We start from the raw sequence: 115,343 nt of genomic DNA, 5'->3' as shown, positions 1-115,343 counted from the left end.
CTCTCAACGGTTTGACCACCGCCTGCAACCAGAAAACTAACCGTGAACCGGTCATGGATCTGAGTGAAAGCGACGTTCAGCAAACGCTGGATCTGCTGCTGCGAAAACACATTATCCGCACCCTGAGCGGTTCGCGCACCATGAAGTATGAGCATCGTTTTTGTAATTCTGAATTCGGCAATCTCAAATTTTCCCCGCAGGAAGTGGCAGTGGTTACCACGCTGCTGTTGCGCGGTGCGCAAACGCCGGGCGAATTACGAACGCGCACCAACCGTTTGCATGATTTTGCCGACGTCGCCGAAGTTGAACAAACCCTCACAAAACTGACCGTCCGCGAAGACGGCCCGTTCTGCGTGCGGCTGGCGCGTGAGCCGGGTAAACGTGAAAGCCGGTTTATGCATCTGTTTAGCGGCGAAGTGAGTAATGTAGCCAGCGCGACGGAAGAACCGTCATTCTCCGCCGTGGCCGAAGAGTCAGGTCTGGCAGCGCGGGTGGAAACACTGGAAGCCGAAGTCGCTGAACTGAAACAGCGTCTGGAAAACCTGCTGCAACATCTGGCCGATTAAAAGGAATCTCTCGTGAGTAAACTTCGTTTAGGCGTTATCGGGCTGGGCGGCATCGCGCAAAAAGCCTATCTGCCGGTGCTCAGCCACGCGGATAAATGGACGCTGGTTGGCGGCTTTTCGCCGAATCAGCAAAAAGCACAGGCCGTTTGCGACAGCTATCGCATGACTTGTTTCCCGCGCATCGACGAACTGGCCAGCCAGTGTGATGCGGTGTTTGTGCACAGCAGCACCGCCAGCCATTTCGAGGTGGTCGGCCAGTTGCTGGCGCAGGGCGTGCATGTTTATGTCGATAAACCACTGGCGGCTGAACTGGATCAGGCCGAACAGCTGGTCGAGCAAGCGCATAAAGCGGGTAAAGCGCTGATGGTCGGATTCAACCGTCGCTTTGCGCCGCTGTATCGTCAGTTGAAAGAGCAGATGCAAAATCCGGCGTCCGTACGCATGGATAAGCACCGTACCGACAGCGTCGGTCCGAACGATCTGCGTTTTACGCTGCTGGATGATTATCTGCACGTGGTCGATACCGCGCTGTGGCTGGCGGGCGGTAATGCGAGTCTGGAAAGCGGGCTGATTCAGGTGAATGAATCGAACCAGATGATTTACGGCGAGCACCATTTTCTATGCGGTGAAACGCTGGTGACAACCTCGATGCACCGTCGCGGGGGCTCGTCCCGTGAAAGCGTACAGGCAGTGACAGAGGGTGCGTTCTATCAGCTCGATGATATGCGCGTCTGGCGCCAAGAACAGCAGGATGTTCTGACTCAGCTACCGGTGCCAGGCTGGCAAAGTACACTCACTCAGCGCGGTTTTGTCGGTGCGATTGAACACTTCGTCGATTGCGTCAGCAACCACACCGCGCCGGAAACCAGCGGTGAGCAGGCAATTTACGCGCAGGCCTTTATCGAGAAACTGCTGGAAAATTAAGCATTAGAGACAAAACCACACAGGGTCGTCTGGCAACAATATATAACAACTGCCGGTGGCTATTGCATGGCGGATGCGTAGACTATGCGCATCTTCAAGCCATGCTGGTGACTTCTGATGTTTAACGCGTTGATTTACAAGTAACACCGGCAAATAAGAAAAGTGACATGAACCTACTTAAATCTTTGGCAGCCGTCAGTTCCATGACGATGTTTTCACGTGTATTAGGCTTTGCGCGCGACGCCATCGTGGCCCGCGTTTTTGGTGCCGGTATGGTGACCGACGCCTTCTTTGTGGCGTTTAAATTGCCCAATTTGCTGCGCCGGATCTTTGCCGAAGGCGCGTTCTCTCAGGCCTTTGTGCCGATACTTGCCGAATATAAAACCCAGCAGGGCGAAGAGGCCACGCGGACGTTTATCGCCTATGTGTCAGGTTTGCTGACGCTGGTGCTGGCGGTGGTGACCATACTCGGCATGTTTGCCGCACCGTGGGTGATTTATATCACCGCGCCCGGTTTTGTCGATTCTCCGGATAAATTCGCGCTGACCAGTTCTCTGTTGCGTATTACTTTCCCTTATATCCTGCTGATTTCTCTGGCTTCGCTGGCCGGGGCGATCCTCAATACCTGGAACCGTTTCTCGATACCTGCATTTGCCCCGACGTTTCTTAACGTCAGCATGATCGGTTTTGCGCTGTTCGCCGCACCTTACTTTCATCCGCCGGTGCTCGCGCTGGCCTGGGCAGTGGTCGCCGGTGGCGTTTTGCAATTGGGTTATCAGCTTCCTCACCTGAAAAAAATTGGCATGCTGGTGCTGCCGCGTCTGAATTTGAAAGATGCTGGTGTGTGGCGTGTGATGCGCCAGATGGGCCCGGCGATTCTGGGTGTTTCAGTGAGCCAGATTTCACTGATCATCAACACCATTTTTGCCTCGTTTCTGGTTTCGGGTTCGGTATCGTGGATGTACTACGCTGACCGTCTGATGGAGTTCCCGTCCGGTGTGCTGGGCGTGGCGTTGGGCACCATTTTGCTGCCATCGCTGGCGCGCAGTTTCTCCAGTGGAAATCATGCTGAATACAATCGCCTGATGGACTGGGGGCTGCGCCTGTGTTTCCTGCTGGCGCTGCCAAGCTCCGTTGCGCTGGGCATTTTGGCGAAACCGCTGACCGTCGCACTGTTTCAGTACGGTAAATTCAGCGCCTTCGATGCATCGATGACGCAACGCGCGCTGGTGGCGTACTCCGTCGGCCTGATGGGACTTATCGTGGTCAAAGTGCTGGCACCGGGCTTCTATTCACGTCAGGACATCAAAACGCCGGTGAAGATCGCCATGATTACGTTGCTGATGACGCAGGTGATGAACCTGGCCTTTATCGGGCCGCTGAAACACGCCGGGCTTTCGCTGTCCATCGGTCTGGCCGCCTGCCTCAACGCCTCGCTGCTTTACTGGCAGTTGCGTAAACAGGATATCTTCCAGCCGCAGCCGGGCTGGAGAATCTTCCTGATTAAACTGTTTGTGGCGGTTATCGCGATGTCAGCCGCGCTTGTCGGCATGATGTGGCTGATGCCTGCCTGGGACGTCGGCGGAATGGCTTATCGTCTGGCGCGTCTTGCGGCAGTGGTTGCCGCGGGCGTGGTGGCGTACTTCGCCGTGCTCGGCCTGTTAGGTTTTCGTGTGAAAGAGTTTGCGCGACGGCTGGATTAACTGGCTGAGATGACAGAAACAGAAAAGGGCGCTGAGCGCCCTTTTTTATTGTCTGCGAAATTCAGTTAATGCAGATTACATACGTTCTACAGTTTCGATACCCAGCGTATCCAGGCCGGTTTTCAGCGTGCGCTGGGTTAACAGAGCCAGCTTCAGACGGCTGTTACGGCTGGTTTCATCTTCTGCATTAAGGATCGGGCAGTGTTCGTAGAAGCTGGAGAACAGGCCGGCAACGTCATACAGATACGCACACATGGTGTGTGGCGTGCCTTCGCGGGCAACGACGGTCAGCACTTCTTCGAACTGCAACAGGCGGGTCGCCAGCGCGGCTTCACGCTCTTCGCGCAGCACCACCGGCTGGGTCAGGCTGTTCACGTCGATGTCGGCACGTTTGAAGATAGACGCGACGCGGGTGTAGGCATACTGCATGTAAGGCGCGGTATTGCCTTCGAACGCGAGCATATTATCCCAGTCGAAGATGTAGTCTGTAGTACGGCTTTTCGAGAGATCAGCATATTTGATCGCGCCGATACCGACGGCGTTAACCAGCTTATCCAGTTCTTCGGCGTCTTTCAGTTCCGGGTTTTTCTCAGTGATGAGCTTACGCGCGCGATCAATGGCTTCATCGAGCAGATCGGACAGTTTCACCGTGCCGCCTGAACGGGTTTTGAACGGTTTACCGTCCTTGCCCAGCATCATGCCGAACATGTGGTGCTCAAGCGCCACGGAATCCGGCACATAACCGGCCTTGCGCGCGATGGTCCACGCCTGCATCAAGTGCTGATGCTGACGGGAGTCGATGTAATACAACACGCGATCGGCGCCCAGCGTTTCGTAGCGGTATTTCGCACAGGCGATATCGGTGGTGGTGTAAAGGTAGCCGCCATCCTTTTTACGGATGATAACACCCATCGGATCGCCGTCTTTGTTCTTATATTCATCAAGGTACACGACGACAGCGCCTTCGCTGTCCACTGCCAGACCTTTGGCCTGTAAATCAGACACGATACCCGGCAGCATATCGTTGTACAGGCTTTCACCCATCACGTCGTCTTCAGTCAGCGTCACGTTCAGGCGGTTATAGGTCAGCTGGTTTTGCGCCATGGTGACATCCACCAGTTTGCGCCACATCTGACGGCAGTATTCGTCGCCGCCTTGCAGTTTTACCACGTAACCACGGGCGCGCAGGGCGAAATCTTCATCTTCGTCGTAGTTTTTCTTGGCCGCGCGATAGAACTCTTCAAGGTCAGCCAGATTCATGTCACCGGCGTTTTCGTTCTGCACTTTTTCGAGGTAGGCGATCAGCATGCCGAACTGCGTACCCCAGTCACCCACATGGTTTGCGCGGATTACTTTATGGCCGAGGAATTCGTTAGTACGCACCGCCGCGTCACCAATGATGGTGGAGCGAATGTGGCCAACGTGCATCTCTTTTGCCACATTTGGCGCGGAATAGTCGATTACGATGGTCTGCGGCTCAACCGGCGTGATGCCCAGTTTAGGCGCGGTCAGCGCGCTGTCGACGTGTGCACCTACAAAGGCAGGATCAAGGAAGATATTGATGAATCCCGGCCCGGCGATTTCGACTTTATTAGCGATGCCGCTCAGATCCAACAGTTCAACCACTTTCTCTGCCAGTTGTCGTGGTGGCATACCAAGTTTTTTTGCCACTGACATAACGCCGTTAGCCTGATAGTCGCCAAACTGTGCTTTGGCGGACTGACGGACTTGCGCTTCGCTGTCGGCAGATGCGCCTGCAGCGATCAGCGCCTGGCTGACTTTTTCTGAAAGAAGTGACTGAATATTCACCGGATTACCTTATGTGTTATCCCCGTCATCTTTCGTGCTGCCTCTGCGTTGGCTGCCTTGATGCAACCCGAAAGATTGAGGGGAAGAATGTAGTTGTTTACTGATTATCCGCTTTAAGCGGATTAACCGAAAATGATGCGTGTTTATATCATATCAGCCATAGGGAGTCAGTATCGCCGCACCTTTCAGAGAGTGGAAAACCCGATTCTGCGGCATGTCTCTGGCAAACGAATGAAAGCCTGTGTAAATTACCCGCCCCGGAAGATTTGCAAATTGAAAAGAGTTAGGATGCCCGTCATGAAACATGTGCCTGAGTTACAAGATTTAGTCGATGATCTGCCACGCTTTGCCCGCGTATTGACGGCATTCGCCGCGAAGTTGCAGGTAAATTTGGGAGATTTCCATGCTGATCATATCTCCGTGCGCTGTCATCAAAATACCACGGCGGATCGCTGGCGTGCAGGGCTGGTAAAATGCGGTTCGTTACTGAATGAAACCCAGATCAACGGGCGTCCCATTTGTCTGTTCACGCTCAACGAACCGCTGACGGTTGGCCCGCTGAAAATCGATTTGGTGGAATTGCCGTATCCGGGCGAGAAGCGATATCCGCATGAGGGCTGGGAACACATCGAGATTGTGTTGCCGGGCGTTGAAGATGAGCTCTATACCCGTGCACTGGCGCTGATCGCCGATGACGCGCTAATTATGCCAGGTATCAAACTCAAACAAAGTTCGCCTAAAGGTGAGAACGAACGCCTGCCCAACCCGACGCTGGCGATCACCGACGGGTCAGTGACTATCAAATTTCACCCGCATAGCCTGCGGGAGATAGTCGCCAGCGAACGGGAACAGGATTAATCTGCCAGCGCCTGAAGGGCGATGTCCATGCGATCCAGTGCTTTTTCCAGCAGCGCGCGCTGGCAACCGAAATTGATACGCACGAACTTAGGCTCGCCAAATTCCGCGCCTGAAGTAAAACCAACGCCGGCCTCCACGAAGAAGCGGTAGGGGTCTGTGACCGGCAAAGCGCTGGCGTCGATCCAGCCGAGGTAGGTACCTTCCGGTGCAACCATCTTCAGGCCCGGCATCGCGTTGATCCGGCGCGTCACGAGTTCACGGTTATCACGCAGGTAATCGAGCTGGGCTCTCAGCCATTCGTCGCCATCACGATAGGCTGCAGTTGCAGCGACGAATGCCAGAATGTTGACGTGCGGAACGATGCCTTTGCTGGTTTCGAGGAATTTACGGCGTAATTGCGGATTCGGGATAATCGCCATCGATGCGCCCAGACCGGCCAGATTGAAAGTTTTTGAAGGCGCGAGAAGCGTAATTGAACGCTGTGCGGCATCGTCATTGAGTGACGCAAAGGGAATGTGTTTGAGGCCGGGCTCCAGAATCAGATCGCAGTGGATTTCGTCTGAGCACACCACCAGATTGTGGCGTTTGGCGAATGCCTGCTGTTCCAGCAATTCTTCGCGGCGGTACACCGTGCCACCCGGATTATACGGGTTGCACAGCATTAACAGGCTTTCACTGCCGTCGAGCTGCCTTTGTGCAGAAGCAAAATCTGCCACCCAGCGTTGTTGCTGTTGTTTTACCGCAATGGCTTTGTACTGACGGCCTTCTGACTCTGCCGCCTGAATAAAAGGCGGGTACATTGGCATGGGGACCAGGCTGCTTTGCTCTGGCGTGACGTTTGCACGTACGGCGACGTTCAGGCCACACACCAGGCCGGGCAACCAGACAATCCAGTCGGGCTGGATCTGCCAGTCATAGCGTTCGGCCATGCGTGCGACCACTAACTCAGTCAGTTCGGGTGGCGTAAAACCGTAACCAAAAACGCCCTCGGCGACGCGCTGTTGTAATTCTTTAATGACCTGCGGCGGGGCAGTGAAATCGGTATCTGCTACCCAAAGCGGAATGACATCCTGATTATGGTATTTATTCCACTTAACGCTATCACTGTGACTGCGGTCTACCCGTAAATCAAAATTGAGTGCCATAGTTAGTTTTCCTAAGTAAGCAATAAGCAATTGGGCGGGGATGCTCATCTGTAAGAGCCTACGCGACATGGCCGGTTACAAACAAGTGTTGTAGCATAATGCCGTTATCAGGAGAGGTCACATGACTAAGTTAGAAGTGTGTTGTTACAGCGTGGATTGTGCGCTTACGGCAGAACAGGCCGGAGCCGATCGCGTCGAGTTGTGCGCGAGTCAGGCCGACGGAGGGATCACGCCAAGCTATGGCACCCTCAAACTGGCAAGGGAAAAAGTGACGATCCCGGTGCATCCGATTGTTCGCCCGCGGGGTGGTGACTTTTGCTATAGCCAGAGTGAATTCGACGTGCTGAAAAGTGACGTCGCTTGTATCCGTGATATGGGGTTCCCGGGCGTGGTGGTCGGGATGCTGGATGCGGAAGGGCATATCGATATGCCGCGCATGTGGGAAGTCATGGCGCTGTGCGGCGAGATGGCGGTGACGTTTCATCGAGCCTTTGATATGTGCCTTAATCCAAAGGTTGCGCTGGAGCAGTTGACTCAGTTAGGGGTGGCGCGCATTCTGACTTCTGGCCAGCAGCAGAACGCTGAAGTTGGATTACCGATGTTACGGGAACTGAATCAGCTCACTCGTGGTCCTATCATTATGGCGGGTGCGGGAGTACGTCTGACCAATCTGCAAAAGTTTGTGGATATCGGCCTGACCGAATTGCACAGTTCGGCAGGGCGTCAGGTGAAATCTTCTATGCGCTACCGGAAAGCCGGTGTCACCATGAGTTCTGACACAGATTTTGATGAATTCAGTCGTTATTGCGTGGACGGCGATATTGTTGCTGCAATGAAAAGCACATTGCAATTCGACGATGAAATATCACGCACGGCGTAATTAAGCAGTTTTAATTACGCCAACAGTTTTATTGGGTCTCACGACCCTTATTGCGTCGCCCTGCGCAAGTACCAGGCCCCGTCATGTTGGCGGGGCTTTTTTTGTGCGCGCAATTTATTGCAGTTTATTAGTGCTACTCTTTTAGCCGGCGGCCGCCATTAACCCCAGGTCAGCAACGCTACGCCAAACATTCCGGCTTTCACCACCAGACACATAATAAATAGGCCGAAAACGATAAAGGCTCTGTCTAAAAGGAAGCGGATCTTTCTGCGCATGATTTTCCCCGCGAAGCTGAAAGCATCGCGATACTGATGAATAAGTTTGGCCGAATTTATACACGAAAAAGCAGTAATCAATCCATCAATTAAGCGCATAAAGCGGAAGCTTTACAAAGGCCTGTAACGCAGCGCGCGTTAATGTCAAAAAAGTGTCGTTAATCCGGCGGGTTTATCGCCACTTATGTTGCGGTACGGGCAGTCAGGCTACTTCTCATAAAAGTTTTTAATGCGGATGGCGACGTCAATATTGGCCCAATGCAGCTCATTTTCCTGATGCATGCTGCTGGTGCCGTCTCCCCACGTCACGTAGTACGACACATTTCCCTTTTCTGATTCAAACGCATTGATGACGGTACCTTTGATATCACCGGATCTGTGTTTAACGATACTGCCTTTAGGGAACTTCATATTTCCTCCCAAAACGTTAACGACGATCTCTTTCACAACAAACGGATAGCAATAATAAAAGGTTAGACCTTTTTCACTGAAGTTGTTGCTGATGGTGTTACAGAACGTGTAGGCAAATATCGGAGGATGACTCCCGCCTGATGACGGGAGTAAAAGCAGAATTACGGCTTGCGGGCGATAAGCAGTGCGCGGCGGGGTGCCGGATAGCCTTCGATGGTTTTGGTCGGATCGTTTGGATCGAGGAACTCGGCCAGCGATTCACTGGTCATCCAGTCTGTGCGGCGCTGTTCTTCAACGGTGGTGACACTCACGTTAGCAATGCGCACATCCACAAAGCCACATTTGATCAGCCAGTCCTTCAGCGCATCGGCAGAAGGGATGAAGTAGATATTGCCCATCTGTGCATAACGATCGCCCGGCACCAGTACCTGCTGGCTGTCGCCTTCAACCACTAAAGTCTCAAGCACCAGTTCGCCACCGTTCACCAGCTGATTTTTTAGCTGATACAGATGATCCAGCGGCGAACGGCGGTGATACAGCACGCCCATCGAGAATACGGTGTCGAACGCGTTCAGCTCTGGCAGCTGCTCGATGCCCAGCGGCAGTAAATGCGCACGCTGATCGCCACCCAGTAATTTACGCACGGCTTCGAACTGGCAGAGGAAGAGCTGCATCGGGTCGATACCGACCGCCAGATGGGCGCCTGCGCCAATCATGCGCCACATGTGATAACCGCTGCCGCAGCCGACGTCCAGAATGGTGCGCCCGGTGAGGGGAGAAATATGCGGCAGAACGCGATCCCATTTCCAGTCTGAACGCCATTCGGTATTGATTTCAACGTCGTACAGCGAGAACGGGCCTTTGCGCCACGGCATCATATTACGCAACAGGTTTTCGATCCCTTCGCGCTGGCCAGCCGGCAACGGCGTTTCCATATTGGCGGTGACACTGTGTAGCAAATCCAGGCGTTCCGGCTTAATCAGCGGCAGGCGGTCTACCGAGTTAAACCACAGTTTGAATTTGCCATGCAGGGATTCTTTCTGCCACGCGGTCAGCTGAGATGGAAGGGTGTTTAGCCACGGGCTCAGCGGTCCTTTGGCGATGACACGGTAAAAATCACCAAAATCGATCATGCGGGTTCTCCGGCTTTCAGCGCAATCAGTGAGCCGAAGTTAAAGCACTGGAACCAGACTTCCGTGTGCTGGAAACCGGCCTGACGCAGGCGGGTTTTGTGGGTTTCGACCGAATCGGTCAGCATGACATTTTCAAGCATGCTGCGTTTCTGGCTGATTTCCAGCTCGCTGTAACCGTTGGCGCGCTTGAAATCATGATGCATGTTGAACAGCAGTTCGCCGACATCTTTATCTTCAAAGCTGAATTTTTCCGACAGCACCAGCGCAGCCCCCGGACGCATTCCCTGATACACCTGATTGAGCAGGCGCTGACGATCGTCAGGCTCGAGGAATTGCAGCGTGAAGTTCAGCACCACCATCGAGGCGTTTTTCAGCTCAATGTCCAGAATGTCAGATTCAATCACCGTTACCGGCGTTTCGGCGCGGAACGCATCAATATGACGACGGCAGCGTTCCACCATGGCAGGGGAGTTATCGACAGCAATAATTTCGCAGCCCGGCACCTTGATATTGCGACGCATGGAAAGCGTGGCGGCACCCAGCGAACAACCGAGATCGTAGACATTTGAATCCGGCTGAACGAAACGTTCGGCGAGCATGCCAATCATAGAGATAATATTGGAATAACCCGGTACGGAACGTTGGATCATATCGGGGAAAACTTCGGCCACGCGTTCATCGAACGTCCAGTCGCCGAGCTTATCTATTGGTGCAGAAAAAAGCGTATCGTGGTTTGCCATAGTGGTGAGTCAGGCCAGAAAAGAGTGTGGGTAAAAAGTGAGGGCAGATTTTAGCAGATACTGGCGCAGGCAGATACCTGCGCACCGGTGTTCACTGCAAACTGCCCGGAAAAATGGCCGAAGTCAGTTGAAGGCGAGGAACTGCGACCACGGCAGATAGATAATATTGACGACAACCATCAGCACCAGCGAAATATAGGTCGCCGCCATGCCGTTGCGACGCCAGGTAAATTCGCGGTTTTTCAGACCGTAATAGTGGAATAAGCGCCCGACAATCAGAAGCAGGCCGCAGGCGTGAACCATCCAGACGGCGGCACCGTTCATTTCCATAAACAGCAGTAATAAACAGCCAATTGGCAGATATTCGACGGCGTTGCCGTGCACGCGTATGGCGGTCTGCAATTCGTAGGAACCACCGTCACCGGTGGCAATACGGTATTCCATGCGCAAACGTACAACATCGAAAGAGAGTTTGATCAACAGTATGGCGGCAAGCACGACGTATAACGCGCTAATCATGATGACTTCCTTGGTTATTCCAGGTAATCCGGCGGAATATTTTTCTTCTCCGCTGCCCGGCTATGATAGCGGTCTGACTAAAACCTGTCGTCATGAAAAAGTGAATTTTTTAGAACAACGTATCCTGCAACGGCCAGTCTGGCTCCGGCTGAACTGACGGCATCTGCTGGCGCAGTTGTTGCCACAGGCTGCGCGCCTGCTGAGGCGCATCGGTGCAATCGGGCGTATGGATGAATAAATACGGCGAAAGACCCTCGGATTCCCACGCCTGAAGCTTGTTGATCCATTGTGCGAATAAAGGACGGTTGGCTTCCAGCTGGTCGCCGCCGATGAAGCGGACGAGGGGGCGTGAAGCGGTGGCTAAGGCGTGCAGCGGCAGAACGGGTTTTTTGCGTTTGGCTTCAAGAACGGCTTCGGTCACTGAGCCCGAACTGTGCACCGGGCGGCTGTCGAGAATGGCACGGTTAACGCCGCGCTGACATAAACCTTGATTCAGCCATCGCTCGGCATCGCCTTTGGCAAAGAAATCCAGGTGCCGCACTTCCACGCCGTAATCAAAACCGGCAGGCAGGGCATCAAGGAATCGCCACAAACGATCCAGATGCTGCGGCGCAAAGGTCGCGGGCAACTGCAACCACAGCTGTCCGATGCGTTCGCCAAGAGGTTCGAGTGTGCGATAAAAAGTATCGACATCTTCCTGACAGTCCGCCAGCGCCGCTTTGTGGCTGATGGCCGAGGGGAATTTGAAACAGAAACGGAACGTTTCCGGCGTCATATCACGCCAGCGCATCACCACGTCCTGTTTTGGCAGGGCATAAAAGGTGGTGTTGCCTTCGACACAGTTGAAATACCGCGCGTAATCCGCCAAATCGCGCAGTCCGATGCGTGCCCAGGCGCTGTGATGCCATTGCGGTAAACCAATATACATGCCGGTATTCTCCCGTTCTTCCTTATGAAAACGCCGCCTCTGCGGGCGGCGTCTGGATAGCAAAAACAATGCCTTGAGGCAGGGTAACGTTACTGTGGCAGAGCGGCAAGTACTTCGGCGGTGGAACGTACGCGGCTGATGCGCGGGAAAATAAACTGCACGCTGGACTGATGATGTTCATTGTTGTGCGCGCTGCATGCATCTTCGGCGATCACCAGCTCATAACCGTGTTCCCAGGCGTTACGCGCGGTAGACTCAACGCCGATGTTAGTAGAGATACCCGCCAGCACGATGCTTTTAATGCCACGACGGCGCAGCTGAAGATCCAGATCGGTGCCGTAGAACGCGCCCCACTGGCGCTTCACCACCAGTAAATCTTTGTCGGTAACCGCCAGTTGCTCCGGGAATTCCCACCAGCTGGCAGGCAAACCGCCTTCAGGAGCAGCCGCCGGGACATCAACCGGTTGTTTCAGCGCTTCGTCGAAAGAATCGGACCAGCCCACGCGAACCATGACGACCGATGCGCCCAGTTTACGAAAGCGGTTTGCCAGTTCTGTCGCGTTATCCAGCACCTGCTGCGCTGTGTGTGGGCCGCCTGCAAACGGCAGGATCCCTTTCTGTAAATCGATCAGTACCAGTGCGGTGGTTTTAGGGTCAAGTTTCATGGCGTATAGCTCCCGGTTATCTCATTAATAGCGAAAGGAATAATGAACAGCGTGTACAAAGGGGAATGCGCGAGTCTATGCTAACGCGTGGGTCAATTTGGGGATAATTTTGTTAAATTATGTGTAGCAGGCAACATGAGTGAATTTCCCCGCCAGCCGTGACGTGTTCGCACTTATCCTGCGAAGGAAATTCCTTTATAATAGCCTCCTTTTTTAGAAGCTTAGATTTAGAACATAAGCAAACCTATTCCGCGCGCCGCAGTGTTTTGCGGGCGGGCGACCAGAGTGAATAACCGTTTCTGTACCTGTGCGCAGTGAGGCCGGGTAGTGGGATCAAAAGGATACCGTTATGCGTACTGTATATTGTGGAAAGCTGAATGCGTCCAATGTGGGCCAGGAAGTGACATTGTGTGGCTGGGTTAACCGTCGACGCGATTTGGGTGGTCTGATTTTCATCGATATGCGTGACCGCGAAGGCATCGTGCAGGTTTTCTTCGATCCGGATCAGGCCGACGCCTACAAACTGGCCTCTGAGCTGCGCAATGAATTCTGTATCCAGCTGACCGGCACCGTCCGTGCGCGCCCTGAAAGCCAGTTCAATAAAGACATGGCGACCGGTGAAGTGGAAGTGTTCGCAAGCGGTCTGAACATCATCAACCGCTCAGAATCCCTGCCGCTAGACTCCAATCACGTGAACTCCGAAGAAGCGCGTCTGAAATACCGCTATCTGGATCTGCGCCGCCCTGAGATGGCCAATCGCCTGAAAGCGCGCGCAAAAATCACCAGTTTCGTACGCCGTTTCATGGACAGCCATGACTTCCTCGATATCGAAACTCCGATGCTGACCAAGGCCACACCGGAAGGCGCGCGCGATTACCTGGTACCAAGCCGTGTCCATAAAGGGAAGTTCTACGCGCTGCCTCAATCCCCACAGCTGTTCAAACAGCTGCTGATGATGTCCGGTTTCGACCGTTATTATCAGGTAGTCAAATGCTTCCGTGATGAAGATTTACGTGCTGACCGGCAGCCAGAATTTACTCAGATCGATGTTGAAACCTCCTTCATGAGCGCCGAGCAAGTGCGTGAAGTGATGGAGAAACTGGCGCGCGAACTGTGGCAGGAAATCAAAGGCGTGGATCTGGGCGATTTCCCGATCATGACTTATGCAGAAGCGATGCGTCGTTTCGGTTCTGACAAACCTGACCTGCGTAACCCGATGGAAATGGTTGACGTTGCGGACCTGATGAAAGACATCGAGTTCAAAGTGTTTGCCGATCCGGCCAACGATCCGAAAGGCCGCGTGGCCGCGTTGCGCGTACCGGGTGGGGCATCACTGAGCCGTAAACAAATCGACGAATACGCGAAATTCATCGAAATCTACGGCGCGAAAGGTCTGGCTTACATCAAAGTGAACGAAGTGGCGAAAGGTCTTGAAGGTATTCAGAGCCCGGTCGCTAAGTTCCTCAACGCTGGTTTGCTCTCTGCACTGATCGAACGTACCGGCGCACAAGACGGCGATATGATCTTCTTCGGCGCAGCCAGCGCGAAAATCGTGACTGACGCCATCGGCGCACTGCGTCTGAAAGTCGGCCGTGACCTGAAAATCACTCAAGACGACGTGTGGGCACCGCTCTGGGTTATCGACTTCCCGATGTTTGAAGACACCGACGAAGGCGGCCTGAGCGCGATGCACCATCCGTTCACCGCACCGAAAGAGATGAGCGCAGATGAGCTGGCAGCCAACCCGGTTTCTGCGATCGCCAACGCCTACGACATGGTGATCAACGGTTACGAAGTCGGCGGCGGTTCCGTGCGTATTCACCGCAGCGAAATGCAGCAGACCGTGTTCAGCATTCTGGGCATTAACGAACACGAACAGCGCGAGAAATTCGGCTTCCTGCTCGACGCCCTGAAATATGGCACGCCGCCACACGCCGGTCTGGCCTTTGGTCTGGATCGTCTGGTGATGTTGCTGACCGGTACCGACAACATCCGTGACGTCATCGCCTTCCCGAAAACTACCGCAGCGGCCTGTCTGATGACTGAAGCGCCAAGCTTTGCTAATCCGGCGTCACTGCTGGAACTGGGTATTGCGGTAGTGGCGAAAAAAGAAGTGACGCCAGACACAAATACAGAGAATAACTAATGAGCGACAAGCGTCCTGAGTCGATACTGTGCGTCATCTACGCCAGAAACACCGGCAGGGTGCTGATGCTACAACGAAAGGATGACCCGAATTTCTGGCAGTCGGTAACCGGCAGTCTGGAAGACGGGGAATCCCCGAAAGACACCACGCAGCGCGAAGTCATGGAAGAGGTCGGTATCGACATTGCAGGTGAAAACCTGACTCTGCAAGACTGCGATCGCTGTGTGGATTTTGAAATATTTGCGCATTTGCGCCATCGCTATGCTCCCGGCGTGACCCGCAACAAAGAGCACTGGTTCTGTCTGGCATTACCGGAGGAGCGTGATGTGGAACTTACCGAGCATCATGCTTACCGTTGGCTCGACAAAACGGCAGCGGCAGCGCTGACGGTGTCCCCGAGCAACCAGCAGGCGATTGAAGAATTTGTAAACTATTCGGTCTGTTAAGACTTTAGACTTTTTGGAGATTTGTTATGGCAGGTCACAGTAAATGGGCCAACACCAAGCACCGCAAAGCGGCGCAAGATTCTAAGCGTGGCAAAATTTTCACCAAAATCATTCGTGAACTGGTGACGGCAGCAAAACTCGGTGGTGGCGATCCGGCGGCTAACCCGCGTCTTCGCGCAGCTATCGATAAAGCGCTGTCTAACAACATGACCCGTGACACCCTGAACCGCGCCGTCGCGCGTGGCGTGGGCGGCGATGACGATACCAACATGGAAACCATCATTTATGAAGGTTACGGTCCAGGTGGTTCAGCAGTCATGGTGGAATGCCTGAGTGACAACCGCAACCGTACCGTGGCTGAAGTGCGTCACGCCTTCAACAAAACCGGTGGCAATCTGGGCACTGACGGTTCCGTTTCTTACCTCTTCTCCAAAAAAGGTGTGATCTCTTTTGCGCCGGGTCTGGATGAAGATGTGGTGATGGAAGCCGCTCTGGAAGCGGGCGCAGAAGATATCGTCTCTTATGACGATGGCGCGATTGACGTGTTCACAGCCTGGGAAAGTCTGGGCGATGTGAAAGACGCACTGGAAGCGGCCGGTTTCAAAGCCGACTCCGCAGAAGTCACTATGATCCCATCGACCAAAGCCGACATGGATGCAGACACTGCGCCTAAACTGTTGCGCCTGATCGACATGCTGGAAGATTGTGACGATGTACAAGAGGTTTACCACAACGGTGAAATCTCAGACGAGATTGCAGAAACTCTGTAATTTCCGTGCAGCCGGTGGTTTCCACCGGCTGGCTATCCTGTTATCCCGCAGCAGTTTATACTCTCCCCACTTTCTAATAAAAACGACAACACAAGGCGTTGAGCGGCTATGGCTATTATTCTGGGGATCGACCCCGGTTCGCGTATTACCGGCTATGGCATTATCCGCCAGACAGGGCGTCAGCTGAGCTATCTCGGCAGCGGTTGTATCCGCACCGTGGTGGACGATATGCCCGGGCGTCTGAAACTGATTTACGCCGGTGTGTCGGAAATCATTACCCAGTTCCAGCCTGACTTTTTTGCCATCGAATCTGTATTTATGGCGAAAAACGCCGATTCCGCGTTAAAACTCGGCCAGGCACGCGGTGCGGCGATTGTCGCCGCCGTGAATCAGGATTTACCGGTGTTTGAATACGCTGCGCGACAGGTTAAGCAGACCGTTGTGGGTACAGGTGCCGCAGAGAAATCGCAGGTTCAGCATATGGTGCGATCGTTGCTGAAATTACCGGCTAATCCGCAGGCGGATGCCGCCGATGCGCTGGCTATTGCTATTACGCATTGCCATATGAGCCAGAACGCAATCCGTCTTAGTACGGACAAATTACAGATGGCGCGCGGGCGTATGCGATAGACGCCGCAAGTCCATTAGGCTGGATATCCATCCAGCCTTTTTTATGATATAAACATCGCAGTTTTTGACCCGATAAGGAAAATGAACGTGATAGGCAGACTACGAGGCATTATTCTGGAAAAGCAGCCACCTTTGGTGCTGCTGGAAACCAACGGCGTGGGCTATGAAGTGCAGTTGCCGATGACCTGTTTTTACGAATTGCCGGACCTGGGTCAGGAAGCTATCATCTTCACGCAGTTTATCGTCCGCGAAGATGCGCAACTGTTGTATGGATTCAATGACAAACAAGAACGTGCGCTGTTTCGTGAGCTGATTAAAGTCAACGGTGTCGGGCCAAAACTGGCGCTGGCGATTTTATCAGGCATGTCGGCTCAACAGTTTGTCAGTGCGGTGGAAAAGGAAGAAATCACCGCGTTAATTAAGTTACCGGGTGTGGGTAAGAAAACCGCAGAGCGCCTGGTTGTCGAGATGAAAGACCGGTTTAAAGGATTAAACGGTGATCTATTTAACAATCATACTGATATCACGCTACCTGCATCGTCGTCGAAAACTAAAGAATCTGATGCCGAAGGCGAAGCCGTCGCAGCCCTGATTTCACTGGGTTACAAACCACCGGAAGCCAGCCGGATGATCAGCAAAGTTGCCAAACCGGGTGCTGAATCCGAAACGTTGATTAGAGAGGCGCTGCGCGCTGCGCTGTGAGGTAAGAGATGATCGAAGCTGACCGCCTGATTTCGTCCGAAGTCTTCACTACGGAAGAAGAAGTCATTGACCGTGCGATCCGCCCGAAGCTGCTGTCGGAGTATGTCGGCCAGCCGCACGTCCGTTCGCAGATGGAAATCTTTATTCAGGCGGCTAAGCAACGTAAAGATGCACTCGATCACCTGCTGATTTTCGGGCCGCCGGGGCTGGGTAAAACCACGCTCGCCAATATCGTGGCCAATGAGATGGGCGTGAATCTGCGCACCACGTCTGGCCCGGTGCTGGAAAAAGCTGGCGATCTGGCGGCGATGCTGACCAACCTTGAGCCACACGACGTGCTGTTCATTGATGAAATTCATCGTCTGTCGCCGGTGGTTGAAGAGATTCTGTATCCTGCGATGGAAGACTATCAGCTGGATATCATGATCGGCGAAGGGCCTGCCGCGCGTTCCATCAAACTCGATTTACCTCCGTTTACCTTGATTGGTGCTACTACACGCGCCGGTTCGCTGACGTCGCCGTTGCGCGACCGTTTCGGTATTGTGCAACGACTTGAGTTCTATCAGGTGGCCGATTTACAACACATCGTCGGGCGCAGCGCATTATGCCTGGGGCTGGAACTGTCAGAAGAGGGCGCGCATCAGATTGCCCGCCGTTCTCGCGGTACGCCGCGTATCGCCAACCGTCTGCTGCGCCGCGTGCGCGATTTCGCCGAAGTTAAAGGCGACGGGACGATTAACGGTGATGTCGCCAACGGCGCGCTGGATATGCTTGACGTCGATGCCGAAGGTTTTGATTACATGGACCGCAAACTATTGCTGGCCATTATTGATAAATTTTCCGGCGGCCCGGTGGGGCTGGATAACCTGGCGGCAGCGATTGGTGAGGAACGGGAAACGATTGAGGATGTGATTGAACCCTTCCTGATCCAGCAGGGCTTTATTCAGCGGACGCCGCGTGGCCGCATGGCGACCAATCATGCGTATAAGCACTTTGGACTTTCTCGCGCGGAAGAATAAAACCGGTCGTTTGACAATAAAATTCCTAACGGGCGCTTTCGCGTCCGTTTTGCTTTTTGCAGTTCACCACAAAGGAATCAATACCATAGGACAAATTGCGGTGAAAGACAGGCTTCCACCGCGTCACGGATTACGCTTCCGCTTTAGGGGTACGCAACTTCGGCACAACTAACTCACCCTTGGCATTGTAGTAACGGCTTGGCCAGATTTCCCAGGCCGGAACACCAATCATTTGCGCGATGATCATTTCGCCTTTAGGCCATCGTCGTGACAGGGTGTTAGAAAGTGTGGAAGAACCCAGTCCGGACTCACGAGAGAGCGCCGTCAACGTTGAACCTTTCTTGCGGATTGCCGCGATGATATCGGCGGGATGCCAGTCTTCTCTGGTTATCATAATACGGCCACCTTTGGAGAACGGGGGCGCACAATAAACAGAAGAGGGGGGAGTGCCTGCCTTGGCTTGTCTTTCATATAACATTGTCCAGTAGATTAGATTTATGGCGACCACTGGAGTTGAGAATCTCACTGGTGGTAGCCCTGACGGGGTTCTCAACACCGGTTCTACTGGATACCGGCCTGACCTAAGTCAGCCCCGCCTGAGCCACCATTGAGATATTGCTTGTTGTTTGTACAGGCAATAGGTGTGCGCAGACTCAGACGTGAAATGCGAGTGCGCATTCCATGTCGCCAGTGAACATTCAGGTTGAGAATCCCGATCGCGGATTTTGCCGCGACGATGAATTATAGCGTAACGGGTAAACGGTTACCAAGGCCGTGATATCCGGCTCACTAAATTTTCAACGTTAAATGAGCTATTTAACGTCTGGAGTCTGTCGCTGCATCTGTTAAATAACGCGCCACATCACACTTCTGCGCAAAACCGGAAGCGGGTCACATTTCCATGTTTTACCCATTATTACGGCTTGTTTCTGTAGACGATTCGACTGAGAATCATTGTCAGAAAGCAGGATTGTTACTGTCTGACAGGCAAAACCTAAACTTCTTGTCTCTTCGCCTAACGCGGAGAGGCCGGACGTTTAGGTTTTTTTTTGGCCTGAATTCAGGGGCCGGCCGCCCCGTTAAAAATACCGGCAATGTTGTGCACGATGCCATTACTCTGATGAGATAACACCATGGAATATAAAAGCTTAGCCGAAGAAATTCTTCGCGGTGTCGGTGGAAAAGAGAACGTTAACAGCGTGGTCCATTGCGCTACCCGTTTACGTTTTAAACTGAAAGATACGCATAAGGCCGATGCAGAAGGCCTGAAAAAAAATCCCGGCGTGATAATGGTAGTGGAAAGCGGCGGTCAGTTTCAGGTCGTGATTGGCAATCATGTTGGCGCAGTGTACGAAGCGTTGATAAAAAGCAGCTCGCTTTCAGAAGACGGTGGGGAAGACTCGGGGGATAAGGGCAGCCTTTTCGCCAGGGCGATTGATATCATCTCCGGCATTTTTACCCCGTTTATCGGCATCATGGCCGCATCGGGTATTCTCAAAGGTTTTCTGGCGCTGTCGCTGGCCTGTGGCTGGCTGGTGCCGGAGAGCGGGACGTACAAAGTCTGGTTCGCAGCCAGCGACGCCATGTTCTATTTCTTCCCATTAGTGATTGGTTTTACTGCCGGTAAAAAATTCGGCGGTAATCCGTTTGTCACGATGATGATCGGCGGTGCGATGGTGCATCCGCTGATGATCTCCGCCTTCGATGCCCAGCAGGCCAGCGCACATAACGAGCATTTCTTCGGTATTCCGCTGGTCTTCATTAACTATGCCTCATCGGTTATCCCGGTGATCCTTGCGGCGTGGGCTTCCAGCTGGCTGGAAAAACGGGCGATGAAAATCCTGCCTGGCGCAGTACGTAATTTTATCACCCCGCTGATTTGTCTGATGGTAATTGTCCCGCTGACCTTCCTGGTCATCGGCCCTGTGGCCACGTGGGCCAGCCAGCAGCTGGCGAACGGCTATCAGTTCGTTTATCACATCAGTCCGCTGGTGGCGGGTGGCTTTATGGGCGCGCTATGGCAGGTCTGTGTGATCTTCGGCCTGCACTGGGGGCTGGTGCCATTGATGATCAACAACTTCAGTATTCTCGGTCATGACACCATGCTGCCACTTTTACTGCCTGCGGTGATGGGGCAGGTTGGCGCGGTCATCGGCGTGATGCTGCGCGCCAAAGATGCACGCACAAAAGCATTGGCGGGTTCAGCCATCAGCGCCGGGATTTTCGGCATCACTGAACCGGCGGTGTACGGCATCAACTTACCGCGTCGTCGCCCGTTTATCTTTGGCTGCGTCGGTGGAGCGCTGGGCGGGGCGATCCTCGGGTATTTCCAGACCACCGCCTACTCCTTCGGTTTCGCCAGTATTTTCACTTTCACCCAGGTGATCCCGCCAACCGGCTTTGACCAGAGCGTGACTGCCGCGATTGTCGGCACCGTTGTTGCGCTTCTCTTTGCCGCGCTGGCAACCTGGTTCTTCGGCATGAAAGAAGAAGCGCCTGCTCAGCCTGCCGATCCCAAAGTGGTCGCGGAATCGATACAGGCACCGCGCGGTAAAACGCTGATTGGCAGCCCGATGACCGGCCCGTGCGTAGCGCTTGAAGAGGTGAAAGACCCGACGTTTGCCAGCGGTTTGCTGGGTAAAGGCGTGGCTGTCGTGCCAATCATCGGGCGTGTCGTTTCACCGGTCAACGGCACCATCGCCTCCCTGTTTAAAACGCATCACGCCATCGGAATTGAATCCGAGGACGGCGCTGAAATCCTGATCCACGTCGGCATTGATACGGTGAAGCTCGACGGCAAATTCTTCACGCCGCACGTCGCGGTGGACGCGGTGGTTAAGCAGGGCGATTTACTGCTTGAGTTCGATATACAGGGTATTACCGATGCAGGGTACGACCTGACGACGCCGGTGCTTATTACCAACAGCGACGATTATCTCGACGTCATCCCGGCCGGTGTCGGTCAGGACGTCAGCGAACAAATGCCTTTATTAACTTTATTACGTTAACGACCAGAGCCAGGAGGTTCATATGAACAAGCAATTCCCAAACGGTTTTTTATGGGGCGGTGCAGTCGCTGCCAATCAGGTGGAAGGCGCATACCTGACCGACGGTAAAGGGTTGTCCACGTCAGATCTGCAACCGCAGGGCGTTTTCGGTCCGGTACAGGAACGTGTTGAAGGTGATTTCGGCGTTAAAGACGTGGCTATCGATTTCTATCACCGCTATCCGCAAGACATGAAGCTGTTTGCTGAGATGGGCTTTACGGTTCTGCGTACGTCGATTGCCTGGACGCGAATTTTCCCGCAGGGCGATGAAACGCAGCCAAATGAAGCCGGTCTGGCTTTCTACGATCGCCTGTTCGATGAAATGGCGAAATACGGTATCACGCCGCTGGTGACGCTTTCCCACTACGAAATGCCATACGGTCTGGTGAAAAAACACGGAGGCTGGGGCAGCCGCGATACCATCGGTTTCTTCGAAAATTATGCCCGTACGGTGTTCAGTCGCTATAAAAATAAGGTTAAGTACTGGCTGACCTTCAATGAAATCAATATGTCGCTGCATGCCCCGTTCACTGGCGTCGGCCTGCCGGAAGACAGCAGCAAGCAGGAGATTTATCAGGCGATCCATCATCAGCTGGTGGCCAGCGCCAAAGCGGTGAAAGCCTGCCACGAGATAATTCCGGATGCTAAAATCGGTAATATGCTGCTCGGCGGGATGTTGTATCCGCTGACCTGCAAACCGGCTGACATGATGGAAACGCTGCAACAAAACCGTGACTGGTTGTTCTTTGGCGATGTGCAGGTGCGCGGTGCGTACCCCGCGTATATGCAGCGCTTCTTTAAAGACCGTGGTATGGAAATAAATATCACTGCTGAAGATAAACAGGCACTGAAAGAAACGGTCGACTTTATCTCTTTTAGTTATTACATGACTGGCTGTGTGACCACCGACGAAGAGTTAAATGTTAAAGCGCGCGCCAATATTTTAAATATGGTGCCAAACCCGCATCTGCAAAGTTCCGAATGGGGCTGGCAGATTGATCCGCAAGGTTTGCGCTTCCTGATGAACGAATTATATGACCGCTACCAGAAACCGTTATTTATTGTGGAAAATGGTCTGGGTGCCCGCGATAACGTGGAAGTCGACGGCAGCATCAATGATGATTACCGCATTCAGTACATTAACGATCATCTGGTTCAGGTTCGCGAAGCGATTGAAGACGGCGTTGAAGTTATAGGCTACACCAGCTGGGGCCCGATAGACCTGGTCAGCGCATCGAAAGCAGAGTTCTCAAAACGCTACGGCTACATTTACGTTGACCGAGACGATCAGGGGAACGGAACGCTGGAACGTCGCCGTAAGAAAAGCTTCTTCTGGTATACCGATGTGATTAAATCCAACGGTGCTTCGTTAAAATCGTAATCTGATTTATCAGTGTAATACGCTGAGCGATTGATTTAACCTGATCATCTTTTTGGATGGTCAGGTTTTTGTTTTCAGGGAGTCATGATGAAAATCGCCAAAATACTCAATAATAATGTGGTGGTTGTCATAAACGAGCAGCAGCGCGAGCAGGTCGTCATGGGCCGCGGGCTGGCGTTTATGAAGAAAGCGGGGGATGAGCTTGATGACAGTAAAATCGAGAAAATCTTCGCCTTACAAAATGACGAGCTGGTCGCGCATCTGACTGAACTGCTGTCGCACATTCCGATGGAAGTGATGACCACCTGTGATCTGATCATTTCGCTGGCGCGCAGTCGTCTGGGAAAATTGCAGGAGAATTTGTACATTGCGCTGACCGATCACTGCAACTTTGCCATAGAGCGTCAGAAGCTGGGCGTGCCAATCAGCAATGCGCTGCTGTGGGAAACCCGCCGCTTGTATCCGAAAGAATATGCGCTGGGGCTGGAAGCGCTGGACATCATCGACACCCGTCTTGGCGTGCGTCTGCCGGTGGACGAAGCGGGCTTCATTGCGCTGCATCTGGTCAACGCTCAGCTTAACGGCGAAATGCCGGAAGTGGCGCAAATCACCCGCGTCATGCAGGAAATCCTCAATCTGGTGAAATATCAGCTGCGTCTGGAATATGACGAAGAAGCGCTGAGCTATCAGCGGTTTGTGACACATCTTAAATTCTTTGCCCAGCGGATGTTCAACCGCACAGTGGTCGCCGACGACGACATGACGCTGCACGTTGCGGTAAAAGATAACTATCCGCAGGCATGGGCCTGCGCGGACAAAATCGGCGAATACCTGACCGCGCAGTATCAGCGCGAACTCACCACCGAAGAGGTAATGTACCTGTCAATCAACATTGAGCGGGTACGTAAAGAGAGCCAGTCAAAGGCGCCGTCCTGACCGCACGGAAACACAAAATTCGTCCTGCGAAATATGAGTGATAACAATTTTTAATTACGTTTTTTTTGCCTCGCTTAGTCAGAAAAGGTAGCATCCTTCGCCGTTATTGCTTGAAAACAGTTCCGGCTTAAAAAAATACAGTGGATAAACCACGTAAACGTCGAGGCTTGCAATCGGTTGCTTGCAGCGTCAGACGTCAGGCGAAGGTCATTTTTTGGAGAACAAGATCGAATGAAGTCTCATAAAAAGTCGGCAGAGGCTAAACGCGCTGCTAAAAGACGCTGGTTGGATTCGCACGACGACGGGTATCACAAAAGTATGGGCAATCGTCAGGTTCAGATGATTGCTATCGGGGGGTCTATCGGCACCGGCTTGTTCCTCGGTGCGGGCGCACGTTTGCAGATGGCCGGTCCGGCATTGGCCATCGTCTATGCGGTGTGCGGTATTTTCTCATTCTTCATCCTGCGTGCGCTGGGCGAACTGGTACTACACCGTCCGACCAGCGGCAGCTTTGTTTCCTACGCGCGTGAGTTCCTTGGCGAAAAAGCGTCTTACGTGGCCGGTTGGATGTATTTCCTCAACTGGGCGATGACCGGGATTGTCGATATCACCGCAGTGGCTCTGTATATGCACTATTGGGGAACCTTCGGTGATGTTCCGCAATGGATGTTTGCGCTTGGCGCGCTGGCGATTGTCGCAACCATGAATATGATCGGCGTGAAATGGTTCGCCGAAATGGAGTTCTGGTTTGCGCTGATTAAAGTTGCAGCGATTGCCATTTTCCTGGTGGTCGGCGTGGTGTTCCTCGGCACCGGCAAAGAGCTCGCGGGCAATGCCACCGGTTTACACCTGATAACTGATAACGGCGGGATATTCCCGCACGGCCTGTTACCCGCGCTGGTGCTTGTGCAGGGCGTAGTCTTTGCCTTCGCGGCGATAGAACTGGTCGGTACTGCGGCGGGCGAAACTAAAGATCCTGAGAAAGTACTGCCGAAAGCCATTAACAGCGTGATCTGGCGTATCGCCTTGTTCTACGTCGGTTCCGTGGTGCTGTTGGTTCTGTTGCTGCCGTGGAATGCCTATCAGGCGGGTCAGAGTCCGTTCGTGACCTTCTTCAGTAAGCTGGGTGTGCCGTATATCGGCACGATCATGAACATCGTGGTGCTGACTGCCGCACTGTCGAGCCTGAACTCTGGCCTGTATTCCACCGGTCGTATTCTGCGTTCACTGTCGATGGGCGGATCTGCGCCGAAATTCATGTCGAAAATGAGTGCGCAGCAGGTGCCTTACGCGGGCATTCTGGTAACCGTCGGGATTTACATCATCGGCGTGGTGCTGAACTACTACGTGCCATCACAGGTGTTTGAAATTGTTCTGAACGTCGCGTCACTGGGCATCCTCAGTTCATGGGCATTTATCATTGTCTGCCAGATGAAGCTGCGTACTGCAATCAAAGAAGGCCGTGCGAAAGACGTGTCCTTTAAGATGCCGTGGGCCCCCTTTACCTCGTGGCTGACGCTGATATTCCTGGCCAGCGTGCTGGTACTGATGGCGTTTGACTACCCGAACGGCACCTATACGATCGCGACCATTCCGGTGCTGATCATTTTGCTGGTGCTGGGTTGGATTGGTCTGCGTAAACGCGCGGCCGAAGTCAAAGAAGCTCAGATGGCACATGAAGACGCGCATCACGATGGCGCAGAAGTGAAGTAAATCTTCCCGCTCTATGACGATGAAGACTCAGGGCTGCCGCAAGGCGGCCCTTTTTTATGTCGCGGCATCAGCGTTATAAAAGTAAATACTCCTAAACTGCCCGGTGTTTCCCCCATTTCTTTCTCAGTTGACTAGTCTTAGGTCTTTGCAAAGACAAGAGAGCCGCATGTTTAGGATCCTGCTACAAATTTTTTCCAGCCCCGAGCAATTTCTTGGGTTGTTCAGCGCCGCCGATATTGAAAATACGCTGGAAGAAGGCGAACGCATTTTAATTGATGAAAACGGTACCGCTTCGGTAAATCCCGCCAACGTGGACATGCAGAAAGACTTCGCCCGTCACGTCAAACGCATGAGCGTGCTGTAATGGCGACGGCGGTCTTCATGGTGTTAATGGTCTGCGGGTACTGGTACACCACCCGCGACATCTCATCGCGTTTCAAACTCAAACGTACCTTCGGCTGGGACGTCTATTTTCTGGTAGCGCTTTACGGCTGCATTTTCGTCTTGCAGGGCGTGCTGGTTATTGCGCTGGTGTACATGGCGTTGTGGGGCATTTCCGGGGTGATTAACTGGCTGCCCGCGCTGCCGCATTTGCATCAGGACGTGCATTATCACCGCGATTTCATCAACTGGAGTTTCCTCGGTATTCAGGCACCGGTGGTGATTATGCTGGCGGTGTCGGTGATGCTTTGTCTGGTGCGTACCACCTGGTCAGCCGGCCTGCGGCTCAACACCGCCGGGCGCAGAAAGCTTTATAAGCAGCTGACGCGCGCCAACGGCGTAGAGGGGATTTTGTATCAGTGCATGGAGCAAGGCGATATGGTGTTTATCACGCTCCAGTCGCGCCGCGTCTACATTGGCATGGTGCACACCGCGCGTTGTGAAACGTCTTCCTCGGACAACGTGGTGGTTATCCCGATGGTCAGCGGCTATTGCGATAAAGACACCCTGGAGCTGCGCGTTGAGCACAACTATGCCCGCTACTATAGGGATCACGACATCACGCCGGTATCGGAGCCGGTGAACGTGTTGAACTTCCGCAAAGTGATTTTGCTCAGCCAGATTGAGACGCTGTCACTGTTTGACCCGGCCAGCGCTTGCGCGTTTGAAAAATTGATCCCGCTGATCGAAGAAGACATGAAGAAGAAAATCGGTGAAACGGACGCCTGAGTTCAGGCATCCGTTATTACTCAGGCCAGCGTAAAGCTGAAATCGCTCAGGCCTTCGATGCCGCCGGTGATCACATCACCGCGCTGCACTGCACCGACGCCCGCAGGCGTGCCGGTGTAAATCAAATCGCCGGGCTGCAATTCTACCGCCTGCGACAGGTAACTGATGACGTCCGCCACCTGCCAGATCTGATCGCTTAAATCGCCGCGCTGACGCTGCTCACCATTCACGTCCAGCCAGATTTTTCCTGTTGCTGGATGACCGGTCTGACTGACCGGAAGCAGCGGATTGGCGGGTGCGGAGGCATCAAAGCCTTTGGCAAAATCCCACGGACGACCCATTTTTTTGGCCTGTGCCTGCAGGTCGCGACGGGTCAGATCCACGCCTACGGTATAACCCCAGACATGCGAAAGCGCATCGGCGACAGCGATATTTTTACCGCCCTGAGCGATCGCCACGACCAGTTCGACTTCGTAATGCAAATCTTCAGTCAGGGTCGGATAAGGCACGCTGCCGCTGGCCGGAACCACGGCGTCGGCAGGCTTGGAGAAGAAGAATGGCGGCTCGCGATCGGGGTCGTGGCCCATTTCGCGGGCGTGCTCGGAATAGTTGCGACCTACGCAGTAAACGCGGCGTAAGGGGAAACGCGCACTCTGGCCTTCAACGGCCAGAGAAGGCGTTTTGGGTACGGCAATTACAAATTCGGTCATCGTATTCACTTCACAAAGTTAACGTATTGTTATATTTGCAAAGCGAACAACGCTTGACCAGCAAATTGTTGTTACTGGTCAATGTCAGTCGGTCAGGATTTGTAACGTGGCGCAGCGTGAGATTGCAGGAAGTTTTGCAGCATCCCCCAAAGCCGCTCCGTTGAGCTGGATCTTGCGGCAGTCCAAGGTGTAGACGTTGACCTTAAAAAACGGTTAGCCTCTTACCGCGCCACTCTCTGATGCCAGTACCTGCTCACTTCTTCCTCCCCGTTCAGACTCACCACCATGTCGCCGCTGACAATAAAGTGCGTCAGGTCGCTGCGCATTTCCAGCGTGATGACGGCTTCCATCCACCAGCCTTCGCGGCCCATTTTCATGGTTTGTGTGAGCAAATAGCGCGCTGAAAGCGGGTCGCCGTTGCTGACCGTCAGCTCGCGACGCAGGCTGTGATCCACCGTGGTATCGATATCGTCGAACCGATAGACGCCTTCGCCGAACACGCCGCCGACACCGTGAGTGACGCTGGTCCAGCTGTCGGTGAGGAAATCATAGGTGATGTTGCGGTCCACGCGGCCCGGTGACAGCAATGTTTGCGGCGTCGGAGCGGCGCTTTGCGGTTCGGCAATCGGCCCCGGAATGCTGACCGGCTCAGCACACACCGGCAGGCTAAGCTGCGCACTGTGCAAGTCGAGGGTGAGCGTCGCGGCTTCCGCCATCGGCCAGATCATCGGCCAGAAAGTGGTGGCCAGCGAAATTCGCATCCGGTTTCCGGCGGCAAAGCGGTGGGCGATGCCGTCCAGTTGCACCGATACTTTCACTTTTTGGCCGGGAGTCAGCGGGACAGATTTATCATGACCCTGAAGATGAGACAGGTTTAGCCAGCCGTGGGTGACGCGGTTGACCGAACCGTCGGGGGCGACATCGGAAAGACGGACGTACAGCATCGCGGCGGGTTTGTCGCTGCTCAACTCAACGGTGAACTGCGGGAAACCGAAAATGGTCAGCGGTTCGGCCAGCGGTTCACCGTCGAAAAACTCGGCCATGCCGTCGTCGACGCGCTGATCCGGCGGCATTTCGCCGGGTACGCCTGCGCCCATCCATTCACCGGCCATCAGGCCGTGGTTCTGGGGTGAACAGATGTTGATGACACCTGCGTCGGCGTCTGGTTGGGTATTCAGCTGTCCGCGCGTCAGCCAGCGCGGGCTGTGATGCACATTGCTGGCTGTGCCGCGATCAAATCCGACCCACTCGCCGCAACTGACCGGGCGCATCGCCGACGGGGGCTGGCTGTCCTGCAACCAGGTCTGGATCATCGGGCCGTCCATCGCGCCGTTGTCTTCACCCTTCAGCCAGTGATCCCACCAGCGAACCGCTTCCTGCAGAAAACCGATAGCCGGTTCCGGCGTACCGTCCTGCGGGTAAATATGTGCCCAAGGGCCGAGAATGGCGCGGCGCGGCACCTGTAAATTATCCATCAGACGGAATACGGCGTTGCTGTAGGCATCTGCCCAGCCGCCGACCGCCATCACCGGACATTGAATGGCCGACCAGTCTTCGCACACCGAACCGTGCTGCCAGTAGGCGTCGCGCAGCGGATGCTCCATCCACAAAGCCGGAAAGAACGGCATGTTTTCCAGACGGTTGATCCAGTCTTTATGCCAGCTTTCACCCAACAGCGCCGGATCTGCCGGACGGCTCTGGTAGGCCAGCATAATGCCGCCCCACCAAAGGTTATCGTTGAGCAAACAGCCGCCTTTGTAGTGAATGTCGTCGGCATAGCGGTCATCGGTGGAACAGACGGTGATGACGGCTTTCAGCGCGGCAGGGCGGCGCGCGGCGACCTGCAAACCGTTAAATCCACCCCAGGATTTTCCCATCATGCCGACGTTGCCGCTGCACCAGCGTTGCTGCGTGATCCAGTCGATCACTTCCAGCGCGTCGTCCTGCTCCTGCAACAGATATTCGTCGGCCAGCAGGCCATCGGATTCGCCGCTGCCGCGCATGTCTACGCGCACCACCGCGTAACCGTTGCCAGCAAAGAAACCGTGCATTGGTTCGTCGCGGGTGCGGGTGCCGTCGCGTTTGCGGTAGGGGATGTATTCGAGGATTGCCGGAACCGGCTGGCGTACGGCGTCATCCGGCAGCCACAGGCGGGCGGCGAGACGCGTGCCGTCGCTGAGCGGGATCCACAGATGTTCGGTCACGGTGACGGCGTGAGGGAATTCGGTCACGATGCGTTTGGTGCTCATAAGACTCCTGTCGAAGGAATGGCTGACGCCGGAAGCGAAACATTGCGCAGGGCGAGGACGTCGTCCAGCCAGCTGGTGCGCATTTCCGGTACGGAGGTCAGCAGTTTTTCGGTATAGCTGTGCATTGGCGCGCGAAAGACCACATCGGTATCGCCGCTGGCGACCACTTTGCCCTGATACATCACGGCCACCTGATGGGCGATGCGTTTGACCGTCCCCAGATCATGGGTGATGAACAGGTACGAAAGCCCGAACTGTTGCTGCAACCGGCGCAGCAGATTCAGTACTTCCTCTGCGACCAGCGGATCGAGCGCTGACGTCGCTTCATCACAGATAATCAGCTCCGGCTGTGCGGCCAGCGCGCGGGCGATGCACACGCGCTGCTTCTGCCCGCCGGAGAGTTCGCCGGGGCGCCGGTCGAGAAGCTTCACCGGCAGCTCGGTCAGACGCAGCAACTCTTCCACACGTTCACGAACCTGTTTTTTGTTCATGCCAAAATAGAAGGTCAGCGGGCGGCCGATGATATCCAGCAATGTCTGGCGCGGGTTGAGCGCCACGTCGGGAAGCTGATAAATCATCTGCATCCGGCACAGCGTCTCTTTGTCGCGCTTCTGATAATTGTGCGAGAGCGACATACCGTCGAAATCCGTCGTGCCCTCGGTATCCGGCAACAGCCCAACCAGCGCTCGCGCCAGCGTGCTTTTTCCGCTGCCGGATTCGCCGATGATCGCCAGCGTTTTGCCGCGCGGCAGTTGCAGACTCACGTCATGCACCACGCGCTGCCCGTTGTAACCGGTACTGATTTTTTGCATGGATAGCAGCGGCTGGCCTGAGGACGCATGGCCATCTGTCAGCGGCATCAACGCGTGTTCACGCTCGGCCACCAGCCTGCGGGTGTATTCCTGCTGCGGATGTTCCAGAATGGTTTGCGTATCGCCGGTTTCCACTTCTTTGCCGTGACGCAACACCATAATGCGGTCGGCAAGTTGGGCAACCACGGCCAGATCGTGGGTGATGTACAGCGCGGCGGTGTTGAACTCGCGCACCAGTTTGCGCAGCATCACCAGCACTTCAATTTGCGTGGTGACGTCTAGCGCGGTAGTGGGTTCGTCCATGATCAACAAATCAGGCTTGCAGGACATCGCCATCGCGGCCATCGCGCGCTGCAGTTGTCCGCCGGAAAGCTGATGCGGATAACGCTTGCCGATGTTTTCCGGATCCGGCAAATCCAGCGAGCGGAACAGCGAAATTGCCCACTGGCGGCTCTCTTCTTTGTTCATCAGACCGTGACGGATCGGGCCTTCGCAGACCTGTTTTTCGATAGTCAGCGCAGGATTAAACGAGGCGGCGGCGCTTTGCGCGACGTATGCCACGCGGCGTCCGCGCCATTGACGTTTAACGTGGGAAGGTTGTGAAACGATGTCGGTGCCGTCGAGAAACACTTCGCCCCCGGCAATCCGGCAGCCCTGACGCGCATAGCCCAGCGCTGCCAGCCCGATAGTCGATTTACCGGCACCGGATTCGCCAATCAGCCCGAGCACTTCGCCCGCCGCCAGTTTCAGCGAAATATCCTGCACCAGCGGGGAGCCGTCGAGGGTTTCGATACGCAGTCCGCGCATCTCCAAAATTGTACGGGTCATGCTTCATCTCCATGCGGCAGGCTGTTGCGGGCCAGCAGCCAGTCGACCACCAGATTAACGCCAATGGTCAGCAGGGCAATCGCCGCCGCCGGATACAGCGGAGCGAACTGGCCGAAGTTAATGGCCTGCGCGTTGTCGCGCACCATACTGCCCCAGTCTGCATACGGCGGCTGGATGCCTAATCCTAAGAAACTCAAGCCCGCGATAAACAGAAAGGTAAAGCAGAAACGCATCCCGAATTCTGCCAGCAGCGGCGGCAAGGCGTTGGGCAGGATCTCTTTAAACAGCACCCAGCGCAGGCCTTCACCACGCAGACGCGCAGCTTCAACATATTCCTGACAGACAATCGCCTGCGCCACCAGACGCGCCAGACGGAACACGCGGGTGGCATCGAGCAGGGCGATGGTCAGTACCAGCACCGGGATCGAGGTGCCCATCACCGAAAGGACTATCAGCGCGAAAATCAGCACCGGAATCGACATCACGGTATCGACAATGCGTGACAGCACAACGTCCACCCATCTGCCGTAAATTGCGGCGGTAAAGCCTGTGACGATGCCAATGATGAAGGAGCTGAAGGTGATGGTCAGCGCGATGGCGATGGTGGTGCGGGCGCCAAACAGAATGCGGGAGAGCATATCCCGCCCGAGGCTGTCGGTGCCAAACGGCGTGGCGGCAGAAGGCAGCAGCCAGATATCGCCGACCTGTTCCGTTTCGCTGTGCGGCGCGAGCCACGGCGCAAATACCGCCGCCAGCAAATTCACCGCAATAATCACAATGCCAATCCAGGCCGACAGCGGGATATTGATGAAATATCGGTTCATGATGTCCCTCTTTTTAGCGCGCATGGCGCAGGCGTGGATTGCACCAGATCGCCAGTAAATCGGCGGTGGTGTTGAGGAAAATGTACGTACCGCCAAACAGCAGACCGCAGGCCTGAACCACCGGCAGATCACGCTTGGTCACTGCATCCACCATGTACTGCCCGATGCCGGGATAGACAAACACCACTTCTACCAGAATCACCCCGACCACCAGATACGCGAGGTTAAAGGCCACCACGTTGATGATCGGTGCGAGGGCGTTGGGCAGGGCGTGCGAAACCACAATGCGCCAGCGTGGGATACCTTTGAGCACCGCGCTTTCAATGTACGGGCTGGACATCACCGCCGTTACCGAAGCACGGGTCATACGCAGCATATGCGCCAGCACCACCAGCGTCAGGGTGAGCATCGGCAGGGTGCAGACATAAAGCCGTTCGGCCAGGGTGGAGGAGCTGTCAACCATCGCCAGACTCGGAAACCAGGTCAGACGGATGGCGAAGGCGATCACCAGAATGTAGCCGACGAAAAACTCCGGTACGGAAATGCTGATGAGCGTCAGGGTATTCGCCAGACGGTCAAAAACCGAACCGCGCCAGATGGCCGAGGCGATGCCTAAACCAACCGCCAGCGGAATGGCGATCACCGCAGCGTAACCTGCCAGAAACAGCGTGTTAGCCAGGCGGGGTAGCAGCTCATCGCTTATCTGACGTCCGTTAGCCAGCGAGTGCCCTAAATCACCGTGCATGATGCCCGCCAGCCAGTGCAGATAACGCAGCACAGACGGTTCATCTAACCCCAACTGCAGGCGCAGTGCCGCCACGGTTTCCGGCGTGGCGCTCTGGCCTAAAATGGCCGTCGCCACGTCACCTGGTAACATCTCGGTGCCGATAAAAATCAGCACCGACACCAGCCACAGCGTGATAATGCCTAACAGTACACGCTGTAAAATCTTCTTCTTCATCATGCCTCCAGCCAGACGCGCTCGGCCAGACGACCACCCATGAAATTAAACATCGGGTGCGGTTTGATACCGCCGACTTTTTTGCTGGCGGCGTCGAGATAATCACCAAACAGCGGGATCATCGCACCACCGTCGTCGCGGACGATGCTTTGCAGCTCGCCATAGATTTCTGCACGTTTGCTTTCATCGAGCAGCGAACGCGCCTGAAGGAGCAGTGCGTCGAACTTCTCATCTTTCCAGTGGGTATCGTTCCATTTTGCGGTGGACTGATAGGCGGTGGAGAACATCTGATCCGCCGTCGGTCGGCCACCCCAATAGCCCATGCTGAACGGTGCTTTCATCCACACGTCGTCCCAGTAACTGTCGGCGGGCTGGCGTTTGATGTTGACCTGAATACCGCCTTTTTGTGCTTGTCCCTGGAACAACGCGGCGGCGTCTAACGCACCGGCAAAGGCAGCATCGGAGGAAGACAGCTCTATTTTGAGATCGGTCAGACCGGCTTTTTTCAGGTAAAACTTTGATTTTTCGGGATCGTAAGCGCGCTGCTCAAGGCTGTGATTGAAAAAGCGGTCGGTTTTTGGGATCGGGTGGTCGTTACCCAATGAGCCGTAGCCGCGCAGCACAGTATCGAGAATTTTTTGCCGGTCGATGCCGTATTTTATCGCCATGCGAACGTCGTTATTGTTGTACGGCGCAACGCTGCAATCCATCAGGAAAGTGAAGTGCTGGCCGCCGGCAGAACGGATGATATTGAGCGCCGGGCTGCGTTTGAGGAAATCGACGGTTTTAAAATCAACGCGGTTAATGGCGTGTACCTGTCCGGAGATCAGGGCGTTGGTGCGCGCGGTCGGATCGTTGATCACCAGCACTTCTACGGCATCGACAAAGGCGCGATCCGGTTTCCAGTAGTTTGGGTTGCGTTTGAACAGCGAACGTACGCCCGGTTCATACTGATCAAAAATGAAACCGCCGGTGCCAATCGGGTGCGACCAGTCGGTAAAGCCGTTGGGGACGACCACCAGATGGTAATCCGCCAGCAGATAGGGCAGATCGGCGTTGCCGCCGTCAAGGGTGATCAGGATCTGGTTGTCGCCCTGTTTGGTGAGGCCGGTAATCGGCGCGAGCTGAGTTTTGATGGCGCTTTTGGATTTGTCGCCGCGATGCAGGTTGATGGAGTAGAGGATGTCGTCGGCGTCGAGCTTCTTGCCGTTGTGGAAAGTGACGCCCTCACGGACGGTAAATACCCACTCCGCCGCACCCGGTTTAGCCTCCCATTGAGAGAACAGTTCCGGCGTAGCTTTGTTATTTTCGTCTATTTCAATCAGGCCGTTCATCAGCATATATGCCTGATTTAAGGGCACCCAGTCGCTGAATAATGTCGGGTCGAGCGTATCACTGGTATTTCCGCCTGACATACCCAGTTTTAATACGCCGCCTTTTTTAGGTTCGGCTGCAAACGCGGAGAAAGGCGATAATCCCCATGCAGTGGTAATACCCACAGCAGAAGCGCTGGTAATAAAGCCGCGACGGCTAAGTTGTGCATCCTGCATTAATTTCGTCAAAGGGGAATTATTATCTTTCATTAATTTTCTCCATGGTGGCGTGCTGGAATTTTATAGGTGCAAGTGAATATCCCTGGTGTATCTAATGGGCGCAATGGTTTGCCTGCCTGATTTATATCAAAACACTCTGCGTTACTTGCATGAGAATTAATCATGAGGGTATGCGAAAAATGCGCGGCAGAACACCCTGAAAAGCTTTATTTTTCTGGGTAATGAATGTTCGCAAAGGGAAATGACCGGTGGAGCTGCATACGGTGGTCGGGTTAATTGGCGTATTTTGCTATCTTCTGGCATATGCGTTGGTGCAGATGCGCAGACTAGCGGTTGATGCTAATAGTTACGCATATCTTAATATTATCGGCGGTGTGTTTGGGCTGTATTCTTTAAGCCATGATTTTAACCTTGCTTCCTGTATTTCGCAGTCATTCTGGCTTTTATTCACATTAATTGGCATGAATTCTGCGAGAAAACGCAGATATCTGGAAAGGAATAAAGTTCCGCCGACGGATATATAACTAACATATAAGATTATTATTATTTTTAACTCCCCCCTTCGCAGGGGGGCTAAGTTTCATGGTTTTTTCAGCCAGTTAATCACCTTATGCACCACCGGTTTAAGGAATCTGTCCTGCGGGGTGAGCATGTAGCATTTTCCGGCGGCGGTCAGCTTGCCCGGATGCGCAGCGACCAGTTGCCCGCTGTTGACGTAATCCTGCACCAGTCCTTCCCAGCCCAGCAAAATGCCATCCCCCAGCACCGCAGACTGCACCAGAAACGGGTAGTTGTTGGCGCGCCAGGTGCGGCGGGGCGAGACGTGGCTGATATCCTGCGAGGCAAACCAGTCCCGCCAGCCGGTCCACTCACGTTGTGGATCGTCCTGAATCAGCAATGTTTGCTCCAGCAAATCTTCCGCGCTGGCCTGTGGGGGAAGGCGGTTGAGGAATTCCGGTGAGCACATCGGATAACAGACTTCATCAAACAGTGCCTCAACGTGATAACCCGCAGGCGGTTCGCGCAGGTAGAAAATCGCCAGATCGAATTCTGAGGATTTCAGGTCGGAAAAGCTGTCGGAGATTTTCATGCGGATTTGTAAATCAGGCATCAGCTGGCGCAGTGCGGAAAGCCGCGACGAAAGCCAGAGCCCGCTCATCGCACTGGTACAGGCGAGCGTCACCTGCGGCAGACCGTTCCAGCCCATGACTTCAGCAGTTGACTGCGAAATGTCGCCGAGCAGTTTGCGCACCTGTTGTGCATAGGTCTCTCCGCGCGGCGTCAGCGTCGTTTTGCGCTGCGCACGCTGAAAAAGCTTACAGCCGAGCATCTCTTCCAGCTGGATAATCTGGCGGCTGATGGCACTCTGCGTCAGGTTCAGCTCTTCGGCGGCGCGGGAAAAGCTGCAATAGCGCGCCACGCATTCAAACGCCACCAGCGTGTTCAGGGGCGGTAACGGTTCTATTTGCACGATGACAATCTCTCCGGGTGAGGTTTAGCAACTTTCCAGCATTTGCGACGCTAATATTCCCACACGCTGCACCGCGCGCTCGGTTTTGGCGGTCAGGGTCTGGGCATAATTCATCCGCAGGCAATTGCGGTATTTCCCCGACGCGGAGAATATCGAGCCAATGGCGATTTGCACGTTATGTTCTTCCAGCAGACGATTTAACCGCAATGTATCGACGCGCTCATCAAGTTCGATCCACAGCAGAAAACCACCCTGAGGGCGACTGACGCGTGTACCGCACGGGAAATATTTCATCACCCAGTCGGTCATGGTGCACAAATTGCGCTGGTACTGATTGCGCATACGGCGCATGTGCACCAGGTAGTGCCCCTGTTTGATGAAGTCGGCAATAGCAATTTGCGGCAGCGTGGCGGATGCGCCGGTGGTGATGTATTTCATATGGATAGCGCGGTCGTGATAACGCCCCGGCGCAATCCAGCCGACGCGCAGGCCGGGCGCCAGCGTTTTAGAAAATGAACTGCACAGCAGCACCCGACCGTCTTCATCGAATGAGGTAATGGTGGCCGGGCGGGGATACTGATACGCCAGTTCGCCATAGACATCGTCCTCAATGATGGCGATATCGTAGCGCTGCGCCAGACGCAGCAGACCTTTTTTACGCTCGTCCGGCATGTTGTAGCCAAGCGGATTATTGCAGTTGGGCGTCAGCTGAATAGCCTTGATTGGCCACTGTTCCAGCGCCATTTCCAGCGCTTCCAGGCTGATGCCGGTGACCGGATCGGTAGGGATTTCCAGCGCTTTCATGCCGAAGCCTTTCAGGGTTTGCATCGCGCCGTGAAAACTCGGCGAATCCACCGCCACAATATCGCCGTGCTCGCACACCGACCGGATGGCAATCGAGAGCGCTTCGTGACAACCGGTGGTGATCAGAATATTACTGGCATCCATGTGGCTGCCGCTGTCGATCAGCAGACGGGCAATTTGTTCTCGTAAATCTTCCGAACCGTAGATGCTGTCGTAATGAAACGCGTTGAGATTCTGATGCTGACCCGCGCGACCCATCAGACGGCTGAGCGGTTTGAGGGTAGGCGCTGTAACGTCCGGCGAGCCGCGACCCAGCTGTACTACGCCCGGCCGGTGAGGAGAAGTGATGAGATCCAGTACCTGATCCCACTGGGATATCTCCACCGGGCGCTGCGCAGGGCGACAGCCGGAGGGCAGGGCGGCCTGGATGCGAGCACCTTTCACAAAATAACCGGATTTAGGGCGGGCTTCGACCAGCTGTTTTTCCTCCAGTACGCGATAAGCCTGCTGCACCGTACTCACGCTGACGCCGTGTTCACTGCTCAGTACGCGCACCGATGGCAGGCGGATCCCGGCGGGATACAGGCCCTGCTCGATGCGGTCGCTCAATACGTTAGCCAGATTTTCATAACGATTCATTATCTTTTTCTCAACTCCTGCGCAAAGAAAACAGTACAGATGCAATCAATCTAACCCTGTATCTGTCATCTAATCCAGATCTGTATGGTTGAAATACTAAAAATCTGAATCTGTAATGTTTTGGCCGTTTATCCGATCCTGTTGTCAGGTCGTTAACAGGGGCAGAATATGAAAAATATCATTGAAGAACGTCAGTTTGCAGGCTGTGAAAACGTGGTTTGTGAACAGGTTACAGGTGCAACGAGCGTAGCGACGCTGCGTACGGCACAGATGCCAGTACAAAAAGCGGGATGGACTAAGAAAGTGTATGCCGCATTGTTTAGCTGGAATGAGCGTCGCGTCAGCCGCAAGATTTTGCATTCGCTGAGTGCGGATCAACTCAAAGATATCGGGCTGGCGAAATCGGATATCGACAGGGACTATCCACGCAGCGTATGGCCGAACTGGCCGAAGTGAAATACCCGTTATCTTTCGGGCGTCAGATGCGTTGGCTGCGCTCGTGCGCCCCGGTCACTTACTGATGTAAGCTCCCGGGGACTTTCTCACTTGCCGCCTTCCTGACACCCGATATCTATAGGGTATTTGGAGCAAATTTGTTTCAACAGTTATAAAAAAAGCCCGATGATTTCATCGGGCTTTTGTCAGTAAAAACGTTCTTACTTAACCTGCATACCAGGTTGTGCGCCGGAATCCGGGCTGAGCAGGAAGATGTCTTTCCCACCAGGACCCGCGGCCATCACCATCCCTTCTGAGATACCAAAACGCATTTTACGCGGTGCGAGGTTCGCGACCATGATGGTCAGGCGGCCTTCCAGCAGTTTTGGATCTGGATACGCGGAGCGAATGCCGGAGAAAATCTGGCGGGTTTCGCCGCCCAAATCGAGTTGCAGACGCAGCAGTTTGTCGGAACCTTCCACGAAATCAGCGCTTTTGATCAGCGCGATACGCATGTCGACTTTTGCGAAATCATCAAAAGTGATGGTTTCCTGAATAGGGTCATCCGCCAGCGGACCGGTGACTACGGTTGCGTTCGCCGCTGCAATATCTTCTTTCGAGGCATCGACCATCGCAGCGACTTTATCCAGTTCGATACGATTAAACAGCGCTTTGAACGGATTCACCTGATGCGACAGCAACGGCTGTGCAATGGAATCCCAGCTCAGTTCAGTCTTAAGGAAGGCTTCTGTCCGCTCAGCCAGGGATGGCAGAACGGGTTTCAGATAAGTCATCAGCACTCGGAACAGGTTAATGCCCATTGAGCAAATCGCCTGCAGGTCAGCGTCGCGGCCTTCCTGTTTTGCAACAACCCACGGTGCCTGTTCGTCCACATAACGGTTAGCCAGATCGGCCAGCGCCATGATTTCACGGATGGCGCGGCCTGATTCGCGGCTGTCGTAGGCCTGCGCGATACTTTCAGCGGCATCGGTGAAGGTTTTGTACAGCACTTCGTCAGCCAGCTTATCAGCCAGTTTGCCGTCAAAGCGTTTGGCGATAAAACCGGCATTACGGGACGCCAGATTCACCACTTTGTTGACGATGTCTGCATTCACGCGCTGCACGAAATCTTCCAGGTTCAGGTCGATATCGTCGATGCGTGAAGACAGTTTGGCGGTGTAGTAGTAACGCAGGCAGTCCGCATCCAGATGGTTCAGATAGGTACTGGCCTTGATGAATGTACCGCGCGATTTGGACATCTTCGCGCCGTTAACTGTCACGTAACCATGAACGAACAGATTGGTCGGTTTACGGAAATTACTGCCCTCAAGCATCGCCGGCCAGAACAGGCTGTGGAAATAAACGATGTCTTTACCGATGAAGTGATACAGCTCGGTGGTGGAATCTTTTTTCCAGAACTCGTCGAAGTTCAGATCGCCGCGACGGTCGCACAGGTTTTTGAATGACCCCATATAGCCGATTGGCGCATCCAGCCAGACGTAGAAAAATTTGCCTGGCGCATCCGGAATTTCGAAACCGAAGTAAGGCGCATCGCGGGAGATATCCCATTGTTGCAGACCGGATTCGAACCATTCCTGCATTTTGTTCGCGACCTGTTCCTGTAAAGCACCGGAGCGGGTCCACGCCTGCAACATGGCGCTAAATTCTGGAAGGTCGAAGAAGTAGTGCTCGGACTCACGCATTACCGGCGTCGCGCCGGACACCACGGATTTCGGCTCGATCAGCTCAGTCGGGCTGTAGGTCGCGCCGCACACTTCGCAGTTATCGCCGTACTGGTCCGGTGATTTACATTTCGGGCAGGTGCCTTTGACGAAACGGTCCGGCAGAAACATGCCTTTCTCCGGATCGTACAGCTGAGAAATGGTGCGGTTCTTGATGAAGCCGTTTTCTTTCAGACGACCATAAATCAGCTCGGACAGCTCACGGTTTTCGTCACTGTGCGTGGAGTGATAGTTGTCGTAGCTGATGCCAAAGCCGGCGAAATCTTTCTGATGTTCCTGGCTCATTTCAGCAATCATCTCTTCCGGCTTAATACCGAGTTGCTGAGCTTTCAGCATGATCGGCGTGCCGTGCGCATCGTCCGCACAGATGAAGTGCACCTCATGGCCGCGCATTCGCTGGAAACGAACCCAGACGTCAGCCTGGATGTGCTCGAGCATGTGACCGAGATGGATGGATCCGTTGGCGTACGGAAGTGCACAGGTTACCAAAATTTTTTTCGCGACTTGAGCCATAGTAAGAGCTTGCTTTCTGTTGTTGAAATCAGGGGGATTGATGTTAACCGAAAGCGCCGCCCCTCGTAAACAAACGGGGGATCTCTGCATGAAGCTTCTGTTATGCTATTTAAAGAATAAGTCGTTTAATAAATAGTCTGATAACCAGTTTCAAGGAGCCGGGATGACATCTCAATCCCCACAGCAGACCACCCCCGTGGGGCTGCGCGCACTAGTGACCGGCGTACTGGCCACCTTTCGTCATTCAACCCTGCAAAAAGATCTCAACGCCATTAAGGCATTGCATCATTGCGTGTTGATGGACGACGTTTTACATATCGACCTGACGCTGCCCTTCGCCTGGAAAAGCGGTTTTGAGATTTTGAAAGAGGAAACCAGTGGCGAACTGCTGCGCGTAACCGGTGCATCGGCGGTCCAGTGGACCCTGCGTCACGACATCGCCACCATGAAACGGGCGAATGAGCAGCCGGGAATTAAAGGTGTGCGCAATATTCTGGCGGTCAGTTCGGGCAAGGGCGGCGTCGGGAAATCCACGACGGCGGTGAATCTGGCACTGGCGCTGGTGGCCGAGGGCGGCAAAGTCGGGATTCTGGATGCCGATATTTACGGACCGTCGGTGCCGAATATGCTGGGTACTGAAGATGAGCGTCCGACGTCACCGGATGGCGTACATATGTCGCCGATTATGGCGCATGGCCTGGCGACCAACTCGATTGGTTATCTGGTCACTGATGAAAATGCCATGGTCTGGCGTGGTCCGATGGCCAGCAAAGCACTGATGCAGATGTTGCAGGATACGCTGTGGCCGGATCTGGATTATCTGGTGATCGACCTGCCGCCGGGCACCGGTGATATTCAGCTGACGCTGTCGCAAAACATTCCGGTAACCGGCGCTGTGGTTGTCACCACGCCGCAGGACATCGCGCTGCTTGATGCCATGAAGGGGATCGTGATGTTTGAGAAAGTGCATGTGCCGGTGCTTGGCATTATCGAAAACATGAGCATGCATGTGTGTAGCAATTGTGGCCATCACGAACCGATTTTCGGCACCGGTGGCGCACAGCGTCTGGCAGAGAAATATCGCTGTGAGCTGCTGGCGCAATTACCGCTGCATATCTCGCTGCGTGAAGATTTGGATCGCGGCGAGCCGACGGTCGTTTCGAATCCTGAGAGCGAATTTACAACGATTTATCGTGAACTGGCGTCAAAAGTGGCGTCACAACTGTTCTGGAAAGGCGATGCAATTCCGACTGAAATCGCTTTCCGCGCAGTTTAATCTCTCAACTCAGCGATTTATTGCCCGATGTCAGCGATTACACAGCCTTAACGCTGGCATCAGGCAGTGTCTTGAACTTATAATTGCCGCGTTCAAAGCACATATCTGTGTTTGCCTTCCAACTTCCAAATCAGGTCTTTAATTTTATGTCTGACAAATTCCATCAGTGTGTCATCGTAGGTATCGCTGGCGCATCTGCTTCGGGAAAAAGCCTTATCGCCAGTACGTTATACCGTGAACTTCGTGATCAGGTAGGCGATGAGCACATCGGGGTGATCCCCGAAGATTGCTACTATAAAGACCAAAGCCATATGACCATGGAAGAGCGGGTCAAAACCAACTACGACCATCCGAGTGCGATGGATCACAATTTGCTGTTTCAGCACTTACAGGCGTTGAAATCAGGTCAGGCAATTGAACTGCCGAGCTACAGCTTTATTGAACATACCCGGCTTGCCGAAACGGTGACGCTAAAACCGAAAAAAGTCATCATTCTTGAAGGGATCCTGCTGCTGACCGACGTGCGTCTGCGCCAGGAAATGAACTTCTCTATCTTCGTCGATACACCTCTTGATATTTGCCTTATGCGTCGCATGAAGCGTGATGTCAACGAACGGGGCCGTTCGATGGATTCAGTGATGGCGCAGTATCAGAAAACCGTCCGCCCGATGTTCCTGCAATTTATCGAACCTTCCAAACAATACGCAGACATCATTGTGCCGCGTGGCGGAAAAAACCGGATTGCGATTGATATTTTAAAGGCAAAAATCAGCCAGTTTTTCAATTAATCGCCATGCTGTAGAACACATACCGGAGAAACGATGAGACTTTGCGATCGAGATATAGAAGCCTGGCTGGACAGTGGCAAATTAGGGATTTCACCGCGTCCGCCTGTAGAACGTATTAACGGTGCTACAGTAGATGTGCGTCTGGGCAATGGCTTTCGCGTATTTCTCGGGCACAACGCCGGTTTTATCGATCTGAGTGGCCCGAAGGACGAAGTCAGCGCCTCTCTCGATAAAGTGATGAGTGATGAAATTGTTTTGCCAGAAGGTGAAGCATTCTTCCTGCATCCGGGTGAACTGGCGCTGGCGGTGACGTTTGAGACGGTTTCTATACCCGATGATCTTGTCGGCTGGCTGGACGGGCGGTCATCGCTGGCGCGTCTGGGATTAATGGTCCACGTCACGGCGCACCGCATCGATCCGGGCTGGCAGGGGCGTATCGTGCTGGAGTTCTATAATTCCGGCAAATTGCCCCTAGCACTTCGTCCCGGCATGCTGATTGGCGCACTGAGTTTCGAGCCGTTATCCGGCCCGGCAGCGCGTCCTTATAACAGCCGCCAGGATGCGAAATATCGCGACCAGCAAAGTGCGGTTGCCAGCCGTATTGATGAAGACTGATTCAGCTTTTTTATCTGCACGCAGGATAAAAACGTGAGGAAGGCATGAGAAGACTACTGACAACACTGGTGATTTTACTGGTGGTTATCATTGCCGGCATGACTTCGCTGGTGTTTCTGATTAACCCGAACGACTTCCGCCAATATATGGTGGAACGGGTTGAAATGAAAAGCGGCTATCAGCTGGCGATCAACGGCTCGCTGCGCTGGCATGTCTGGCCTCAGCTGAGCATTATCGCCGGACAAACTACGCTGACCGCGCCGGGTGCCAAAGCGCCGGTGGTCAGCGCCGAAAACATGCGGCTGGACGTCAAACTCTGGCCGCTGATTTCTCATCAGCTCGCAGTGAAGCAGGTTCTGCTGAAAAATGCAGTCGTTCGTCTTACGCCAGATAGTGAAGAGAATCAGCCTGACGCGCCAGTCGCGCCCTCCACACCAACGCCTGTTGCGCCGGTAACGCCGACACTTGAGGCGGGCTGGAAATTTGATATCGATAAATTAAGCATTGTCGACAGTCTTCTTATCTGGCAACGCGGCGATGATGATGTCATCAACGTTCGCGATATCAACATGCAGATGGATAAAGATGCCAACCGACAGGCAACTGTTCAGCTTTCCAGCCGTATTAACCGTAATCAGCGCGATCTCGCTTTCACGATGAAAGCTGAACTGGATATGCAGCATTATCCGCAGACCTTTGCAGCGAATATCAGCAAGTTTACCTATCAGCTAAACGGCGCAGATATTCCGGTTAAAGGCGTGCAGGGTAGCGGTGCAATGCAGGCCAACTATCAGCGCGATACAGACACTATTAAACTTAGCCAGCTGGATTTAACCGCCAACGATAATCAGGTCTCTGGCACCGCCTCGGCCACACTCGGAGCTAGTCCGAATTATCAGCTGGATTTGTCCGCTAATAAACTCGACCTCGATGCGCTCAGCGGCTGGCAGCCTAAAACCGAGGCAGAAACAACGGGAAATGTGCCTTCTGTGACATCCGCCCCGGTGATTGCCCGCGATGTTGACGATCAGCCGAACGGGCTGAGCAGCTTGAAAGCCTTTAATGCCAAACTGGCTTTGAAAGTCGCTGATTTAACTTACCGTGGTCTGAAGATCCAAAATCTGGCACTCAATGCAGAAAATCAGCAGGGTCAGGTCACCTTATCTACCTTTAGCGGCAATATGGGCAGCGGGAAATTCTCACTCCCGGGTGATATGGACGTGACCGGCAAACAGATTCAGGTGCACCTGGTGCCGGATGTGAACAAAATCGAGCTGGGTGATGTTCTGGCGGCCTATGATTTACCGAAAGCGCTGACCGGCAGTTTCTCCCTGAAAGGCGATGTTAACGGCAAAGGGCTTTCCGCTGCAGATTTCGCACGGCGCTGGCAGGGAGAAGGACAACTTTCCATGGATAATGCTCACCTGAATGGTATTAATATTCAGCAACTTATTCAGCAGGCGGTTGCGCGCAGCAGCGACAAGGTACAGGGGCTCGAGCGCTACGATCACTATAGCCAGATTGATACGCTCAAAGCCGAAGGCAAACTTGCTGATGGCACGCTGACGCTGACTAATCTCGAGGGTCAGTCGCCGATGGTTACTGCGAAAGGGAACGGCAGCATCGACATGGCCGATCAGCAGGTGGACATGAACTTACTGATCCGCGTCACAGGTGGCTGGAAAGGTGACAGCAATCTGATTAATACGCTCAAAACGACGGACATTCCTTTGCGGGTTTACGGCCCGTGGGCGCAAATGGGTTACCAGTTGCAGGTTGATCAGGTACTGAGACGCACGCTGGAACAAAGCGCCCGCAGCGCACTTCAGAACTGGATTGATAAGGGTAAAGACAGTAAAGAAAAAGAAGATGTGCAAAAATTTCTGAATAAATAACCATTAAGCAGCGTCTTAGGAATAAAAACGGGTGCCTGAAGCAGGCACCCGTTTTCTTTTTGCAGTCGTATCAGACTTCGTAATCGTTATCCGATGCCGATTTGAGCGGGGTGACTTTCACTTTCAGAATGCGATGGCTGCTGACTTCCAGCGGTTCGAACAGATAGTCGTGGATGGTAATCTGCGCGCCCACCTGTGGGATGCTCTGCGTATGCTCCATCAGCAGCCCGGCCAGCGTGTGGTATTCACGTTTCTCATCAACCGGCAGGGGGATGTACATCACTAAATCCTCAAGCGGCATATAGCCGTTGGCAATCCAGGTGCCATCTTCCAACTGCTGTATGTCATGGCGCGCATCTGGCGTTTCATCTGACTCCGGGAGGTTACCGGCGATCGTTTCCATAACATCTGTCAGCGTTACGATCCCTTCAACCGAACCAAACTCATCGACTACAAATGCAAAGTGCGTCTTTGCCTGACGGAACTGTTCCAGCGCCATCAACAGGGAAAGCTGCTCCGGGAAGATCAGCGGCTGACGTATCAGCGCTTTAAGATCTAATTCATTCTTCAGCAGTTGCTGTTTGAGCAAGTCCACAACGTGTACCACGCCCAACGGTTCGTCAGTCGAACTGTCTTCTGTCACCAGCATGCGGGTGTGCTGGTTATTGGCAATTTGCTGTGTCAGCACGTCCACCGGGTCATTCAATTCAAGGTTATCGACATCATGCCGCGAGGTCATGACACTGCTGACGGTACGTTGCCCAAGCCCGAGAACACGTTCAATCATATGGCGTTCCTGCTGATTGAAAATCGCATCCTCTTCATTAGTGCTGTCAGCAATCATGCTGGAGGAATGGGCATCCAGCTCGGCTTCTTCATGTTTACCGCGAAGAACGCGAAGTACCGTTTCTGCGGTACGCTCACGCAATGAACGGCGTGAAGATAAAAAGCGTCGGCGGTTGAACTGTGCCAGCTGGTTCAGTGCTTCGATAATGACCGAGAAACCAATTGCAGCGTACAAATAACCTTTCGGGATCGCGTAACCAAAAGCCTCTGCGACCAGACTGAAGCCGATCATCAGCAGGAAGCTAAGACACAAAATCACAATCGTCGGATGTGCATTCACAAAGCGCGTAAGCGGGCGGCTTGCCAGCAACATCAGCCCGATGGCGATACAAACTGCGACCATCATGACGGCTAAATGATCGACCATCCCGACAGCGGTGATGACGGAGTCCAGCGAGAAGACGGCATCCAGAACCACAATTTGCGCGACTACCGCCCAGAATTTGGCTCCCGTATGCTGTTGGGTTTGCTCCTCATCCTTTCCTTCAAGCCGTTCGTTCAATTCCATGGTGGCTTTAAAGAGCAGGAAGACCCCGCCGGTCAGCATGATCATATCTCTGGCGCTGAATGCATGCCCGAGCACAGTAAGCAGGGGACGAGTCAGCGTAGATAGCCACGAAATACAGGCCAGCAGCAATAAACGCATCACCAGGGCGAGTAAAAGCCCGGTAACGCGCGCTTTATCACGCTGCTGGCGCGGAAGTTTTTCCGCCAAAATGGCGATAAAAATAAGATTGTCTATGCCCAGAACAATTTCGAGTACTACCAGGGTAGCCAGCCCGGCCCAAATCGACGGATCGGCGATCCATTCCATATTACGTTTTTCACCTTTAGTTACACGGCGGTTGCCACACGGTGAATAATGGGCGTCAGACGCGGAAAATTCAAACACGATGGAAAAAAATATTAGAAGTGCTCTAAGGTTGACCAAAAAAGTACCAATGTGCACGTTTAAAAGATAAAACATGTACTCATGTTGGCGTAAATGAGCTCACAGAGTTACAATTCAAATCTAAATTTTATACTATCAATTTATAGACATGTTCATGAAAAACTTGTTGTTTAATAGGGGCGTTAAAACGATGTGCATGTTAAATAGTCAATCTATCGTGTTAGATGGCTTTGCGCCTTAAAATGCGTAAAATACTCTTTAGGAATTTTGCCATTATAAATTTCTCAAGTTAGATTAATATGAGTTGTAATCATAAGGGTGCACTGCCTGCTGTTATAACACTGAAAATTTGAAAGTTCTTACTAATCAGTACATTGGTAGCTGTCAAGCCAAGGGCGGTAGCGTGTATCGAAGAAATGTCGGTCATCAGTGAGGAGAGGTTACTTCCATCAATCGCTAAGGTGTTTGACTTTTTCTGATCAGTAGCGAGAAAAATTTACCAATTATCTGGTGTTTACAACAACATGTTTTCAGAAAAACATGCAATAGGAAAAGAGATATTCTAAGAAATCTCTAGCTAACTTAAATAATTAAATTCCCAAGCTGACTTTTAGCGTATTACATAAACTTTTTACAGTTTAGCGAGATAATATGATTTAAGCTACTATGTAGGGTTGTTCTATTATCTAGTGAGGTTTTCTGGTTATAAAATGAGAAAGCTTCTTATAAAGAAAGTTTATTATATGATGATATGTTCTGCAGCTAAAGGAGTTCCAGATCATTAAATATCCGCAACGAAATTTATAAAAATTAATGTATGTTTTTTGATGTGAGTAAGAAAAAACGGTTACTTTTAGCTATTGTTTAGAAGTGGTTTATGTCATTTATAGGAATTCAATCAGTCACCGGGTCGTATATTCCCATGGGCATGGTGAATGATAATACACGAACATAATATTAAATGATTATGTGATCATATTTAATTCATTAAATTAGAAGATGGTTAACTCAATGATTAACAAGGGATTAAGAAATTTTTACAAGGTGAATAGGTAAAGTATGAATATTAAAAATTCAAAAATTCGAAATTTTTTTGTACATTTGTTACTTTCCATTACTGATTTTTTATTGTTTAATGCTTCTCTTTTATTAGCTGCGTTCTTACTTAAGTCTATTTCTGGGGATATATATCATTTTATTTCTGCTGAAGAAATAAAATATTATTACGCATCTCACTTTTTGCTTTCCATAGCATGCGTTGGCTGGTTCTGGCTTCGATTACGTCATTACACCTACAGAAAACCTTTTTGGTTTGAATTAAAAGAAATTATTAGAACAGTAACCATTTTTGCAATAATAAATCTTGCAATTGTAGCCTTTTCTAAATGGAGTTTGTCTCGTTATGTTTGGGTATTAACATGGTTACTAGCGATAATTATGATTCCTCTCGGTCGTACTATCCTTAAAAGGATACTTGACAGTTCAGGGTTATGGAAGAAAAAAACGATTATTATTGGAAGTGGCAATAACGCAACGGAAGCCTATCATGCTCTACAAAGCGACGAAGTTAGTGGTTTTGATATTATTGCTTTCTATGCATTTGAGAAAGGAACTGAAAAAGATTTGATGGGTATTAAAGTTCTGTCTGAAGAAGTCGAACTATGGTCGATAGCAGATGCGGATGATACGCAATTCATTGTTGCGGCAGAGTTTGAGCAAACAAATGACCGTGATTACTGGTTAAAAAATCTAGCCAAACATCATTGTCGTTCTGTATCAGTTATTCCTACGCTTCGCGGTGTACCACTTTATGGAACGGATATGTCATTTATATTTAGCCATGATGTGATGATCCTAAGAGTGAATAATAATCTTATGAAGCCAAGCTCCAGATTTATTAAGAGAGCTTTCGATATCATTGGTTCTGTATCAATATTAGTAATGTTGTCACCTCTTTTTCTATTACTTTTATATAAAGTTGGGAAAAATGGCGGTAAACCAATATATAGCCATGAACGTATAGGGCGAAATGGCAAAAAATTTGGTTGTCTAAAATTTCGATCAATGGTTTTAAATTCCAAAGAAGTTTTAGCGGAGCTTCTTTTGAAAGATGCTCAAGCGAGAGAAGAATGGGATAAAGATTTTAAACTCAAAAATGATCCGCGAATAACTAAAATAGGTAAGTTTATTAGAAAAACTAGCTTAGACGAGTTACCCCAACTTTGGAATGTATTGAAGGGTGAAATGAGTCTTGTTGGGCCAAGGCCAGTAATTGAAACTGAGCTAGAACGTTACGCAGGTGAAGCCGACTATTATTTAATGGCGAAGCCAGGTATGACAGGGTTGTGGCAAGTAAGTGGCAGAAACGATATTGACTACAATGAGCGCGTATATTTCGATGCTTGGTATGTAAAAAACTGGTCTCTTTGGAACGATATCGCAATTTTATTCAAGACAGTAAATGTTGTGCTTAAAAGAGATGGTGCGTACTAAAAGGGGAATGATAATCGTTAATATATTGATTATGGAAATATTGAAGATAAAGTTATGAACTTGCTTATCTAGAGTATTTACCTGCGTTGAATGCCAGGTAATAAATTAACCGATGTCAACTGGAGTATACTTAACAATGTTAAAAGCCGTCATACCTGTTGCGGGTTTAGGTACCCGTATGCTACCTGCGACCAAAGCTATACCAAAAGAAATGTTGCCGATTGTTGATAAACCATTAATTCAATATATTGTCAACGAATGCGCTGCCGCAGGTATAAAAGAGATTATTCTTGTAACTCATTCTTCAAAAAATGCTATCGAAAACCATTTCGATACGTCATTCGAACTTGAAAGCATGCTAGAAACACGAGTAAAGAGACAATTACTGGAAGAAATTCAATCAATTTGCCCTAAGGGTGTGACGATAATGAATGTTCGCCAGGGACAATCAAAGGGCCTTGGTCACGCCGTGCTGTGTGCAAAACCATTGATAGGAAACTCGCCATTTGCTGTAATTCTTCCCGATGTTTTGATGGATGAGTCTTCCAGTGATCTTCGTAAAGATAACCTTGCAGCAATGATCAATCGCTTTGAAGAAACAGGAAATAGCCAAGTTATGGTTGAAGAGGTGCCTGAAGCTGATGTTTCCAAGTATGGGATAGTAGATTGTAATGGTGTGGAAGGCGAGTCAGGTAAAAGCACACCTATGAGTGCGATTATCGAAAAACCTGATGTTAAGGATGCTCCTTCGAACTTGGCAGTAGTTGGACGGTATGTGCTTTCAGAAGCTATATGGCCACTCCTTGCGATCACGCCATATGGTGCAGGTAACGAGATCCAACTTACCGACGCTATAGCGCTGTTGATGAAAAAACAAAAGGTAGAGGCGTTTACAATGACAGGACGTTCACATGACTGCGGTGATAAGTTAGGTTACATGAAAGCATTTGTTGAGTATGGACTACGTCACCCTCAGCAAGGTAAAGACTTTTCTGAATGGTTGAAAAGTGTAAAATAAAATGATGGGGCAGAATATCTGCCTCATTATATTGAATATGCATTAGATGAATACTAAGTGAATAAATTCATTTTTGAGTTGTATCAAGAATAATACTTAATAGATGTTAACAGCGGGAATGTTTTGAATGTTTGACCTCAAAGTTGGAATAGTTATCCCCACATATAATGGTGGGGATATATGGAAGCAAACTGCTAGCATATTATCATTAAGTAATAGTTCTCATACGGTGCTTGTGATTGACTCAACAAGTTCAGACGATACGGTGGATGTGGCTCTCAAGCATGGTTTTAACGTTAAAGTTATTTCCTCAATAGACTTTAATCATGGTGGTACCCGGAATCTCGGGATTAATGAGATAGATGTTGATATTGTTGTATTTTTGACTCAGGATGCTATTCCATCTGTAGGGTGCATTGAAAAAATTGTTGCAGCTTTTTCCGATGAGAACATCGCTTGTGCTTATGGACGCCAACTTCCTCACAAAAATGCGAATGCTATTGCAGCTCATGCTCGTTACTATAACTATACTGAGAATAGTTATATCAGTAATAAGTCTAAAGTAGATGCTATGGGTATTAAGGCTGTTTTTATGTCGAATTCTTTCTCAGCATATAGAGTTAGTGCTTTTAGAAATGTTGGTGGATTCCCATTAAACACTATACTTTGTGAAGATATGTACTTTGCGGCTAAGGCTATTTTGGCGGGTTATAGTATCGCATATGTATCAGATGCTCAGGTCCACCATTCTCACAACTACACTATGCATGAGGAGTTTTCTCGATATTTCGATATTGGTGTATTCCATAGTGACGAACCATGGATTCGTGCGAAATTTGGGGGAGCAGGAGGAGAAGGCAAGAAATTTATTATTTCGGAAATTAAATATCTTATAAAAAATGATCCCAAACTAATCATTAAAGCTTGCGCAAATAACTTCTGTAAGATTTTAGGTTATAAGCTCGGGCAAAAATATAAGAAATTATCAATGAGTACACGGATAAAATTTAGCATGCACAAGAAATATTGGAAATCTTTCGAAGATTGAGTAGTGAAACTATATAAATATATTGAGCATGAGATTCAGAGGGTTTTATGAAAATATTAGTAACTGGTGGTGCAGGGTTTATTGGGTCGGCTGTTGTAAGAAATATAATAAAAAACACTAATGACGACGTATTAGTAGTAGATTGTCTTACTTACGCTGGTAACCAAGAGTCATTAGCAGAAATAGAAAAATCTGAGAGATACGCATTTCGCAAGGCAAATATTTGCGATAAAAAAGAAATAGAGGATATCTTTTTTACGTTCAGACCAGATGCAATTATGCATTTAGCTGCCGAAAGCCATGTTGATAGATCAATTGATGCTCCCAGCGAATTTATTGAAACAAATATTATTGGAACTTATACTCTTCTTGAGGTTTCGCGAAAATACTGGAATAGTCTTACTAAAGACAAAGAAAATTTTATATTTCATCATATATCAACTGATGAAGTATATGGTGATCTACATAATATGGTTGATTTATTCGTTGAAACAACAGCATACGCTCCTAGCAGTCCGTATTCGGCATCTAAAGCTTCAAGCGATCATTTAGTCCGGGCATGGAGCAGAACGTACGGCTTGCCAGTTGTTGTTACTAACTGTTCAAATAATTATGGCCCGTATCATTTTCCCGAAAAACTTATTCCACTGATTATTATTAATGCACTCGAAGGTAAACCATTGCCTGTATACGGAGATGGGGGACAGATAAGAGATTGGCTTTATGTAGAGGATCATGCCAGAGCACTTTATAAAGTTGTAACCGAAGGTGTAGTTGGAGAAACATATAATATTGGCGGACATAATGAACGTAAAAATATTGAAGTTGTAAATACTATCTGTTCATTACTGGATGAGTTACATCCTTCAAATATTCCAGGGGTCGATAGTTATTCCCAATTAATCACATTTGTTGCTGATCGCCCTGGGCATGATGTCAGATATGCAATTGATGCATCGAAAATTGCTTCTCGACTCGGATGGACTCCTGAGGAGACGTTTGAATCTGGAATTCGTAAAACGGTCGAATGGTATTTGAACAATAAAGTTTGGTGGAGTCGAGTTAAAGATGGTTCATATGCAGGTGAACGTTTAGGTTTAACAGATTAACTATAAAAGGAAAAGGTTTATGAAAGGTATCGTTCTAGCTGGTGGTTCCGGAACCCGTTTGCATCCGATAACGAGAGGTGTTTCGAAGCAATTACTGCCAATATATGATAAACCTATGGTCTATTATCCTATATCTGTGCTAATGCTGGCTAATATTAAAGATATTCTAATTATTTCCACACCAGAAGATATGCCTGCATTTAAACGCTTACTGGGTAATGGTAGTAGATTTGGCATTAATCTCAGTTATGAAATCCAACCACAACCGGAGGGGTTAGCACAGGCATTTCTGATTGGAGAGGAGTTTATTAATGGAGATAAATGCGCCTTAGTATTAGGTGATAATATCTTTTTTGGGCAAAGTTTTGGGCAGAAACTTGAAAATGTCGCGTCACGGGAAATCGGTGCTACTGTATTTGGTTATCAAGTTATTGATGCTGAGCGTTTTGGGGTTGTCGAATTCGATGAAAACTTTAAAGCACTTAGTATTGAAGAAAAGCCTATTAAACCTAAATCAAACTGGGCAGTAACAGGCTTATATTTTTATGACGAAAATGTAGTTGAGATGGCTAAACTTGTTAAGCCATCGGTGCGTGGAGAATTGGAAATTACTACACTTAATCAGATGTATCTTGAAAAAGACTTGCTAAATGTTGAGTTACTCGGACGCGGTTTTGCGTGGCTTGATACAGGAACTCATGAAAGTTTGATCGAAGCATCACATTTCATTCATACTATTGAAAAACGTCAAGGCTTCAAGGTTGCCTGTTTAGAGGAGATTGCATTTCGTAAGGGATGGCTAACTAAAGAGCAAGTAGCATATGAAGCCAGTCAATTAATAAAAACGCAATATGGCCAATATTTAAATCAGATCATTGCGGGGAAATAGAATGCAGTTATTCAATACTAAAATTAATGATGTCAAAATCATACAGCCTAAAGTTTTTGGAGATGCACGGGGTTTTTTTCTGGAAACTTTTGAAAAAAAACGTTATCAAGAGATGTTAGAAATCGATTTAAATTTTGTTCAAGACAATCACTCTAGGTCATCGAAGGGAGTGCTTAGAGGTTTACATTTTCAAAAAAAGAATCCACAAGGGAAATTGGTTCGCGTAGTCCGTGGTGAAGTATACGATGTTGTCGTTGATATTCGTAAAGAATCTTCTACTTACGGTCAATGGGAGGGAGTGTTACTTTCGGAAGAAAATAAAACCCAATTTTGGGTTCCTCCTGGACTGGCGCACGGATTTATCGTTCTTAGTGATATAGCTGATTTTGAATATAAATGTACCGACTATTACAATCCCCAGCATGAAGGTTGTCTAATTTGGAATGACCCGCACGTAGGAATAGAATGGCCAGTTTTACATCCACTGCTGTCAGCTAAAGACCAAAAAGGTGTTTTCCTTAAGGATCTTGAATAATGAAAGTTATTTTACTTGGTGCTAGAGGACAATTAGGTCGTTGTTTACAGGATCGTTTTCCAAGTGAATGGGAGGTACTTATAACTGACTCAGATACTTTGGACATTTCAGACGCAGATTCTGTGGATAAAGTAGTCAGTTTTTTCAAACCTCATGTCATTGTGAACGCAGCTGCTTATACTGCTGTTGATCAAGCTGAGGAGGAAGTTCACATTGCAAGACAAATTAATGTAGAAGGCCCGCGAAATTTGGCTTTAGCAGCAAAAAAAAACGGCTCATTACTCATTCACGTATCAACAGACTATGTTTTTGATGGTTTCGGCACAAGACCATATATAGAGGATGACATAAAAAATCCACTTGGTGCATATGGTCAGACTAAACTTGATGGTGAAATTGCTGTTTCTCAAATTCTAACTTCAGCAATTATAATACGTACTTCTTGGGTCTTCAGTGAGTATGGGAAGAACTTTGTTAAAACAATGTTAAAATTAGCAAAGTTTCGTTCTGAATTAAGCATTGTTGATGATCAGCGCGGTTGTCCTACTTACGCCGGAGATATAGCTGAGACAATAATAACTTTAATTTGTAATAAGGTAACAGGAGACATCTATCATTTCTGCGGTAATGAGGAGGTTTCTTGGTATAATTTCGCGCAGACAATTTTTGATGAAGCGTACGAAATAGGACTAAGTTCCCAAAAGCCATTGCTGTTTCCTATTAACTCTAAAGATTATCCGACCCCAGCATCTCGACCTAATTATTCAACATTAAGTTGTGAAAAAATAAAACGAAAAGGCATAACACCATCTGAATGGAGAAAATCTTTAAAATATGTTTTAAATAGATGGAGTGTGAATCCCGAACTTTTAGATTAAATTTTTTTCAAAAATATCTATCTTCAACAATGCTAAATTAAAGGCACATCATTACTTATTTCACTGTAAGTTTCTTGAGTTTAATTAGCATCAGAATAATTTATGATAAGGGTTTAAAATGTTGTTTGAACGCCTGAAAAACAAGATTAAAGGAACTAAAGTGGGTGCTGGTAGTACAATTAACTTTCTTTTTTTTAGAGGGTTATTACCTTTGCTAAGAGGGCTTCTTTATAATATTACGCATTTGAGATTTAAACCGGTGATGCTGCTGGGTAAGGGTGTTGATATACACAGTAGTAAACACATAAAAAATGGAAATAACTTTTATATAGGGAACTATTCATATATTAGTGCGCTCTCAAATAGCGGACTCAAGGTTGGTAATAATGTTACTATAAGAGAATTTTGTTGGTTACAGATAACAAGTTCACTTAATAATCCTGGTGAGGGCATAATTATTGGTGATAATACCTACATAGGACCACGTTCTAATTTAGGTGCAGCTGCCATATTATCAATTGGGGAACGTTGTCAGATTGGTGCTGGGGTGAGTTTTATCGCAGAAAACCATGAGTTTTCTGCGGGAAATAAAATAATTGATCAAGGCGTTAAACGCAAAGGTATTACTGTCTCAGATGATTGTTGGATTGGGAATAATTGTATAATTCTCGACGGTGTTGAAATCGGTAAAGGTGCTGTACTCGGCGCTGGAAGCGTTGTTACGAAAAGTATTCCTGAAAATGCTGTTGTAGTTGGAAATCCTGCAAAAATAATTAAAATGCGTGGATAGGATATATTATGTTAAATTTTTTTATTTTAATATTTGTTTATTGTTTGTTTGGATTTAAATGGAATCTTATTGATTTTTATTCATCAGGTATAAGACCTGATGATTTCATTAGTTTACTCCTTTTAGCGCTCTCTTTATTTTATATTTTTAAAAATAGATCATTAAGAAAAATAAATAAGATGATATTTTATTTTATTTTATTTGTGGGCTGGAGTGTTTTTTCTGTAATATTTAATACGTTAGAAGGGCGGGTAGAATTTCTACCCGCATTAATATTTACATTCCGACACGTTGAGTACATGGTGTTTATTTTAGTAGGCTTTTACTTCGCTGAAAAAAAATATGACATAACACCATGGTTGAAATTTTATGTTATTTATGCTTTAGTGCTATTCGTTTTACAAAAATACTATATTGTTCCTGTCGTAAGTGGTTTTACTCCGGAGAGAGCCATTGCGAATACTGGTGGGCCGTGGGAGCTTGCTGGAGTTTCTTCATTCCTAGCTATATATTTTGCATTTTATAATAAAAATATTAAATTCGCTCTCCTGTCAATACTTATTTTGTTATTGACGCAGTCTAGAATATCGCTATTAGGTGTAACAGTGGTGTTTATTTTAGTTGCATTAAAAAAGAAAAAATTCCCTATTAAATATTATTTTTATGTCTCTACAGCTATATTATTCCTATGTGTATTTTTCATAGGAGTGCAATATTTTTCTGATGGATCAGTGATAGATAAACTGTCAGTCATTGACCGAATATCTAATTTTCTTTCTGATAAAACTTTGAAATTTTTGAGCGATTACATTGGTTCTGCACCGACAATTAAAGATCAGTTGAACTATCAGTATTATGGGTATGGTGGTAACATGAATGAAATATTATCCCTTGATGGAGATAATAGTGCTTTCATACGTTTTTATAGATGGATACTATTAATGAAGGCAACTTTCGACAGCGTTAGTACGGCAATGATAGGTCTAGGCCCTTCATTTGCCAGCGTTGCAGTTGATGGTTACTTCGTGAGGATCATAGCCGAAACAGGTTTAGTAGGTTTATTTATTTTCTTACTATTTATGAAGCAGGTTTTTTCCAGCAAAAATCTATTCCTTAAGTATTATTTCCTTTCTTTAGTCGTCACAGCACTATTTATTGATATATTTGTTACTTATAAAACCATGATGCTATTTTGGCTAATGGTTGGTTATTCATTAAAAAATAACAAATCATTAACTATGAGAGAAGCTAATCATGAGTAAAAGTGTACTATTTTTGACGCGAGACGATAATTCAGAAAAATTTGGGGGTGATACTAAACAACTTCAGATGTATCAACATTTCATGAGCGAGGAAGGGTGGAAGGTTGAAATAGCAAGTTTTTCTAATAGGATAAATAAATATTATGATTATGTATTTTTAGTTAATGTTGACAGGCCTAGTGATTTCATTATCAATTACAATGAAATTATTAAGAAAATAAAGTACACCTATTTATTCATTTTACCGATTCATCATTCATATAATGCAATTAATAACTTTGAAAAGCTAGGGAGAAAATCAGGTCTATTATCAGGTATAAATTTTTTTGGTTTTAGTTTTTTTAACAGAGAAAAAATAAAATCGATACTCAGATTATTATTAAATTTTAGTTTTAAGAAAGCATTATTTTATTTACCTATTATGCATAAAAATTGGAAGTCCGTTGTTGCTGACATAATTAATATTAGCGATGGTTGCTTTGTTTTATGTAACAATGAATATAAAGACCTACGCGAAGATTTTGACATCAATGATAACTTAAATTTTTATTCAGTGCCTAATGGCATGGATGAAATTAATATTAATCTTGTCAGAGACAAAAAAATGATTTTTGATGTCTGTGTTGTAGGGCGCATAGAAGAAAGAAAAAATCAGTTAAATATTATTGAAGCAATTAAACATCTCGATATTAAAGCTGTTTTCATAGGTGCTTTGAACGAAAATAATAAAAAATATACATCTATATTTATGGACGAAATACGTCATAGTTCAAAATTAACTTATGCAGGACCCGTTGGAAAACTGGAAGTTCAAAATTACTATCTTCAATCAAAGGTACATGTTTCCGCTAGTTGGTTTGAAGTGTTATCTTTGGTTGATATCGAAGCGTATAGCGCGGGATGCAACGTTGTGGTGTCTAAGAATGGTGGTAGTAGTGAGTTTATTGGAGCTCATGCCTACGTGTGCGAACCAGGGAATATAAAAGACATCCAAATGAAAATCCAGAGTGCAATCAAAAGCTATTTGCCAGAAGATAATATTCTCGACAAAAAATTCCCAAGTTGGAAAGAAGTAACTAAAATGTTGATGCTTTATATAGAGAATAAATAAACCATGCCAATTAAAAATATATTATCGACCTTGATAATAAGAGGTTTTTCTCTCGGGATAAGAATAATTTGTTATATTTTACTTCCTAATCTCATCAGTATTGAGCATTTTGGTGTTTTTGCTTATTTAATAGCTCTGACTGAAATTCTAAAAATAATCTGTGACTTCGGGCTAGATTCTTATAGTATTAAAAAATTTAGCGAAAATTCGAAATATTCAAGATTAATAAAAACTTATTCTATTTCTTTTTTTCAAAAAACAGTCATTCTGCTAGTTACTGTTTTACTTTTCAACTCTTATTTTATTTTTGTTGATGATTTAGGAATATCTTACACATATATTGTAATTTTTTCTTTTTTTTGCGTGTCACAGTTACTTATTAATCTCCCAGTGAGTTATTCTTTATCCAAAGGCGAACTAGGTAAATGTTTGGTGCCAGTTTTAGTTAGTTCTATTTTCTCACTATTGCTGCTCTCTTTTTCCTATCATTTAAAAATGCCGATGATGTGTCTATTAAGTGTATTAATTGGTGAACTAACTATCGCTGCTTGGTTAAATATAAATCGTATTAACCTGTTAAAAAGAAAATATTTGAAAATTAATTTTACTCTCGATAATTTCAAGAAACATTATTCTATAGGTATAGCAATGTTGGTTGCTATTACAAGCGCTAAATTCGATCTTTTTTTTATTAAAACCCATTTCGGATTTACGGATATGGGAGTTTACTCTTTTGCTCAGCGCTTTATTGATGTTGGTGGTTTTATCGCGGGTGCTCTGGCATCTAATGCCTATAGCTGGATGTCCAAAAAGGTGTCAGGTAACCTTTTTCAAAATTATGATGAAAATAAAAATTATATTTTAAAAGTAATATTAATATTTTTAGTTTTTGGCATTATATTATCCTTAGGGACACTACTTGTCGCACGGTTTTATATTATCTTTTATGTCGAAAAATATATAATTTCATTGCCAATTCTCTATGTTTTTTGCCTTGTACTCATGTTTCGTTGTGTTAACCTCTCGTTATCAGCTGCATTGATGACGCTTTCAGAATTTAAAAAACTGATGTTTATAAATACTTTTTTACTATTTGTGACAGTCTTAGCCGTATATACTTTATCTATTCACTTTTCATTGCTAGGAATTGCTTTTGGTGTGCTTTTCGCAGAATCAGTAAACTCTATGCTACAGTTTGCTTGCCTTAGATATTGTCTAAAAATAAAACAAACAAAATCCCTCTCAATTTAATGTATTTATAATTGCATATGTCATTGGTCATATAAAATCATCCGCGAAAAATGGATTTTCCACTTTCTTATATATGAATCGAAAATTAGCCTAATGTATTACCGGCATTAAGACGCTAGTCTCATATAACTGCAATAGGTTCCACCTCTGTCATTCTCATGTACAATACAGGCGTTCTTTTGAAATGCTCAGTATAGTTAAACTCAGTTATCACAGGGTTTTTGCCTTGGGACTGAGCAATCAACAATCACAGACAGGAGTTGCTAATGTCCAAACAACAGATCGGCGTTGTCGGTATGGCGGTCATGGGCCGTAACCTCGCGCTTAACATCGAAAGCCGTGGTTATTCCGTTTCCATTTTTAACCGCTCTGGCGACAAGACTGATGAAGTCATCGCAGAAAACCCGGGTAAAAATCTGGTTCCGCACTACACCGTCGAAGAGTTTGTTGACTCGCTTGAAAAACCACGCCGTATCTTGCTGATGGTGAAAGCCGGTGAAGCAACTGACAAAACCATTGCATCCCTGACTCCGCACCTGGATAAAGGCGACATCCTCATCGATGGCGGAAATACCTATTATAAAGACACCATTCGCCGTAACCGCGAACTGTCTGAGCAAGGCTTTAATTTCATCGGTACCGGTGTATCCGGCGGTGAAGAGGGCGCATTGAAAGGTCCATCCATCATGCCTGGTGGACAGAAAGAAGCATATGCGCTGGTTGCTCCAATCCTTGAGAAAATCGCAGCCCGTGCTGATGATGGCGATGCTTGTGTTGCTTACATCGGTGCAGATGGTGCAGGTCATTACGTTAAGATGGTTCACAACGGCATCGAATACGGTGACATGCAGCTGATTGCTGAAGCTTACTCTTTGCTTAAACAGTCTCTGAATCTGAACAACGAAGAGCTGGCGACCACCTTCGCTGAATGGAACAAAGGCGAGCTAAACAGCTATCTGATCGACATCACCAAAGATATCTTCACTAAGAAAGACGAAGAGGGTAAATATCTGGTTGACGTGATTCTGGATGAAGCCGCGAACAAAGGTACCGGTAAATGGACCAGCCAGAGTTCTCTGGATCTCGGTGAACCACTGACTCTGATCACCGAATCTGTCTTTGCACGTTACCTGTCTTCCCTGAAAGATCAGCGTGTCGCAGCCTCTAAAGTGCTGTCTGGCCCGGCCGTTAAACCTTTTGAAGGCGATAAAGCAGAGTTTATCGAGAAAGTACGTCGTGCTCTTTATCTGGGCAAAATCGTCTCGTATGCTCAGGGCTTCTCGCAGTTGAAAGCATCTTCTGACGAAAACAACTGGGATTTGAACTACGGCGAAATTGCGAAGATCTTCCGTGCCGGTTGCATCATCCGCGCCCAGTTCCTGCAGAAAATTACCGATGCTTATGCTGAAAACGCATCTATCGCTAACCTGCTGCTGGCTCCGTATTTCAAAAATATTGCTGACGAATATCAGCAAGCGCTGCGTGACGTAGTGTCTTATGCCGTTCAGAACGGCATTCCAACGCCGACCTTCTCTGCTGCTATCAACTACTATGACAGCTACCGTTCAGCAGTTCTGCCCGCTAACCTGATCCAGGCACAGCGTGATTACTTCGGTGCACATACTTACAAACGCACCGACAAAGAAGGCGTATTCCACACCGAATGGTTGGATTAAGTTCCTCTTTTATTAATCATTAAAACTGACGGCCCTTTATGGGGCCGTTTTTTTTCGACATAACTCTGTTTTGGAAACCTGCACTGGCAGTTACTACTTTCCAAAGATCTGTTTAATTAGTTTCATTTTTCGGTCTAATCTCATAAAAAACCTACATTGCGGATGAGTTTTTATCTATAACATGTTTATAATGCATATATAAATCGAATGTAAGTAAGTGGAAATTCCTAGGGCAATTATGAATCAAAACAATAATAGTATGACTAAAAATCAGCTCAATAAATCATCTGATGAAATTGATTTAATTGATCTGGTTGTACAGCTGTGGCGTGGTAAATGGCTGGTTTTATCTTTTGCCGTAATCGCTATAATCATCGCAGTTATTTACATCTCTGTTGCCAAACAAAAATGGACTTCTGAGGCTATAGTGACCTATCCTGACTCCGGTCAGATCGCTAACTACAATAACGCAATGGGCGTGCTTTACAGCCAGAATCCCGCTAACGCCCCTACTGTAGTTGATGTGCAACAACGGTTTTTCGGTCGATTTAACTCCGCTATTTCAGCATTGTCTGAGCAACTCGATAATCAAGGTATACCTGAGAAGTTAACTATCGCTCCTGCGGTCAAGGATCAGCCAACTCCACTTAAGATAAGCTATACCTCGACCAGTGCGGGTGAAGCTCAGAAAACGCTGACGACATATATTCAGCAGATTAATAAACGTGTTGTTACTGAACTTGACAACGATTTGCAAATCAGTATCAACTCGAAAATTGGCGATCTCAAGGAAGAACTGTCTACTCAGGAAAAAGTTGCTCAGGAGAAAAAAGATCTACGCTTGAAAATGTTAAATCAGGCTCTGATTGTTGCGCAACAATCAAATATCAAAGATACCCTGGTTCAGCAGGCTGAGACGCTTTCCGAAGATACTTTGTTCGTTCTTGGTAGTGATGCGCTGTCTTCTACTATTAAGAATGAAGCTACACGTCCATTGCCATTGGATGGTTCCTACTACAATGCCCGTCAGTCTCTTTTGGCCATCAGTGCATTAAAATCCAAACCGGATTCCACATATGCGATGCGCTATGTGATGAAACCTAACTTACCAATACGCCGTGATAGCCCTAAGAAAGCATTAGTTCTTATTTTGGGCGCTTTCCTTGGTGTCTTAATTGGCTCTTGTATTGTGCTAGGCCGAAATGCATTAAAAAATTATTCATCTCGCCAGTAACGTTACTATCTGCTTCAGAAAAACAAAAAGCCGCCAATGCTTACGCAAAGGCGGCTTTTTCATGTCTGTCGGTTAACGTTACTTCTTATGACGCTGACGCAGATTCTCGATCACTGCACTCAGGTTCAGATCCTGATCCTGCAGCAGTACCAGCAGATGATATACCAAATCTGAGGCTTCGTTTTTCAGTTCAAAACGGTCGTTGACGGTAGCCGCCAGCGCAACTTCGACACCTTCTTCTCCCACTTTCTGCGCAATACGCTTGGTGCCGCTGGCGTAGAGTTTTGCGGTGTAAGAGCTTTCAGGATCGGCCGTTTTGCGCGAGGCGAGCAGTTCTTCGAGCTGATACAGGAACGCCCAGTCGGTTTCGGCAGGGTGGAAGCAGCTGTTGTTGCCTTTATGGCAGGTTGGGCCGACAGGATTTGCCAGAACCAGCAACGTGTCGTTATCGCAATCCGGGGTGATGCTGACCACGTTGAGATAATTTTCTGAGGTTTCGCCTTTGGTCCACAAGCGCTCTTTAGTGCGTGACCAGAAGGTCACTTTTCCAGAAGATTGTGTGACGTTTAGCGCTTCCTGATTCATATATCCGAGCATCAGAACTTCACCGGATACCGCGTGCTGGATGATCGCTGGCATCAGATTGCCGACTTTTTCCCAGTCAAGCTGGCTGATTTGTTCACCGGTCATCAGACAGGTTTTTGATTCTTGATTACTCACAAGCGGATCTCCACGCCATTTTCGGCTAAGTAGCTTTTCAGCTCGCCAATATTAATAATTTGTTTGTGGAACACCGAGGCTGCCAGTGCGCCATCGACGCGTGCTTCTGTGAACGCTTCCAGGAAGTGTGGCATGGTGCCTGCGCCGCCGGAGGCGATCAACGGTACGTGGCACACCTCGCGGATCATCTTCAGTTGCTCAAGATCGTAGCCGTTGCGCACGCCGTCCTGATTCATCATGTTCAGTACAATTTCTCCGGCGCCGCGCTCCTGCACTTCCCTCACCCAGTCGATGGTCTGCCAGGTGGTGATTTTGGTGCGGGCTTCGTCGCCGGTGAACTGATGCACCTGATAGGTGCCGGTAGCGGCGTCGTGCCAGGTATCGATGCCGACAACGATGCACTGTACACCATATCTGTCTGCAAGACGGCTGATCAGCGTCGGGTCGGCCAGCGCAGGAGAGTTGATGGAAATCTTGTCAGCGCCGAACTGCAAAATGCGCCCCGCGTCTTCCAGCGTTTTAATGCCACCTGCCACACAAAAAGGAATGTCGATGACTTTCGCCACGCGTGACACCCAGCTTTTATCCACTACGCGCCCGTCACTGGAGGCGGTGATATCGTAGAACACCAGTTCGTCCGCGCCTTCCTGCGCATAACGCTGCGCTAAGGGTACGATGTCGCCGATGATTTCGTGATTGCGGAACTGCACGCCTTTCACTACCTGACCGTCTTTCACATCAAGGCAGGGGATTATCCGTTTTGCCAGCATGAGATTGCCTCCGTCACATTAAATTTGCCATCAAGCAAAGCGCGCCCGACGATGACACCCTCGACGCCGCTGTCACGCAGTTGTGCGATGTCGTCCAGAGAGCCGATACCGCCGGAAGCCTGAAAAGCCACCTGCGGATAGCGAGCGGTCACTTCACGATAAAGCTCAACGTTGGACCCGGCGAGCGTGCCGTCGCGGGAAATATCCGTGCACAGCACGTGTTTCAGGCCAAACGGCAAATACTGTTCGACGATCTGCTCGAGCGTGGCATTAGAGTTTTCCTGCCAGCCGCTGATGGCGACATTTTTCGTGCCGTTCGCGTCAATGCGCACATCCAGCGCCAGCACCAGTGCATCCGCACCAAAACGGCTGAACCAGCCTTGTACGGTGGCCGGATCTTTTACCGCCGTTGAACCCACAACCACGCGAGTCGCACCGGCGCTTAATAAGGCTTCGACGTCCTGCTCATTGCGGATGCCGCCACCAACCTGAACCGGCACGGAAACTCCGGCTAATAACTTTTTGAGCAAAGGGATCTGGCGGGCTGCCGGATCTTTCGCACCGGTCAGATCCACCAGATGTAAAACCTGTGCGCCTTGCTGCTGGTAATCCTGCAAACGTGGCAGCGGGTCGTTGCCATAGTCACGCTGCTGACCGTAATCGCCCTGATGCAAACGCACCACGCTGCCTTCGATCAAATCCAAAGCGGGAATAATCATGCTGTTTACATCTCCAGAAAGTTTTTCAGCAACTGCGCGCCCGCGGCACCGGAACGTTCGGGATGAAACTGCACGCCGAAGAAGTTGTCTTTTTGTACGGCGGCGCTGAACGGCTCGCCGTAAAGTGTTTGGGCTACGGTGTTTTTGCATACCGGCATGGCAAAACCGTGGACGAAATAGAAGTAAGCATTTTCATCAATGCCGCGGAATAAATGGCTGTCGGCGTTGGCGATAACCTGATTCCAGCCCATGTGCGGTAATGGCAGGCCATGATCCTGCATTCGCATTACCGGCGTCTCGATGATGCCCAGCGTATCAATACCGCCGTTCTCTTCGCTCGATGACGCCAGAAGTTGCATACCCAGACAGATGCCGAGTACTGGCTGAGTACAGGCTTTAATCAGCTCTATCAACTCACGTTGCTCCAGCTGTTCCATTGCTGCCTGTGCGGTGCCTACGCCTGGTAAAAACAGCTTATCGGCCTGCAACACGATTTCCGCTTCACGACTCACCGTCGGCTCGTAGCCCAGGCGCTGAACCGCATACTTCACGGAAGAGAGGTTGGCGCAGCCGGTATCAAGGATAACGACATTCATCACAGCACTCCTTTAGAGCTCGGCAGGGTGTTGCCATCAACGCGGATCGCCTGGCGCAACGTGCGGCCAAATGCCTTAAACAGGCTTTCTACACGGTGGTGATCGTTCTTACCTTTGGTGCGCAGGTGCAAAGTACAGGCCATCGCGTAAGACAGGGAGCGGAAGAAGTGCTCGACCATCTCGGTGCTCAGATCCCCGACGCGCTGGTAGTTAAACTCTGCTTTATATTCCAGATGCGGGCGGCCAGAGATGTCCAGCGCGCAGCGCGCCAGACATTCATCCATCGGCAGCACGAATCCAAAACGGCCGATGCCGCGTTTGTCGCCCAGCGCTTTGTTCAGGGCCTCGCCCAGCGCCAGCGCGGTGTCTTCAACGGTGTGGTGATCGTCGATATACAAATCACCTTTCACCTCGATGTTCATACGGAAACCGCCGTGGGTGGCTATCTGATCCAGCATGTGATCGAAGAAGCCAACGCCGGTACGAATTTTGCTGTCACCTTCGCGATCCAGCCAGACATCCACATCGATCGCCGTTTCACGAGTGACGCGATTCACTTTAGCGTGACGGTCGCGTTTGGTGAGCTGATCGGCAATCGCTCCCCAGTTGAGAGTATCGCGCTGGTAACGCAGACCGGCGATGCCCATATTGGCCGCCAGCTGGATATCGGTATCACGATCGCCGATGACATAACTGTTAGCGGTATCGAGCACGCCACTTTCCAGATAACCCTGGACCAGCTTAGTTTTCGGTTTGCGACAGTCGCAATGATCGGCTGGCAGATGCGGGCAGATCAGCACTTCGTCAAAGACGATGCCCTGCGACGTCAGGATTTGCATCATCAGGTTGTGCGGCGGATCGAAGGTTTCCTGCGGGAAACTGTCGGTGCCGAGACCGTCCTGATTGGTGATCATCACCAGTTTAAAGCCCGCATTTTGCAGCGACAGCAGGGCAGGGATCACGTCCGGCTCCAGTGCCAGTTTGTCCAGACGGTCGACCTGGAAATCCTCCGGCGGCTCTGAAATCAGGGTGCCGTCGCGGTCAATAAAAAGCGTTTTCTGCAATATAGGACTCTGGCTCACATGTGCTCCTTGCGGGGGCTATTCTGTTCAATAAAGGGGGCATTGGTGCCCGGTAACGGTTGCAGGGCGTCAATGACCCGCTGAAGTTCCTGCCGTGTACCGATGGTAATACGTAAACAGCCGGAAAGCCCCGGTTGCTTGTTCTGATCACGAAGGATAATGCCCTGATCCCAGAGATTTTTAAACACCGCGCTGGACGCCGTGAAACGCGCGAGCACATAGTTGGTCTCACTTTGGAAAACCTGCTCCACGCAGTCGCATTTTTCCAGTTCCGCCATCAGCCAGGCGCGGTTTTCGCTCACTTCCACCACACGCTGACGCATGATCGCCAGCCCTTCCGGGCTCAGCGCCTGGGCTGCAATATCCGCAACCGGCGTGGATAACGGATAAGGCGCAATCACTTTCATTAATAAGGCAATCAGTTCGCCGTTGGCGATGGTGAATCCGCAACGCAGGCCAGCCAGTGCGAATGCTTTCGACAGTGTGCGCAGCACCGCCAGATGCGGGTATTCCTGCAACCAGCCGGTGACCGTGGCCTGCGGGCAAAACTCAATATAGGCTTCGTCGATGGCCACGATGGCGCGGCCACGCGTCATCTCTAACACGGCGCGAAGCTCTGCCGGATCGATAAGATTCCCGGTCGGATTGTTCGGGCTGCATACGTAGACCAGCTTGACGCCGTCCAGCGCGGCCTCGATAGCCGGAAGATCCAGCGACCAGTCGGCTTTCGCGGCGACGGTGCGGCCTTCAACGCCGATGGTCTCTGCGCTGACGCTGTACATGCCGTAAGTGGGCGGGCAATAAAGGATGGCGTCTTTGCCCGGCTCGCAGAAAGCGCGGATCAGCAGTTCGATCCCTTCGTCTGCGCCACGGCTGACCAGCACCTGTTCAGGATCGACACCGGCGTAGGCAGCGTAGCGGTTAATGACCAGCGCGGGCTGACATTCGGGATAACGGTTAAATGTCTGCGCGGTGAGTTCGAACTGCGGCGCAATGGCGTACTCGTTGGCGTTCAGCCACACATCGCCGTTGCCACCCAGACGACGGGCAGACTGATAAGGCGTCAGTTCGCGCACGTTCTGGCGTGCCAGAACCTGAATGCTCAGCGTGTTTTCATCGCTCATAATCCTTGCTCCTTCAGTACGTTCACGCGCAGCGTCACGGCATTTTTGTGCGCGGTCAGTTGCTCCGCCTGCGCCAGCGTTTCGATTGTCGTGGCGAGACCCAGTAAACCTTCAGGCGTTAACTGCTGAACGGTCATCCGTTTCTGGAAATCCGCCAGACCAAGGCTGGAACAGGTGGCGGTGTAACCATAAGTCGGTAAGACGTGGTTAGTGCCGGACGCGTAATCGCCCGCTGATTCCGGTGACCAGTCGCCAAGGAATACGGAACCGGCGCTGGTAATGCTGTCCACCAGTTGCTCCGGCTCACGGGTTTGCAGGATCAAATGCTCAGGGCCGTAGGCATTGCTGATTTCGATACACTGAGCGATATCTTTCGCAACAATCAGACGGCTGCTGGCCAGCGCCTGACGCGCAATGTCGCTGCGTGACAGCGTTTGCAGCTGGCGCTCGACTGCTTCGCCGACGGCCTGTGCCATCTTCATGTCCGGCGTCAGTAAAATCACCTGCGAATCCGGGCCATGTTCGGCCTGAGACAGCAAATCAGAGGCCACGAAATCCGGCGTTGCGCCGCTGTCGGCGATCACCAACACTTCGGACGGACCGGCAGGCATATCAATCGCCGCACCGTCCAGACTCTGGCTCACCTGACGTTTCGCTTCGGTCACATAGGCATTGCCCGGGCCGAAGATTTTCGCCACACGCGGAACGCTCTCGGTGCCAAATGCCAGCGCGGCAATCGCCTGCGCGCCGCCCAGCTGATACACCTCTTCCACGCCGCACAGTTGCGCGGCATACAGAATTTCATCGGCAATCGGCGGCGGTGAACACAGCACGACCTTTTGGCACCCGGCGATACGCGCCGGGGTAGCTAACATTAATACGGTTGATACCAGCGGTGCAGAACCGCCCGGAATATACAAACCCACCGACTGAATAGGGCGGGTCAGCTGCTGACAACGCACGCCTGGCTGAGTCTCGATATCCACCACCGCCAGCTTTTGTGCCTGGTGGAACGTATTAATATTGCGAACGGCGTGCGCCATCGCCTGTTTCACGTCATCACCTAAACGCGCCGATGCTGCCTCGATCTGTGCCGCAGTCACGCGCAGGTCTTGCACTTCAGTCTTATCAAAGCGGGCGCAAAACTCGCGCAACGCACTGTCACCTTCGCTGCGTACGCGACGCAGGATCTCGCTGACAGATTCGGTAATACGGTCTGATGCCGAAATCGCCGGACGGGTCAGCAGGCTGCGACGCTGTTGTTCGTCGCATTGCTGCCAGTCAATCGGGGTAGTGAACGCGTTTGGCTGCATGGCATTACTCCATCATTTTTTCGATTGGCAGAACCAGAATCGAGCTGGCGCCCAGCGCTTTCAGTTTCTCCATGGTTTCCCAGAACAGCGTTTCGCTGCTGACCATGTGCATCGCCACACGCTGCTGATCGCCGGCCAGCGGCAAAATGGTTGGACGTTCAGCGCCCGGCAGCAGGGCAACGATTTCGTCCAGTCGTTCACTTGGCGCGTGCAACATAATGTATTTGGATTCGCGCGCCTGAATCACGCCCTGAATACGGGTCATCATTTTGTCGATCAGTTGCTGTTTGGCTTCCGGCATCTCGCCATCGCGCTGGATCAGGCAGGCTTTCGAGCGGTAAATCACTTCTACTTCGCGCAGGCCGTTGGCTTCGAGCGTTGCGCCGGTGGAAACCAGATCGCAAATCGCATCAGAAAGGCCGGCGCGCGGCGCGACTTCAACGGAGCCGTTCAGCAGACAGGATTTGAAATCAACGCCCTGTTTGTCGAGATATTGTTTGAGCAGGTGAGGATAAGACGTGGCGATACGGGAATTTTGCAGGCTTTGCGGACCGGTGTATTCAGCATCGAGCGGGGTGGCTAATGACAGACGGCAACCGCCGAAATCCAGACGACGCAGAGTGAAGTAACGCGGATCTTCACCCTGTGCGCGCCGGGCCAGCAACTCTTCTTCCAGCACGTTCTCACCGATGATACCCAGATCGACCACGCCATCCATGACCAGCCCCGGAATATCGTCATCACGTACACGCAAAATGTCGATCGGCATGTTTTCTGCGAAGGCGATCAGGCGTTGTTCCTGCAGATTGATTTTAATCCCGCAGCGCGCCAGCAGTTCGCGTGACTCGTCGCTCAGGCGACCTGATTTTTGCATTGCTATCCGTAAACGTGTTTTATCCAGCATGATGACCTCAATTTCTTTATTTTCAGTTTTAATATCGTAAATGTTGTGTGCAGAGTTTTTTGTACAAATGCTTTTACTTCAATTCGTTGGGACAAAAAAAAGCCCCCGGAAGCAATCTTCCGGGGGCTTTCTCTGCGTTCTGCTCCACTGGAAGATCTAGACAGTCTTCCAGCACCAATCGCCTGCAAGACTAGTCAGGGTGATGGTGATGATGGTGGTTAATCAGAACGTTTGTCATTATCGTATCTCGTTAAGTTCATTCAATGCCGCAATGCTTTAACTGAAAACATTCGCCACACAAATCAAATTCGGTTGCCAATAAAACTAAACTATCGGGCGGCTTCAGCGCAACCTTTTTTTCCGATGATGAGTTTTTCTTATCGGCAGGGGCTCTTTCATCGATAAAATGAATGATCTGTTAACAGTCCCGGAGAAAAGCTTACGCATCTATAAGGACGGAAGGGCTAGTATAAAGAGTAGCGTTTAAGAGATCGGCAGATGGCGCCTGGCGACCATCGGTCACAGAGCAAAGGGAGTGAGATATGAAGAAGGTTTCGATTATTGGGTTAGGCTGGCTGGGAATGCCTCTGGCGATGGCGCTGGCGGCAAGAGGCTACGACGTGGTGGGCAGCAAGACTACCCCCGATGGCGTGGACGCTGCCAGAATGGTTGGTATCGACTGCTATCCGTTAGTGTTTACCCCTCATATGGAATGCGAAGCAGAAGATCTGGATAAGCTGCTAAACGTCGATGCTCTGATTATTACTTTACCGGCACGCAGAACTGTCGAAGGCAGCGAACTCTATTTTCAGGCGGTACAGCTGCTGACCGACAGCGCGCTGGCGCATAACGTTCCGCGCATCATCTTTACCAGCTCGACGTCGGTCTATGGTGAAAGAGAAGGCATAGTGCGTGAAGGGTCAGCGCTCGAGCCTGTCACCTCCAGCGGCAAAGTGCTTAAAGAGTTGGAAAACTGGTTACACAGCCTGCCGCACACCTCGGTAGATGTCTTGCGTCTGGCCGGGCTGGTGGGGGGCGATCGTCATCCGGGACGTTTCATGGCCGGTAAGACGGACGTGAAGGGCGGACAAAACGGCGTAAACCTGGTGCATCAGGATGATGTGATCGCGGCGATCACCTTATTGCTGAGTCTGCCGAAAGGCGGCCACACCTATAACCTCTGCGCACCGCATCATCCGGCTAAGTCCGAATTCTATCCGGCTCTGGCACGTCAGATGGGCCTGGAAGCGCCGACGTTTGCTGAAGAAGCTTCAGCATCGAAAGGCAAAACGGTAGACGGCGAGCGCATCTGCAAAGAGCTGGGTTTTGAATATCAATACCCCGATCCGCGGACGATGCCTTTCTAAGCGATGTCACAACCATTACTCTGCGAGTAATAATATTAAGTGATGACCTGCCGGAATTAGCGGCAGGTTAATCCAGTCAGAATGCTCATTGAGTAATGAACTGACAGCTTTTGAATGAAAGTCTTCCTCCTCCATAATCGTCTCATCAGAGTTAACATCACTTTCTTTATTTAAAAAACCTACCTCAATAACCCTTTATTTCGCTGGTTGATTAACTCATTGCGTTGATGGGGTTGTCAGAAATGTTCTTTACGCGTTTTTTACTGATAAAAAGGGGATAAGACCGCTGTATAGGTAATAAAAATCCTAATCGCCATCTTTTTATTTGTGATTATCCGGTATAAACCACTTTTTTAAGTCTGATCACTAAAGTTATTGTGAAGTTTGCCGATACCGGAGGACGGCATATTGCCCGCGTAACATCACATCTGCTTATCAATCTGGTCTGCTCACCGGATGACTCCCCGTACCCAAACACATTTTCTTACACTCATTGTCTTTTTACTTTTCAAATCGTGTAGTTGTTCACGTTTTCAAAACCTTTCGCATCATTTTTAACCAAAATTCCTTAACGCAAATCCGCCACACCCCGCATACTGACTGGGTTGTGTACATTTAGCACAATGATCGCACTATCAGAAATTACCAGCACATTTCACTGTGCAGTCTATGCTTAAGTTAGGATTATTCTTATCATTTGGCTTTAGGCGGTCTTTGTACAAAATGATCTCAAAACCCCTCAAAAAAGCAGTCTGGAGGCGGGTTTTTAGATGCTTTTTTACTTTTGCGTTAAAACTGCGCAAATTTTTACGATAAAGTGCGCTTTTTAGGATAAAATAAATTTCAATTATGTGATGTGCGTCACACTTTATTCAAAATTCGTGATCAGTTAGATTGTATGTAAAAAGGAAAGAGGGGTAGAGTTGCGTCGTAGTAAGATTATTCCTAATAATGTATGTAAAAGCGTTTCACTGAACGACACGCCATCACAGCAACGGACCCTGCCAGTACACCAAAACTGATATGTTTGAAGATTACTTAGCATTGCAATTGTCACACTTAATTTAGTTTACATCAGGAACAACCTTGTATTGGCGGTGAAGTAAATACCGCGGGATAAATCCATTTTTACGTCGTGAGATTTATTAATCAGCCAATGATCTAATTGTTTTGATAGTGAAAAAATACTCCCTGACAAGCCGGGTAAAACTCTTGCTGCATGGAATATGTCTATCAATCAGCCACATTAAAAATGTGGCATCGGTAATGGGGTAGAACAGCATGTCCGAATTGCTTAAGCACATATATGATATCAACCTGTCATATTTACTTTTGGCACAGCGTTTGATTAACGACGAAAAAGCCTCCGCAATGTTCCGTTTAGGGATAGATGACGTGATGGCAGATGCTTTAGGTCAACTCACGTTGCCACAGATGGTGAAATTAGCTGAAACGAATCAGCTTCTTTGCCAGTTTCGCTTTGATGACAGCAAGACCATTGAACGCCTGACTCAGGAATCCCGCGTCGACGATTTGCAACAAATCCACACCGGTATCCTGTTGTCGAGCCACCTGCTTAAAGGTCTGGCGGCGAGAGACAGCGGCGCCATGAAGAAAAGGGCGTAGTCATGTCTATTAAGGGCGCAACATGCTAATCAAAGACACGCCAGTTAAACCGGCGGAAAAAAGCATTGTTCAGGAAGCACGTGATATTCAGCTCGCCATGGAGCTGATTTCACTCGGCGCGAGATTGCAGATGCTGGAAAGCGAAACGCAGTTAAGCCGTGGCCGTCTGATAAAACTTTATAAAGAATTACGTGGCAGCCCGCCACCTAAGGGCATGTTGCCGTTCTCGACGGACTGGTTCATGACCTGGGAGCAAAACATTCACTCCTCGATGTTTTACAACGCTTACTCTTTCCTGATGAAGAGCGGGCATTGTAATGGCGTCGAAGCAGTGATCAGTGCCTACCGTTTGTACCTCGAACAGTGCCCTGAACAGCCGGGTGAAGCCCCGATTTTAGCGCTGACCCGTGCCTGGACGCTGGTGCGTTTTGTCGACAGCGGCATGTTGCAGCTTTCCGCCTGCAACTGTTGCGACGGTTCATTTATTACCCATGCACACCAGCCCCGCCACGGGTTTGTTTGCAGTCTTTGCCAACCCCCATCCCGCGCAGTAAAAAAACGTAAACTTTCCCCGCAGGTTGCCGATATAACATCTCAAGAGCTGGACGAAAAGGTCAAGCGCGCAGTCTGAGATGTCAGGGTCGCAGTAAGAATGCCCGGGCGGTGGTAACACCGCTCCCTATTTTTCCCCCTCATCTCTTTGCCTTTGTCTGGCACCGTTTATGCAATTGTTTGGTATTGCATAGACTTCGGCAGGCTCACGGCGATGCGCTTTTCCTCGCCCTAAAACCACATCGAATTAAGGATTCATCGTGCTAGTGATAATAGGTTACATCGTGGTGCTGGGCTCAGTGTTTGGCGGTTTCATGCTCGTCGGCGGGGAACTGGGCGCGTTATACCAACCAGCAGAATTACTGATCATCGGCGGTGCCGGTATCGGTGCTTTCTTCGTCGGTAACAACGGTAAAGCGATTAAATCCACCATGCGCGCGATGCCGCAGCTGTTCCGCGCCTCCAAATACAACAAAGCGTTGTACATGGATTTAATGGCCTTGCTCTATCGCTTATTAGCCAAGTCCCGCCAACAGGGGATGCTGTCGCTGGAAAATGACATCGACAATCCTGCTGAAAGTGACATTTTCGCTAATTATCCGCGCATCCTTGCCGATAAACATTTAGTGGAATATCTGACTGACTACTTACGTCTGATGGTCAGCGGCAACATGAATGCGTTTGAGATTGAAGCGCTGATGGATGAAGAGATTGAAGCCCACGAGCACGAAAGCGAAGTGCCGGCTAACAGCCTGGCGCTGGTGGGTGATTCACTTCCGGCGTTTGGTATCGTCGCGGCTGTAATGGGGATCGTCCATACCCTGGCCGCAGCAGACCGTCCGGCAGCAGAGCTTGGCGCACTGATCGCGCATGCGATGGTCGGAACCTTCCTCGGCATCTTGCTGGCGTACGGATTCGTGTCTCCTCTGGCCAGCCTGTTACGCCAGAAGAGCGCTGAAAACACTAAAATGATGCAGTGCATCAAAGTGACCTTGCTGTCGAGTCTCAACGGGTATGCGCCACAAATCGCCGTCGAGTTTGGCCGCAAGACGCTCTACACCACAGAACGCCCTTCCTTTATCGAACTGGAGGAGCACGTTCGCCAGGTTAAATCACCACAGAAACAAGCTGAAGAAGAAAACGTATGAAGCATCAAAGCCATCCCATCGTTGTTGTACGTAAGAAAAAGAGTAAACACGGCGGCGGGCATCACGGCGGTTCATGGAAGATTGCTTACGCTGACTTTATGACGGCGATGATGGCCTTCTTTCTGGTGATGTGGCTGATTTCGATCTCCAGCCCTAAAGAATTGGTGCAGATTGCCGAATACTTCCGTACGCCGCTGGCGGTGGCCATTACCGGCGGCCCGCGCAGCAGCGATGCGACCAGCCCGATCCCGGGCGGCGGGGAAGACCCGACCGTGCAGGACGGCGAAGTGCATAAGATGATCCAGTCGCAGGGCGATGCCCGCGAAATTCGTGAAACAGGCGATCTGAAGAAGTTGCAGGAAAAACTGGAAGAGATGCTGGCCTCTGATCCGCGCTTAAAAGGACTGCGTCCGCATCTGATGATTAACCTGACCGAACAGGGGTTACGCATTCAGATCATCGACAGCAAGAACCGCCCGATGTTCCAGCTGGGCAGCGCCATCGTTGAGCCGTACATGCGCGACATTTTGCGCGCGATTGGCCCGGTTTTGGATGATTTTCCGAACAAAATTAGTCTGGCCGGTCATACCGATGACATGCCTTATGCACAGGGCGAACGCGGCTACAGCAACTGGGAATTATCGACCGACCGCGCCAATGCGTCACGTCGGGAAATGATTATCGGCGGGCTGAGCGAAGGAAAAGTGCTGCGGGTGATGGGCATGGGATCGACCATGCAACTCAAAAATCATCCGGCAGGCGACGCGATAAATCGTCGTATCAGTATTTTGGTCCTCAACAAACACGCTGAGGAAGCTATTGAACGGGAAAACAGCGAGGGCGAAGCGATCACGATCAGTGACGCGGGCGAGCTGCAAAGACAAGTTCCAGGCCGCAGTACCGCGCCTGCGCTGGCTCCGAAAGTTCCGGCAACACAAAGTGAGGTTCCGCAAGCTCAGTCAGCGCCATCCGTGGCACCGGCGATGAGTCCGGCACCTGCCGCTGCTGCTCCCGAACCTTCAGCGCCAGCAGTTTCATCAGAATCAGCAACAGCGGTAACCACAGTAACCACCACCAGGATTGAGACGCAGGCGCCAGCCACACCATCGGCCGACGCTCAACCCGCGACGGCAGCTCCGGCTGTCGCGGCAGGCACGGCACCTGCGACCACATCAACAAGCCGCGATTCACAGCAGAGGTGATCACGTGAGCATGGATATAACTGATTTTTATCAGACGTTTTTTGATGAAGCCGACGAGTTGCTAGCGGACATGGAGCAACATCTGTTGTTACTTGATCCCGATGCGCCCGACGTTGAGCAGCTCAACGCGATTTTCCGCGCGGCGCACTCAATTAAAGGTGGCGCAGCGACCTTTGGCTTTACGGTTCTGCAGGAAACCACCCATTTACTGGAAAACCTGCTCGACGGTGCGCGACGCGCAGAGATGAGCCTGAGCACCGACATTATCAACCTGTTTTTGGAAACGAAAGATATTATGCAGGAGCAACTGGACGCCTATAAATCTTCGCGGGATCCCGATGCAGACAGTTTCGAATACATCTGCGCTGCCCTGAGACAACTGGCGCTCGACGTGCAGCAAGCGCGTGAACCGGCTGCCGATCTTCACGTTGTCACCGATGAACCTGCACAAACGGTTGCCCCTGCGACACCTGTCGCAGGCAAAGGCGGCATGCGCGTGCGCCTGTCCGGCCTTAAGCCGCAGGAAGTACCGGTGATGCTCGAAGAGCTGGGCAATCTGGGTGACATCGTCGATCCGGTGCAAACTGAAGACAGTGTGGAAGCCACGCTGGTGACTACAGTCACCGAAGACGACATTATCGCGGTATTGTGTTTCGTGCTCGAACCGGAACAAATCAGCTTCACGCAGGCGACGGCTCCGACTGCCGCTGAGCCCGTTGCCGCCGCACCTGCTGCTGTCGCAGCACCTGTTGCACCGGCCGCACCGCGTCCTGCGCCGGTGCTGACCGCCGTGCCTGACAGCGAACCGCCGAAACCCCGTGCGCCAAAAGCGCCGGAATCCACCAGCATCCGTGTTGCGGTTGAAAAGGTCGATCAGCTGATCAACCTGGTCGGCGAGCTGGTGATCACTCAGTCGATGCTGGCACAGCGTTCCGATCTGCTGGATCCGGTGGCGCACAGCGACCTGCTCAACAGTATGGGCCAGCTGGAGCGTAACGCCCGTGACCTGCAGGAATCGGTGATGTCGATTCGTATGATGCCGATGGAATACGTTTTCAGCCGCTTCCCGCGTCTGGTGCGTGATCTGGCGAGCAAGCTGAATAAGCAAATCGAACTTACCCTGCTTGGCAGTTCCACCGAACTGGATAAGAGCCTGATTGAACGCATTATCGATCCCCTGACGCACCTGGTGCGTAACAGTCTCGATCACGGTGTTGAAACTCCGGACGTGCGTATTGCCAACGGCAAACCGCCGACCGGCAACCTGACGCTGTCAGCGGAGCATCAGGGCGGAAATATCTGCATCGAAGTGGTGGATGACGGCGCGGGGCTGAACCGCGAACGTATCATCGCGAAAGCGCTGTCGCAGGGCATGAACGTCAGTGAAAGCATGAGCGACGAAGACGTCGGTATGCTGATTTTCGCGCCGGGTTTCTCGACGGCGGAGAAAGTCACCGATGTGTCTGGCCGTGGCGTGGGCATGGACGTGGTGAAACGAAACATCCAGGAAATGGGCGGTCACGTCGAAATCCATTCCCAGCAGGGCAAAGGCACGACGATCCGTATCCTGCTGCCCCTGACGCTGGCTATCCTCGATGGCATGTCAGTCAAAGTCGGCAAAGAAGTCTTCATTCTGCCATTGAATGCGGTGATGGAATCGTTGCAACCGCTGGCAGAAGATTTACACCCGCTGGCCGGTGGCGAACGCGTTCTGCAAGTGCGTGGCGAATATCTGCCGCTGGTCGAGCTGTACAACGTGTTTGACGTTGAAGCCGCGAAGACCGAAGCCACGCAGGGCATCGTGGTGATCCTGCAAAGTGCAGGGCGTCGGTACGCCTTACTGGTCGATCAGCTGATTGGTCAGCATCAGGTGGTGGTAAAGAATCTGGAAAGCAACTATCGCAAAGTGCCGGGTATTTCCGCCGCCACCATTTTGGGTGACGGCAGCGTGGCGCTGATTGTGGACGTGTCGGCATTGCAGGCGCTGAACCGTGACAAACGTGCGACGGGCGCATCTGCCGCGTGATGTGATTAACAATAAAAGCATGCAAAACCTCCGGTGGCTGGCCCGTCAGGTGACGGCCACCGGGCGTAAAAACTCAGGCTGATTTAAGGGTGAATAACATGGCAGGACTTGCAACTGTGGCAAAAATTGCGGGCGAAACGGTAGGACAGGAATTCCTGATCTTTACCCTGGGCGATGAAGAATACGGTATCGATATCCTGAAAGTGCAGGAAATCCGTGGTTACGATCAGGTAACCCGCATTGCGAACACGCCCGCATTCATTAAAGGCGTCACCAACCTGCGCGGCGTGATCGTGCCAATTCTCGACCTGCGTGTGAAATTTGCGCAGGAAAACGTGATTTACAATGAAAATACCGTCGTTATCGTCCTCAACTTCGAAAACCGCGTAGTCGGGATTGTGGTTGACGGCGTATCTGATGTGCTTTCGCTGACACAAGATCAGATCCGTCCTGCGCCGGAATTCGCGGTGACGATGTCGACTGAGTACCTGACCGGTTTAGGGTCACTTGGGGACAGAATGTTGATTTTGGTGGATATTGAGAAGTTGCTGAGCAGTGAAGAAATGGCGTTGATTGATACGGTGAGTAAGGGGTAAGGGGGCTGCTTTAGCTTCAGTTTTAGCGTTAAGGTCAAGGTCAAGGTCAAGGTCAAGGTCAAGGTCGTGGGCGTCGGCCCACACCGACCAGAGACCCGCTATCGCGCGGGCCTCTGGACTCCACGCTCTTTTCACTGCGCGCTGTCGCAGGCACGACGGACATGTTCTGTCACCGCAGCGTGTGGCGCAAAACCCTGCCGCTGCGCGGTACCTTCTCTCGGTCCTGAAGCCTCTGGTCTTCAGGCCGCTCCGTTCAGCAGGATTTTTTGATCGCGCCAGTCTCGATCGAATAAAACCCTCGTTTTGTGCCTTCCTCGTAAAATCAAAGTTCAAACTCGGGCTTTGGTTTGCTCCTTCCCCTGCAAAGGGGAAGGCTGGGATGGGGTATAGCAGACCACTCCGCTGTCAAAACCCTTTTTTTATCTCCAAATCTAACTGACTGATTTTTAAAGGTGTAATTAACCAGAAAAAAAAGAGGGTTTTTCCCATCAAACAGAGATAATCTCTTTTCGTTCAGAGTAGTACCCTCAATCTCTAACAGTTCACTGCCGGACAGGCAGCTTAGAAATAACAGGGGATGCTATTGAAGAGGCCACCGGAGTTCACTGCCGGACAGGCAGCTTAGAAAACTCCCCGCTGTTATTTGCCTTAACACTCATCGTTCACTGCCGGACAGGCAGCTTAGAAACGGCGCTATGACTCGTCAGGAACCATCACTAGGTTCACTGCCGGACAGGCAGCTTAGAAATTTGCAACTACCTGCTTGCACTCAGGCATCACGTTCACTGCCGGACAGGCAGCTTAGAAAGTTCCGCTGCCAGATGACTTGCTATAACTTATGTTCACTGCCGGACAGGCAGCTTAGAAAGAATAACGCGGATTTGTTGGTGGGTGTGAATAGTTCACTGCCGGACAGGCAGCTTAGAAACAAATAACACGCAACGCGCTCACGGGTTCCATGTTCACTGCCGGACAGGCAGCTTAGAAAAACATGCGTTTGATTACTTTAATGAAAAACTCGTTCACTGCCGGACAGGCAGCTTAGAAATAGAGTTGTTGAATTGTAAATCTGTCCCACGTGTTCACTGCCGGACAGGCAGCTTAGAAACTAAATTCATCAAAAAACGGTTCACAAGTCGTGTTCACTGCCGGACAGGCAGCTTAGAAAAGAACGGCGAAACATTAATTACGTAATAACCCGTTCACTGCCGGACAGGCAGCTTAGAAATTACCTCATCAGACGGTATGCAAGCCCCTGATGTTCACTGCCGGACAGGCAGCTTAGAAATGACAAACTATAGCGTAGCTGGATTACCTTGTGTTCACTGCCGGACAGGCAGCTTAGAAAATGACCGAGCCACTTACTGGCACCGGTGCAGCGTTCACTGCCGGACAGGCAGTTTAGAAACATAGCGTTGGTCTGAAAGTAAAAGTCGAATGGTTCACTGCCGTACAGGCAGCTTAGAAAGGTTAGCGCAGTCTGGCTCGACGACCGGCCGCAGTTCACTGCCGTACAGGTAGCCCCTCATTCCCCAATCAATCGTGCCCTATGCAACTGACTGCAAACGATAAAAACTCCTTGGAAGCAATATCCCATTCCTGTTATTTGCCCATTTTATCTGTATGGGTATCCAGCTAAAGTTTGCTCGCTGCGGCAAAATCTGCAGCCAGTTCCCGAGCATCGTAAGAATCTCGATATGCCTGATGACGATGGTCTGTTCGATTACACCGAATTAGAACCTACAGAAATTTGTGATCAGTGCATGGCGCTGAACTATGCGCTGATGACGCTGCACGACAGAAAGATAAAAGAGATCATCGCGTTTATTCTGTGGGAGCGTTTCGAAATGCTGCGCTGTTCACTGTATACGCCATGCGAGGAGGCAGCATGAAACAGGACTGGCATCAGGCGGATATCATCGCCGCTATTAAAAAGAAAGGTACAACACTTGCTGCCGTTTCACGTGATGCGGGGCTGAGCTCTACTACGCTTTCAAATGCGTTAACGCGTAAATGGCCGAAAGGCGAAAGATTAATCGCGGAAGCCATCGGCGTGAAAGCAGAAACTATCTGGCCGAGCCGATACAGCGAAAAGAGATTCAGTTGAAGAGATAATCCGTTCATAAAAATAAGGGGCATTGACCCCTTATTTTGGATAACGGCCGAGATGCAACCACTCCCGGCCGTAAAGATAGTCATCACCCCACCAGCATCCTCTCCCCAAATGCCTTCCGCCATTTTGTCGGCGTCGTGTTCAGCCGTTGCCGGAAGTGATGGCGCAACGTCTCCGGCGATCCAAACCCGGCCTGTTCGGCGACGCGATCGATACTGAGTTTTCCGTTTTCCAGCAGGGCGCAGGCTTTTTCCAGCCGCACGCTGAGCATCCATTCGCCCGGCGTTGTGCCCGTCGCATCATGAAAACGGCGCAAAAAAGTGCGGCGGCTCATACCTGCCTGTGTAGCGAGCTGGTCGATAACCAGCGGTGTGTTCAGATGGCTGCGTAAATCATCGAGCAACGGAGCGAGAGTTTTTGCCTGACGCCGTGGGACGGGCTGCTGGAGCAGCTGCGCCTGATTACCTTCGCGCAGCGGTGGCGTCACCATCCTGCGTGCGGTGCGGTTGGCAACTTCGATGCCGTAATCCCGGCGGATCAGATGCAGACACAGATCGACACCTGCCGCGCCCCCGGCAGAGGTGATGATGCTGCCTTCATCGACGTAAATCATGCCGTGCTCGACCTGCACTTTTGGGAACCGCTGAGCCAGAATTTCGGTGCTGTTCCAGTGAGCGGTGGCGCGTTTGCCGTCGAGCAGACCGGCTTCCCCCAGCACAAAACTGCCCGCGCAGATCGACACAATCCGCGTGCCGTTACGATGTGCTTTTTGCAGCGCAGCGATAAGCCTGTCCGACGCCGGTTCGTGAACGCTTCGCCAGCCGGGGATCACAATCGTGCCCGCATTTTCCAATAGCTCAAGCCCGCCATCGACCACCAGCCGGACGCCGCCCTGCGCGCCGAACGTGCCTTCTTCCACCGACGCCACGCACAGCTCATATAAAGGTTCACCGAAGACATCGTCGGCGCGACCAAACGCCTCCACCGCAATCCCGAATTCAAACGTACACAGGCATTCATACGCCAGCAGCACCAGCCGACGGTTTATCGGCGCAGGCGAACAGGCAGAGAGGGGGGCAGTAATTTGCATAAAAGGGTTACCGGTAATTTTGGCATGATCTTGACGATACATGGCATCAGGGTGGATTTCCACCGCTGCGCCAATCTTCCATGCTGGTATTCTCTTAACGTTTTGCAGGGATTGAGTATGAAGAACATGTTGGCACTGATGGCGGTATGTCTGGCCGCGCTGATGTCAGGGCTGGAAATCTCCAGCGTACCGGTGATTTTGCCGGTGCTCGAGAAGGAGATGCACGCAAGTTTCAGGGAATTACAGTGGATCATGAACGCCTACACGCTCGCGTGCACAACCGTGCTGATGGCGACCGGCACGCTGGCGGACAGATACGGGCGCAAACGGGTTTTCATCATCAGCATTATCGCGTTCGGGCTGACGTCGCTGATGTGCGGACTGGCAGAGAGCGCACTGTGGCTGATCGTCGGACGTTTCCTGCAAGGGTTGAGCGGCGGCGCGATGCTGACGTGTCTGATCGCGATACTGTCATTCCAGTTTCCGCAGGGTAAACCGCGCAGCCGTGCGTTTGCGGCATGGGGCATTACGTTCGGTTTCGGGCTGGGTTTTGGCCCCATCATCGGCGGGATACTCGTCGCTCAGTTCAGCTGGCAGTGGGTGTTTCTGGTACACGGTTTTATCGCATTGCTGACGCTGGTTCTGGCGCTGAAAAACGTGGTGGAATCCCGCGATATGCAAGCCAAAAAACTGGATCTCGGCGGGCTGGTAACGCTCTCTGCGACAGTGATGGGGACGACCTATCTCATCACACAGGGCAGCAGCCTGGGGTGGAGCAGCGTCACCGCGAGCCTGATCCTTTCAGCCACTGCGCTCAGCGCGGCACTGTTTGTGTGGATTGAGAAACGCCATCCTCACCCGATGTTTGATTTCTCGGTATTTCGCATCCGGCCATTTTCTGGCGCACTGATGGGCTCGATAGGCATGAACTTCAGTTTCTGGCCGCTGATGATTTACCTGCCGGTCTACTATCAGAGCGGGCTGGGTTACAGCAGTATGGCGACCGGAATGGCGTTGCTGGCTTACACTTTACCGACCCTGCTGATGCCGCCGCTCGGCGAAAAACTGGTGGTGCGGTTTGGTGCGAGGTGGGTGATCCCGCTGGGATTATTGGCGATTGGTGCGGGCTTTATGCTGATGAAATTCGCTGCCACATACCATCTCAGCCTGCTGCCGGGCGCGCTGCTGGCCGGTGCCGCGCTGGGGCTGACCAATACGCCGGTCACCAACACCACGACCGGCTCTGTACCGGGTAATCGTGCGGGGATGGCGTCCGGAATTGATATCAGCGCGCGGCTGATTACGCTTTCGATCAACATCGCGCTGATGGGCACTTTACTGGTCGCCGGGATTGAAGCCGGGCTTCGGGAGATAATGCCTGGAGCCGGAGATCTTCATGTTCTGGCAGAGCAGATCGCCGGAGGAGGGGAAATCTCGCAGGTCGCGCAAACCGTGCTGATTAACGGATTCTCCGGGGTGTTGCTGTATGGCGCACTGGGCGTGTGTGGGCTGGCGCTGGCGAGTTATTTATTATTCAACTTCAGGCTCAAAAGCTGCATCCAAACCGCAGGCCTCAGGCCGCACCAGCCAGAGAGAGAATAAAACCTCTCCCCGAAACTATCTGTTTCTGCACTGTTCAGTAGTCTATCAAAACACGCGATCGGCTCCTTCCCCTGCGAAGGGGAAGGCTGGGATGGGGTATAGCAGACCACTCCGCTGTCAAAACCCTTTTTTCATCGCTAAATCTAACTGGCTGATTTAAAAGGGTATAATAAACTGGCAAAAAAAGAGGGTTTTTCTCGTCAAACAGAGATAATCTCTTTTCGTTCAGAGTAGTACCCTCAATCTCTAACAGTTCACTGCCGAACAGGCAGCTTAGAAATTCATGCTGTGTAGCTATTCGGCCTCTAATTCGTTCACTGCCGAACAGGCAGCTTAGAAAGCGCACCGTACTTCTTCCGCATCCATCCATTCGTTCACTGCCGAACAGGCAGCTTAGAAAAACCTTTTTGCCTGCTTCCGCACCTGGTGTGCGTTCACTGCCGAACAGGCAGCTTAGAAAGAGCAGGCTGCGGCCGTCTTCACTTTGAAAATGTTCACTGCCGAACAGGCAGCTTAGAAAACATATTGAACGCAACTCGCTGGCGGCATCTGGTTCACTGCCGAACAGGCAGCTTAGAAACTCAATATTCAGCGAGTCAACTAAATCCCTGTGTTCACTGCCGAACAGGCAGCTTAGAAAAAGAGCGAATTGGTCAGCAGGGTGCCCGGTTGGTTCACTGCCGTACAGGCAGCTTAGAAACCACGAAAAAGTGTAATCAATCGGCCAACAATGTTCACTGCCGTAAAGGCAGCTTAGAAAATTCGATCACCGTGCATCAGATCATGAAATCGGTTCACTGCCGTACAGGCAGCTTAGAAATCTCTAATTGCCTCCTGTACAACTTTTATCCCGTTCACAGCCGTACAGGCAGCTTAGAAATTGCGGTATCTTCTAATAAGATCAAATCATGGGTTCACTGCCGTACAGGCAGCTTAGAAACGCTGGCGTTCTGCTTCGAGCTTGTCGAGCAAGTTCACTGCCGTACAGGCAGCTTAGAAAGTGTGTATTTCATTGCCTTTCAACTCCTTCAGGTTCACTGCCGTACAGGCAGCTTAGAAATTTTGACAGTCGGGATGTTGAGCTTTATATCATGTTCACTGCCGTACAGGCAGCTCAGAAATTGATCAAGTAGATAAGTTACTTCAGCGGTGAGTTCACTGCCGAACAGGCAGCTTAGAAAGCCAACTATCGTGCCAAATGGGCCGGTAACTGGTTCACTGCCGTACAGGCAGCTTAGAAAAATAATAATTAACCGGTCACGCCGCTGTGGTAATGCACTGCCGTACAGGCAGCATCCTTTAAATTTATGCTTAATGTTAATTCGTCCTTTACGTTTAAATAAATGGATAATCCGTTTATTTAAAACAAATCCATAAATACACGCCAATAATCTTTCCTGTTTAAACATCCAAATAATCAATTGATTTTAAGGTTGATATTTACGTTTATGGGTTTATTTTATGTGCCATCACCTTTGGAGTATGAAAAGAAAGGAATCTAAAATGACTCAAGGATTAACACCGGGTGAACTTAAAACTATCCTCCACTCAAAACGCGCAAATATTTATTATTTACAATATTGCCGTGTTCTGGTTAATGGCGGACGCGTTGAATATGTCACTGAAGAAGGGAAACAATCGCTTTACTGGAATATCCCAATAGCGAATACGACGGTAGTCATGCTCGGGACCGGGACGTCGGTGACCCAAGCCGCAATGCGGGAATTTGCGCGTTCCGGTGTATTGGTTGGATTCTGTGGCGGTGGTGGAACACCGCTTTATTCTGCTAATGAAGTCGAAGTAAACGTTTCATGGCTGACGTCGCAAAGTGAATATCGCCCGACTGAATATCTGCAGCAATGGGTCAGTTTCTGGTTTGACGAGCAGAAAAGACTGGCGGCGGCAGTTGCATTCCAAAAGGTTCGCAGTGAGCAAATCCGTAAACACTGGTTAGGCACAATGATGTCCCGCGAGTCAGGGTTTCAACTCGAGACTTCGCGTGTCGACGCGGTTTTACTGCGCTTTGAAGAGAGTCTGCCCGGCTGCAAAAACATTACCGAATTAATGGCGCAGGAGGCGGTTCTGACGAAAAGCCTCTACAAGCTGGCCGCAATGGCGGCAAACTACGGTGACTTTGTTCGGGCAAAACGCGGTGGAGGTGTCGATCTCGCCAATCGCTTTCTCGATCATGGTAACTACCTGGCCTACGGGCTTGCAGCGACGGCGGTCTGGGTGATCGGGTTGCCACATGGTCTGGCTGTCATGCATGGAAAAACGCGTCGGGGCGGACTGGTTTTTGATGTCGCCGATTTAATCAAAGATGCATTAATTCTTCCGCAAGCCTTTATCGCTGCTATGAACGGTGAAGATGAGCAGGAGTTTAGGCAGCATTGTTTGAGCAATTTTCAACGGGCGGATGCACTGGATGTAATGATTGAAACCGTGCAGAAAGTTGCTCAAGAAATAAGTCAGTCACTATGAATATATTATTAGTGTCTGAATGTAATAAAAAAGCGCTCATTGAAACCCGTCGTATCATCGATCAGTTTGCCGAGCGTAAAGGAGAGCGCGCATGGCAAACTGCAATTACGATGGAAGGCTTAAATACCTTACGCCAGATACTAAAGAAAACGGCGCGCAGAAATACGTCTGTTGCCTGCCATTGGATTAAATCTAACAATCAGACTGAAATCCTTTGGATTGTAGGAAATATTCGCAAATTTAATGAGAAAGGCTCGGTTCCGACGCATACTTCGGAAAGGGATATTCTCAAAACGCACTCCGAATCCTCCTTTCATACCGCCCAAACCATTGCTCTGCTTGCCGCCATCGCCGGGCTGTTTCACGACTTCGGTAAAGCGAATCAGTTATTTCAGGAGAAGTTACAAGGGCAGGGAAAACGCTTTGAGCCATTTCGCCATGAGTGGGTTTCTGTCAGGCTTTTTCAGGCTTTTGTCGGACAGCAAACAGATCAGCAATGGCTGAGTTCGCTGCAACATATCTCGGCAGAGCACGAAAAAGCCATGGTGAAAAATCTGGCCTGTCAAGGAACCCGCGAGAGTCATCACAGTCCTCTGGAAGGGTTGCCGCCTGTGGCTCGCCTCGTCGCCTGGTTGATTGTTTCGCATCACCGGTTGCCGGTGTATCCGCGACCGGATGATCATTATGCCAATCCGCCCCAGTTGGCGAATATTCAATCCTGGCTGGATGAGCAGTTCGCGCCTTGCTGGAATTCGACCAACATGGACGCGGAGTGGACGACAAAGCAGCGGCGCGCGGTCTGGCAGTTTCCGCACGGAACGCCCATGCAGAGCGCGACGTGGCGCAGCAAAGCGCAAAAGTTCGCGACGCGCGCATTACAGCTGCCGTTAATGAATTCTCCCCACGCTGTTCTTGATCACCGCTTCACCAGACACATGGCGCGGCTGGTGCTTATGCTTTCTGACCATCTTTATTCTTCACTTGACGCCACGCAGGGCTGGCAGGATCACTCATTCCGCGCGATTGCCAACACCGATAAACAAACCAGTAAACCTAAACAATACCTCGACGAACATAATATCGGCGTCAGCCAGAATGCCTGGTTACTGGCGCGCAGCCTGCCGACGTTGCGTGAGACGCTGCCGGCGATTGCGCGGCACAAAGGTTTTAAGAAACGGGCGACCCAGCAAAAATATCGCTGGCAGGATAAAGCTTACGATCTCGCCTGCGCTCTGCGGGAACAGGCTCAACAGCAGGGATTTTTCGGCGTGAATATGGCCTCGACCGGTTGCGGCAAAACGCTGGCGAATGCGCGGATCATGTACGGGCTGGCGGATGAAAAGCGCGGGTGCCGGTTTTCTGTCGCCCTCGGCTTGCGCACTTTAACCTTGCAAACCGGTGACGCGCTGGGCGAAAAGCTGCATCTGGATAAAGAAGATCTGGCGGTGCTGATTGGCTCGCAGGCGGTACAGAATCTGCATCAACTCAATCAGGATAACAGTCAGATAAGGGATAACGGCAGTCAGTCATCGGATACGCTTTTTGCCCAACATCAGTACGTGCGCTACGAGGGAATGCTTGATACCGGGCGACTGGGCCAGTGGCTGAAAGGAAAAGAGACCCTGCTGAAACTGATCAGCGCGCCGGTGCTGGTCACCACGATTGACCATCTGATGCCCGCCTGCGAAAGCCTGCGCGGCGGCCATCAGATTGCCCCCATGCTGCGGCTGCTGACCTCCGATCTGGTGCTCGATGAACCTGACGATTTTGATATGAATGATCTTCCCGCGCTGTGCCGGTTAGTGAATTGGGCCGGTTTGCTGGGGGCGAACGTGTTGCTTTCCTCAGCGACGCTCCCGCCCGCGCTGGTGCAGGCGTTGTTCAGCGCCTATGCCGAAGGCCGACGGGAATATCAGCGGGCCAACGGGCAGCCGGGATTGCCCGTTAATGTCTGCTGCGCATGGTTTGATGAGCATAATGTCGCAGAAAGTCAGCAGCCCAATGGCAAGGCGTTTGGTGTAAAACACCGCGAGTTTGTGGAAAAACGCGTTCCCTTATTGCAGCACGGGCAGGCGTTGCGCAGGGCGATGCTGGTGGCGGTCACCGCGCAAAGCAGGCGTGAAACTGATGTTATCAACGCCGTCGCAAAGCGTATTCATCAGTCGCTGCTGGAATTGCATCAGCGACATCATCAGGAACGTAACGGCAAAACGTTGTCCGTCGGGATTGTTCGCATGGCGAATATCGATCCGCTGGTTGCCGTCGCTCAGCGTCTGTTACTGATCGAATCCCCTAACGATATACGCCTGCATTATTGCGTGTATCACAGTCAGCATCCGCTGGCGATGCGGGCGCATATCGAGAACCGGCTGGATGCCACGCTGACCCGATATACACAAGAGAATATCTGGCAGGTGGAGGAGATTCGTCAGGCCATCGGCCACCAGCCGGAAACACATCACATCTTCGTGGTGCTCGCGACGTCTGTTGCGGAGATTGGCCGCGATCATGACTACGACTGGGCGATAGCCGAACCGAGCTCCATGCGGTCGCTTATCCAGCTGGCGGGACGGGTTCAGCGCCACCGGCAAATCTCTCCGAAAGTGCCGAACATACATATCCTGCACAAGAACGTTAAGGCGCTGAAAAACGTCATCCCGGCCTATTGCAAACCCGGCGCGGAAAACAGCGCGAACCTGTTCAGCAGCCACGACTTGCACGATCTCCTACCACCCGAAGATTACGAAATCCTCAATGCCATTCCGCGCATTCAGGAGCGTTTGTTGCCCGATCCCAAAAACAACTTTGTCGATATGGAGCACGGGCGCTTGTGGCCGGAGCTGCTGGGGCGGCCGCCGTGTAGCGACAACTATGCCGCCCGCTGGTGGAGGGATGACGCCAACTGGTGTGGTGAACTGCAACGGCGCTCGCCGTTTCGCCAGTCTGCGCCCGATCGGCAATATTTTTTGTGGCTGGAAGAAGAGGGCGACACGCCCCGATTTCGTCAGCCGGATGATGGCGCTGAAGGCTGGAAAGACAGCAGCGGGTTCAAACGCATAAATCAGGAGTACGCCAGCGGTGTCAGCCCGTGGATGGCAATGGATTACAGCAGCATTTACCAGCAGCTTGCCGATCACTTCGGCTGGGAGCTGGTGCGCATCAGTAAGACCTTTGGCGAAATCTGTTTACCGGAAGATGAAAACAAAATGTGGCGCTGGCATGAAATTTTTGGGGTGTTTGGCGCACTCGATTAAATAAGGAGTAAGGAGCAGACATGGAAACACAAAGATTGAGTTCAATTATCACTGAATACATCACTGAACGCATGCAGGAGAAGCTAGCGCCCATTAATGTTCAAATGGAAAAATATTCTGCTGAATTAACTTCTATGGTCGTCTCACTTGAAATACAACAAAAGTTGACCGAAAAGCGTTCTGAAATTATAAAAAAATTCGAAGTCAGAACTTGGCTGACAAATGCTGCTTCACGTGCAGAAAAAATCAGTCAGGCGACACATGCTATTAAATATTTTCACGGTGATGCTAAAGGAAGTAGTGTTTACCATTCTGAAAAATTATTGCATCCTTCTTTTCTATCAACTGCAACTCTGAATTGTCCGATAACAGATGTTGTTTGTAACAGTTCTTCAAACCTTGATGTTGCTAAATTTCTTCTGCTTCGATGTAACGGTATTTCATTACTTGATTGCCTCAAACGTGGCGATCACTCCGCGCTGGCGGCACTCGCTGAAAACGACGCACAGCTCGAAGCGTGGGTGCGGGGTTTTATGCAGGCGCTGTCGGACAAAACGCTCTCGACGCATCAGCTCGCCAAACAGCTCTATTTTCCTGTCTCGGACTCCGGCGATTATCATCTGCTCAGCCCGATGTATTCCTCTTCGCTGGCGCACGCGCTGCATCAACGTATCAGCCATTCACGTTTTAGCGAGGAGGCTGTCGCTGCCAGAAAGGCCCGCCGTGAGCAGCAATGGCATCCGGCAGATATTCGATTTGTCCCGGATCTTGCCGTGCAAAATGTCGGCGGGACGAAGCCGCAAAATATCTCCTACCTGAACAGTATGCGCGGAGGCAAAAATCACCTTCTGCGTTGCGCGCCGCCGCAGTGGCATCAATCACTCAAGCCACCGGTCGCAACAAAATCTGTGTACACCGTACTTTCTCCAAAGCTGAGCCGCGTGGTGACTGAAATGCGCCGCTACCTGCACGGCCTTTCTGGTCAGGAAGGTACGATGGAAATTCGTCAGAACCGCGCCGAATACGTCGATGAACTGATCGGCAGGGTGTTCAGCTATGCGGCAGAAATTCAGGCGCTGGAAGACCAGCAAGGATGGAGTGGGGATGAAAAATGTATTCTCAAACTTTCGCAGCAACTGTGGCTCGATCCTCTGCGTCAGAAAACGGATGCGAATTTCAGGCTCCAGCGCGAAAGCGGTGACTGGATTTCAGCGGTTGCAGAAGATTTTGCCCACTGGCTGAACAGCCGCCTGAATAAAAACGACACACTCAATATGGGCGCGGCGGAATTCCGTGAATGGTCGGTGCTGATGCGCAGGCGCTTAAGCGAATTCGACGCCGTGCAGCAGGAGAAATGGCAATGAGCACCCTGATTATTTTACCTCATCTTCGGGTCGAGAATGCCAACGCTATCTCCGGCCTGACGTACGGATTTCCGGCGATCACCCATTTTCTGGGGTTTACTCACGCGCTGTCGCGCAAAGTGCAGCAAAGCCACGGCCTGACGTTCACCGGCTGCGGCGTGATTTGTCATCAGCATCAGATTCAGGCGCATCAGGCGAATGAGCGCGGCGATCATTATTTCGCGCTGACCCGCATTCCGCTGACCAAAGAAGCTAAAACCGCGCCGTTCAACGAAGAAGGGCGGATGCACATGACGGTCACGTTGTTCATCGAATGTCAGGGCAGCATTGCCCACGGTGAGGCTGGCGCAGAAGAGCTGGCTCAGCATCTGCAATCACTTTGCCTGACGCAGCGACTGGCGGGCGGCACGGTGATTTCGATGAAACCGGTGCGGGTGATGGCACTGCCGGAAAGTACACACGAGCAGGAAAGTTTCACCCGCCGTGAGATGTACCGCGCGCTGCCGGGTTTTGCGCTGGTGGATCGCTCCGAACTGCTGGCGCAGCGTTTTGCCGAGCGGCAAGCGCAGGATCCGCAAGCAGAGATGCTCGACGCATGGCTTGATTTCGCAGCGATGACTTATCGGGCGCAACGGCGGGAAGACGATGCGGCTGACTGGCAATACCAGCCCAAACCGGCGAAAGGTTATCTGGTGCCGCTGATAGTCGGTTATACCGCAATTTCCCCGCTTTATGCGCCCGGCGAAGTGGCGAAAACCCGTGACCCGACGCAGCCGTTCCGCTTTGCCGAAGCCGCGTACGGCGTCGGCGAATGGCGCAGCCCGCACCGCCTGACGGATATTCATCAACTGTTCTGGCGATATCCGAACAGCAGCGAAAACTATATTTGCAGCCACGCCAAACCCCTGCGTGAAGCGGATTTAACTGAACAAGAACACTCAGACTTTTAATCATTGAAACAAGGAAAGCACAATGAACAAAACTACCGTAAAAACCGCCTCCGTTCTGGCTTTTGAGCGCAAGTTGTCGAACTCTGATGCGCAGATGTTTGCGGGTAACTGGCAGGAGCGTGATAGCCACAACGCTTTTCAGCCGGTGGAAATCAAAGAGAAAGCGGTACGCGGGACGATTTCCAATCGCATGAAAAATGCCCTTTCTACCGATCCGGCGAAGCTGGATGCTGACATTCAGAAGCCTAATCTGCAACGCGTGGATGTCGCCGCGCTGCCGTTCTGTGCGGATACGCTGAAGCTACAGTTTACCCTGCGCGTGCTGGGTAATCTCTCCTCGCCGTCGGTATGTAACGATCAGGATTATCAGGCGGCACTGGCGGCGGTGATTGATGGTTATCGCGCAGAACACGGCTTCGGCACGCTGGCGGCGCGTTACGCCGAAAATCTGGCCAACGGGCGTTTTCTGTGGCGCAACCGCGTCGGCGCGGAAAATATCTGTGTAAAAGTGACGCATGATAAAACCTGCTGGGTGTTCGACGCCTCTGCTTTTAGCCTGCGCAGTTTCGGCGCGGCGCAGGGCGACATCGCTCAACTGGCCGCGGCGATTGAGCAAGGCTTAGCGGGTGACGGCTCGGCGTTGTTCACCGTCGAGGCATTTGTGCAGCTGGGCGCCGGGCAGGAAGTCTTCCCGTCGCAGGAACTGGTTCTGGACAACAGCCGCGACAGCAAGAAAAGTAAAATTCTGTATCAGGTCGATGGCGTTGCCGCGCTGCATTCGCAAAAAATCGGTAATGCCCTGCGCACCATTGACGACTGGTATCCCGACGCCAGCGAACTGGAGCTGGGGCCGATCGCGGTCGAACCTTACGGTTCTGTGACCAGCAAAGGCAAGGCCTGCCGCCAGCCCAAACAGAAAATGGATTTCTACACCCTGCTGGATAACTGGGTGACGAAAGACAAAAAGCCGGAGGTTGAACAGCAGCATTACGTGATGGCGATCCTGATCCGTGGTGGCGTCTTCGGTGAGAAAGGCGAATAGGGGGCGGGAATGGAAAGTTATCAGGAAATCCGCGTACTGCCCGATCCTGAGTTTGGTGCTGAGTTGCTGATGGCCGCGCTGTTCGCCAAATTCCATCGCGCACTGGGTCAATTTGCTGCGGGGAAAATCGGCGTGAGTTTTCCGAAATACGGGAAAAACCCGGGTGACGTTATTCGCCTGCACAGCAGTGCGGAACAGCTGGCCGCTTTCGGGCAACACCCGTGGCTGAAGGGCTTGCACGACCATATCGAGATAAGCGCTATCCGCGATGTGCCGTCCGGCGCGAAATACCGCTGTTTCAGCCGTGTGCAGGTGAAAAGCAATGCCGAAAGGTTGCGCCGGCGCTCGTTGAAAAAAGGCTGGCTGACGGAAGCCGAAGCGCTTGAGCGGATCCCGGACAGTAAATCGCAGGTGACGAACCTGCCGTTTATTCAGGTGAAGAGTCGGTCGAGCGGTGAGACGTTTCGGTTGTTTATCCGCATGGGGCAGGAGAGCAACGTGCCGGTGGCCGGGGAGTTTGGGGCATATGGGTTGAGTTTGGTGGCGACGGTTCCGTGGTTTTAGATTTGGATTTGGCGTCAGGCTGGTGGACGTTGTTTTAAGATCAACTGCAAGGTCAAGACCGTGGGCGTCGGCCCACACCGACTTGGGGGGCGGCCTATCGCCGCCGCCCCCCAAGACCCCCCAGGCTCTTAAACTGCGCGCTGTCGCTGGCACGACGGTCCTGTTCTGTTGCTCCAGCGTGTGGCGCAAAATCTTGCCGCTGCGCGGTGCCTTCACTCGGTCCTGAAGCCTCTGGTCTTCAGGCCGCTCCGTTCAGCAAGATTTTTTGATCGCGCCAGTTTCGATCGATTAAAACCCTCGTTTTGCACTTTCCTCGCAAAATCAAATTTCATACTCGAACTTTGGTTTGCTCCGTCCCCTGCGAAGGGGAAGGCTGGGATGGGGTATAGCAGGCCACATTTGTTTTGCTCCTTCCCCTGCGAAGGGGAAGGCCGGGATGGGGTAAAGCAGACCACACCGCTGCCAAAACCCTTTTTTCATCACCAAGTCTAACTAACTGATTTTAAATGGTATAATAAACCGGTAAAAAAAGAGGGTTTTTCCCGTCAAACAGAGATAATCTCTTTTCGTTCAGAGGAGTATCCTCAATCTCTAACCGTTCACTGCCGTGCAGGCAGCTTAGAAACACAACATCGGCGGCCGTTGCAGGTACGGCGAGTTCACTGCCGTGCAGGCAGCTTAGAAAGTAAAGACCGCGCATTAACACCTGATGAAATCGTTCACTGCCGTGCAGGCAGCTTAGAAAGATTCAAAATGCTGGGATAATGCTGCGCGACAGTTCACTGCCGTGCAGGCAGCTTAGAAATCGACCCTGTTGAGGTCATTGCTGACAACATCGTTCACTGCCGTGCAGGCAGCTTAGAAAGCCAAACACTTCGGGGAAGTCCAGCCCTAGGCGTTCACTGCCGTGCAGGCAGCTTAGAAATGTAAGTAAACCTTACAAGTTCAGTAGTCATCGTTCACTGCCGTGCAGGCAGCTTAGAAACAAACTTCAGATACCCAAGATTCATGGTCAATGTTCACTGCCGTGCAGGCAGCTTAGAAATCCCATGGACTGAGAATTAAGAGGAAGATTGGTTCACTGCCGCCCAGGCAGCCCTTCCCGACATCAATCAATCGCGCCCAATGCAACTGACTGCAAACGAAAAAAAACTCTCTGGAAGCAATATCCCATTCTCGTTATTTGCCCATTTCATCTGTGTGGGTATTTGGCTAAAGTGTTCTCGCTGCGGCAAAATTCGCAGCCGGGTGTAGGAACCCGTTTTTCTGAGGCGATACTGTAATCTTAAGTATCGTCGCTTTGTCTCAACTTTGTAATGCGGGTTTAATGCTGCATTATATTGTAATGGTGACTCAAGCAGGGCAGCCTCCGGGCTGGTCGGTATCCTCAGAACCGGTATTCCTACCCCCGCTTGAGTTACCTCCTCAGAGTGTAGGAACTCGGGTGGTAGCGTTCATTTACTGAGGAGTCTACACAATGAAAAATTCCACATCAGACGTAATACCAGATTCATGGTCAATCACCGATAGCTGCCGTTTAATCGCGAATGCGATGATCAATCCGCAGAACAGCGGGGCGCAAAAAACGCTTTCGCTGATGATGCAGCATCAGCTTGAAAACCTCGAAGTGGCGCTGATGCAGCCGGTTCCAGAGCATCGCAAACAATTCGAGATACCCGCTGACGATGGCCTGTTCGATTACACCGAACTCGAACCTTCTGAGCTGTGCGATCAGTGCATGGCGCTGAATTACGCGCTGATGACGCTGCACGACAAAAAGATAAAAGAGATCCTCGCGTTTATTTTGTGGGAGCGTTTCGAGATGCTGCGCAGTGCGCTGTATACGAATTGCGAGGAGGCAGTATGAAACAGGACTGGCATCAGGCGGATATCATTGCTGCGATTAAAAAGAAGGGCACAACCCTCGCCGCCGTTTCACGCCACGCAGGGCTCAGTTCTTCAACACTGTCGAATGCCTTAACGCGCAAATGGCCGAAAGGCGAAAGACTCATTGCCGAAGCGATTGGCGTAAAAGCAGAAACTATCTGGCCGAGCCGGTATAGCAAAACGAAATACAGCTAAGTCGATAATCTAAATGAAAGATAGAAGGGTTCACCCCCTTCTATTCTATCCGATTTCACTGCCGTACCGGTAAATCCCCATCCCTCCATCCCTCCATCCCGCCATCCCCACCAACACACCCATCTATCTCCCTAAAACCTCCCCATGGCGCGCTCAAAAATCCTGCTGAACGGAGCGGCCTGAAGACCAGAGGCTTCAGGACCGAGTGAAGGCACCGCGTAGCGGCAGGATTTTGCGCCACACGCCGGAGCACCAGAACAGGTCCGTCGTTCCAGCGACAGCGCGCAGTTCAAGAGCCCGGGGGGTCTTGGGGGGTGGCGGCGACAGGCCGCCCCCCAAGTCGGTGTGGGCCGACGCCCACGGTTTTGACCTTCGTGCAGACCAACATCCACGGTTTTGACCTTCGTGCAGGTCAACACCCAGAGTTTCGACGTTAATCCTCAACCACGCCCCCCAAATTTTTCGATCCCCATCACATAAAGTTCCCCTCAATCCTGCCGATAACCCTTCCAGATAATTCTCATTTAAAAAGGAACAACATGTTTAACCGTATGAAAGTGGTCACGGGCATCGTGATCTTACTGGTGGTCTTCGGTGCTTTACAGTTGGTATCCGGTGGCCTGTTCTTCAAATCCCTGAAGACGGACAAAGACAATTTCACCACGTCGCAACAGATCCGTTTACAGCAGGCGGAATTTAACGCCAGCTGGATCTATTTGCTGCAAACCCGCAACACGCTTAACCGCGCAGGCATTCGTTTTATGCTCGACGCCAACCAGATGGGCAGCGGCGCGACGGTTAAAGAGCTTGTCGACACGGCGACCAAAGATCTGAAAATCGCCGATCAGCATTTTGCCAATTATCAAAAAATCCCGGTGGATGCCAGCCAGAACCCGGCGTTAGCGGCGGAAGCGAAAAAAAATTATCTGGTGCTGCATGATGCCCTGGCGGAACTGATTGAGCTGATTGGTCTCGGGCGCATCAACGATTTCTTCGAACAACCGACGCAGCAGTATCAGGATAACTTCGAAAAAGCGTTCGTGTCCTATATCGATCAAAACGACCATCTGTATGACAACGCCGTGAAAGTCAGCGAGAACTCCTTCAGCCACGCGTTGTGGATGCTGGGCACCGTACTGATTGTATTGGCGATTATCATCATTCTGGCGTGGGTCGGTGTGCAGCGCATTTTGATTCATCCGCTGAAAAATATCGTCGTTACCATCCGTAAAATCGCGACCGGTGACCTGACGCACGAAATAGTGGTGAAAAGCCGTAATGAAATCGGCCAGCTTGCCGATAGTCTCAAGTACATGCAGGAAGAACTGATCCGTACGGTATCTGGCGTGCGCCACGGCGCAGACGCGATTTACAGCGGCGCGAGCGAAATCTCTGCCGGTAACAGCGATCTCTCTTCCCGTACAGAAGAACAGGCCTCGGCGCTGGAAGAAACTGCCGCCAGCATGGAGCAGCTGACCGCAACCGTGAAACAGAACGCCGAAAACGCCCGTCAGGCCAGCCAGCTGGCACTGAGCGCATCGGAAACGGCACTGAAAGGCGGCAAAGTGGTGGCGAACGTCGTCGAAACCATGAACGACATTGCCAGCAGCTCGAAGAAAATCACCGACATTACCGGTGTGATCGACGGCATCGCCTTCCAGACCAATATTCTGGCACTGAACGCCGCGGTTGAAGCCGCGCGTGCCGGTGAACAAGGTCGCGGATTTGCGGTCGTGGCCGGTGAAGTCCGCAGCCTGGCGCAGCGCAGCGCACAGGCAGCAAAAGAAATTAAAGGTCTGATTGATGATTCCGTCAGCCGCATTAATACCGGTTCGGTACTGGCAGAAAGTGCCGGTGAAACCATGAATGACATGGTGAATGCGGTCACCCGCGTCACCGACATCATGGGCGAAATCACCTCGGCATCGGATGAACAAAGCCGGGGGATTGAGCAGGTCGCGCAGGCGATTACCGAAATGGATCGGGTGACGCAGCAGAATGCCTCACTGGTTGAAGAATCCGCGTCCGCCTCGGCGGCGCTGGAAGAGCAGGCGAGCCTGCTGACGCAATCCGTGGCGGTGTTTACCCTGAGTCAGTCCGTAACAAACAGCGTGCGCCCGGTAACTTCGTCTTCGTCAAGACTGCCTTTATTGACGCCAAACCTGTCAGGTTCTAAAGCCGGTACAGGTGGCGCTTCTGAAAGCAATCTGACTGAAAACTGGGAAACTTTTTAAGCCACGTACATCGCAATAATTATAAGAAATACTGTGCCGGTCAGGGCCGGCACATAAAGAGGCTACCCATGTTTAAGCACATCCGTGTGTCCACCTGCATGTTTTTACTGTTGTTAGTGTTTTTTGTGATGCAACTGGTTAACAGCGGTTTATCGCTGTACGCCGCCCACACGGATAAAACAAACTTCGAACAGATTTCAAATACGACTCAGCAACGCGATGCGCTGAGCCAGAGCTGGTCATATCTGCTACAAACCCGTAATACCCTGAACCGCGCGGCAACGCGTCTGGCACTGAAACAGCCACAGGACAACATCACACAGCTGATGGCCGATGCCAAAGCCAGCCTGAAAAAAGCCGAAGACGCGTATGCGGCATTTTTAGCGTTACCACGCAGAACGGAGAAAGCGGCGGAACTGACGGCGGTGAACAAAGCCAGCTATCAGCAGTTGCACGATATGTTGCAATCGATGAACGACATGCTGTCAGCGGGCGACATGCAGGGCTTCCTTAACGGCCCGGCACAGAAATATCAGGATCAGTTCCAGAAAGACGTCGGCAGTTACACCGAGTATGTCGGCGGACGTTTCCAGCAGGCGCAGCAGCAAACGGTCGAGTCTTATCAGAACGTGATGGTGAATACGTCGGTGATTATTGTTCTGCTGGTGTTGTTGACCGCGCTGGCGTTGATCATCACCCGTCGGATCCTGTTTACGCCGCTGACCGTCATGCGCGGGCATTTTGACCGCATCGGCGCGGGCGATATCTCGGCACCGATCGCTGTTGAAGGCCGCTACGAAATTAAAGTCATGCTCGACAGCCTGCATCAGATGCAGCAGTCGCTGGCAAACACCGTGCGCACCGTGCGTCATGGCGCAGACACCATGTTCTCTGGCCTGAAAGGTATCGCTGCCGGTAACACAGATCTCTCTGCGCGTACTGAACAACAGGCTTCCGCACTGGAAGAGACCGCTGCCAGTATGGAGCAACTGACGGCGACCGTAAAACAGAACGCCGAAAACGCCCGTCAGGCCACACAGCTGGCGCGCGATGCATCAAACACGGCTGAGAAGGGCGGAGAACTGACCGGCAACGTGGTGAAAACCATGAATGACATCGCCGGCAGTTCGAAGAAAATCAGTGCCATCACCAGCGTCATCGACGGCATTGCGTTCCAGACCAACATTCTGGCGCTGAACGCCGCCGTGGAAGCCGCCCGTGCGGGTGAACAAGGTCGCGGGTTCGCCGTGGTCGCCGGTGAGGTGCGCAGTCTGGCACAGCGCAGTGCGCAGGCCGCCAAAGAGATTAAAGGGCTGATCGACGAGTCCGTCAGCCGCGTCAGTCAGGGTTCCGCACTGGTGGAATCCGCCGGTAATACGATGGATGACATCGTGCGCGCCGTCACCCGCGTCACCGACATCATGGGCGAAATCGCCTCGGCGTCGGACGAGCAGAGTCGCGGTATTGAGCAGGTGTCGATTGCCGTCACGCAGATGGATCAGGTGACCCAGCAGAACGCCACGCTGGTTCAGCAGGCGGCCTCTGCCACCCATGCGCTGGAAGTCGAATCTGAAAATCTGACCCGCGCGGTATCCGTATTCCGCTTAGCGACGTCAGAAGGCGTGCTGCAACCGCGCAACGGACAAGTCTCCGGCTTTACGCCGCGTCAGGTGACGCAACCCACGTTACTTCCTGCGACCGCCCGTGCGGGAGCGGCGGATAACTGGGAAACCTTCTGACAGCCCGGTATGCAATGACGCCTCAACAAGAATTTAGAAGTATCACCCGTTCGTTACTGGAGCTGCACCATGAATCAACCAGGCTCACCAATGAGTGCTGATAACACCTCGATCATGGCACAGATGATCCAGCGGTTACCGCTGTCAGATATCCATTTCCGTCGGATAAGCGAACTTATCTACCAGCGCGCAGGTATCGTGCTGGCGGATCACAAACGGGAAATGGTCTACAACCGCCTCGTCCGGCGGCTGCGGATCCTCGGGCTGAACGATTTCGGCAGTTATCTGGCCATGCTGGAAAGTGACACCAGCAGCGCGGAGTGGCAGGCGTTTATTAATGCGCTGACCACCAACCTGACGGCCTTTTTCCGTGAGGCGCACCACTTCCCGATCCTTGCGGAGCATGCGCGTTCGCGACCGAATAACTACAGCGTCTGGAGCACGGCCGCCTCAACGGGCGAAGAGCCGTACTCTATCGCCATGACCCTGAGCGAAGCGCTGGGGCCGCGTATGGCCAACTGCCGCATTCAGGCCAGCGACATTGATACGCAGGTGCTGGAAAAAGCCACGGCGGGCGTCTATCGCCAGGAAGAATTACGCACGCTCAGTCCGCAGCAGTTGCAGAAGTTCTTCCTTAAGGGGACCGGCCCGCACAGTGGTCTGGTGCGCGCCCGTCCGGAACTGACGCAGATGGTGGCGTTCCAGCAGCTGAATTTACTGGCGAACCAGTGGCAGCTGAACGGGCCATTCGATGCAATTTTCTGCCGCAATGTGATGATTTATTTCGATAAAGAAACACAGGAGAAAATCTTACGCCGATTTGTTCCGTTACTTAAACCGGGTGGCCTGATGTTCGCCGGACACTCCGAAAACTTCAGCCAGATCAGCCGGGAATTTTATTTGCGCGGCCAGACCGTCTATGGCCTCGCCAAGGAGAGGTAATGAATAAAATCAGAGTATTGAGCGTCGATGACTCGGCGTTAATGCGTCAGCTGATGACTGAAATCATTAACAGCCATCCCGATATGGAAATGGTGGCCACCGCGCCGGATCCGCTGGTCGCGCGGGATCTTATCAAGAAATTTAACCCGGACGTGCTGACGCTGGATGTCGAAATGCCGCGCATGGACGGGCTGGATTTTCTGGAAAAACTGATGCGGCTGCGCCCGATGCCGGTAGTGATGGTGTCATCGCTGACCGGCAAAGGCTCGGAAATCACGCTGCGTGCACTGGAGCTGGGTGCGATTGATTTCGTGACCAAACCTCAGCTGGGCATCCGTGAAGGGATGCTGGCGTACAGCGAAATGATTGCCGACAAGATCCGCACCGCGTCGAAAGCGCGCCTGAATAAAAGCGTCAATCTCGACCAGCCGCGCATGCTCAGCCATACGCCGCTTCTCAGCAGTGAAAAGCTGATCGCCATCGGCTCTTCCACCGGCGGCACCGAGGCGATCCGCCACGTATTGCAGCCGCTGCCGCCGACCTGTCCGGCACTGATGATAACCCAGCACATGCCGCCGGGGTTCACGCGCTCGTTTGCCGAACGTCTGAACAAGCTGTGTCAGATAACGGTGAAAGAGGCCGAAGACGGCGAGCGCGTTTTACCGGGTCATGCGTACATCGCGCCGGGCGACAGGCATATGGAGTTGACGCGCAGCGGGGCTAACTATCAGGTTAAGTTGAACGACGGTCCGGCGGTGAACCGCCATCGTCCGTCGGTTGACGTGTTATTTCGTTCGGTGGCGCAGTTCGCCGGACGCAATGCTGTCGGGGTGATCCTGACAGGAATGGGCAATGACGGCGCCGCCGGCATGCTGGAGATGCATCGCGCAGGGGCGTATACCCTGGCACAAAATGAAGCCAGTTGTGTGGTTTTCGGTATGCCTCGTGAGGCTATCGCCACCGGTGGCGTCAATGAAGTGGTGGATCTCAGCCAAATCAGTCAGCGAATGCTGGCACAAATATCAGCCGGTCAGGCATTACGTATTTAATTTTTCAGCCTTGCGCTGGGTAGCAAACCTTAGGAGTAGATAAAACATGGCCGATCCAAATCTGAGATTCCTGGTAGTAGACGATTTCTCTACCATGCGTCGTATTGTTCGCAACCTGTTGAAAGAGCTGGGCTTCCAGAACGTGGAAGAAGCAGAAGATGGCGTTGATGCGCTGAACAAACTGCGCGGCGGGGGTTTTGACTTCGTGGTATCCGACTGGAACATGCCAAACATGGACGGTCTGGATTTACTCAAAACGATCCGCGCTGATGCCGCACTGGCAAAACTGCCGGTACTGATGGTCACCGCTGAAGCGAAAAAAGAAAACATCGTGGCCGCAGCGCAGGCCGGTGCCAGTGGTTACGTCGTGAAGCCATTTACCGCCGCCACGCTGGAAGAAAAGCTGGGCAAAATCTTCGAAAAACTGGGCATGTAGGAGTACTTATGGCAGAGATACCAATGCCTGCAAATGATGCAGCAACCGCGGGCGATATCATCGCCCGCATTGGGCAACTGACTCGTATGTTACGTGACAGTATGCGTGAACTTGGCCTGGATCAGGCCATTGCTCAGGCGGCTGAAGCGATTCCTGATGCACGCGATCGTCTCGATTACGTCGTCACCATGACCGCACAAGCGGCCGAGCGTGCGCTGAACTGCGTGGAAGCGGCCCAGCCTGTGCAGAACAAACTGGAATCCGGCGCGAAAAAGCTCGATAAGCGCTGGGATGAATGGTTTGAGAATCCGATCGAATTGTCTGACGCGCGTGAACTGGTCTCCGATACCCGCGGCTACCTGAAAGAAGTGCCTGAGCACACCGGTTTCACCAACGCACAGTTGATGGAAATCATGATGGCGCAGGACTTCCAGGATCTGACCGGTCAGGTGATCAAACGCATGATGACCGTGGTGCAGGAAATTGAAAATCAGCTGCTGATGGTGCTGATGGAAAACATTCCTGAACAACAGGCCAGAGCGAAACGTGAAAACGACAGCCTGCTCAACGGCCCGCAGCTCGACACCAACGGTGTCGGCGTCGTGGCATCGCAGGAACAGGTCGATGACCTGCTGGATAGTCTGGGATTCTAAAGGGCTATCTTACTTGCCATTTTGAACCCGGGCAGTGCTCGGAACCGTCACGTACTACGTGTACGCTCCGGTTCCTGTGCGCTGTCCGAGTCCAAACTGCCTGCGACGAAAACGCCCCGACCCTTTTGTCGCTCTCTTTCCTGATGGAGCGTAATTCCCTATCCGCAATTTCAATTCCGACATTCATCTACTGAATAGCCGCCTCTTTATATCGTTTTTCAATCAATAGGACTTCGCCGCTTTTGTCATGCTATGCGTGAAATTGTGCCCGATGCTTTTTGCAGCCGGGTAAACCCTGACAGGAACCGCCGGTGGCTGAAGAAAGCGATCTCGAAAAAAGTGAAGCCCCCACGGCGCACCGGTTAGAAAAAGCCCGTGAAGAAGGTCAGATCCCGCGCTCGCGCGAGCTGACATCGATGCTGATGCTCGGCGGCGGCCTGACGCTGCTGTGGATGTCGGGTGAATCCATGTCGCGTCAGCTCGGCGTGATGATTGCGCAGGGGCTGAATTTCGATCACAACGTCATCGGCAATGACCGGCAGATGTTGCAGCAAATGGCCTCGCTGCTCGGGCGCGCGGTAATGGCGCTGATACCGGTGATCGGCGGGCTGATTTTGATCGCACTCGCCGCGCCTCTGCTGCTGGGCGGGCTGATGTTCAGCGCGAAATCTTTCGAATTTAAGGCCAGCCGCATGGATCCGATTGCCGGGTTCAAGCGGCTGTTTTCCGGTCAGGTGCTGGCGGAGTTGTTGAAGGCGATATTAAAAGCGTCGCTGGTCGGCAGCGTGGCGGGAATGTACCTGTGGCACAAATGGCCGGAGATGCTGCGGCTTATCGCCCAGCCGACCATTCCGGCGCTTGCCGAAGCGCTGCACATGGTGGTTTTTTGCGGACTGCTCGTCGTCTTCGGGTTAACGCCGATGGTGGCGTTCGACGTGTTCTGGCAAATCTGGAGCAATCTGAAAAAACTGCGCATGAGCAAGCAGGACATCCGCGATGAACATAAAAGTCAGGAAGGTGACCCGCACGTCAAAGGGCGTATCCGCCAGCAGCAACGTGCAATGGCCCGACGCCGCATGATGGCCGATGTGCCGAAGGCGGACGTCATCGTCACCAACCCGACGCACTACGCCGTGGCACTGCAATACAGTGAAGACAAAATGAGCGCGCCGAAGGTGCTGGCGAAAGGTGCCGGCAACGTGGCGCTGCGTATTAAAGAACTGGGTGCCGAACACAAAATTCCGATGCTGGAAGCGCCGCCTCTGGCGCGTGCGCTGTACCGGCACAGCGACATTGGTCAGCAAATCCCGGCCGCGCTGTATGCGGCGGTCGCCGAAGTTCTGGCCTGGGTTTATCAGCTGAAACGCTGGAAGCGTGAAGGCGGACTGATCCCTAAAAAACCTCAACATTTACCGGTGCCTGAAGCATTGGATTTTGCAGGAGAAACTGATACACATGGCTAATCTGGCCGCGATGCTGCGTTTACCCGCCAACTTTAAGTCCGGACAATGGCAGGTGCTGGCTGGCCCTATCCTGATCCTGATGATCCTGTCGATGATGGTGCTGCCGCTGCCGCCGTTCCTGCTCGACTTACTGTTTACCTTTAATATCGCGCTGTCCATCATGGTGCTGCTGGTGGCGATGTTCACCCAGCGGACCCTGGATTTTGCCGCGTTCCCGACCATTCTGCTGTTCTCCACGTTGCTGCGCCTGTCGCTCAACGTGGCCTCGACCCGTGTGATCTTACTGGAAGGTCACACCGGCGGCGCGGCGGCAGGACGGGTGATTGAAGCCTTCGGCCACTTTCTGGTCGGCGGTAATTTCGCCATCGGTATTGTGGTCTTTATCATCCTCGTCTTGATTAACTTTATGGTCATCACCAAAGGTGCGGGGCGTATTGCCGAAGTGGGCGCGCGTTTCGTGCTCGACGGGATGCCCGGTAAACAGATGGCGATCGATGCCGATCTCAACGCCGGTCTGATTGGCGAGGACGAAGCTAAACAGCGCCGCAGTGACGTGACGCAGGAAGCCGACTTCTACGGTTCGATGGACGGTGCGAGTAAGTTCGTGCGCGGTGACGCCGTTGCCGGTCTGATGATCATGATCATTAACGTCGTCGGTGGCCTGCTGGTTGGCGTTCTGCAACATGACATGGATTTCGGCCACGCGGCGGAAAGCTACACCTTGCTGACCATTGGTGACGGTCTGGTCGCGCAGATCCCCGCGCTGGTGATCTCCACCGCAGCGGGTGTGATTGTGACCCGCGTCGGCACCAATCAGGACGTCGGCGAGCAGATGGTCACCCAGCTGTTCCGCAATCCGCGCGTCATGATGCTCAGCGCCGGCGTGCTCGGATTGCTCGGCATGGTGCCGGGAATGCCGAATCTGGTCTTCCTGCTGTTCACTACCGGGCTGCTGGCGCTGGCCTGGTGGATCCGTGGTCAGGAACAAAAAGAACCGGTGGTGAAAGCCGCCGCGCCTGTCGAAGGTGAAAACAAGCAGCTGGTGGAAGCGAGCTGGCAGGACGTTCAGCTGGAAGATCCGCTGGGGATGGAAGTGGGTTACCGGCTGATCCCGATGGTAGATTTCGCGCAAAACGGCGAGCTGCTGGGGCGTATCCGCAGTATCCGTAAGAAATTCGCGCAGGAAATGGGTTATCTGCCGCCGGTTATTCATATCCGCGATAACCTCGAACTGCCGCCCGCGGGCTACCGTATTCTGATGAAAGGCGTCGAAATTGGCACCGGCACCGCGCATCCGGGCCGCTGGATGGCGATCAATCCGGGCAGCGCGATTGGCGAACTGCCGGGCGAGCCGACGGTCGATCCGGCCTTTGGTCTGGCCGCCGTGTGGATTGAACCGGCGATGCGTGAACAGGCGCAGATTCAGGGTTTCACGGTGGTGGAAGCCAGTACCGTGGTCGCAACACACCTCAATCACCTGATCAGCCTCCACGCCCGCGAGCTGTTTGGGCGTCAGGAAACGCAGGAGCTGATGGATCGCGTCAGCAAAGAAATGCCGAAACTGACCGAAGACTTTATTCCGGGCGTGATTTCGCTGACCAACATGCATAAAGTGCTGCAAAACCTGCTGTCCGAGCGCGTCTCGATCCGCGACATGCGCACCATTATTGAAACGCTGGCGGAATACGCACCGACCCAGCCGGATCCCAATGAACTGACCTCGGTCGTGCGCGTGGCCCTGGGCCGTGCCATCACTCAGCAATGGTTCCCCGGCACCGGCGAAGTGCAGGTCATCGGGCTGGATACCGCGCTGGAGCGCCTGCTGTTGCAGGCATTGCAAAGCGGCGGCGGGCTCGAGCCGGGGCTGGCTGATCGTCTGCTGACCCAGTCCGAAGCGGCATTACAGCGTCAGGATATGCTGGGTGCGCCGCCGGTTCTGTTGGTGAACCACGCGCTGCGTCCGCTGTTGTCACGTTTCCTGCGCCGTTCGCTGCCGCAGATTGTCGTAATGTCGAATCTGGAAATGAGCGACAGCCGCCAGATCCGCATGACCGCGACCATCGGTGGGGAATAAGAAGATGAAGAAGGCTGCGCTGTGGCTGCTGTTGTGCGCCAGCGGACAGGTGCTGGCGGCGTCCGGTTCGTGGTCGGATACCCAGCGCGGCGTCACGCTGCAAAACCGTGGCGTGATGGCTTCATCGGTGGCGCTGGTGGCGGGAGAGGGTTCCCCCGTACGGCAGCGCGCTTCGGCGACCATCACCACTGTCAGCTGGAAATATGAACTGACGGGGCCACGTCCGGCAGGGCTTCAGGTGAAATTGTGTAACACCATGAACCGTTGCGTGGCGCTCGACGCAGACAGCGGGCAGACCCGTTCTTTTTACGGTCAGGCGGCCAGTTCGCCGATGCGTCTGATTTATTTTGTGCCCGGCAGAGGGGCGATGAACCCGCCGTTACGCATTCTCAGCAATCAGGTGATTGTGAATTATCAGTAGGTTTATCCATCAATCCCGTCGCCGTCTCTCCTTTCCCCATTGCCCGCAGGAATCGCTGCTGGGCAATCAAAATCTCTTTCAGTGAAACGCAGTGATAGGTCACGCCGTGGCGCTGCGTCACCTGGGCGATGATGACCGAAAGCGCCGGATAATGCCGGTGGTTCCACTGGGGGAAAATGTGGTGGGTCAGGTGGCGGTTGAGTTCGCCCATCCAGTAGGATAACCAGCGCAAAGAAGGCACCCAGTCGATGGTGGTCGCGAAAACGTGGCGATAACGCCCGTGTTGGAAATGCCCGTCCTCCGGGACCTCATAGAACGTCCCCATCGCCCAGTGCGAGCCTAAAATCAGCACCACAAAAATCAGCGAAGAAAGCATCTGTCCGGCTAAATAACACCACAGCAGCGTGGTGACGCCGATGCCTTGCTGGTGCAAAATCCAGTAGGGGATTGCCAGTGCCAGCAGCAGATGCAGCGTTTTAGCCGTCAGAAACAGCCCCCAGCCGCGAACGCCCTGATGGCGCATTTTTGGCTGCACGCGGGTTTTTCCTGCGCGATCAATCCAGTCAAAAAACCAGATGATGCACGGAAACGTCAGCGCCGCGACAAACGGCCAGTAATACTGTTGCGCCTGCATAAAGCTTTTTATTCGCTGGAAAGGCGTCTGGCGCAGCACGCCGTTTTCCTCGATATCCAGATCGTAACCCTGCACATTCAGGTGCGCGTGATGACATTCCACATGGCGTACCCGCCAGCAGTCGGCGTCCAGCCCGAGCGGAATGCAGATCACAAAGTTCAGCGCACGGTTAGCCCATGCCTTGCGGAAAAACGCATTGTGCGAGGCATCGTGAACGGCATTGATAGCCAGCAGCATGGCGGTAAAAATAAACGCCAGGTAACCGCAGGCAAAAATAACGGTGTCGCCGCTAAGCAGTGCCGTGGTGTAAAACAGCCCGCACAGAGTGAGCAGACACAGCAATTTAGCGATCATCCGGCCATCGGCAAAACGGTGATCCTGACGCTGCGCCAGATACTGATTCGCGGCTTTGGTCAGGTCGCGATGCAGCGCCAGATCGTCGCGTTGCTGATAGGTCGGGGCGGTCATTTCTGGCTCCACGGGCCTGCGCCTTGCGCTGTTCGCAGATCGTCACCGTTGCCCATTTTGCGCAGAAAATCCTGCTGTTCGCGCAGCAGCTGGCGATAGCTGATACAGCGATAATTCAGTCCATGTTCGGCGGCCAGACCGGCAACTATCTTCGCCAGTGCCGGATAATGCCGGTGGTGCCAGCCCGGAAACAAATGGTGCGTTAGATGCAGGTTGAGCATCCCGAACCATTTCTCCAGCCACAGCGGCGACGGGCGCCAGTCGCAGGCGGTGGCGAAATTATGCTTGTACCAGCCCTGCGGCATTTTGCCGGCGGCGGGCGCTTCATAAAACTCCGCCTGCGCCCAGTGTGTCCCCAGCAGCAGAAACACCACGAAGGTGGAGGCGATCATCTGGCTTATCAGATAGCTGGCAATCACCACGTCCGCGCTGATGCCATGAGCATGGGCGACGAACAGTGGAACGACCAGTACCAGTAACAAATGCAGAAGTTTAAACCCGGCGAAAATCACCCAGCCGCGTCTGCCGGGCAGCGCGTCAGTCAGCTTTAAAGGCGTTTTGCCCAGTCTGTCTGACCAGTCAAAAATCCAGGCGATATAAGGCAGGGATAGCGCGGCGATCAGTGGCCAGTAAAGATGCTGAAAGCGCATGTGCGGGCGATATTGCTGGTACGGGCTCTGGCGGAAGATGCCATTTTCTTGTGTATCCAGATCGTAATGCTCGACGTTGGCGTAGCGGTGATGGAACTCTACGTGGCGGATCCGCCAGTAATCAGGATCAACACCCAGCGGCAGCGTGACCAGACGGCTGATTATGCGATTGGCGCGGGTGCTGCGTAAAAAGACGTTGTGCGAAGCATCGTGATTGACGTTGACGTTCAGCAGCATACCCATCAGCACAAACAGCAGATATCCGCCGAAGAACCCCCAGCCGCTGTGCTGTGTCAGGCAAATGATGTAGCCCGCCACGCACCACAACGCCAGTGCGAAGGCTTTCACCAGACTGAGTCCGTCGGCATAGCGGTGGTCGCCGCGCGCTTTCAGATACGCCTGCGCTTTGATGCTTAGCGCACGGTGAAACGCCTGTTCGCCATCGGGCATAAACCGTGGCATCTCAGGTAATTTACTCACAGGTGGGCACCTGCGCCTGACGGCGTCCGAACCCCAGCGCCAGACTCACGCCATGCAGGGTGATGAAGGGCATCAGCCAGATCCAAAATGTTTCGTGCCAGCGCAGGCCAATCAGGAAAATCGCCGAGAGCGCTACTGTTATCAGTAGCCACGCCGTTACGCCCCATTTGCGGCCTTCGGCAATACCGCCCAGCGCCAGCGTTCCGGCCATCAGTAACAGGAATAATGTGACCTGCGGCAAGGTGGTGCCGTGATAGCCGTACCCGTATTGCCAGACATAGCCGATAACCAGCGAGAACAGCAGCATACCGCCGGTGAGCAGGCTGGCGGTGGCGCAGCGAAACTGCGGCGGCTTGGTCTGATAGCGGAACGGCAATTTCAGATACTGAAAGAATGGCTGATTGCTGGCCCAAAAGGGATTCTGCGGATGCGGCTGCTTGCCGGAACCGTAGGTGAAATCCTCCTTCGGCAGACCCGGCCAGAAGGTGCCGAACATCTTGTCCCAGAAAATAAAGGTGCCGCCGCAGTTTTTATCGGCATAGAAACGGTCATTCACATGATGAACGCGATGGTGTGAAGGCGTAACAAAAATCTTTTCGAGGAATCCGAGATTACCGGTCAGGGCGTTGTGATTGAACAGCTGGACGCTGTAATGGAACAGCGATACGGCGATAAAGACTGACAGCGGCACACCGGCGATCGCCAGCAGCATAAAGAACGGAATAGAGGTCAGCGATGAATACCAGGAATTGCGCACGCCGAGCGACAAGTTAAAGTGCTCGCCCTGATGATGCACCACGTGAACCGCCCACAGCGGGCCGAACTTATGGTGCAGACGGTGCAGCCAGTAGAAGCCGAAATCCCAGGCCAGAAGGGCGAAAATCCACACCAGCGGCACCGGCCAGCTGCTCACCCAGTTCAGGCTGAAATGGGTGACCACCAGCCCGTAACAGAAAATCTCCAGTCCGCGAAACAGCCACAGCATCACGTGCCCGGAGTTGAGATTAAACATGACGTCCCGCCAGTTCACCGGCTCTTTGCGCAGATACTGCAACAGGCAGGCTTCACCTAACACCACCGCCAGCATAAAAACGATCGGAATAATTAAATCAACCATGAGCACGTTCCTTGTGACTTGACTGCGAAATTAACATAAACCGCCACAGCAGTGCGCCGACGCCCAGCGCCAGAGTGGCGCCGCTCAGTAAATCGACAAACAGATGGCGACGTAATTGCAAAATGGAGAAGCCGATAGCCAAACACCACAGCACGTAAGCGGCGGTCTTCCAGCGGTTTTCGCCGCTGACTGCCCACACCGACAGCACCGTCAGCGCCATATGCAGCGAGGGCAAACAGTTCTGCGGCGAGTCGATGTCAGTAAGCGATTTCAGCATCCGTCCGCTGAGGGTGTCCTGCGTAAATGGCGGATACACCAGGGTGGTGGGCCAGAGCATATACACAACGCCCGATAACAGCGCGGTGAGCATCATCGAATTACGCAGCCAACGCAGCCGGTTTGCCGGGCAGGTCAGGTACGCCAAAGGGATGATCAGAAAAAATGACAGATACAGCCAGATAGCCGCGGGGCTGAACGGGATAGCCCGGTCAATCACCGACGGCATCAGCACGGTACCAGCCTGCTGAAAAGCATCCGACAGGTGATACACCACGCCGACCGAGCCCCAGCCCAGCAGCATCTGCAATAAACGGTTAACCATGAGCGGCTTCCTGTAAGCGCGTAATCCGGCGTTTTTTCTGCATGAAATTGGCAGGGATCTGGCCCGCCTGAAGTATCCACTGTAGCTGAGAAACATCCACGGCCTGTACACCGAAATGCTCCTCCAGCTGCGTTTTGCATACCTGCAGTTCGGCCAGACTACATTCACCCTGCAACATCAGCGTGACGTTGTCCTGCTGGGTGAGCCGGTAGTCCGCCGTCAGCGGCAGGGCATTGGCGATCACCCGGCTACAGGCGTCGGCAAACATAATTCGCGGCAGCGCGTCGCTGCCGGGTAATTCAAGCCAGTCATCGCAGCGGCCCTCAATATGCTGAAGTGACATTGTCACGCGCCCGCAACCGCAGGGTTGCTCGCGTTTTACCAGCACATCATCCAGACGGTAACGCACGATGGGCTGGGTATGGCGGGTAAAGTCGGTGATCACTGGCACAAAGCGGCGGTCGTCGATCCACTCCGGTTCGATGTGGATAAATTCTTCATTCAGGTGCAGCGTTCCGCGCTCGCAGGTGGCGGCAAGAAAGCCCTCAGTGGCCTGATACACCTCGCCGACCTGCGGGAAAACCTGCTCAAGCAGCTGGCGATCCTGTGCCGTTAACACTTCGGCGACTGAGATGGCTTTGCTGACACTGAGCGTCAGTTCCTCATTCAGCACCGCCAGCGCCAGCTGCCGCAGTACCTGTGCCGGTGCGACAATGATGGTTGGCGCGAAGTTTTCCAGCTGCTGTAACTGCGGCTGAAAAGGCGAAAAGAGATCGAAAAATGCCAGACTCAGCCAGCGGTTATTCACGCTGTGATAGAGGTTGTTGTCCGCGCGTAAAAACATCGCGACGCGCTCGCCGCGACGTAATCCCTTTGGCAACATTTTTGCCAGCATCCCGCCCGCCCAGACCTGCTGTTCGTGCGGGCTGACAACAAAAATGCCCCGTTGCCCGGACGTTCCCGAAGAAAGTCCGACGCTGAAACCTTCAATTTGCGGCGTAAAATGTCGGTCACGTTCCGCCCGCTGTGCGCAGGCGAGCAAGGTGTCTTTCTTCAGACCCGCTGTGTTCATCTGATCAAAATTAGCCATCATCAGCGCTTTATTCATCAGCGGCCACTGGCTGTGTGGCAGATGCGCGTAAGCTTTAAACCACGGGCTGTGTGACAGCGTTTTGCGGGCGAACTGGCGCAGTTTTTTTTGTTGCCAGACCAGTAAGGCTTCGCGACTGTCAAACACCAGCCTGCGGGTGCGCAGATAATGCCAGAGGGTTTTCAGCGGGATCATAAATCGCCTTCGTGACACAGATGGATCTTCACGTTGCCACTGAGGTGGAGCTGATGCAGGCGGTTGAGCGTCTGATAGTAGGCGGCACTGTTGTCCATCACCAGATGTGCCATTCGCGACGGGCCGCGCAGTGATTCATAACTCTTTGGCGACCACGCGGCATCGCTTGCCAGCAGTTCCCAGCCCGAATCAGTGAGGACAAACGCGCCGATGTGTCCTGCGGCGTGTCCCGGCAGTGGTACCAGAATGATTTCATTATCGCTGCCCGGAAGCCGGTAGCCGCGCTCAAACGGGGCGAGCTCAGCCGGCAGGGCCGTTTCCTCGAAAGCCTCCATCCACTGCAAACCGGTTTCGAAATCGTCCGGGATTAATCCCGGCACGAAGGCGCTTCTCAGGGCGGAAAAACCGCGCAGTTTACGCGAACGGATCCACCCGTCCATGCTGCTTACCGACGGTACACCGCTGAAATCACGCAGCCCGGCGATATGGTCGCCGTGGAAATGCGAGATAATCAGCGCCGTGATATCGGCGGGCTGAATCCCCTGACTCGCCAGCTGGCGGAACAGGGCATCCTTTGAGTCGAAATGCACCGGCGTGGTGGCGCGGTACAGGCTGAGAATTCCTTTGGTGTGATGCTCGAAATGGTCGGCATAGCCGGTATCCCACAGCCAGCGTTTGCCCCGGGCTTCTAACAGCCAGGCACGGGCAGGGAATTTACACACGCGCCAACCCGCACCTTTCAGCGCCATACAGCCGGGGTGCAGGCAATAGCCCACTTCAAAAGCGGTAAGATTAGCCAAGATGTAATCCTTTATTAAGCCGCATAGCCTGTGCCGTCAGCGCGATGCCCTGTTCCATGGTATACACCGGACGGTAATTCAATTCGTTTATCGCACGGCTTTGGCTGAGTGTCATATCAAAATTCACCGCACCCGCGCTGTAGCGGGTCAGCATCGGTTCGCGCCGACGCGCATGGGCCAGCAGTTCCATGCCTGCGGCCACGCCGTAAAGCAGCGAATACGACACCGGTTTGATGGTAAAACGGATATTCAGTTGTTGCTGTAGCAACTGATGGAGCATCTCTTTGAGCTGCTCCGGCTGCTGATTGGTAATATTATAGGCCGCCGCCAGAGGAAGATGCTCTTGTGTCGTTGCCAGCCACATCGCTTCCACGACATTGAGCGTAAACGTCAAATCCAGTAGCGTTTCTCCGCCGCGGGGCAGGCGCAGTACACCTTTATTCATGCGGATTTGTTCAAGAACGCGGGGAATGATCACCCGGTCGTGGGCGCCGAATAAACCGCGCGGGCGCAGGAGGGTAAACCGGGTGTCGGGAAATTGATACTGGCGTTGCGTGATGCAACCTTCGGCCAGAAACTTACTGTGAGCATAGTGATTAGCAAAGCGCCTGGCGCGATAACTTTCGTCGAGATCTGCATGATGCTGGAAATCAAAATAAATCGCGGGCGTGGAAATATGCACGAATCTCGGCACCCCTGCCTGCCCGGCGGCAAGTGCCAGGCGGTCGGTGACCTCAACGTTGGTGCGCATAAACGCCGCCTTCGGCCCCCAGGGTGACGATTTTGCCGCACAATGCCAGACGGCCTCGCAGCCCTGAACCATTGAGCTGAATTCCGCTGCGGTCGCGTGGTCGAGATCGACAAAGCGGAAATCGGCTCCGGCGACGGTGAGCATTTTTCCCTGCACCAGATCGCGCCCCGCGGCCACCACCTGATGACCGGCACTGAGCAACCATTCTGTCGCATTGCGTCCGAGTCCGCTGGTCGATCCTGTCACTAAAATTTTCATGGCAGTAATACCATGCCACCGAGCGTGAGCCCGGCAGCGGTACCCACCAGCGCCACTGGTTTACCCGGCATGAAACGATCCTGTGTTATCGCATAGTGCAGGGCGGTCGGGATCGAGGCGGATACCTGATTGCCATGGTGACGATAGATATCAATCAGCACGTCAGCAGGTACGTTCAGCCGCCGGCGCATGTGTTCGAGCGAGACGTGACTGGCCTGATGCGGGACAACCGTCGCCAGGTCACTGAGTTCGCAGCGGGCGGCGGAGAGCAATCTTGCCCAGTAGGCTTCGATCAGCCCCGATGCCAGCCGGAACAAGCGTTTGCCGTCCATGTGGAATAAGAAATCTTTGTCATCGATCCCCGCACGGGGATTACGACGAGTGCCGCCTGCGCGGATATGGCACAGGTCAATCCCGGCGGGGTAGGTTTCCATCAGGCAGGAGAGAATGCCACTGCATCCGTCTCCCTTTTCTACGATAGCGCATGCCGCGCCGTCCCCGAGAATAATCGACGACTCTTCGTGCTGCCAGTTGATGCCGCGAGACGCCAGTTCCGCACTGACAATGGCGATACGCCGGTATGCACCGGTATTGAGTAAACCTGCTGCTACCTGCAACGCCGAGATAAAGCTGACGCAGCTGGCGTTGATATCAAAGGTGCTAATGCCCTCGCGCAGTGGCGACGCTTTCAGGACGTGCGCCGCGCTATAGGGCAGCGCCTGCACCGGGATGGCCGAGGCAAAAATCAGCAAATCTACCGAGTCCGCCGGGATATTGCCGCACCGTAGCGCGTCGGTTATCGCTTCTGCCGCCAGCTCAACCTGCGAGGTGCGGTTGTCGCCGTGAAAACGATATTCGACGCCCGAGCGTTGTTCTACGTAACCCGCGGATTTCCCCAGACGGGCATCCAGCTCGGCCGACGTGACTTTCTGCGGCGGTAAAGCCGCGCCCGAGGAAATAATTTTCAGCGGTACCAACAATGATGAAACAGGCGTTGTCCTGACAATATCCACATATATCCTTATATATTACTGTTATTACGCCTGAGGGAGAGAAGGGCATCCCGCCGGGCGGATCGGGTGAACATAGTAACTGGTTTCCCTGTGGTGGGGGAATAAGAGGGGGATTAAAGAGTCACTTCGATTGCCTGCAATATCCCCTCCCGGCATCCCCCTTCGCAGGGGGAGGAGCAGACCGGTACAGTTTTTTCTTTAGAAAGGTTTGATAGTGCGTCTTTGAAAAAGCGTGGGAGATCAAAAAGGGAGGCGCTTTCCTCCCTCTTTGGCGGTTTTGGCACGGGGGGTTAAGTGATCACTGCACATGAGAAAATGAAATATTCTCGATCTTTTTATAAGGAGCCGTAAGTGCGTGGGGCACCGCACCCTTAAGGATTTTATCCTTCAATTCTCCCCATGACCGATGCACCCACCAGCCCACCTTCCGTCAGGAATTTCCCCGGCACTAACAACGGTGCAGCATAACGGTGTAACACCAGCTTGCGTACCGCGAGGTCTAGTTCCGCGATGAGCGCCGTGGCCGACGCCAGTCCTCCACCGGCAACAATCCGCGACGGGCCGAGAATATTCACCAGCAATGCCAGAGGTTCTGCGACCAGCTGTAACCAGGCGCGGACGGTGAGTCCATCATCACGGTCGCCCGCCTGCCAGCCGGTGACGATATCCAGACTCGACGCTTCCCGCTGGTGAAAATGCTGATGCAACCGTTCCATGCCGCGTGCAGCGCCGAGCTTATCGAGGCAGCCGGTCTGACCGCAGGCGCATTTCAGGCGCGGGACGAGGTAGGCTTTACCTTCAATACTCAGCTCCGTACGAGTGATGGCTCCGTGTCCCCACTCGCCGGTGACGCCACCGTGGCCGCGCACTAACTGGCCGTTGATCACCAGACCCCCGCCGACACCGGTACCGAGAATAATGGCGACGACGATCGGCTGATGTTGTGCATTTCCGGCGTGCGCTTCAGCCAGAGCAAAACAGTCGGCGTCGTTGGCGGCGGTCACCGGACGGTTCAGCGCCATACTTAAATCTTTTGCCAGCGAGCGGCCGGTGAACGCCGGAATGTTGGTCGCCAGCAGTTCACCGGTTTGCGGAGAAACCAGCCCGGCGGTGGAAATCGCCAGCGGGGTAGAGGACGGAAAATCCGCGCCGTACTGGGTAATCAGTGTTTGCATGGCGGCGACGAAATCATCCCACGAGGCAACGGGCGTCGGAACTTTGCCGCACTCTTGCACCTCGCCTGAAACCCGTGAAATACCAAATTTAATAAACGAACCGCCGATATCGGCACAAAAAACCGCAGAGCTCATGAGCGTGTGTCCAGTAAATCTCGCAGTCCGTCGCCCAGTACGTTAAAACCAAGCACGGTCAGCATAATGGCCAGACCGGGGAACAGCGAAAGGTAAATATTGATGCCGAGAAAGTTTCGGCCATCGCTCATCATGGTACCCCATTCCGGCATCGGCGGTTGCACGCCCAGACCGAGAAATGACAAACTGGCAGCCGCGAGGATCACGGTGCCGGCGGTCAGCGTCGATTGCACGATAATCGGGCCGATGGCGTTGCGCAAAATGTAATGCACGATGATGCGATAGTTCGATAAACCCAACGCCTGCGCGGCTTCGACATATTCCATTTGCTTTAAACCGAGGGTCAGATTACGGCTCAGGCGCGCATAAACCGGAATGGCAAACAGGGAAATGGCGATCAGCAGATTCACCAGTCCGCCGCCAAGGATACTGACCACCAGAATGGCCAGCACGATGCCCGGAAACGCGAACAGCATATCCATAAACCACATAATAATCATGTCGGTATACCGTCCTGCCATTCCGGCAATGATCCCCAGCGGAATGCCGACTATCATCGCCAGCCCGACGCTGAGCACCACTTCGATAATCGAGATCCGCGCGCCGTAAATGGCGCGGGCGAAAATATCGCGACCGTAATCGTCGGTGCCGAACCAGTGGCTGGCGCTCGGGGCGAGCAGGGTGTCGATGAGATCCTGCGCGTAGGGATCATGACGCGTCAGCAGCGGTGCGAACAGGCCCGCCAGCACGATCAGGCTGACGATAAGTCCGCCGAGCGTCACCGCAGGATGACGCCAGAACCAGCGGAACAACCGCAGCGCGCGCGGTTTGCGACGGGGTAATTGCGTGATAATGGCTGACATTAATCGAACCTTATTTTTGGATTCAGGAAGGCAATCAGTAATTCGCCCAGCAGATTCATCACCACCACGCCGCAGACCGCCACCAGTGCGACGCCCTGAATGACCGGGTAATCACGATAGCGCACGGAATCCACCAGCAGGCGGCCAATACC

102 protein-coding genes, 3 CRISPR repeat arrays and 1 other annotated feature (2 of these 106 cut by a window edge) are annotated in these 115,343 nt (G+C 52.0%); of the genes, 63 read left to right on the top strand and 39 right to left on the bottom strand.

Annotated features, from left to right (window positions below; all coding sequences use genetic code 11):
• From AC0Z7K_RS01295 to murJ, 3 genes are all read left to right on the top strand, one after another.
• On the top strand, nucleotides 1-566 hold the 3' portion of the coding sequence (locus tag AC0Z7K_RS01295) for a DUF480 domain-containing protein (protein ID WP_413528541.1). It extends 88 nt beyond the left edge of the window; the window shows 566 of its 654 coding nt (coding positions 89-654); its start codon lies off the left edge, out of view; it ends in the stop codon at nucleotides 564-566.
• Between the two features lie 12 nt (nucleotides 567-578).
• The gene (locus AC0Z7K_RS01290; protein ID WP_485612412.1) at nucleotides 579-1,490 is read left to right on the top strand and encodes a Gfo/Idh/MocA family protein; all 912 of its coding nucleotides are present in this window, start codon (nucleotides 579-581) and stop codon (nucleotides 1,488-1,490) included.
• 167 nt (nucleotides 1,491-1,657) lie between these two features.
• Nucleotides 1,658-3,193 (top strand): murein biosynthesis integral membrane protein MurJ, encoded by a 1,536-nt coding sequence (gene murJ, locus AC0Z7K_RS01285; protein WP_413528543.1) that lies wholly within the window; start codon nucleotides 1,658-1,660, stop codon nucleotides 3,191-3,193.
• Nucleotides 3,194-3,268: 75 nt separating this feature from the next.
• On the opposite strand, the gene argS is transcribed toward murJ, so the two are convergent.
• On the bottom strand, nucleotides 3,269-5,002 hold the full coding sequence (gene argS / locus AC0Z7K_RS01280) for an arginine--tRNA ligase (protein WP_112164435.1): 1,734 nt from the start codon (nucleotides 5,000-5,002) through the stop codon (nucleotides 3,269-3,271).
• 297 nt (nucleotides 5,003-5,299) lie between these two features.
• On the opposite strand from argS, the gene AC0Z7K_RS01275 reads away from it, so the two are divergent.
• Entirely contained in the window at nucleotides 5,300-5,860 is a 561-nt protein-coding gene (locus AC0Z7K_RS01275; protein ID WP_485612409.1) for a VOC family protein, read from the top strand.
• On the opposite strand, the gene AC0Z7K_RS01270 is transcribed toward AC0Z7K_RS01275, so the two are convergent.
• Nucleotides 5,857-7,005: a MalY/PatB family protein gene (locus tag AC0Z7K_RS01270; RefSeq protein ID WP_485612408.1), complete on the bottom strand. Its 1,149-nt coding sequence runs from the start codon at nucleotides 7,003-7,005 to the stop codon at nucleotides 5,857-5,859. The genes AC0Z7K_RS01275 and AC0Z7K_RS01270 overlap by 4 nt on opposite strands.
• A gap of 121 nt (nucleotides 7,006-7,126) precedes the next feature.
• Between AC0Z7K_RS01270 and cutC the strand changes: the two genes are divergently transcribed.
• Nucleotides 7,127-7,885, top strand: a complete 759-nt coding sequence (cutC, locus tag AC0Z7K_RS01265; protein ID WP_485612406.1) for a copper homeostasis protein CutC — start codon at nucleotides 7,127-7,129, stop codon at nucleotides 7,883-7,885.
• Between the two features lie 482 nt (nucleotides 7,886-8,367).
• Here cutC and AC0Z7K_RS01260 read toward each other — a convergent pair whose 3' ends face one another.
• The 6 genes from AC0Z7K_RS01260 to AC0Z7K_RS01235 form a co-directional block, all read right to left on the bottom strand.
• Nucleotides 8,368-8,571 (bottom strand): hypothetical protein, encoded by a 204-nt coding sequence (locus AC0Z7K_RS01260; RefSeq protein ID WP_413528547.1) that lies wholly within the window; start codon nucleotides 8,569-8,571, stop codon nucleotides 8,368-8,370.
• Between the two features lie 161 nt (nucleotides 8,572-8,732).
• Nucleotides 8,733-9,704 carry a tRNA 5-methoxyuridine(34)/uridine 5-oxyacetic acid(34) synthase CmoB gene (gene cmoB / locus AC0Z7K_RS01255; RefSeq protein ID WP_485612404.1) on the bottom strand — a complete coding sequence of 324 codons (972 nt, stop codon included), beginning with the start codon at nucleotides 9,702-9,704 and terminating at the stop codon, nucleotides 8,733-8,735.
• On the bottom strand, nucleotides 9,701-10,444 hold the full coding sequence (gene cmoA / locus AC0Z7K_RS01250) for a carboxy-S-adenosyl-L-methionine synthase CmoA (protein ID WP_112164428.1): 744 nt from the start codon (nucleotides 10,442-10,444) through the stop codon (nucleotides 9,701-9,703). The genes cmoB and cmoA overlap by 4 nt, the downstream gene beginning before the upstream one ends.
• Before the next feature lie 123 nt (nucleotides 10,445-10,567).
• Nucleotides 10,568-10,963 (bottom strand): MAPEG family protein, encoded by a 396-nt coding sequence (locus AC0Z7K_RS01245; RefSeq protein WP_112164427.1) that lies wholly within the window; start codon nucleotides 10,961-10,963, stop codon nucleotides 10,568-10,570.
• A gap of 109 nt (nucleotides 10,964-11,072) precedes the next feature.
• Complete coding sequence (locus AC0Z7K_RS01240; RefSeq protein ID WP_485612401.1) at nucleotides 11,073-11,891, bottom strand: DUF72 domain-containing protein; 819 nt, start codon at nucleotides 11,889-11,891, stop codon at nucleotides 11,073-11,075.
• 89 nt (nucleotides 11,892-11,980) lie between these two features.
• Nucleotides 11,981-12,556, bottom strand: coding sequence for a hydrolase (locus AC0Z7K_RS01235; protein ID WP_485612400.1), 576 nt, complete (start codon nucleotides 12,554-12,556; stop codon nucleotides 11,981-11,983).
• A 349-nt stretch (nucleotides 12,557-12,905) separates the two neighbouring features.
• Between AC0Z7K_RS01235 and aspS the strand changes: the two genes are divergently transcribed.
• The 6 genes from aspS (at nucleotide 12,906) to ruvB (ending at nucleotide 18,269) form a co-directional block, all read left to right on the top strand.
• Nucleotides 12,906-14,702, top strand: a complete 1,797-nt coding sequence (aspS, locus tag AC0Z7K_RS01230) for an aspartate--tRNA ligase (protein ID WP_413528552.1) — start codon at nucleotides 12,906-12,908, stop codon at nucleotides 14,700-14,702.
• Nucleotides 14,702-15,148 carry a dihydroneopterin triphosphate diphosphatase gene (nudB, locus tag AC0Z7K_RS01225; RefSeq protein WP_112164423.1) on the top strand — a complete coding sequence of 149 codons (447 nt, stop codon included), beginning with the start codon at nucleotides 14,702-14,704 and terminating at the stop codon, nucleotides 15,146-15,148. Before aspS ends, nudB begins: the two co-directional genes overlap by 1 nt.
• A gap of 26 nt (nucleotides 15,149-15,174) precedes the next feature.
• Complete coding sequence (locus AC0Z7K_RS01220) at nucleotides 15,175-15,918, top strand: YebC/PmpR family DNA-binding transcriptional regulator (protein ID WP_112164422.1); 744 nt, start codon at nucleotides 15,175-15,177, stop codon at nucleotides 15,916-15,918.
• Between the two features lie 108 nt (nucleotides 15,919-16,026).
• Nucleotides 16,027-16,548 (top strand): crossover junction endodeoxyribonuclease RuvC, encoded by a 522-nt coding sequence (gene ruvC / locus AC0Z7K_RS01215; RefSeq protein WP_056769506.1) that lies wholly within the window; start codon nucleotides 16,027-16,029, stop codon nucleotides 16,546-16,548.
• A gap of 87 nt (nucleotides 16,549-16,635) precedes the next feature.
• The gene (ruvA, locus tag AC0Z7K_RS01210) at nucleotides 16,636-17,250 is read left to right on the top strand and encodes a Holliday junction branch migration protein RuvA (RefSeq protein WP_413528553.1); all 615 of its coding nucleotides are present in this window, start codon (nucleotides 16,636-16,638) and stop codon (nucleotides 17,248-17,250) included.
• A gap of 8 nt (nucleotides 17,251-17,258) precedes the next feature.
• The gene (ruvB, locus tag AC0Z7K_RS01205; RefSeq protein WP_112164421.1) at nucleotides 17,259-18,269 is read left to right on the top strand and encodes a Holliday junction branch migration DNA helicase RuvB; all 1,011 of its coding nucleotides are present in this window, start codon (nucleotides 17,259-17,261) and stop codon (nucleotides 18,267-18,269) included.
• A 130-nt stretch (nucleotides 18,270-18,399) separates the two neighbouring features.
• Here the strand turns inward: ruvB and AC0Z7K_RS01200 are convergent, their stop codons facing one another.
• Nucleotides 18,400-18,663, bottom strand: coding sequence for a helix-turn-helix domain-containing protein (locus AC0Z7K_RS01200; protein ID WP_413528554.1), 264 nt, complete (start codon nucleotides 18,661-18,663; stop codon nucleotides 18,400-18,402).
• Nucleotides 18,664-19,402: 739 nt separating this feature from the next.
• Here AC0Z7K_RS01200 and bglF point away from each other — a divergent pair.
• From bglF to AC0Z7K_RS01170, 6 genes are all read left to right on the top strand, one after another.
• Nucleotides 19,403-21,277, top strand: coding sequence for a PTS beta-glucoside transporter subunit IIABC (gene bglF / locus AC0Z7K_RS01195; protein ID WP_485612398.1), 1,875 nt, complete (start codon nucleotides 19,403-19,405; stop codon nucleotides 21,275-21,277).
• A 22-nt stretch (nucleotides 21,278-21,299) separates the two neighbouring features.
• A complete protein-coding gene (locus tag AC0Z7K_RS01190; protein WP_485612397.1) occupies nucleotides 21,300-22,697 on the top strand; it encodes a glycoside hydrolase family 1 protein in 1,398 nt (465 codons plus the stop codon).
• Nucleotides 22,698-22,784: 87 nt separating this feature from the next.
• Nucleotides 22,785-23,633, top strand: coding sequence for a transcriptional antiterminator BglG (gene bglG / locus AC0Z7K_RS01185; RefSeq protein WP_485612860.1), 849 nt, complete (start codon nucleotides 22,785-22,787; stop codon nucleotides 23,631-23,633).
• A 231-nt stretch (nucleotides 23,634-23,864) separates the two neighbouring features.
• Nucleotides 23,865-25,346 (top strand): L-asparagine permease, encoded by a 1,482-nt coding sequence (gene ansP / locus AC0Z7K_RS01180; RefSeq protein WP_413528557.1) that lies wholly within the window; start codon nucleotides 23,865-23,867, stop codon nucleotides 25,344-25,346.
• 166 nt (nucleotides 25,347-25,512) lie between these two features.
• Nucleotides 25,513-25,710, top strand: coding sequence for a hypothetical protein (locus AC0Z7K_RS01175; RefSeq protein ID WP_413528558.1), 198 nt, complete (start codon nucleotides 25,513-25,515; stop codon nucleotides 25,708-25,710).
• Entirely contained in the window at nucleotides 25,710-26,516 is an 807-nt protein-coding gene (locus tag AC0Z7K_RS01170) for a hypothetical protein (RefSeq protein WP_413528559.1), read from the top strand. The genes AC0Z7K_RS01175 and AC0Z7K_RS01170 overlap by 1 nt, the downstream gene beginning before the upstream one ends.
• A gap of 20 nt (nucleotides 26,517-26,536) precedes the next feature.
• Here the strand turns inward: AC0Z7K_RS01170 and AC0Z7K_RS01165 are convergent, their stop codons facing one another.
• The 6 genes from AC0Z7K_RS01165 to AC0Z7K_RS01140 form a co-directional block, all read right to left on the bottom strand.
• Nucleotides 26,537-27,226: a fumarylacetoacetate hydrolase family protein gene (locus AC0Z7K_RS01165; protein ID WP_485612395.1), complete on the bottom strand. Its 690-nt coding sequence runs from the start codon at nucleotides 27,224-27,226 to the stop codon at nucleotides 26,537-26,539.
• Nucleotides 27,227-27,447: 221 nt separating this feature from the next.
• Nucleotides 27,448-29,475, bottom strand: a complete 2,028-nt coding sequence (locus AC0Z7K_RS01160; RefSeq protein ID WP_485612394.1) for a CocE/NonD family hydrolase — start codon at nucleotides 29,473-29,475, stop codon at nucleotides 27,448-27,450.
• Nucleotides 29,472-31,115: an ABC transporter ATP-binding protein gene (locus AC0Z7K_RS01155; protein ID WP_485612392.1), complete on the bottom strand. Its 1,644-nt coding sequence runs from the start codon at nucleotides 31,113-31,115 to the stop codon at nucleotides 29,472-29,474. The genes AC0Z7K_RS01160 and AC0Z7K_RS01155 overlap by 4 nt, the downstream gene beginning before the upstream one ends.
• Nucleotides 31,112-31,939 (bottom strand): ABC transporter permease, encoded by an 828-nt coding sequence (locus AC0Z7K_RS01150; protein ID WP_413528563.1) that lies wholly within the window; start codon nucleotides 31,937-31,939, stop codon nucleotides 31,112-31,114. Before AC0Z7K_RS01150 ends, AC0Z7K_RS01155 begins: the two co-directional genes overlap by 4 nt.
• A gap of 13 nt (nucleotides 31,940-31,952) precedes the next feature.
• The gene (locus AC0Z7K_RS01145; RefSeq protein ID WP_485612391.1) at nucleotides 31,953-32,900 is read right to left on the bottom strand and encodes an ABC transporter permease; all 948 of its coding nucleotides are present in this window, start codon (nucleotides 32,898-32,900) and stop codon (nucleotides 31,953-31,955) included.
• Nucleotides 32,900-34,483, bottom strand: a complete 1,584-nt coding sequence (locus AC0Z7K_RS01140; RefSeq protein WP_413528564.1) for an ABC transporter substrate-binding protein — start codon at nucleotides 34,481-34,483, stop codon at nucleotides 32,900-32,902. Before AC0Z7K_RS01140 ends, AC0Z7K_RS01145 begins: the two co-directional genes overlap by 1 nt.
• A gap of 218 nt (nucleotides 34,484-34,701) precedes the next feature.
• Here AC0Z7K_RS01140 and AC0Z7K_RS01135 point away from each other — a divergent pair, with 218 nt between their 5' ends.
• Nucleotides 34,702-34,977 (top strand): CBU_0592 family membrane protein, encoded by a 276-nt coding sequence (locus AC0Z7K_RS01135; RefSeq protein WP_485612389.1) that lies wholly within the window; start codon nucleotides 34,702-34,704, stop codon nucleotides 34,975-34,977.
• Between the two features lie 56 nt (nucleotides 34,978-35,033).
• Here the strand turns inward: AC0Z7K_RS01135 and AC0Z7K_RS01130 are convergent, their stop codons facing one another.
• Both AC0Z7K_RS01130 and AC0Z7K_RS01125 read right to left on the bottom strand, forming a co-directional pair.
• On the bottom strand, nucleotides 35,034-35,924 hold the full coding sequence (locus tag AC0Z7K_RS01130) for a LysR substrate-binding domain-containing protein (RefSeq protein WP_413528566.1): 891 nt from the start codon (nucleotides 35,922-35,924) through the stop codon (nucleotides 35,034-35,036).
• Nucleotides 35,925-35,948: 24 nt separating this feature from the next.
• Complete coding sequence (locus AC0Z7K_RS01125) at nucleotides 35,949-37,367, bottom strand: aminotransferase-like domain-containing protein (protein WP_413528567.1); 1,419 nt, start codon at nucleotides 37,365-37,367, stop codon at nucleotides 35,949-35,951.
• Between the two features lie 168 nt (nucleotides 37,368-37,535).
• On the opposite strand from AC0Z7K_RS01125, the gene AC0Z7K_RS01120 reads away from it, so the two are divergent.
• Nucleotides 37,536-37,823, top strand: a complete 288-nt coding sequence (locus tag AC0Z7K_RS01120; RefSeq protein WP_413528568.1) for a DUF1127 domain-containing protein — start codon at nucleotides 37,536-37,538, stop codon at nucleotides 37,821-37,823.
• A gap of 200 nt (nucleotides 37,824-38,023) precedes the next feature.
• Here AC0Z7K_RS01120 and metG read toward each other — a convergent pair whose 3' ends face one another.
• Nucleotides 38,024-40,057, bottom strand: a complete 2,034-nt coding sequence (gene metG, locus AC0Z7K_RS01115; protein WP_485612388.1) for a methionine--tRNA ligase — start codon at nucleotides 40,055-40,057, stop codon at nucleotides 38,024-38,026.
• A gap of 163 nt (nucleotides 40,058-40,220) precedes the next feature.
• Here metG and apbC point away from each other — a divergent pair, with 163 nt between their 5' ends.
• From apbC to asmA, 4 genes are all read left to right on the top strand, one after another.
• A complete protein-coding gene (apbC, locus tag AC0Z7K_RS01110) occupies nucleotides 40,221-41,333 on the top strand; it encodes an iron-sulfur cluster carrier protein ApbC (RefSeq protein WP_485612387.1) in 1,113 nt (370 codons plus the stop codon).
• Nucleotides 41,334-41,479: 146 nt separating this feature from the next.
• Complete coding sequence (gene udk / locus AC0Z7K_RS01105) at nucleotides 41,480-42,121, top strand: uridine kinase (RefSeq protein ID WP_056769536.1); 642 nt, start codon at nucleotides 41,480-41,482, stop codon at nucleotides 42,119-42,121.
• 33 nt (nucleotides 42,122-42,154) lie between these two features.
• A complete protein-coding gene (dcd, locus tag AC0Z7K_RS01100; protein WP_056769537.1) occupies nucleotides 42,155-42,736 on the top strand; it encodes a dCTP deaminase in 582 nt (193 codons plus the stop codon).
• Between the two features lie 44 nt (nucleotides 42,737-42,780).
• The gene (asmA, locus tag AC0Z7K_RS01095; RefSeq protein WP_485612385.1) at nucleotides 42,781-44,631 is read left to right on the top strand and encodes an outer membrane assembly protein AsmA; all 1,851 of its coding nucleotides are present in this window, start codon (nucleotides 42,781-42,783) and stop codon (nucleotides 44,629-44,631) included.
• 70 nt (nucleotides 44,632-44,701) lie between these two features.
• On the opposite strand, the gene AC0Z7K_RS01090 is transcribed toward asmA, so the two are convergent.
• Nucleotides 44,702-46,291 (bottom strand): TerC family protein, encoded by a 1,590-nt coding sequence (locus tag AC0Z7K_RS01090; RefSeq protein WP_485612383.1) that lies wholly within the window; start codon nucleotides 46,289-46,291, stop codon nucleotides 44,702-44,704.
• A gap of 1,137 nt (nucleotides 46,292-47,428) precedes the next feature.
• Between AC0Z7K_RS01090 and wbaP the strand changes: the two genes are divergently transcribed.
• The 13 genes from wbaP (at nucleotide 47,429) to wzzB (ending at nucleotide 61,663) form a co-directional block, all read left to right on the top strand.
• Nucleotides 47,429-48,862 carry an undecaprenyl-phosphate galactose phosphotransferase WbaP gene (wbaP, locus tag AC0Z7K_RS01085; protein WP_485612381.1) on the top strand — a complete coding sequence of 478 codons (1,434 nt, stop codon included), beginning with the start codon at nucleotides 47,429-47,431 and terminating at the stop codon, nucleotides 48,860-48,862.
• A gap of 136 nt (nucleotides 48,863-48,998) precedes the next feature.
• Entirely contained in the window at nucleotides 48,999-49,880 is an 882-nt protein-coding gene (gene galU, locus AC0Z7K_RS01080) for a UTP--glucose-1-phosphate uridylyltransferase GalU (RefSeq protein ID WP_485612380.1), read from the top strand.
• Between the two features lie 127 nt (nucleotides 49,881-50,007).
• Nucleotides 50,008-50,928 carry a glycosyltransferase family 2 protein gene (locus tag AC0Z7K_RS01075; protein WP_485612379.1) on the top strand — a complete coding sequence of 307 codons (921 nt, stop codon included), beginning with the start codon at nucleotides 50,008-50,010 and terminating at the stop codon, nucleotides 50,926-50,928.
• 47 nt (nucleotides 50,929-50,975) lie between these two features.
• The gene (gene rfbB, locus AC0Z7K_RS01070) at nucleotides 50,976-52,037 is read left to right on the top strand and encodes a dTDP-glucose 4,6-dehydratase (protein ID WP_485612378.1); all 1,062 of its coding nucleotides are present in this window, start codon (nucleotides 50,976-50,978) and stop codon (nucleotides 52,035-52,037) included.
• 19 nt (nucleotides 52,038-52,056) lie between these two features.
• Nucleotides 52,057-52,926: a glucose-1-phosphate thymidylyltransferase RfbA gene (rfbA, locus tag AC0Z7K_RS01065; protein WP_485612376.1), complete on the top strand. Its 870-nt coding sequence runs from the start codon at nucleotides 52,057-52,059 to the stop codon at nucleotides 52,924-52,926.
• Between the two features lies 1 nt (nucleotide 52,927).
• Entirely contained in the window at nucleotides 52,928-53,461 is a 534-nt protein-coding gene (gene rfbC, locus AC0Z7K_RS01060) for a dTDP-4-dehydrorhamnose 3,5-epimerase (RefSeq protein ID WP_485612375.1), read from the top strand.
• The gene (gene rfbD / locus AC0Z7K_RS01055) at nucleotides 53,461-54,339 is read left to right on the top strand and encodes a dTDP-4-dehydrorhamnose reductase (protein WP_485612374.1); all 879 of its coding nucleotides are present in this window, start codon (nucleotides 53,461-53,463) and stop codon (nucleotides 54,337-54,339) included. Before rfbC ends, rfbD begins: the two co-directional genes overlap by 1 nt.
• Before the next feature lie 118 nt (nucleotides 54,340-54,457).
• Nucleotides 54,458-55,129, top strand: coding sequence for an acyltransferase (locus AC0Z7K_RS01050; RefSeq protein ID WP_485612372.1), 672 nt, complete (start codon nucleotides 54,458-54,460; stop codon nucleotides 55,127-55,129).
• 8 nt (nucleotides 55,130-55,137) lie between these two features.
• A complete protein-coding gene (locus tag AC0Z7K_RS01045) occupies nucleotides 55,138-56,391 on the top strand; it encodes a hypothetical protein (RefSeq protein WP_485612371.1) in 1,254 nt (417 codons plus the stop codon).
• Entirely contained in the window at nucleotides 56,384-57,502 is a 1,119-nt protein-coding gene (locus AC0Z7K_RS01040) for a glycosyltransferase family 4 protein (protein ID WP_485612370.1), read from the top strand. Before AC0Z7K_RS01045 ends, AC0Z7K_RS01040 begins: the two co-directional genes overlap by 8 nt.
• Before the next feature lie 3 nt (nucleotides 57,503-57,505).
• Complete coding sequence (locus AC0Z7K_RS01035; protein WP_485612369.1) at nucleotides 57,506-58,753, top strand: lipopolysaccharide biosynthesis protein; 1,248 nt, start codon at nucleotides 57,506-57,508, stop codon at nucleotides 58,751-58,753.
• Between the two features lie 266 nt (nucleotides 58,754-59,019).
• A complete protein-coding gene (gene gndA, locus AC0Z7K_RS01030) occupies nucleotides 59,020-60,429 on the top strand; it encodes an NADP-dependent phosphogluconate dehydrogenase (protein WP_485612368.1) in 1,410 nt (469 codons plus the stop codon).
• Between the two features lie 238 nt (nucleotides 60,430-60,667).
• Nucleotides 60,668-61,663 carry an LPS O-antigen chain length determinant protein WzzB gene (gene wzzB, locus AC0Z7K_RS01025; protein WP_485612366.1) on the top strand — a complete coding sequence of 332 codons (996 nt, stop codon included), beginning with the start codon at nucleotides 60,668-60,670 and terminating at the stop codon, nucleotides 61,661-61,663.
• A gap of 78 nt (nucleotides 61,664-61,741) precedes the next feature.
• Here the strand turns inward: wzzB and hisIE are convergent, their stop codons facing one another.
• Genes hisIE through hisG form a run of 8 tightly spaced genes read right to left on the bottom strand, consistent with a single transcriptional unit; the run spans nucleotide 61,742 to nucleotide 68,891 of the window.
• Nucleotides 61,742-62,356, bottom strand: a complete 615-nt coding sequence (hisIE, locus tag AC0Z7K_RS01020) for a bifunctional phosphoribosyl-AMP cyclohydrolase/phosphoribosyl-ATP diphosphatase HisIE (RefSeq protein WP_413528600.1) — start codon at nucleotides 62,354-62,356, stop codon at nucleotides 61,742-61,744.
• A 23-nt stretch (nucleotides 62,357-62,379) separates the two neighbouring features.
• Nucleotides 62,380-63,153 carry an imidazole glycerol phosphate synthase subunit HisF gene (hisF, locus tag AC0Z7K_RS01015; RefSeq protein WP_485612365.1) on the bottom strand — a complete coding sequence of 258 codons (774 nt, stop codon included), beginning with the start codon at nucleotides 63,151-63,153 and terminating at the stop codon, nucleotides 62,380-62,382.
• Entirely contained in the window at nucleotides 63,135-63,872 is a 738-nt protein-coding gene (hisA, locus tag AC0Z7K_RS01010; protein WP_112164382.1) for a 1-(5-phosphoribosyl)-5-[(5-phosphoribosylamino)methylideneamino]imidazole-4-carboxamide isomerase, read from the bottom strand. Before hisA ends, hisF begins: the two co-directional genes overlap by 19 nt.
• A gap of 5 nt (nucleotides 63,873-63,877) precedes the next feature.
• Entirely contained in the window at nucleotides 63,878-64,468 is a 591-nt protein-coding gene (hisH, locus tag AC0Z7K_RS01005) for an imidazole glycerol phosphate synthase subunit HisH (protein ID WP_112164381.1), read from the bottom strand.
• Nucleotides 64,468-65,535, bottom strand: coding sequence for a bifunctional histidinol-phosphatase/imidazoleglycerol-phosphate dehydratase HisB (gene hisB / locus AC0Z7K_RS01000; protein WP_485612858.1), 1,068 nt, complete (start codon nucleotides 65,533-65,535; stop codon nucleotides 64,468-64,470). The genes hisH and hisB overlap by 1 nt, the downstream gene beginning before the upstream one ends.
• Nucleotides 65,536-65,546: 11 nt before the next feature.
• Complete coding sequence (gene hisC, locus AC0Z7K_RS00995) at nucleotides 65,547-66,674, bottom strand: histidinol-phosphate transaminase (protein ID WP_485612362.1); 1,128 nt, start codon at nucleotides 66,672-66,674, stop codon at nucleotides 65,547-65,549.
• Nucleotides 66,671-67,987: a histidinol dehydrogenase gene (gene hisD, locus AC0Z7K_RS00990; protein WP_485612360.1), complete on the bottom strand. Its 1,317-nt coding sequence runs from the start codon at nucleotides 67,985-67,987 to the stop codon at nucleotides 66,671-66,673. The genes hisC and hisD overlap by 4 nt, the downstream gene beginning before the upstream one ends.
• A gap of 4 nt (nucleotides 67,988-67,991) precedes the next feature.
• A complete protein-coding gene (hisG, locus tag AC0Z7K_RS00985; protein WP_056769589.1) occupies nucleotides 67,992-68,891 on the bottom strand; it encodes an ATP phosphoribosyltransferase in 900 nt (299 codons plus the stop codon).
• A 93-nt stretch (nucleotides 68,892-68,984) separates the two neighbouring features.
• Nucleotides 68,985-69,106, bottom strand: a sequence feature (His leader region).
• Between the two features lie 327 nt (nucleotides 69,107-69,433).
• On the opposite strand from hisG, the gene AC0Z7K_RS00980 reads away from it, so the two are divergent.
• The 9 genes from AC0Z7K_RS00980 (at nucleotide 69,434) to AC0Z7K_RS00940 (ending at nucleotide 79,515) form a co-directional block, all read left to right on the top strand.
• On the top strand, nucleotides 69,434-70,258 hold the full coding sequence (locus AC0Z7K_RS00980) for an SDR family oxidoreductase (protein WP_413528603.1): 825 nt from the start codon (nucleotides 69,434-69,436) through the stop codon (nucleotides 70,256-70,258).
• Nucleotides 70,259-71,539: 1,281 nt separating this feature from the next.
• Nucleotides 71,540-71,884 (top strand): flagellar transcriptional regulator FlhD, encoded by a 345-nt coding sequence (gene flhD, locus AC0Z7K_RS00975; RefSeq protein ID WP_056769592.1) that lies wholly within the window; start codon nucleotides 71,540-71,542, stop codon nucleotides 71,882-71,884.
• A gap of 22 nt (nucleotides 71,885-71,906) precedes the next feature.
• Nucleotides 71,907-72,515, top strand: a complete 609-nt coding sequence (gene flhC / locus AC0Z7K_RS00970) for a flagellar transcriptional regulator FlhC (RefSeq protein ID WP_112164377.1) — start codon at nucleotides 71,907-71,909, stop codon at nucleotides 72,513-72,515.
• Between the two features lie 181 nt (nucleotides 72,516-72,696).
• The gene (gene motA / locus AC0Z7K_RS00965; protein WP_112164376.1) at nucleotides 72,697-73,584 is read left to right on the top strand and encodes a flagellar motor stator protein MotA; all 888 of its coding nucleotides are present in this window, start codon (nucleotides 72,697-72,699) and stop codon (nucleotides 73,582-73,584) included.
• Complete coding sequence (motB, locus tag AC0Z7K_RS00960; RefSeq protein WP_485612357.1) at nucleotides 73,581-74,786, top strand: flagellar motor protein MotB; 1,206 nt, start codon at nucleotides 73,581-73,583, stop codon at nucleotides 74,784-74,786. The genes motA and motB overlap by 4 nt, the downstream gene beginning before the upstream one ends.
• A 4-nt stretch (nucleotides 74,787-74,790) precedes the next feature.
• Nucleotides 74,791-76,812 carry a chemotaxis protein CheA gene (gene cheA / locus AC0Z7K_RS00955; protein WP_485612355.1) on the top strand — a complete coding sequence of 674 codons (2,022 nt, stop codon included), beginning with the start codon at nucleotides 74,791-74,793 and terminating at the stop codon, nucleotides 76,810-76,812.
• A 98-nt stretch (nucleotides 76,813-76,910) separates the two neighbouring features.
• Nucleotides 76,911-77,408: a chemotaxis protein CheW gene (gene cheW / locus AC0Z7K_RS00950; RefSeq protein ID WP_413528606.1), complete on the top strand. Its 498-nt coding sequence runs from the start codon at nucleotides 76,911-76,913 to the stop codon at nucleotides 77,406-77,408.
• A gap of 540 nt (nucleotides 77,409-77,948) precedes the next feature.
• Nucleotides 77,949-78,876: direct repeats of the CRISPR family, unit length 28 nt; unit sequence GTTCACTGCCGGACAGGCAGCTTAGAAA.
• Nucleotides 78,877-79,105: 229 nt separating this feature from the next.
• The gene (locus AC0Z7K_RS00945) at nucleotides 79,106-79,300 is read left to right on the top strand and encodes a hypothetical protein (RefSeq protein WP_485612353.1); all 195 of its coding nucleotides are present in this window, start codon (nucleotides 79,106-79,108) and stop codon (nucleotides 79,298-79,300) included.
• Complete coding sequence (locus AC0Z7K_RS00940) at nucleotides 79,297-79,515, top strand: helix-turn-helix domain-containing protein (protein WP_485612351.1); 219 nt, start codon at nucleotides 79,297-79,299, stop codon at nucleotides 79,513-79,515. Before AC0Z7K_RS00945 ends, AC0Z7K_RS00940 begins: the two co-directional genes overlap by 4 nt.
• A 91-nt stretch (nucleotides 79,516-79,606) precedes the next feature.
• Here AC0Z7K_RS00940 and AC0Z7K_RS00935 read toward each other — a convergent pair whose 3' ends face one another.
• The gene (locus AC0Z7K_RS00935; RefSeq protein ID WP_485612349.1) at nucleotides 79,607-80,611 is read right to left on the bottom strand and encodes a helix-turn-helix domain-containing protein; all 1,005 of its coding nucleotides are present in this window, start codon (nucleotides 80,609-80,611) and stop codon (nucleotides 79,607-79,609) included.
• A gap of 117 nt (nucleotides 80,612-80,728) precedes the next feature.
• Here AC0Z7K_RS00935 and AC0Z7K_RS00930 point away from each other — a divergent pair, with 117 nt between their 5' ends.
• From AC0Z7K_RS00930 to AC0Z7K_RS00845, 18 genes are all read left to right on the top strand, one after another.
• Nucleotides 80,729-82,213, top strand: a complete 1,485-nt coding sequence (locus AC0Z7K_RS00930; RefSeq protein WP_485612348.1) for an MFS transporter — start codon at nucleotides 80,729-80,731, stop codon at nucleotides 82,211-82,213.
• Nucleotides 82,214-82,465: 252 nt separating this feature from the next.
• Nucleotides 82,466-83,454: direct repeats of the CRISPR family, unit length 28 nt; unit sequence GTTCACTGCCGAACAGGCAGCTTAGAAA.
• A gap of 262 nt (nucleotides 83,455-83,716) precedes the next feature.
• A complete protein-coding gene (cas1f, locus tag AC0Z7K_RS00925) occupies nucleotides 83,717-84,694 on the top strand; it encodes a type I-F CRISPR-associated endonuclease Cas1f (RefSeq protein ID WP_485612347.1) in 978 nt (325 codons plus the stop codon).
• The gene (gene cas3f / locus AC0Z7K_RS00920; RefSeq protein ID WP_485612345.1) at nucleotides 84,691-87,948 is read left to right on the top strand and encodes a type I-F CRISPR-associated helicase Cas3f; all 3,258 of its coding nucleotides are present in this window, start codon (nucleotides 84,691-84,693) and stop codon (nucleotides 87,946-87,948) included. Before cas1f ends, cas3f begins: the two co-directional genes overlap by 4 nt.
• A 20-nt stretch (nucleotides 87,949-87,968) precedes the next feature.
• On the top strand, nucleotides 87,969-89,312 hold the full coding sequence (csy1, locus tag AC0Z7K_RS00915; RefSeq protein ID WP_485612344.1) for a type I-F CRISPR-associated protein Csy1: 1,344 nt from the start codon (nucleotides 87,969-87,971) through the stop codon (nucleotides 89,310-89,312).
• Complete coding sequence (gene csy2 / locus AC0Z7K_RS00910; RefSeq protein WP_485612343.1) at nucleotides 89,309-90,262, top strand: type I-F CRISPR-associated protein Csy2; 954 nt, start codon at nucleotides 89,309-89,311, stop codon at nucleotides 90,260-90,262. The genes csy1 and csy2 overlap by 4 nt, the downstream gene beginning before the upstream one ends.
• Nucleotides 90,263-90,284: 22 nt before the next feature.
• Complete coding sequence (csy3, locus tag AC0Z7K_RS00905; protein WP_485612341.1) at nucleotides 90,285-91,304, top strand: type I-F CRISPR-associated protein Csy3; 1,020 nt, start codon at nucleotides 90,285-90,287, stop codon at nucleotides 91,302-91,304.
• A gap of 9 nt (nucleotides 91,305-91,313) precedes the next feature.
• Nucleotides 91,314-91,868, top strand: coding sequence for a type I-F CRISPR-associated endoribonuclease Cas6/Csy4 (cas6f, locus tag AC0Z7K_RS00900; protein WP_485612340.1), 555 nt, complete (start codon nucleotides 91,314-91,316; stop codon nucleotides 91,866-91,868).
• Nucleotides 91,869-92,465: 597 nt separating this feature from the next.
• Nucleotides 92,466-92,913: direct repeats of the CRISPR family, unit length 28 nt; unit sequence GTTCACTGCCGTGCAGGCAGCTTAGAAA.
• Between the two features lie 432 nt (nucleotides 92,914-93,345).
• Nucleotides 93,346-93,735: a hypothetical protein gene (locus AC0Z7K_RS00895; protein ID WP_485612339.1), complete on the top strand. Its 390-nt coding sequence runs from the start codon at nucleotides 93,346-93,348 to the stop codon at nucleotides 93,733-93,735.
• Entirely contained in the window at nucleotides 93,732-93,950 is a 219-nt protein-coding gene (locus tag AC0Z7K_RS00890; protein ID WP_485612337.1) for a helix-turn-helix domain-containing protein, read from the top strand. Before AC0Z7K_RS00895 ends, AC0Z7K_RS00890 begins: the two co-directional genes overlap by 4 nt.
• A gap of 539 nt (nucleotides 93,951-94,489) precedes the next feature.
• Nucleotides 94,490-96,184, top strand: coding sequence for a methyl-accepting chemotaxis protein (locus AC0Z7K_RS00885; RefSeq protein ID WP_413528609.1), 1,695 nt, complete (start codon nucleotides 94,490-94,492; stop codon nucleotides 96,182-96,184).
• 68 nt (nucleotides 96,185-96,252) lie between these two features.
• Nucleotides 96,253-97,923, top strand: a complete 1,671-nt coding sequence (locus AC0Z7K_RS00880; protein WP_485612335.1) for a methyl-accepting chemotaxis protein — start codon at nucleotides 96,253-96,255, stop codon at nucleotides 97,921-97,923.
• Nucleotides 97,924-97,992: 69 nt separating this feature from the next.
• Nucleotides 97,993-98,865, top strand: a complete 873-nt coding sequence (gene cheR, locus AC0Z7K_RS00875) for a protein-glutamate O-methyltransferase CheR (RefSeq protein WP_413528611.1) — start codon at nucleotides 97,993-97,995, stop codon at nucleotides 98,863-98,865.
• A complete protein-coding gene (locus AC0Z7K_RS00870) occupies nucleotides 98,865-99,914 on the top strand; it encodes a protein-glutamate methylesterase/protein-glutamine glutaminase (RefSeq protein WP_112164368.1) in 1,050 nt (349 codons plus the stop codon). Before cheR ends, AC0Z7K_RS00870 begins: the two co-directional genes overlap by 1 nt.
• A gap of 46 nt (nucleotides 99,915-99,960) precedes the next feature.
• Nucleotides 99,961-100,350, top strand: a complete 390-nt coding sequence (gene cheY / locus AC0Z7K_RS00865; RefSeq protein WP_413528612.1) for a chemotaxis response regulator CheY — start codon at nucleotides 99,961-99,963, stop codon at nucleotides 100,348-100,350.
• An 8-nt stretch (nucleotides 100,351-100,358) separates the two neighbouring features.
• The gene (gene cheZ / locus AC0Z7K_RS00860) at nucleotides 100,359-101,003 is read left to right on the top strand and encodes a protein phosphatase CheZ (protein ID WP_112164367.1); all 645 of its coding nucleotides are present in this window, start codon (nucleotides 100,359-100,361) and stop codon (nucleotides 101,001-101,003) included.
• A 311-nt stretch (nucleotides 101,004-101,314) separates the two neighbouring features.
• Nucleotides 101,315-102,466: a flagellar biosynthesis protein FlhB gene (flhB, locus tag AC0Z7K_RS00855; RefSeq protein ID WP_112164366.1), complete on the top strand. Its 1,152-nt coding sequence runs from the start codon at nucleotides 101,315-101,317 to the stop codon at nucleotides 102,464-102,466.
• On the top strand, nucleotides 102,459-104,540 hold the full coding sequence (flhA, locus tag AC0Z7K_RS00850) for a flagellar biosynthesis protein FlhA (protein ID WP_413528613.1): 2,082 nt from the start codon (nucleotides 102,459-102,461) through the stop codon (nucleotides 104,538-104,540). Before flhB ends, flhA begins: the two co-directional genes overlap by 8 nt.
• Nucleotides 104,541-104,544: 4 nt before the next feature.
• Entirely contained in the window at nucleotides 104,545-104,961 is a 417-nt protein-coding gene (locus tag AC0Z7K_RS00845) for a flagellar protein FlhE (RefSeq protein ID WP_485612334.1), read from the top strand.
• Here AC0Z7K_RS00845 and AC0Z7K_RS00840 read toward each other — a convergent pair.
• From AC0Z7K_RS00840 to AC0Z7K_RS00790, 11 genes are all read right to left on the bottom strand, one after another.
• Nucleotides 104,930-106,063 carry a fatty acid desaturase family protein gene (locus tag AC0Z7K_RS00840; protein WP_485612333.1) on the bottom strand — a complete coding sequence of 378 codons (1,134 nt, stop codon included), beginning with the start codon at nucleotides 106,061-106,063 and terminating at the stop codon, nucleotides 104,930-104,932. The two genes, AC0Z7K_RS00845 and AC0Z7K_RS00840, sit on opposite strands and share 32 nt — an antisense overlap.
• Nucleotides 106,060-107,175 carry a fatty acid desaturase family protein gene (locus AC0Z7K_RS00835; protein ID WP_485612857.1) on the bottom strand — a complete coding sequence of 372 codons (1,116 nt, stop codon included), beginning with the start codon at nucleotides 107,173-107,175 and terminating at the stop codon, nucleotides 106,060-106,062. The genes AC0Z7K_RS00840 and AC0Z7K_RS00835 overlap by 4 nt, the downstream gene beginning before the upstream one ends.
• Before the next feature lie 10 nt (nucleotides 107,176-107,185).
• Nucleotides 107,186-108,310, bottom strand: coding sequence for a sterol desaturase family protein (locus tag AC0Z7K_RS00830; protein WP_413528616.1), 1,125 nt, complete (start codon nucleotides 108,308-108,310; stop codon nucleotides 107,186-107,188).
• Complete coding sequence (locus AC0Z7K_RS00825) at nucleotides 108,303-108,911, bottom strand: phosphatase PAP2 family protein (RefSeq protein WP_485612331.1); 609 nt, start codon at nucleotides 108,909-108,911, stop codon at nucleotides 108,303-108,305. Before AC0Z7K_RS00825 ends, AC0Z7K_RS00830 begins: the two co-directional genes overlap by 8 nt.
• Nucleotides 108,904-110,196, bottom strand: coding sequence for a F390 synthetase-related protein (locus tag AC0Z7K_RS00820; RefSeq protein WP_485612329.1), 1,293 nt, complete (start codon nucleotides 110,194-110,196; stop codon nucleotides 108,904-108,906). The genes AC0Z7K_RS00825 and AC0Z7K_RS00820 overlap by 8 nt, the downstream gene beginning before the upstream one ends.
• Nucleotides 110,193-110,996, bottom strand: coding sequence for an MBL fold metallo-hydrolase (locus AC0Z7K_RS00815; protein WP_485612327.1), 804 nt, complete (start codon nucleotides 110,994-110,996; stop codon nucleotides 110,193-110,195). The genes AC0Z7K_RS00820 and AC0Z7K_RS00815 overlap by 4 nt, the downstream gene beginning before the upstream one ends.
• Nucleotides 110,989-112,005, bottom strand: coding sequence for an NAD-dependent epimerase/dehydratase family protein (locus AC0Z7K_RS00810; RefSeq protein WP_485612326.1), 1,017 nt, complete (start codon nucleotides 112,003-112,005; stop codon nucleotides 110,989-110,991). Before AC0Z7K_RS00810 ends, AC0Z7K_RS00815 begins: the two co-directional genes overlap by 8 nt.
• Nucleotides 112,002-113,012, bottom strand: a complete 1,011-nt coding sequence (locus tag AC0Z7K_RS00805; protein ID WP_485612855.1) for a 3-oxoacyl-[acyl-carrier-protein] synthase III C-terminal domain-containing protein — start codon at nucleotides 113,010-113,012, stop codon at nucleotides 112,002-112,004. The genes AC0Z7K_RS00810 and AC0Z7K_RS00805 overlap by 4 nt, the downstream gene beginning before the upstream one ends.
• Before the next feature lie 386 nt (nucleotides 113,013-113,398).
• A complete protein-coding gene (locus tag AC0Z7K_RS00800; protein WP_485612324.1) occupies nucleotides 113,399-114,328 on the bottom strand; it encodes an ROK family protein in 930 nt (309 codons plus the stop codon).
• A complete protein-coding gene (locus AC0Z7K_RS00795) occupies nucleotides 114,325-115,191 on the bottom strand; it encodes an ABC transporter permease (protein WP_485612322.1) in 867 nt (288 codons plus the stop codon). Before AC0Z7K_RS00795 ends, AC0Z7K_RS00800 begins: the two co-directional genes overlap by 4 nt.
• Nucleotides 115,191-115,343, bottom strand: partial view of an ABC transporter permease gene (locus tag AC0Z7K_RS00790; protein WP_413528623.1) — the 3' end only. Its footprint extends 768 nt past the window's final position; 153 of the gene's 921 nt are visible here — the last part of the coding sequence; the start codon falls outside the window, past its right edge — the gene reads right to left on this strand; its stop codon occupies nucleotides 115,191-115,193. Before AC0Z7K_RS00790 ends, AC0Z7K_RS00795 begins: the two co-directional genes overlap by 1 nt.

Source organism: Rahnella sp. 1L-D-7-B-C2, assembly GCF_057290995.1.
This window is presented reverse-complemented; position numbering and strand designations above follow the sequence as displayed.

Excerpts from the sequence above, each read along its gene's own strand:
- murJ (WP_413528543.1), top strand. The coding sequence starts at position 1,658 with ATGAACCTACTTAAATCTTTGGCAGCCGTCAGTTCCATGACGATGTTT.
- AC0Z7K_RS01275 (WP_485612409.1), top strand. The coding sequence starts at position 5,300 with ATGAAACATGTGCCTGAGTTACAAGATTTAGTCGATGATCTGCCACGC.
- AC0Z7K_RS01270 (WP_485612408.1), bottom strand. The coding sequence starts at position 7,005 with ATGGCACTCAATTTTGATTTACGGGTAGACCGCAGTCACAGTGATAGC.
- cutC (WP_485612406.1), top strand. The coding sequence starts at position 7,127 with ATGACTAAGTTAGAAGTGTGTTGTTACAGCGTGGATTGTGCGCTTACG.
- AC0Z7K_RS01260 (WP_413528547.1), bottom strand. The coding sequence starts at position 8,571 with ATGAAGTTCCCTAAAGGCAGTATCGTTAAACACAGATCCGGTGATATC.
- cmoB (WP_485612404.1), bottom strand. The coding sequence starts at position 9,704 with ATGATCGATTTTGGTGATTTTTACCGTGTCATCGCCAAAGGACCGCTG.
- cmoA (WP_112164428.1), bottom strand. The coding sequence starts at position 10,444 with ATGGCAAACCACGATACGCTTTTTTCTGCACCAATAGATAAGCTCGGC.
- AC0Z7K_RS01245 (WP_112164427.1), bottom strand. The coding sequence starts at position 10,963 with ATGATTAGCGCGTTATACGTCGTGCTTGCCGCCATACTGTTGATCAAA.
- AC0Z7K_RS01240 (WP_485612401.1), bottom strand. The coding sequence starts at position 11,891 with ATGTATATTGGTTTACCGCAATGGCATCACAGCGCCTGGGCACGCATC.
- AC0Z7K_RS01235 (WP_485612400.1), bottom strand. The coding sequence starts at position 12,556 with ATGAAACTTGACCCTAAAACCACCGCACTGGTACTGATCGATTTACAG.
- aspS (WP_413528552.1), top strand. The coding sequence starts at position 12,906 with ATGCGTACTGTATATTGTGGAAAGCTGAATGCGTCCAATGTGGGCCAG.
- nudB (WP_112164423.1), top strand. The coding sequence starts at position 14,702 with ATGAGCGACAAGCGTCCTGAGTCGATACTGTGCGTCATCTACGCCAGA.
- AC0Z7K_RS01220 (WP_112164422.1), top strand. The coding sequence starts at position 15,175 with ATGGCAGGTCACAGTAAATGGGCCAACACCAAGCACCGCAAAGCGGCG.
- ruvC (WP_056769506.1), top strand. The coding sequence starts at position 16,027 with ATGGCTATTATTCTGGGGATCGACCCCGGTTCGCGTATTACCGGCTAT.
- ruvB (WP_112164421.1), top strand. The coding sequence starts at position 17,259 with ATGATCGAAGCTGACCGCCTGATTTCGTCCGAAGTCTTCACTACGGAA.
- AC0Z7K_RS01200 (WP_413528554.1), bottom strand. The coding sequence starts at position 18,663 with ATGATAACCAGAGAAGACTGGCATCCCGCCGATATCATCGCGGCAATC.
- bglF (WP_485612398.1), top strand. The coding sequence starts at position 19,403 with ATGGAATATAAAAGCTTAGCCGAAGAAATTCTTCGCGGTGTCGGTGGA.
- AC0Z7K_RS01190 (WP_485612397.1), top strand. The coding sequence starts at position 21,300 with ATGAACAAGCAATTCCCAAACGGTTTTTTATGGGGCGGTGCAGTCGCT.
- bglG (WP_485612860.1), top strand. The coding sequence starts at position 22,785 with ATGAAAATCGCCAAAATACTCAATAATAATGTGGTGGTTGTCATAAAC.
- ansP (WP_413528557.1), top strand. The coding sequence starts at position 23,865 with ATGAAGTCTCATAAAAAGTCGGCAGAGGCTAAACGCGCTGCTAAAAGA.
- AC0Z7K_RS01175 (WP_413528558.1), top strand. The coding sequence starts at position 25,513 with ATGTTTAGGATCCTGCTACAAATTTTTTCCAGCCCCGAGCAATTTCTT.
- AC0Z7K_RS01170 (WP_413528559.1), top strand. The coding sequence starts at position 25,710 with ATGGCGACGGCGGTCTTCATGGTGTTAATGGTCTGCGGGTACTGGTAC.
- AC0Z7K_RS01165 (WP_485612395.1), bottom strand. The coding sequence starts at position 27,226 with ATGACCGAATTTGTAATTGCCGTACCCAAAACGCCTTCTCTGGCCGTT.
- AC0Z7K_RS01160 (WP_485612394.1), bottom strand. The coding sequence starts at position 29,475 with ATGAGCACCAAACGCATCGTGACCGAATTCCCTCACGCCGTCACCGTG.
- AC0Z7K_RS01155 (WP_485612392.1), bottom strand. The coding sequence starts at position 31,115 with ATGACCCGTACAATTTTGGAGATGCGCGGACTGCGTATCGAAACCCTC.
- AC0Z7K_RS01150 (WP_413528563.1), bottom strand. The coding sequence starts at position 31,939 with ATGAACCGATATTTCATCAATATCCCGCTGTCGGCCTGGATTGGCATT.
- AC0Z7K_RS01145 (WP_485612391.1), bottom strand. The coding sequence starts at position 32,900 with ATGAAGAAGAAGATTTTACAGCGTGTACTGTTAGGCATTATCACGCTG.
- AC0Z7K_RS01140 (WP_413528564.1), bottom strand. The coding sequence starts at position 34,483 with ATGAAAGATAATAATTCCCCTTTGACGAAATTAATGCAGGATGCACAA.
- AC0Z7K_RS01125 (WP_413528567.1), bottom strand. The coding sequence starts at position 37,367 with ATGAATCGTTATGAAAATCTGGCTAACGTATTGAGCGACCGCATCGAG.
- AC0Z7K_RS01120 (WP_413528568.1), top strand. The coding sequence starts at position 37,536 with ATGAAAAATATCATTGAAGAACGTCAGTTTGCAGGCTGTGAAAACGTG.
- metG (WP_485612388.1), bottom strand. The coding sequence starts at position 40,057 with ATGGCTCAAGTCGCGAAAAAAATTTTGGTAACCTGTGCACTTCCGTAC.
- apbC (WP_485612387.1), top strand. The coding sequence starts at position 40,221 with ATGACATCTCAATCCCCACAGCAGACCACCCCCGTGGGGCTGCGCGCA.
- udk (WP_056769536.1), top strand. The coding sequence starts at position 41,480 with ATGTCTGACAAATTCCATCAGTGTGTCATCGTAGGTATCGCTGGCGCA.
- dcd (WP_056769537.1), top strand. The coding sequence starts at position 42,155 with ATGAGACTTTGCGATCGAGATATAGAAGCCTGGCTGGACAGTGGCAAA.
- asmA (WP_485612385.1), top strand. The coding sequence starts at position 42,781 with ATGAGAAGACTACTGACAACACTGGTGATTTTACTGGTGGTTATCATT.
- AC0Z7K_RS01090 (WP_485612383.1), bottom strand. The coding sequence starts at position 46,291 with ATGGAATGGATCGCCGATCCGTCGATTTGGGCCGGGCTGGCTACCCTG.
- wbaP (WP_485612381.1), top strand. The coding sequence starts at position 47,429 with ATGAATATTAAAAATTCAAAAATTCGAAATTTTTTTGTACATTTGTTA.
- galU (WP_485612380.1), top strand. The coding sequence starts at position 48,999 with ATGTTAAAAGCCGTCATACCTGTTGCGGGTTTAGGTACCCGTATGCTA.
- AC0Z7K_RS01075 (WP_485612379.1), top strand. The coding sequence starts at position 50,008 with ATGTTTGACCTCAAAGTTGGAATAGTTATCCCCACATATAATGGTGGG.
- rfbB (WP_485612378.1), top strand. The coding sequence starts at position 50,976 with ATGAAAATATTAGTAACTGGTGGTGCAGGGTTTATTGGGTCGGCTGTT.
- rfbA (WP_485612376.1), top strand. The coding sequence starts at position 52,057 with ATGAAAGGTATCGTTCTAGCTGGTGGTTCCGGAACCCGTTTGCATCCG.
- rfbC (WP_485612375.1), top strand. The coding sequence starts at position 52,928 with ATGCAGTTATTCAATACTAAAATTAATGATGTCAAAATCATACAGCCT.
- rfbD (WP_485612374.1), top strand. The coding sequence starts at position 53,461 with ATGAAAGTTATTTTACTTGGTGCTAGAGGACAATTAGGTCGTTGTTTA.
- AC0Z7K_RS01050 (WP_485612372.1), top strand. The coding sequence starts at position 54,458 with ATGTTGTTTGAACGCCTGAAAAACAAGATTAAAGGAACTAAAGTGGGT.
- AC0Z7K_RS01045 (WP_485612371.1), top strand. The coding sequence starts at position 55,138 with ATGTTAAATTTTTTTATTTTAATATTTGTTTATTGTTTGTTTGGATTT.
- AC0Z7K_RS01040 (WP_485612370.1), top strand. The coding sequence starts at position 56,384 with ATGAGTAAAAGTGTACTATTTTTGACGCGAGACGATAATTCAGAAAAA.
- AC0Z7K_RS01035 (WP_485612369.1), top strand. The coding sequence starts at position 57,506 with ATGCCAATTAAAAATATATTATCGACCTTGATAATAAGAGGTTTTTCT.
- gndA (WP_485612368.1), top strand. The coding sequence starts at position 59,020 with ATGTCCAAACAACAGATCGGCGTTGTCGGTATGGCGGTCATGGGCCGT.
- wzzB (WP_485612366.1), top strand. The coding sequence starts at position 60,668 with ATGAATCAAAACAATAATAGTATGACTAAAAATCAGCTCAATAAATCA.
- hisF (WP_485612365.1), bottom strand. The coding sequence starts at position 63,153 with ATGCTGGCAAAACGGATAATCCCCTGCCTTGATGTGAAAGACGGTCAG.
- hisA (WP_112164382.1), bottom strand. The coding sequence starts at position 63,872 with ATGATTATTCCCGCTTTGGATTTGATCGAAGGCAGCGTGGTGCGTTTG.
- hisH (WP_112164381.1), bottom strand. The coding sequence starts at position 64,468 with ATGAATGTCGTTATCCTTGATACCGGCTGCGCCAACCTCTCTTCCGTG.
- hisC (WP_485612362.1), bottom strand. The coding sequence starts at position 66,674 with ATGAGCGATGAAAACACGCTGAGCATTCAGGTTCTGGCACGCCAGAAC.
- hisD (WP_485612360.1), bottom strand. The coding sequence starts at position 67,987 with ATGCAGCCAAACGCGTTCACTACCCCGATTGACTGGCAGCAATGCGAC.
- hisG (WP_056769589.1), bottom strand. The coding sequence starts at position 68,891 with ATGCTGGATAAAACACGTTTACGGATAGCAATGCAAAAATCAGGTCGC.
- AC0Z7K_RS00980 (WP_413528603.1), top strand. The coding sequence starts at position 69,434 with ATGAAGAAGGTTTCGATTATTGGGTTAGGCTGGCTGGGAATGCCTCTG.
- flhD (WP_056769592.1), top strand. The coding sequence starts at position 71,540 with ATGTCCGAATTGCTTAAGCACATATATGATATCAACCTGTCATATTTA.
- flhC (WP_112164377.1), top strand. The coding sequence starts at position 71,907 with ATGCTAATCAAAGACACGCCAGTTAAACCGGCGGAAAAAAGCATTGTT.
- motB (WP_485612357.1), top strand. The coding sequence starts at position 73,581 with ATGAAGCATCAAAGCCATCCCATCGTTGTTGTACGTAAGAAAAAGAGT.
- cheW (WP_413528606.1), top strand. The coding sequence starts at position 76,911 with ATGGCAGGACTTGCAACTGTGGCAAAAATTGCGGGCGAAACGGTAGGA.
- AC0Z7K_RS00945 (WP_485612353.1), top strand. The coding sequence starts at position 79,106 with ATGCCTGATGACGATGGTCTGTTCGATTACACCGAATTAGAACCTACA.
- AC0Z7K_RS00940 (WP_485612351.1), top strand. The coding sequence starts at position 79,297 with ATGAAACAGGACTGGCATCAGGCGGATATCATCGCCGCTATTAAAAAG.
- AC0Z7K_RS00935 (WP_485612349.1), bottom strand. The coding sequence starts at position 80,611 with ATGCAAATTACTGCCCCCCTCTCTGCCTGTTCGCCTGCGCCGATAAAC.
- AC0Z7K_RS00930 (WP_485612348.1), top strand. The coding sequence starts at position 80,729 with ATGAAGAACATGTTGGCACTGATGGCGGTATGTCTGGCCGCGCTGATG.
- cas1f (WP_485612347.1), top strand. The coding sequence starts at position 83,717 with ATGACTCAAGGATTAACACCGGGTGAACTTAAAACTATCCTCCACTCA.
- cas3f (WP_485612345.1), top strand. The coding sequence starts at position 84,691 with ATGAATATATTATTAGTGTCTGAATGTAATAAAAAAGCGCTCATTGAA.
- csy1 (WP_485612344.1), top strand. The coding sequence starts at position 87,969 with ATGGAAACACAAAGATTGAGTTCAATTATCACTGAATACATCACTGAA.
- csy2 (WP_485612343.1), top strand. The coding sequence starts at position 89,309 with ATGAGCACCCTGATTATTTTACCTCATCTTCGGGTCGAGAATGCCAAC.
- csy3 (WP_485612341.1), top strand. The coding sequence starts at position 90,285 with ATGAACAAAACTACCGTAAAAACCGCCTCCGTTCTGGCTTTTGAGCGC.
- cas6f (WP_485612340.1), top strand. The coding sequence starts at position 91,314 with ATGGAAAGTTATCAGGAAATCCGCGTACTGCCCGATCCTGAGTTTGGT.
- AC0Z7K_RS00895 (WP_485612339.1), top strand. The coding sequence starts at position 93,346 with ATGAAAAATTCCACATCAGACGTAATACCAGATTCATGGTCAATCACC.
- AC0Z7K_RS00890 (WP_485612337.1), top strand. The coding sequence starts at position 93,732 with ATGAAACAGGACTGGCATCAGGCGGATATCATTGCTGCGATTAAAAAG.
- AC0Z7K_RS00885 (WP_413528609.1), top strand. The coding sequence starts at position 94,490 with ATGTTTAACCGTATGAAAGTGGTCACGGGCATCGTGATCTTACTGGTG.
- AC0Z7K_RS00880 (WP_485612335.1), top strand. The coding sequence starts at position 96,253 with ATGTTTAAGCACATCCGTGTGTCCACCTGCATGTTTTTACTGTTGTTA.
- cheR (WP_413528611.1), top strand. The coding sequence starts at position 97,993 with ATGAATCAACCAGGCTCACCAATGAGTGCTGATAACACCTCGATCATG.
- AC0Z7K_RS00870 (WP_112164368.1), top strand. The coding sequence starts at position 98,865 with ATGAATAAAATCAGAGTATTGAGCGTCGATGACTCGGCGTTAATGCGT.
- cheY (WP_413528612.1), top strand. The coding sequence starts at position 99,961 with ATGGCCGATCCAAATCTGAGATTCCTGGTAGTAGACGATTTCTCTACC.
- cheZ (WP_112164367.1), top strand. The coding sequence starts at position 100,359 with ATGGCAGAGATACCAATGCCTGCAAATGATGCAGCAACCGCGGGCGAT.
- flhA (WP_413528613.1), top strand. The coding sequence starts at position 102,459 with ATGGCTAATCTGGCCGCGATGCTGCGTTTACCCGCCAACTTTAAGTCC.
- AC0Z7K_RS00845 (WP_485612334.1), top strand. The coding sequence starts at position 104,545 with ATGAAGAAGGCTGCGCTGTGGCTGCTGTTGTGCGCCAGCGGACAGGTG.
- AC0Z7K_RS00840 (WP_485612333.1), bottom strand. The coding sequence starts at position 106,063 with ATGACCGCCCCGACCTATCAGCAACGCGACGATCTGGCGCTGCATCGC.
- AC0Z7K_RS00835 (WP_485612857.1), bottom strand. The coding sequence starts at position 107,175 with ATGCCACGGTTTATGCCCGATGGCGAACAGGCGTTTCACCGTGCGCTA.
- AC0Z7K_RS00830 (WP_413528616.1), bottom strand. The coding sequence starts at position 108,310 with ATGGTTGATTTAATTATTCCGATCGTTTTTATGCTGGCGGTGGTGTTA.
- AC0Z7K_RS00825 (WP_485612331.1), bottom strand. The coding sequence starts at position 108,911 with ATGGTTAACCGTTTATTGCAGATGCTGCTGGGCTGGGGCTCGGTCGGC.
- AC0Z7K_RS00820 (WP_485612329.1), bottom strand. The coding sequence starts at position 110,196 with ATGATCCCGCTGAAAACCCTCTGGCATTATCTGCGCACCCGCAGGCTG.
- AC0Z7K_RS00810 (WP_485612326.1), bottom strand. The coding sequence starts at position 112,005 with ATGAAAATTTTAGTGACAGGATCGACCAGCGGACTCGGACGCAATGCG.
- AC0Z7K_RS00800 (WP_485612324.1), bottom strand. The coding sequence starts at position 114,328 with ATGAGCTCTGCGGTTTTTTGTGCCGATATCGGCGGTTCGTTTATTAAA.
- AC0Z7K_RS00795 (WP_485612322.1), bottom strand. The coding sequence starts at position 115,191 with ATGTCAGCCATTATCACGCAATTACCCCGTCGCAAACCGCGCGCGCTG.